This window comes from Pseudomonas sp. 1D4, assembly GCF_001728925.1.
Taxonomy (GTDB): Bacteria; Pseudomonadota; Gammaproteobacteria; order Pseudomonadales; family Pseudomonadaceae; genus Metapseudomonas; species Metapseudomonas otitidis.
This window is the reverse complement of sequence record NZ_LXJQ01000004.1, coordinates 1-110,241: the sequence shown is the minus strand read 5'-3', so window position 1 is coordinate 110,241 and position 110,241 is coordinate 1. Positions and strand designations below refer to the sequence as shown.

Here is a 110,241-nt window from a genome sequence, read left to right as displayed (position 1 = left end):
TCTCGATCCACGCGGACGCGGCGCCGAGCCGGAGCGCGTTCGGTGCTTCCGTATTCGCTTTGTCTGACCGGGGCGCCACGTCCGAGACGGCTCGATGGCTGGCGGACAACGAGAACCGCTCCGACCTCATCGGTGGTGTGGGCAGCGTCAGCCTGGATGACAAGGACCGCATGCTGGCCGGTGTGCTGCTGGATCTGTCGATGACGGCCACGCTGTCATCCAGCCTGAACGTCGGGCACAAGGTGCTGACCAACATCGGGCGTGTCACGCCGCTGCACAAGCGCCGGGTCGAGCAGGCGGGCTTCATGGTGCTGAAGTCCCCGGACATTCCGTCGATCTTGGTGGAGACCGGCTTCATCTCCAACCACCAGGAATCCCAGAAGCTGGCCTCCGCCGGGCATCAGCAGGCGCTTGCTCGCTCCATCCAGAGCGGCATCAAGCAGTTCTTCGTGCAGAACCCGCCGCCGGGGACCTACATCGCCTCCCTGCGTGATGCGGGCAAGATCGCGGCTGGCCCGCGCGAGCATATCGTCACGTCCGGGGAAAGCCTTGCGCTCATTGCCCAGCGCTACCAGGTCAGCCTGGTGGCGCTGCGTAACGCCAACGGTTTGAAGAGCGACACCATCAAGGTCGGCCAGACCCTGAGCATCCCGGCCACCACGGCTCTGGCGGTGCAGCCATGAGCGACATGGCAGAGCTGCGTCGTATCCACCTGCTCAGCCCACGCCTGGCCAACCAGATCGCAGCGGGCGAGGTGGTCGAGCGTCCGGCCTCGGTGATCAAGGAACTGCTGGAAAACAGTCTGGATGCCGGTGCTCGCCGGATCGACGTGGAGGTCGAGCAGGGCGGTGTGAAGCTGCTTCGGGTCCGCGATGACGGTTGCGGCATCCCTTCCGACGATCTTCCCCTGGCCCTGGCGCGCCATGCCACCAGCAAGATCCGTGATCTGGATGACTTGGAACGGGTCATGAGCCTCGGCTTCCGGGGCGAAGCACTGGCCTCCATCAGCTCTGTGGCGCGGTTGACCATGACCTCGCGCACAGCGGATGCCGACCAGGCCTGGCAGGTAGAGACCGAGGGACGTGACATGGAGGCCCGTGTGCAGCCTGCGGCTCACCCGGTGGGGACCACGGTGGAGGTGCGCGACCTGTTCTTCAACACGCCGGCGCGGCGCAAGTTCCTGCGGGCCGAGAAGACCGAGTTCGAGCATCTCCAGGAGGTGATCCGACGTCTCGCACTGGCGCGCTTCGATGTGGCCTTCCATCTGCGCCACAACGGCAAGACGGTATTTGCGTTGCATGAAGCCCGTGACGAGGTTGCCCGCGCACGGCGCGTCGCCAGCGTATGCGGCTCGGCTTTTCTGGAGCAGGCACTGCCCATCCAGGTAGAGCGCAATGGCTTGCACCTGTGGGGATGGGTCGGTCTGCCGACGTTCTCCCGTAGTCAGGCAGACCTCCAGTATTTCTACGTGAACGGTCGGATGGTGCGGGACAAACTGGTGGTGCATGCGGTGCGCCAGGCGTATCGCGATGTGCTGTACAACGGCCGTCATCCGACCTTCGTGCTGTTCCTGGAACTGGACCCGGCGGCGGTGGATGTGAACGTACACCCCACCAAGCATGAGGTGCGTTTCCGCGAGGGACGCACCGTTCATGACTTCCTTTACGGAACCCTGCACCGTGCACTGGGCGAGGTGCGCCCCGAAGACCAACTCGCTGCGCCGGCCGCGGTCGCGACCGTTGTTCGCCCTACGGGACTGGAAGCAGGGGAGTTTGGGCCCCAGGGTGAGATGAGCCTGGCCGCCAATGTGCTGGAACGCCCTGCAGCAGATCCGGCCTGGCGCCCGATAGCTTCGTCTGGCGGATACGTGCCGTCGTCACGGCCCGCCGGCCCTGTGGGAACCGCCGAAGCTCAGGCAGCCTACCGTGAGTATTTCGCGCCGTTGCCCGACTCAGCGCCGGTGAGCCTGCCGGAAAGCCAGGGCGATGTTCCGCCGCTGGGTTATGCGCTGGCGCAGCTCAAGGGCATCTACATCCTTGCAGAGAACGCCCAGGGCTTGGTGTTGGTCGACATGCACGCGGCTCACGAGCGCATTACCTATGAACGCCTGAAGGTCGCCATGGCCAGCGAGGGGCTCAAGGGACAGCCGCTGCTGGTGCCGGAGTCCCTGGCGGTGAGCCAGCGCGAGGCGGATTGTGCCGAAGAGCATGCGGCCTGGTTCCTGCGACTCGGCTTCGAACTGCAGCGACTAGGGCCGGAGACTCTGGCGATCCGCCAGACCCCGGCATTGCTGAAGCAGGCCGAGGCCTCGCAACTGGTGCGGGATGTGTTGTCGGATCTGCTCGAGTACGGGACCAGTGACCGCATTCAGGCGCATCTGAACGAGTTGCTGGCAACCATGGCCTGCCACGGTGCGGTGCGCGCAAATCGTCGGCTTACAGTGCCGGAGATGAACGGCCTGCTCCGTGATATGGAGCAGACCGAACGTAGTGGTCAGTGCAACCATGGGCGCCCTACCTGGACTCAGTTGGGCATGGATGACCTCGACAAGCTCTTCCTGAGAGGGCGTTGAGGTGGGGGAGCGTCTACCGCCCGCCATCTTCTTGATGGGGCCGACTGCTGCAGGGAAAACCGACCTGGCCATCGAGCTGGCTCAAGCATTGCCCTGTGAGCTGATCAGTGTCGACTCCGCTTTGGTCTATCGGGGAATGGACATCGGCACCGCCAAGCCGGATCGCGCCACGCTGGAAGCCTATCCGCACCAACTGATCGATATCCTCGATCCGTCCGAAGCATACTCAGCTGCCGATTTTCGTGCGGATGCGCTGGCTGCCATGACGGCAGCCACGGCCCGTGGCCGCATACCGCTCTTGGTTGGCGGCACGATGCTTTATTACAAGGCGTTGCTGGAGGGGTTGGCAGACATGCCCAGTGCCGATCCGGCCATACGCGCCGAATTGGAGGCCCGCGCTGCATGCGAGGGATGGGACGTCTTGCATCGGGAATTGGCGGTGGTCGACCCCGAGTCGGCAGCACGAATCCACCCCAATGACCCTCAGCGACTGACCCGAGCGCTCGAGGTGTACCTCTCTGGCGGAGTTTCCATGAGCGAGTTGCGGCGTCGACAGGCGTCGCAAAATCACGACATCGGCCCCGTTGGGACGGGGCATTTGCCTTATACTGTCGCGCAGCTGGCGATCGCTCCTGCGAGTCGCCAGGTTTTGCATGCGCGAATCGCGCAACGCTTTCGTCTGATGCTGGAACAGGGATTCGTCCAAGAGGTCGAAAACCTGCGCGAACGACGTGACTTGCACGCAGGATTGCCGTCTATAAGGGCTGTGGGTTACCGCCAGGTATGGGAGTACCTCGAGGGTAATCTCACGCGGGCCGAAATGGAGGAGCGAGGCATCATTGCTACGCGCCAGTTGGCCAAGCGACAGTTCACCTGGTTACGCAGTTGGGCCGATTTGCACTGGTTCGACAGCCTGGCTTGCGACAATCTGCCGCGCGCCTTGAAATACCTGGAGTCGGTCTCCATATTGGGCTAAGACCTCGCCAGTTACCGTCTATCCTTGGGGGTAGGGCGGCCAACTTTCTCGTCATTTGACAACTCATACGAATTAGATCCCTACAGGAGTGCGGCACATGTCAAAAGGGCATTCGCTACAAGACCCTTACCTGAATACCTTGCGTAAGGAACGCGTACCGGTTTCCATCTACCTGGTCAACGGTATCAAGCTGCAAGGCCAGATCGAGTCCTTCGACCAGTTCGTCATCCTGCTGAAGAACACCGTCAGCCAGATGGTCTACAAACACGCCATTTCCACTGTTGTACCGAGCCGCCCCGTCCGCCTGCCCAGCGCCAGCGAACAAGAGCAACCTGAGCCCGGTAACGCCTGATAGGAGCCTGCTTTGTTTTTCGAGCGCCCAGGTGGTGGTGAACGTGCCGTCCTTGTTCACTTGGAAGGTCATGATCCTGAGTCGCGAGAAGACCCGCAGGAATTCCAGGAGCTGGCTCGCTCGGCTGGTGCGGACACGGTGGCTTTTGTCTCCGTTTCCCGCCACCAGCCGACTGCCAAGTACTTGATCGGCAGCGGCAAGGTCGAAGAGCTCCACGATCTTGTCAAGACCGAGCAGGCTGAGCTTGTCATCTTCAATCACACCCTCACGCCCAGCCAGGAGCGCAACCTTGAGCGCGCCTTCGAATGCCGGGTGCTGGATCGTACCGGTCTGATCCTCGATATCTTCGCCCAGCGTGCCAGGACCCATGAAGGCAAGTTGCAGGTGGAGCTGGCGCAGCTCGAACACATGAGTACCCGCCTGGTTCGTGGCTGGACGCACCTAGAACGTCAGAAGGGCGGTATTGGCCTGCGTGGCCCTGGTGAAACCCAGCTGGAAACGGACCGTCGTCTCCTTCGTGTACGCATCCGCCAGATCAAACAACGTCTCGAAAAGGTCCGCAGCCAGCGTGAGCAGGCGCGGCGTGGCCGCAAGCGTGCAGATATCCCGTCCGTGTCCCTTGTGGGTTACACCAACGCAGGCAAATCCACGCTTTTCAACGCCCTGACCACATCAGAGGTTTATGCGGCCGATCAGTTGTTCGCCACGCTGGATCCCACATTGCGCAGGCTCGACTTGGCTGACCTGGGGCCGATCGTATTGGCTGACACAGTAGGTTTCATCCGTCATCTCCCGCACAAGCTCGTCGAGGCTTTCCGGGCTACCCTTGAAGAGTCGAGCAACTCCGACCTGCTTCTGCATGTGATCGATGCCCATGAGCCTGAGCGTATGGCGCAGATCGAACAGGTGTTGGCGGTGCTGGGGGAAATCGGTGCCGATGGATTGCCGATGCTGGAGGTCTACAACAAGATCGACCTGTTGGAGGCCATGGAGCCGCAGATTCAGCGAAACGAGCATGGAAAGCCCGAGCGTGTCTGGTTGTCTGCCAGAGAGGGAAAAGGCCTGGGGTTGCTCGAGCAGGCGATTGCGGAGTTGTTAGGGGAGGACCTCTTCGTGGGCACTCTCAAGCTGCCACAGCGACTCGGTCGTCTGCGAGCACAGTTTTTCGAGTTGGGGGCCGTGCAGAGCGAGCAGCATGACGACGCTGGCGATACGTTGCTGGCGGTCAGATTGCCGCGTGTCGAGCTGAACCGGCTTGTGAGTCGCGAAGGCTGGAAACCCCAGGCGTTCATCGAGCAACACACTTTGCAATAAGGCCGCAGAATGGCTTTTTGCCGCAGGTAGCGGGCTTTCGGTAGCATTGGCGGACGTGCTTTGGGCGCGTCTTTGCTTTATCAGTATGGAGAGCGCTATGGCTTGGAACGAGCCGGGTGGCAATTCGAACAATCAGGATCCCTGGGGTGGCCGCCGTGGTGGCGATCGCAAGGGGCCGCCGGATCTGGACGAAGCCTTCCGCAAGCTGCAGGACAGCCTTAACGGCCTGTTTGGAGGCGGCAAGAAACGAGGCGGTGATGAAAACCGGGGCGGTGGCTTTGGCTTGCTGGGTATCGCCCTGTTCATCCTTGCACTGGGCTGGCTCTACAGCGCGGTGTATGTGGTTGATGAGCAGGAGCAGGCTGTGGTGCTTCGCTTCGGCAAGTACTACGACACCGTAGGGCCCGGCCTGAACATCTACTTCCCGCCGATCGATCGCAAGTTCCAGGAGAACGTCACCCGGGAGCGCGCCTATAGCAAGCAAGGACAGATGCTTACCGAGGACGAGAATATCGTCGAGGTGCCGCTCACTGTTCAGTACAAGATCAGTGATCTGCAGAAGTTCGTGCTGAACGTCGATCAGCCTGAAGTGAGCTTGCAGCACGCCACCGAGAGCGCCCTCCGTCATGTGGTGGGCTCGACCGAGATGGACCAGGTCCTGACCGAAGGGCGCGAACTCATGGCCAGCGAGATCAAGGAGCGCCTGCAGCGCTTCCTCGATACCTATGGCACCGGCATCACCGTCACCCAGGTCAACGTCCAGAGTGCGGCTGCTCCTCGTGAAGTCCAGGAAGCGTTCGACGATGTGATTCGTGCTCGGGAGGATGAGCAGCGTGCCAAGAACCAGGCCGAGGCTTACGCCAATGGCGTGATCCCTGAAGCCCGGGGCCAGGCTCAGCGCATCATCGAAGAGGCCAACGGTTACCGTGAGGAGGTCATCTCCCGTGCCAAGGGTGAGGCTGATCGCTTCACCAAGCTCGTGGCTGAATACCGCAAGGCGCCCGAGGTCACGCGCCAGCGCCTCTACCTCGATACCATGCAGGAAGTCTTCAGCAGTACCAGCAAGGTCCTCGTGACTGGTGACAAGGGGCAGAACAACCTCCTCTACCTGCCGTTGGACAAGATGATCGACAATCGTGGTGGTGCCAGTGCGGCAATGCCGGCCCCGGCCTCCTCGAGTGGCGCGGCCAGCGACCTGGGTTCGCGTGTCACCACCGATCTGCAGCAGCGCGATCTGCGTTCTAGGGAGAGTCGCTGATGGGTAACAAGTCGCTGATCGCCCTGATCGGGGCTGTCGTGCTCGGGCTGGTGGCCTGGAGCAGCTTCTACATCGTGGCCCAGACCGAGCGGGCAGTTCTCCTGCAGTTCGGCCGTATCGTCGAAGCAGATGTTCAGCCGGGCCTCCATGTAAAGATTCCCTATGTCAACCAGGTGCGTAAGTTCGATGCACGTCTGCTGACCTTGGATACGCCCACCCAGCGCTTCCTGACTCAGGAGAAAAAGGCGGTGATGGTGGATGCCTATGCCAAGTGGCGGGTATCCGATGCCGAGCGCTTCTATACGGCAACGTCCGGTCTCAAGCAGATTGCGGATGAGCGCCTTTCTCGGCGTCTTGAGGCTGGTCTGCGTGACCAATTCGGCAAGCGCACGCTGCACGAAGTGGTATCAGGTGAGCGTGATGGCCTCATGGCTGATATCACGCGCTTGTTGAACGCCATGGCCAATAAGGAGTTGGGTATTGAGGTGATTGACGTCCGCGTCAAGGCCATCGACCTGCCGCGCGAAGTCAACCGCAGTGTATTCGAGCGGATGAGCACCGAGCGTGAGCGTGAAGCGCGCGAGCATCGTGCCAAAGGCAGTGAGCTGGCAGAGGGTATCCGTGCCGATGCCGATCGTCAGCGCCGTGTGTTGCTGGCAGAGGCTTATCGTGAGTCGGAAGAGCTCCGCGGCGATGGCGATGCCCAAGCAGCGGCCATCTATGCCAAGGCCTACAGCCAGGAGCCGGAGTTCTATTCCTTCTATCGGAGCCTGCAGGCCTACCGCGAAAGCTTCGCCAAGAAGAGTGATGTGATGGTTCTGGATCCGAACAGTGAGTTCTTTCAGTTTCTCAACAAGGCCAAATAAGGATACCCCCCGGCGGTCGAACCTGACCGCCGGGGTGACCCTCCGGGAAAACGTGTTATGATGGGCCAGCCGGGAAATCCCGGCTTTTTTGCGTCCGCGGGAATCATGTGGCAGGAAATTGGCATAGCGATCTGTTTTGTGCTGGTGCTGGAAGGCATCCTGCCCTTCCTCTATCCGCGCCGTTGGCGCGCCGCGGTGCTTGGGTTGGCGAGCCTGAAGGATCGCCATCTCCGCCTCATGGGCCTCGCCAGCATGTTGCTGGGGACCGGCCTCCTGTATCTGCTTCACTGAAGGCTTGCCGCCCGGCTAAGAGGGGAGTGGCGAAATGGCAACGGTAGATCGCTGGCTGCTGCCAGATGGAATCGAAGAAGTACTGCCGCCCGACGCGGCGCGTATCGAAGCAGCTCGCCGCCAGGTGCTGGACCTGTTCCAGCGCTGGGGCTATGACTTCGTGGTAACCCCGCACATCGAATTTCTCGAATCCCTGCTCACAGGTGCTGGGCAGGATCTCGAGCTGCGCACGTTCAAGGTCACCGATCCGCAATCGGGGCGGCAGATGGGCTTTCGCGCCGACATCACGCCCCAGGTCGCGCGTCTGGACGCTCATACCCTGCGTCGTGAAGGGCCCAACCGGCTGTGCTATGCGGGCAGTGTCCTGCATGCCAAGCCGCGCGCACTTTCCACCTCCCGCAGCCCGATCCAATTGGGCGCCGAACTGTATGGTGATGCCAGTCCGGCCAGTGATGTCGAAGTCATCAGCCTGATGCTGGAAATGCTCGAGCTGGCCGATGTCCCGGACGTGCACATGGATCTCGGCCATGTCGGTATTTACCGTGGCCTTGCCCGTGCTGCCGAGTTGTCTGGCCAGGCCGAGCAGCGTCTCTTTGATGCCCTGCAGCGCAAGGCGGTCGATGAGGTGGCCGAGCTGACTGAAAGCCTCCCTGCACATCTCGCCGGCATGCTTCGCTCCCTCGTCGAGCTCTGTGGTGATCGCCAGGTCCTGGAGCTTGCCCAGGGCGTCCTGGTGGATGCGCCCGAAGAAGTCCATGTTGCGCTCGATGAACTGGTCGCCATTGCTGATGAGCTGGAGCTGCGTTATCCGGAACTTCCTCTGTACTTCGACCTGGGCGAGTTGCGCGGCTACCACTACCACACGGGGGTGGTCTTCGCGGCATTCGTGCCGGGTGAAGGGCAGTCCATTGCCCAGGGTGGTCGCTACGACGATATCGGCGCCGACTTTGGGCGTGCGCGTCCGGCGACTGGCTTCTCCACCGACCTGAAGACCCTGGTTACGCTGGGGCGTATGCAGCTGGACGATGCACCTGCCGGAATCTGGGCGCCGGATGTCCATGACGTTTACCTCTGGCAGGCGATCAAGCGTTTGCGTGTGGAAGGCCAGCGAGTCGTTCAGGCGCTGCCGGGCCAGGATGTGGGCAGCGCGCAGGAAGTGGCCTGTGATCGCCAGTTGATCCTGCAGGATGGGCGCTGGCAGGTTGCGCCCCTGGTTTAAGGTTTTCCCGCCGGCGCGCGCCGGCATCGAGCTTCCGAAGAGGACAAGTGTTATGGGTAAGAATGTCGTGGTCCTGGGCACCCAGTGGGGTGATGAGGGCAAAGGCAAGATCGTCGACCTGCTGACCGACCAGGCAGCAGCCGTCGTGCGCTACCAGGGCGGCCACAACGCGGGTCACACCCTTGTGATCGATGGCGAGAAGACCGTCCTGCACCTGATTCCGTCCGGCATCCTGCGCGAGAACGTGCAGTGCATGATCGGCAACGGCGTGGTCGTGGCGCCGGACGCGCTGATGCGCGAGATAACCAAGCTCGAGGAGAAAGGCGTACCGGTTCGTGAGCGCCTGCGCATCAGCCCTTCCTGCACCCTGATCCTCCCGTACCACGTGGCCCTCGACCAGGCGCGTGAGAAAGCGCGCGGCGACGCCAAGATCGGTACCACCGGTCGCGGCATCGGTCCGGCCTACGAGGACAAGGTTGCTCGTCGCGGCCTGCGTATCGGCGACCTGTTCCACCGCGAGCGTTTTGCAGCCAAGTTGGGCGAGTTGCTGGACTATCACAACTTCGTCCTGCAGAACTACTACAAGGAGCCGGCCGTCGACTTCCAGAAGACCCTCGACGAAGCCCTGGGCTACGCCGAGCTGCTGAAGCCGATGATCACCGACGTTGCCGCCCGTCTGCACGAACTGCGCAAGCAGGGTGCCTACATCATGTTCGAGGGCGCCCAGGGCTCCCTGCTGGACATCGACCACGGCACCTATCCCTACGTGACCAGCTCCAGCACCACGGCTGGCGGTACCGCCACCGGTTCCGGCTTCGGCCCGTTGTACCTGGACTACATCCTCGGTATCACCAAGGCCTACACCACCCGTGTCGGCTCCGGCCCGTTCCCCACCGAGCTGTTCGATGATACCGGCGCTTACCTGGCCAAGCGTGGCCACGAGTTTGGTTCCACCACCGGTCGTGCCCGTCGTTGTGGTTGGTTCGATGCCGTCATCCTGCGTCGCGCCATCGAGATCAACAGCATCTCCGGCCTGTGCCTGACCAAGCTGGATGTGCTGGATGGCCTCGAAACCATCCGCATCTGCACCGGCTACAAGGATCAGAACGGCAACCTGCTGGACGATGCGCCCACCGATGCCGACAGCTACATCGGACTGCAGCCCGTGTACGAGGAACTGCCGGGCTGGACCGAGTCCACAGTCGGAGCCAAGTCCCTCGAAGAGCTGCCTGCCAACGCCCGCGCCTACATCAAGCGCGTGGAGGAGCTGGTGGGGGCGCCCATCGACATCATCTCCACCGGCCCGGATCGCAACGAGACCATCGTCTTGCGCCATCCTTACGCCTGAGTGCGATGAACGAAAAAGGGCCGCTGATGCGGCCCTTTTTCTTTATGCGGCAGCGACCGTTCGTCGATCCTTTCTCCCATCCCGCCGCGCTCCTGCCCCGTCACGGCCACACTTCATGGGCCGGAAATGCAAAAAATTTGCGGCATACCCCTTGCCGAGGACCTATATAAATCCCGGAAGTCGCCGTTAAACCAGAACGGTCGTTGAGGAGTAATCGTCGTGTCCGCCATCCTGTCCCTCCTGCAGAGCCGTCTGTTGCGGCCTGTATTCATCGCCCTCGGAATCGCCCTGCTGGTGCAGGTGGTGGTGGCTGTTGTGCTGACCCGGGGCACGGTCGACGCCTTGGTCACGGATCTTGGCAAGCGCCTGGGTGCTGACACTCAGCGCTTGTCTGGCGAGCTCGCGCAGGCAGGGCAGGAGGTGTCAGGTAGTCTGTCCAGTCTTTCCGCGCAGACCCGTGAGCGCCTGAGTGCTTCCCTGTCGGAGCGATTGAAGGCCGAGCAGGGGCAATTGCGCGAAACCCTCGAGCAGAGCTTGAAGGCGTCCGCCAATGACCTGGCCCAACTGCTGGCGGCTGTCGCGCCTCGCGCCATGTGGGACAGCGATATTCCTACTCTTTCGGAGTTCGCCCGCCGCGCCCAGCGCAACCCCAACGTGCTGTTCGTGGTTTATGACGATGCCCAGGGGCAGCACCTGACCCGTTACCTCAATCGTGAAAACGAAGTCATCAAGGCTCTGTTGGAGAAAGGGCAGGGCGCGCGGGCGCTGGACAAGGTGTTGAATGCTGCGGCCAATGATCCTTCCGTCTACATGGTCGAGGCCTCCATCAGCCCCAACGGGGTGGAGATTGGCAAGGTCCGCCTCGGCGTCTCCACTGCCTCTGTCGAAGCCCAGTTGAAAGCGTTGGACAGTCGCTTCAGCGCCCTCATAGCCAGCAGTGGTGATCTGGTGGCTCAGAGCCTTGCGGGCGCAGCTTCCGGTAGCACTGCCGTTCTCACGGCGCGTTTGAAGTCTGCCCAGGATGCAGCCAGCAGCATGAGCACCGGAACCCAGAGCACCGTGGAGGGGGCGGCCCACGAACTGCGCTGGCGCATCGGCCTGGCGCTCGTGCTGGTCGGTCTCGGTGTGTTGCTGGTGCTGGCAGTGGTGTTGGGTCATCGTGTGGTCAATCGCCTGCGGTTGCTGATTTCCGCCTTGAACGACCTGGCAGCGGGCGAGGGCGACCTGACCCGGCGTGTGCAGATCGACAGCCGTGACGAGGTGGGAGAGATGGCAGGCGCGGTGAATCGCTTCATCGACAAGCTCCAGCCGATCGTCCGTGAAGCGGGCGAGGTGGCGGTGCGCACCGGTTCGGAGATCCGCTCCCTGGCGGAACGCAGCCGGGCGGCTGAGGCTGCCGCTGATCGACAGCGCAACGAAGTCGCCGGCAGCCTGGAGGCTCTGGGCCAGATGGCGGCCGAGGCCCAGGCCGAGAGCCATGCCATGCAGACCGCGCTCCAGCAGGTCGGCGAGATTCGCCAAGCCACCCAAGACAGTGCAGCGATCGCCCGCAAGGTAGGTGGGCTGATCGAGACCCTGGAGGAGCGGGTCCAGAACGGTTCCGAAGTCATCGAGCGCCTGGCGCGGCAAAGCGAGCAGATCGAAGTCGTGCTCTCGGTGATCCATGGTATTGCCGAGCAGACCAACCTGCTCGCGCTCAACGCCGCGATCGAGGCGGCGCGTGCGGGAGAAAGTGGGCGCGGGTTCGCAGTTGTTGCTGATGAGGTGCGCGCGCTGGCCAGCAAGACCCAGCAATCCACCGGTGACATCCAGGCTCATATCGGTGCACTGCAGAAAGGTGCGCAGGAAGCGGTGGCGGCGATATCCCAGGCCCGTGCGCGTGCTGCCGAAGGCATCGACGCCCTGCGGGACAGCGAGCGTCTGCAGCAGAGCGTCCAGCAGGCGGTTGAAGGTGTGCACGAGGCGGTACAGACGGCGGCGCGCGCGGCAGAGCATCAGGCCGAAGGGGCGGGCGCTGTGCGCGGGCGGGTCGATGTCATCCATGCCGAGGCGCGCCTGGCCGCCGAAGCGGTTGCGGCTACAGCCAGCAGCGGACGTGTGCTGGATGGGCTCGCAGCTCAGCTCAAATCCAGCCTGGGGCAGTTCAAGGCGTGATGGAGAAGTGTCAGAAAGCACAAAGCCGAGCATTGCTCGGCTTTGTCTTGAAAAGTGGTGCCCAGGAGAAGACTCGAACTTCCACGGTGTTGCCACCGCTAGGACCTGAACCTAGTGCGTCTACCAATTCCGCCACCTGGGCACATTGCGATGATTGCTCATCGACTTTTGCTGCACTTGATCGACTGTGTCGACAGGGCGTGCTGCTTCCCTATTTTGAAACTCGGCGCGTTGCCGTGTTTCTGAAGAGTGGTGCCCAGGAGAAGACTCGAACTTCCACGGTGTTGCCACCGCTAGGACCTGAACCTAGTGCGTCTACCAATTCCGCCACCTGGGCACTGCGTGCGATGATTGCTCACCGTCTTCACACTACAACGTCAGCAACGTTGTGGGCGCGAACTATACGGTTCGGGTTTTTGCTTGTAAACCCCTGACCCCGAAAAAAATTATTCTCTGGCGAAAGCTGACCGACGATCGGATTTCGCGCTTCAATAGCTACATGACAAGCCGACCTATGAATGAAAAGGTGATTCCCAACTGATGGCCGATTGGCAAAACCTCGATCCCGAGGCCGCACGCGAAGCGGAAAAATACGACAACCCCATTCCCAGCCGTGAACTCATCCTGCAGCGCCTCGACGAACGTGGCGCTCCTGCCAGCCGTGAGCAACTGGTGGAAGAGTTCGGCCTGACCACGGACGACGAGCTGGAAGCCCTGCGGCGCCGGCTGCGTGCCATGGAACGTGATGGCCAGCTTATCTATACGCGCCGTGGTGCCTATGCACCGGTGGACAAGCTCGACCTCATACGCGGCCGCATCAGCGGCCACCGGGACGGCTTCGGCTTCCTGATCCCCGACGACGGCAGCGACGACCTCTTCCTCAGCCCCGCCCAGATGCGCCTCGTGTTCGACGGCGACCGCGCCCTCGCGCGCGTTTCCGGCCACGACCGCCGTGGCCGCCGTGAAGGTGCGCTGGTGGAAGTCATCGAGCGCGCCCACGAGACCCTGGTGGGCCGCTTCTTCGAAGAGAGCGGCATCGGCCGCGTGGTCGCCGACAATCCCAAGATCCAGCAGGAAGTGCTGGTGGCCCCCGACAAGCGGGGCGGTGCACGCCACGGCCAGTTCGTCCAGGTGCGCATCGAGCAATGGCCGAGCGCCTTCCGCCTGGCCCAGGGCGAAGTGGTGGACGTGCTGGGCGATTACATGGCGCCCGGCATGGAGATCGAAGTCGCCCTGCGCAGCTACGACATCCCCCACGAGTGGCCCGAGGCCGTCGAGAAGGAGGCCGCCAAGCTCAAGCCCGAAGTGGCCGAGAAGGACAAGCAGAAGCGCGTCGACCTGCGCGACCTGCCCCTGGTCACCATCGATGGCGAGGACGCCCGCGACTTCGACGATGCGGTCTATGCCGAGGCTCGCAAGGGCGGCGGCTGGCGTCTGTTCGTCGCCATCGCCGACGTTTCCCACTATGTGAAGGTCGGTTCGGCACTGGATGAAGAAGCCGCCAAGCGCGGCAACTCCGTCTACTTCCCCGAGAAGGTCGTGCCGATGCTGCCGGAGGTCCTCTCCAACGGCCTCTGCTCGCTGAATCCCCAGGTCGACCGACTGGCCATGGTCTGCGAGGTCACCCTGTCCCGGGCCGGCAAGATGACCGGCTACGAGTTCTACGAGGCCGTCATCCACTCCCACGCGCGGCTCACCTACACCAAGGTCAGCCAGTTGCTGGAGACGCCCGACTCCCCCGAGGGGCAGCAACTCGCCGAGCAGATGCCGCACCTGGTCCCGCACCTGCAGCAGCTCTACAAGTTGTACAAGGTGCTCCTGGCCGCCCGTCACAAACGCGGCGCCATCGACTTCGAAACCCAGGAAACGCGCATCGTCTTCGGTGCCGACCGCAAGATCGCCGAGATCCGTCCGACCCAGCGCAATGATGCCCACAAGCTCATCGAGGAATGCATGCTCTGCGCGAACGTCGCCACCGCGCGCTTCATGCAGGACCATGACATTCCCTCGCTCTACCGTGTGCACGACGGCCCGCCGGCCGAGCGCCTGGAGAAGCTGCGCCTGTTCCTCGGCGAACTGGGCCTGAGCCTCAACAAAGGCAAGGGCGAACCGACGCCGAGCGACTACCAGGCGCTGCTGGAGACCATCCGTGATCGCCCGGACTACCACCTGATCCAGACGGTGATGTTGCGCTCCCTCAGCCAGGCGGTGTACAGCGCCGACAACCAGGGCCACTTCGGCCTCAACTACGACGCCTACACCCACTTCACTTCGCCGATCCGTCGTTACCCGGACTTGCTGGTGCACCGTGCCATCCGCAGTGTGATCCGCTCCAAGCGCGAGACCGAGCACGTCCGCCGTGCTGGCGCCGCCGCCATGCCCAAGGCGCGTATCTACCCCTACGACGAAGCGGCCCTCGAACGCCTTGGCGAACAGTGCTCCATGACCGAGCGCCGGGCCGATGAAGCCACCCGCGATGTGACCAACTGGCTGAAGTGCGAGTACATGCGCGAGCGGGTGGGCGAGACCTTCCCCGGTGTCGTTTCTGCCGTCACCGGCTTCGGCCTGTTCGTCGAACTCACCGACATCTATGTAGAAGGTTTGGTGCACGTCACCGCACTGCCTGGCGACTACTACCACTTCGACGCGATCCACCACCGCCTCGCCGGTGAGCGCAGTGGCCGCAGTTTCCGCCTGGGGGACCAGGTGGAAGTGGTCATCGCCCGGGTTGACCTTGACGAGCGCAAGATCGATTTCGAGCTCTCCGAGAACGTGCTGACAGCGCCGGTCGGCCGTAAGAAGCGCGGTACCGACAAGGCCGCGCCGGTTGCTGAGCCTCGCACTGCCAAAGGCCCCAAGACCCGTAGTCGCGGGAGTAAGCCCTCTGCCCAGGCGAAGAAGGCCGCGCGAGCACCCCAGCCCGAGCAGATAGCGCCCGGCGTCGCCGTGGCACCCCGTCGTGCCAAGGCCGGCAAGGTCCAGGCGTTGCCACCGGTGGCGCCCGAGATCCTTGCCCAGGCTGAGGAAATGCTCGGCAACACCGACGTCAAACGCAGCCGCGCCCTGAAGCAGGCATTGCTCAGCGAGGCCCGGCAGGGCAGCGAGAAACCGCGCGAAGGCAAGGGCAAGGCCGGCAAGGGTTCGTCCCGCGCCGCGCCCTTCGGCGCCGACGGCCAGGACCCGGCCGGCAAGGCCCGGCCTGCCAAGGCGGGGGGTGACAAGTCGAAGAAGGCCAAGCCCGCCGCCAAGGCGAGCAAGCCAGGCAAGCATCGCAAGGGGCCGCCCAAGCCCAAGGCCGCCGGTAGCGGCAAGAACAAGGTCAAGTCATGAGTGAGTTGGAAAAGGTCTACGGCGTGCACGCCGTGGAAGCGTTGTTGCGTCACCACCCCAAGCGCGTGAAGCAGTTGTGGCTGGCCGAGAGCCGGCAGGACCCGCGCATCCAGGCCCTGCTGGGTTTGGCCGGACAGGCCCGCGTACCGGTCGGTAACAAGGACCGGCGCGAGCTGGACGAGTGGGCAGAGGGGGTCCACCAGGGCGTCGTCGCCGAGGTCAGTCCCAGTCAGGTGTGGGGCGAGAACATGCTCGACGAGCTGCTGGAGCGCAGCGAGGGCTCGCCCTTGCTGCTGGTACTGGACGGCGTCACCGACCCCCACAACCTGGGTGCTTGCCTGCGCACCGCCGACGCCGCCGGCGTGCAGGCGGTCATCGTTCCGAAGGACAAGTCCGCCACCCTCAACGCCACCGTGCGCAAGGTCGCCTGCGGTGCGGCGGAGGTGGTGCCCCTGGTGGCCGTCACCAACCTGGCCCGTACCCTGGAGAAACTGCAGAAGAAGGGCCTGTGGACGGTCGGCACTGCCGGCGAGGCCGAACAGGTCATCTACCAACAGGACCTCACCGGCCCCACCGTGCTGATCATGGGGGCCGAAGGCAAGGGCATGCGCCGCCTGACCCGCGAGCATTGCGACTACCTGGTCAAGCTGCCCATGGGCGGCAGCGTCAGCAGCCTCAACGTCTCCGTCGCCACCGGCATTTGCCTGTTCGAGGCGGTACGCCAGCGCACCGCCGGCAAGCCCTTCGCCGCCAGCGAGCGCTAGCGAGCAGCGACGGGGCGCGCCACTTCGGCCGTCCCGTCGCGCCCTTATCGGCTGTTCAAATATTCACCAGTTTTTCTTGCGTGGTCCTGCGCCCTTCTCTAGAATGGCGCCCCTTGCCGCGACGGCAGGCGTTCGTACGCCCGATGCGCAGCAAGCCAAAACGAAACATTCACTCCTTGCCTGACCACGATGTTGGCAGGCTACAACCCGTAAGGAGCATTTATGCGTCATTACGAAATCATCTTCCTGGTTCACCCGGACCAGAGCGAGCAGGTTGGTGGCATGGTCGAGCGCTACACCAAGCTGATCGAAGAAGACGGCGGCAAGATCCACCGTCTGGAAGATTGGGGCCGTCGTCAACTGGCCTACGCCATCAACAACGTTCACAAGGCTCACTACGTGATGCTGAACGTCGAGTGCAGCGGCAAGGCCCTGGCCGAGCTGGAAGACAACTTCCGCTACAACGACGCCGTCCTGCGCAACCTGGTCATCCGTCGCGATGAAGCCGTTACCGGCCAGTCCGAGATGCTCAAGGCCGAGGAAAACCGCAACGAGCGCCGTGAGCGTCGTGAGCGCGTTGAGACTGAAAGCGCCGCTGAAGGCGATGACAGCGACAACGACAGCGACAACGCTGACGAGTAATCCCCGGACCTTATTGAGGAGCCAAGTTCATGGCACGTTTCTTCCGTCGTCGTAAGTTCTGCCGTTTCACCGCTGAAGGCGTGAAAGAGATCGACTTCAAGGATCTCAACACCCTGAAGGCCTACATCTCCGAAACCGGCAAGATCGTTCCCAGCCGTATCACCGGTACCAAGGCCAAGTACCAGCGTCAGCTGGCCACCGCTATCAAGCGCGCCCGCTACCTGGCCCTGCTGCCCTACACCGACAGCCACGGCCGTTGATCCCGGACTGCCGGCAAGCTGAGAGATAGATCGCATGCGCGCACTGGCCGAATTCACCATGCGGGGCCGCATGCAGGCAACACTGGCTGTAGCCGGTTCCGCCGCTGTTCCACTGTTGTTCTGGCTGAGCGCAGCCGCCGGTGGCCTCGTGCTGCTGCGGCGTGGCTTCAGCGATGCCTTCGGCATCCTGGCCTGGGCGGTTCTACCGGCGTTCTGCTGGTGGTACCTGGGCGAACCGAGCACCCTTCTGGTCCTGCTCGGAACGCTGGTGCTGGCGCAGATTCTGCGCGCCACCACCTCCTGGAACCATGTGCTGCTGGGCAGCCTGGTGATCGGGGTGGTGTTCGCCCTGGTGCTGGGCCATACCCATGGCGAATTGATCAGCGCTCTCTCGACCGAGATTTCCAAGGTCATGGCGCAGTTCAAGAGTGGCAGTCCCGCGTCGGGCGAAGAGGCCGACGCGCTGCAGGCGATGATGTTGCCGCTCCTCACCGGGGTGATGGCGTCCTCCCTGCAGATGACCAGCCTGCTCTGCCTGGTGCTTGCGCGTTACTGGCAGGCGGCGCTGTACAACCCGGGCGGTTTCGGCCGCGAGTTCCGGAGTCTGCGCCTGTCGCCCGTCGTCGCGGCGCTGCTGTTGCTGGGTGCCATGCTGGCACCGCAACTGTCGCCCGAGGCGGCGATGTTCGGCCCGCTGTGCAGCGTGCCGCTGCTGGTCGCCGGTATCGCATTGGGGCATGGCCTGATCGCCCAGAAACAGCTGTCGGGCGGTTGGCTGGTGGTGTTGTACGCCGCCGTGCTGATGCTCGGGAACTTGATCTGTCTGTTGGCTGTGATCGACAGCCTGTTTGATTTTCGCGGCCGCCTCGCGCGCAAGAACGGCGACGGCCCCGCGAACGGTGAAGGTTAAAAGTTAAGAGGTTAATGCCAAATGGAAGTCATCCTGCTGGAAAAAATCGCCAACCTGGGCAACCTGGGCGACAAGGTGAACGTAAAGTCCGGTTACGGCCGTAACTACCTGCTGCCGCAGGGCAAGGCCACCGCTGCTACCGCCGAGAACGTTGCTGCGTTCGAAGCCCGCCGCGCTGAACTGGAAAAACTGGCTGCCGACAAGAAGGCTTCTGCTGAAGCCCGCGCTGCCCAACTGTCCGAGCTGGAAGTGACCATCACTGCCACCGCTGGTGACGAAGGCAAGCTGTTCGGTTCCATCGGTACCCACGACATCGCTGACGCCCTGACCGCCGCTGGCGTTCCGGTTGCCAAGGCCGAAGTCCGCCTGCCGAACGGCACCATCCGCCAGACCGGCGAATACGACGTGGCCGTGCACCTGCACACCGACGTCGAAGCCGCGGTCAAGCTGATCGTCGTAGCCGCCTAAGCGACGCGCCCGGTGGGTCCTCGCTTGAGGGCCGTCCAGGCGGAGCAGGCTTGCACTCCGGTGCGGCCGGCTCAACAATCGGGCACGTCATTGCGCAAGCGGTGACGTGCCCGTTGTCTTTCTACCCCCTTCCATTCCGAGCCCATGAACGAGATCAGCATTCCCGAGCAGTTCGACCTGGAAACCTCAGCCCTCAAGGTGCCGCCGCACTCCATCGAGGCCGAGCAGGCGGTTCTGGGTGGCCTCATGCTGGACAACAACGCCTGGGAGCGGGTGCTGGACCAGGTGTCCGATGGCGACTTCTACCGCCACGACCACCGACTGATCTTCCGCTCCATCTTCAAGCTCGCCGAGCGCAACATGCCCTTCGACGTCGTCACCCTGTCCGAGCAACTGGACAAGGAAGGGCAGCTCTCCCAGGTCGGCGGCCTGGCCTACCTCGGCGAACTGGCCAAGAACACCCCCTCGGTGGCCAACATCAAGGCCTATGCGCAGATCATCCGCGAGCGCGCCACCCTGCGGCAGCTGATCGGCATCAGCAACGAGATCGCCGACAGCGCCTACGCCCCCCAGGGTCGTACCGGCGAAGAGATCCTCGACGAGGCCGAGCGCAAGATCTTCGAGATCGCCGAAGCCCGTCCCAAGACCGGCGGCCCGGTGGGTATCAACGACATCCTGGTCAAGGCCATCGACCGCATCGACGAGCTGTTCAACAACGGCGACGCCATCACCGGCCTGACCACCGGCTTCGACGACCTCGACCAGCAGACCAGCGGCCTGCAGCCGGCGGACCTGATCATCGTCGCCGGCCGTCCCTCCATGGGTAAGACCACCTTCGCCATGAACCTGGTGGAGAACGCCCTGATGCGCAGCGACAAGGCGATCCTGGTGTACTCCCTGGAGATGCCCTCGGAATCCATCGTGATCCGTATGCTCGCCTCCCTCGGCCGCATCGACCAGACCAAGGTCCGTGCCGGCCGCCTGGACGACGACGACTGGCCGCGCCTCACCTCCGCCGTGAACCTGCTCAACGACCGCAAGCTGTTCATCGACGACACCGCCGGCATCTCCCCCTCGGAAATGCGCGCCCGCACCCGCCGTCTGGCCCGCGAGCACGGCGAGATCGGCCTGATCATGGTCGACTACCTGCAGCTCATGCAGATTCCCGGTTCAAGCGGCGACAGCCGGGTGAACGAGATCTCCGAGATCTCCCGCTCGCTCAAGGCCCTGGCCAAGGAATTCAACTGCCCGGTGATCGCCCTGTCCCAGCTCAACCGCTCCCTGGAACAGCGCCCCAACAAACGCCCGGTCAACTCCGACCTCCGCGAATCCGGGGCCATCGAGCAGGACGCCGACATCATCATGTTCGTGTACCGCGACGAGGTGTATCACCCCGAGACCGAGTACAAGGGTGTCGCCGAGATCATCATCGGCAAGCAGCGTAACGGCCCCATCGGCACCGTCCGCCTGGCCTTCCTCGGCAAGTACTCGCGCTTCGAGAACCTCGCCCCCGGCAGCTACAACTTCGAAGACGAGTAGACCGGCTCGCAACATCCGTCGTGGATCAATGAACACGGGCGCCCTGCAGGTATCATGGGCGCCCGTTTTCGTTCATGAGCCACCCCCATGCGCCCGCTGATCGCCGCCGTCGACCTCTCCGCCATCCGCCACAACCTTGCCGTCGCCCAGCGCTGTGCGCCTGGCCGCCAGGTGTTCGCAGTGGTCAAAGCCAACGCCTACGGCCACGGCGTGCGCGAAGTGGTGAGCGTGTTGCGCGGCGTCGCCGACGGTTTCGCCGTCGCCTGCCTGGAGGAAGCCGCCGAAGTCCGCGCCCTGGACGACCGCGCCCGCATCCTGCTGCTGGAAGGCTGCTTCGAAGCCCGCGAAGTGATGATCGCCGCCCAGCTCGGCCTCGACCTGGTGATCCAGAGCGAGCGCCAGGCCCGCGCCCTGCTGGCGTCGGACATCGGCCGCCCGCTGAATGTCTGGCTCAAGCTCGACAGCGGCATGCACCGCCTGGGCTTCGACGCTGACGGCCTGCGCACCTGGCACGCCCGCCTGCAGGGTGACGCGCGCATCGCCGAGCTCAACCTCATCAGCCACTTCGCCTGTGCCGACGAGCGCGGCCACAGCCTCACCGAAGTGCAACTGGAGCGCTTCCTCGACGTCCTCGACCTGGATTTCCACCAGCGCAGCCTGGCCAACTCGGCCGCCGTACTCAGCGTCCCGGCCGCCCACATGGACTGGGTCCGCCCCGGCATCATGCTCTACGGCGCCAGCGCCATCAGCGACCTCAGCGCCCGCGAACTGGGGCTCAAACCGGCCATGAGCCTGACCGCCGAACTCATCGCCGTGCGCGACGTGGCTGCCGGCGAGAGCGTCGGCTACGGCGCCACCTGGGTCGCCCAGCGCCCCACGCGGATCGGCACCGTCAGTTGCGGATACGCCGACGGCTACCCGCGCCACGCCCCCAGCGGCACTCCCGTGGTGATCCATGGCCAGCGCGTCCCGCTGGTTGGGCGGGTGTCGATGGACATGCTCGCGGTGGACCTCACCGACCTGCCGGAGGCCCGCGAAGGGGATGCCGTGGAACTCTGGGGCGCGCAACTGCCGGTGGATGAAGTGGCCGCCGCCTGCGGCACCATCGGCTACGAGCTGCTGACCAAAGTCACCGCCCGCGTTCCCCGTCGCTACCTGAGCTGAGCGGGAGAGGCTCAGGTCAGCCCGGTCGACACCTTCAGCACGTCCAGGCGCAGGCAGGCCTCGCCGGAAAGCTCACCGTTGTCGCCGAAGATCGCGAAGCCCGAACGCCCCCGGGCCTTCACCCGGTAGAGCGCCTGGTCTGCCGTCTTGTACAGGCCGGCGAACTGCCGGGCGTGGTTCGGGTAGAGCGCCACGCCGATGCTGATGGTCACCGTCAGCTCGTGTTGGCCGTAGCACACCGGCCTGGACAGCTCCGCCAGCAGACGCTCGGCGATCTCCCGCGCGTGGGGCTCGGCGTCCGGCCCGCAGATCAGCACCGCAAACTCGTCCCCGCCCAGACGCGCCACACTGTCGCCACCCCGCACGTGCTCGCGCAGGCGCTGGCCGATGGCCCGCAGCATCGCATCGCCGGCGTCGTGGCCATGGCGGTCGTTGATCGGCTTGAAGTGGTCCAGGTCGATCAGCATCAGTGCCACCGTCTCCTCGCGGCGCCCGGCATTGGCCAGGGCCTGCTCGGCGCGGTCGATCAGATGGCGGCGGTTGGGCAGGTCCGTGAGGCTGTCGTGGAAGGCCGCATGTTCCAGCTCGCACTCCCGCTCGCTGAGGCGCTGGTTGGCCGCCGCCAGTTCCGCCGTGCGCCGGGTCACCGCCGCCTGCAGCTCATCCGAACTGGCCTGCATCTGCGCCAGCCGCGCGGTCTTCTCGCGGTCGGCCAGCTCCAGCGCAGCCGCCTTCTCCTGCTTGAGCATCTGGATGCGGTAGGCCAGGGCGAAGGAGAACAGGATGGACTCGGCCGCCACCGCGATGGGAAACATGTAGGCCGTGAAATTGGTGGGCTGCACGATCCCCGCCGCACGCATCACCAGCACGGCGGTGCTGATCAGCACCGTGCCGTAGCCCACCAGGTAGAAGCGTGCCGGGAAGAAGCCCTGGTACCAGCGCACGCCGGCGCTGACCAGCGCGGTGGGCACCGTGACGATGGGCGTCAGGGCGATCAGCAGTGCGCCCTCGGCGCGGTAGCCGAGGGCGTTGATCAGGATGGCGATGGCATAGAGCACGCAGCCGGTGTTGAGCGCCCGATCCGCCCACATCAGCCCGCGCCGGGTGTAGAGCAGCTCCTGGGTGAAGCGCATGACGAAGATGCCCCACAGCGAGGGCAGGGTGATGCGGTCCAGCCAGAACGGCACCGGCCAGTCCCCCCAGAAGTACTGGAAGCCGTGGCCGGTCATGCTGAGGATGAACACCAGCGCGCAGCCGGTGGCCAGCACGTACCAGAAGTAGGCCTTGTCTCGCAGCGCAACGAGGATGAACAGGTTGTAGAGGAACAGCGCCAGGATCACCCCGTAGATGATGCCGAAGCCCAGGTTCTCGGTGGCGCGCAGGTCCTGCAGGTCCTGCAACTGCCAGACCTTGAGCGGGAAGGAGTTGCCGGCCGGATCGTAGCTGCGGAAGTAGAAGGTCAGCCCTCGCTCATCGACGGGCGGCAGGCGGAACACCATGCGCCGGTAGTCGTGGTCGCGGCCCTCGGCGAAGGGCACGCTCTCGCTGGTGACGCGCTCCCGCCAGCCGCCCTGGCCATCCGGCAGGAACAGGCTCACCCGGTACACGGTGATGCCCGAGTTCTCCAGCCACCATTGCGCCGGAGCCCCCGGCGCGCGGGCCAGTTGCACCTTCACCCACCACTGGCTGCGACTCTGCCCCACTGAAGCACGCCCCTCGGCCGGCACGAAGCGCGCCTGCACCGCCGGGTCGGCCATGTCGGCGATGGTCAGTTGGCCGCTGGGATCTTCGAGGAGTTCGATGGAGCCGTTGAGGGTAAGGCCGCTGCTATCGGGTTGCAGCGTGAAGGGTGCTGCGCCGGCGTGCGTGCACAGGCCAAGAACACCCAGCAGAACCAGGGGGATGAGTCGAGACAACACCGCACGCTCCTGTGTGCCCGTTACCGGTGGAAGCGGGCGATCTTGTTATCGGCGGGAGTATAGCCATTGGACATCAACGCTTCATGACAGCAGCACGAAACGTGCCGTCATCTGTCCGAAGCACCCTCAAAAAACCCAGCGTGGGAGTCGGGCTTGTACATTTTTTGTGCTATATTCCGCGCCCCCGTGAAAGCCAGCTGATCAAAAAACATGCAAGCCGCCAAGCCGCTGTTCGACTACCCCAAGTACTGGGCCGAGTGCTTCGGGCCCGCCCCCTTCCTGCCCATGAGCCGGGAAGAGATGGATCAGCTGGGCTGGGATTCCTGCGACATCATCATCGTCACCGGCGATGCCTACGTCGATCATCCTTCGTTCGGCATGGCCATCATCGGCCGCCTGCTGGAGGCCCAGGGCTTCCGCGTGGGCATCATCGCCCAGCCCGACTGGCGCTCGAAGGACGACTTCATGAAGCTCGGCGAGCCGAACCTGTTCTTCGGGGTCGCCGCCGGCAACATGGACTCGATGATCAACCGCTACACCGCCGACCGTAAGATCCGTTCCGACGACGCCTACACCCCCGGCGGCGTCGCCGGCAAGCGCCCCGACCGCGCCAGCCTGGTCTACAGCCAGCGCTGCAAGGAAGCCTACACCCACGTCCCGGTGGTGCTCGGTGGCATCGAAGCCTCCCTGCGCCGCATCGCCCACTACGACTACTGGCAGGACAAGGTGCGCCGCTCCATCCTCATGGACGCCACCGCCGACATCCTCCTCTACGGCAACGCCGAGCGCGCCGTGGTCGAGATCGCCCAGCGCCTGTCCCGTGGCGAGGCCATCGAACGCATCACCGACGTGCGCGGCACCGCCTTCGTCCGCCGCGACACCCCCGAAGGCTGGTACGAAGTGGACTCCACCCGCATCGACCGCCCAGGCCGCGTCGACAAGATCATCAACCCCTACGTCAACACCCAGGACACCGAAGCCTGTGCCATCGAGCAGGCCAAGGGGGAAGTCGAGGACCCGAACGAAGCCAAGGTCGTGCAGATCCTCGACAGCCCGCGCATGACCCGCGACAAGACGGTGATCCGCCTGCCGTCCTTCGAGAAGGTGCGCAACGACCCGGTGCTCTACGCCCACGCCAACCGCGTGCTGCACCTGGAGACCAACCCGGGCAACGCCCGTGCACTGGTGCAGAAGCATGGCGAGGTGGACGTGTGGTTCAACCCGCCACCCATCCCCATGACCACCGAGGAAATGGACTACGTGTTCGGCATGCCCTACGCGCGCGTGCCGCACCCGGCCTATGGCAAGGAGAAGATCCCCGCCTACGAGATGATCCGTTTCTCGGTGAACATCATGCGTGGCTGCTTCGGTGGCTGCACCTTCTGCTCCATCACCGAGCACGAAGGCCGCATCATCCAGAACCGCTCCCACGACTCGATCATCCGCGAGATCGAGGAAATGCGTGACAAGGTGCCGGGCTTCACCGGCGTGGTCTCCGACCTCGGCGGCCCGACCGCCAACATGTACCGCATCGCCTGCAAGGACCCGGAGATCGAGCGTCACTGCCGCAAGCCGTCCTGCGTCTTCCCCGGCATCTGCGAAAACCTCAACACCGACCACAGCTCGCTGATCGAGCTGTACCGCAAGGCGCGCGCACTGCCCGGCGTGAAGAAGATCCTCATCGCCTCCGGCCTGCGCTACGACCTGGCCGTGGAGTCCCCCGAGTACGTCAAGGAGCTGGTGACCCACCACGTCGGCGGCTACCTCAAGATCGCCCCGGAGCACACCGAGCGCGGCCCGCTGGACAAGATGATGAAGCCCGGCATCGGCAGCTACGACCGCTTCAAGCAGATGTTCGAGAAGTACTCGAAGGAAGCGGGCAAGGAGCAGTACCTCATCCCGTACTTCATCGCCGCCCACCCCGGCACCACCGACGAAGACATGATGAACCTCGCCCTGTGGCTCAAGCGCAACGGCTTCCGCGCCGACCAGGTGCAGGCCTTCTACCCCTCGCCCATGGCCACCGCCACGGCCATGTACCACTCGGGCAAGAACCCCCTGCGCAAGGTCACCTACAAGAGCGATGGCGTCACCATCGTCAAGAGCGAGGAACAGCGCCGCCTGCACAAGGCCTTCCTGCGCTACCACGACCCGAAGAACTGGCCGCTGCTGCGCGAGGCCCTGCAGCGCATGGGCCGCGCCGACCTGATCGGCAACGCCAAGCACCAGTTGATCCCCACCTTCCAGCCCCAGGCCGACGAGTACCACAGCGCCCGCCGCAAGAACTCCACCACGGCCGGCACACGCAAGGCCGGCAGCACCGGCAAGGTGCTCACCCAGCACACCGGCCTGCCGCCCCGTGGCAGCGATGGCAGCAAGCCCTGGGACAAGCGCGAGCAGGCCAAGGCGGCAGCCCAGGCGCGCAAGCGCGCCGAGGAGAAGGCCGCCGGGCCCGGCAAGGGCGGTGGCAAGAAGCCCGCAAAGCGCCCCGTCGCGCCGCGCTGACTGAACGGTGATGTCCGCAGATAGAGCCAAGCTGGTTTTCGAGTTCTGCGGACGTCGCGCGTTTCGCCCCGCCGGACGAGTTTCTTTTTTCAGTCGTCGGAATGCCGCCCACAAAAAAGAAACCAAAAAGGCTCGCCCCTGCATACGGGTCCCGCTGCGCGGGACTTCCCTCGCTCCATCGTCGTTCCAGGGGCCCGGCGGGGTGCCGCCCACTCGACGGGCCATCCCTGGCCCGGCAGCGCTTTCGCGACATCCATGTCGCTCAACCCCTTGACTCGCTTCGCTCGCCCTTCGGGCCAGCCTTCGGCTGTTACTTCGCTTCGCTGCGTTTCACGACGATTCCGCTCGGCCTCCTGAAGGGGCACGTTCCTTGCCCCGCCATTTACGCGAAAGCATGAACCCAGCGTGCGCTTCGGATTCATTTCAATGGTGGGAGCGTGCGTTGGCTGGGTTGGCCGTCAGAGCGCTGGTGCGTGTGGCGAAATGGGCGATATCAGCAGAGCCGGTGTACAGGCCTGACGCTCTACTGCCCTCTCATGCTCTAAACCGCCATCTCCCACAACGGCATCACCGTCACCCGCACCTCCGGGTCATGGCTGCCGCCCCCGAGGATCACCCCCCGCAGCGGCGAGACGTCCGAGAAGTCCCGGCCCCAGCCCAGGGTGATGTGCTCCAGGGCCGGCAGCATGTTGTTGGTCGGGTCGAAGTCCACCCAGCCGTACCGGGGGCAGTACACCGACACCCAGGCGTGGGAGGCGTCGGCGCCGATCAGCCGGGGCTGCCCCGGTGGTGGCTGGGTCAGCAGGTAGCCGCTGACGTAGCGTGCGGCCAGGCCCCGCGAGCGCAGGCAGGCCAGCATCAGGTGGGCGAAGTCCTGGCACACGCCACGGCGGCGTTCCAGCACTTCCACCAGAGGCGTCGCCACCTGGGTCGCGTCGGCGTCGAAGTCGAACTCGCGGAAGATCTTCTCCATCAGCGCTGCCACGCCCCGCAGCAGCGGTCGGCCGAGGGGGAAGCAGTCCTCGGCGTAGTCGGCGAACTGGCGCTTCAGGCGCACGTAGGGTGACTCGCTGCGGAAGCGGCAGGCCTCCAGCGTGTCCGCCGGCAGCGGCCGCCCGGTGTAGGCCAGGCCGGCCAGCACCTGTTCCCAGACCGGCGAAGCGTCGAGGTCGCAGGGGCCACGGGGCAGCACCTCCACCAGCAGCCGCGCGTTGACCTGCAGTTCGTCGTGGGGGCGTTCGAAGGCCAGCCGGGTCAACGGGTTGCCGAACACGTCCAGCCCGTCGCTGCGGGTCGAGGGCGCGGGGTGGATCTCCAGGGACTGGCCATGGCAGCGCTGCCAGGGGCATTCCCGGGGCCACAGGTGCACCTGCTGCTGCGACAGCGACACCGGCGAGGCATAGCGGTAGAGGGTGTCGTGGAACACCTGGTAGCGCGCGCCCTGGGGCGCGAGGGAGAGGGCAGGGGCGTGCATCAGGCGGACACCGTTTGCTGGCTGACGTCATCGACATGGGCAAAATAGCGCAGCCCGAGGCGGTCGGAGAGCTGGCCGGCGAGGGTGGCGATCTCCTGCAGCAGGCCGGCCAGCCCCTCCAGCACCTCGTCGACGCTGTCGGCACCGAACAGCGGGTTCTCCAGGCTGCCCAGGTCGAAGGCCAGCAGGCGCCCGATCAGCCCGCTGAGCACCAGCTCCTGGGGCGCCCCGAAGGTCTCGTGCACACGTGCCAGGGAGCGTTCCAGCGCCTGCAACTGGAAGCGCAGGGCGTGGGGGTTCTGTTCGTGCAGCAGCAGCAGGTCCAGCACCGGGATCAGTTGCGGCGAGGCCAGGTAGCGCGAGCGGTAGGTGATGGTGCTGTTGCCCAGCTCCAGCAGCCAGTCCAGGGTGCCGGCCTCCCAGGCCGCGCCGCCGTGCAGAACGCCGGCGATGGCCTCGGCGAAGAACTGCACCCGCTCGATGCGCCGGCCGATCATCAGGAAGCGCCAGCCGTCGTCGCGGGTCATGTCGTCCAGGGCGAAGCCCGACAGCGCCGCCATCGACATCAGCAGCCGCCCGAGGAAGTCCAGGGCATCGCCCAGGTCCACCTGGCGCGGGTCGAGGGCATTCACCTCGCGTTGCAGCTCCAGCAGCGCGTGCCAGTTCTCCCGTGACAGGCGCCCGCGCACCTGGGCGGCCGACCCGTGCAGCCGGCGCAGGTTGGCGCGCAGGCTGAAGGGCCAGTCCTCGCTCAGCAGGGCGTCCAGCAGGCGCCGCTCCAGGGGCGCGTCGCCGGCCGGCAACTGCCCCAGCTGGCCGGCCAAGTGCAACGCGCTGTGCAGCGCCTGCTCGTCGCCGTCGGCGTCCACGTAGCGGGTCAGCACCACCCGCAGCAAGCGCGCCGAGTCGTCGCAGCGCTCGGCGTAGCGGCCGAACCAGAACAGGTTCTCCACCAGCCGCGAAGGCAGGTACGGGTCCTGGCGCACCAGGTCGCGCACCCCCAGCTCGCGCGGGCGCAGTGGCTCCCCGGTCACCGGGCGGTCGGCCAGCACCCAGGTGTCCTTGCTGGCACCGCCGCGCTGCATGGACACCACCTCGGCATCCGCCTCCGAGGCCACCCGCGTCAGCCCGCCGGGCATCACCCAGTAGCCGCCGTCGGCCGTGGCCACCGCGAACACCCGCATGCCGATGGCACGGGCCTGCAGGGTGCCGCCGTGGTCCGGCTGCCACACCGGGGCCAGTGACAGCTTTGCCTGGTGCTGCGCCACGTAGGCGTGGGGACGGGCCCGAAGGCGCTGGTGCAGGGCCTCACGCTCGGGGGCCGAGAGGGTGTGGCCGAAGACCGGCTCGAAACTCTGGGAAGGGAAGGCCGGCTTGATCACCAGCCCCTCCAGCCCGGTGAGGATGTCCCCCAGCGCGCCCGGTTCGCCGCACCAGCGGGTGCCCACGGTGGGCAGCAGCAGCTCCTCGTCAAACAGGCGGCGGTTCACCCCCGGCAGGAAGCCCAGCAGCCCCGGCGATTCCAGCACGCCGCTGCCCAGGGCATTGGCCACCAGCACCCGGCCCTGGCGCACCGCCTCCAGCAGGCCGGGCACACCCAGGGCCGAGTCGGTGCGCAGCTCCAGCGGGTCGCAGAAGTCGTCGTCCAGGCGGCGCAGCACGGCGTGCACGCGCTTCAGGCCGCCCAGGGTCTTCAGGTAGAGGGTGGCGTCGCGCACCGTCAGGTCGCTGCCTTCCACCAGGGGAAAGCCCAGTTGCCGGGCCAGGTACAGGTGCTCGAAGTAGGTCTCGTTGAAGCGTCCGGGGGTCAGCAGCACCACCAGCGGCGTCTCGCCATCGCCGGGGGCCTGGCGCAGCAAGGTGTCCTGCAGGGCGCGGAAGTAGCCGGCCAGGTACTGCACCCGCAGGTCGCGGTACAGCTCCGGCAGGGCACGGGAGACGATCTGTCGGTTCTCCAGCGCATAGCCCGCGCCGGAAGGGGCCTGGGTGCGGTCGGCCAGCACGTGCCACTGGCCGTCGGCATCGCGCGCCAGGTCCACCGCGTAGCTGTGCAGGAAGCGCCCGCCCGCCGGGCGGATGCCCTGGCAGGGCCAGAGGAAGCTGGTGTGGCCGAACACCAGCTCGCTGGGCAGCAGGCCCTCGCCGAGCAGGCGCTGGTCGCCGTAGAGGTCGGCCAGCACCGCGTCCAGCAGGCGTGCGCGCTGGGCCACGCCGGCGGCGATGGGCGCCCATTCCGCCGCGCTGAGCAGGTTCGGCAGCAGGTCCAGCTCCCAGGGGCGGTCGGTGCCCTTGGGGTCGGCGTAGACGTTGTAGGTGACGCCGTTCTCCTGGATCTGCCGTACCAGCAGTTCCTGGCGCTGGCGCAACTGGGCCGCGCCGCTGCGCGCCAGTTGCTGGTGCAGGCGCTGCCAGTGGGGGCGCACACGGCCCTCCGCCTCCAGCAGCTCGTGGTAGGCGGTGGGGCTGTAGGGGTAGTGGGCGAGCAGCTCAGGCATCGGGGACTCGGTTCAGGGTGGCCCGGATCAGCGGCGGCGCAGGTCCAGGGTCATGGGCAGTTCGTCGCTCCTCGCCGGGGCGCTGACCTCCAGCGTGCCGGGGCTGTGCCCGTGGCGGAAGAACCGCGCCAGGCGCCGGCTTTCCGCCTCGTAGGCGTTGACCGGTACGCGCTCGTAGTTGCGCCCGCCCGGGTGGGCCACATGGTACTGGCAGCCGCCCAGGGAGCGCTGCATCCAGGTGTCCACCAGGTCGAACACCAAGGGTGCGTGCACGCCGATGGTGGGCTGCAGGCACGCGGCCGGCTGCCAGGCGCGGTAGCGCACGGCGCCGATGTACTCGCCGACCCGGCCGGTGTTCTGCAGCGGCACCGGTTCACCGTTGCAGGTCAGCACATAGCGGTCCGGGGCCAGGCCGCCGAGGCGCACCTGCACCCGCTCCAGGGAGGAGTCGACGTAGCGCACGGTGCTGCCGATGGCGCCTTCCTCGCCGAGCACGTGCCAGGGCTCCAGGGCCTGGCGCAGCTCCAGCTCGATGCCCTTCACGGCGAAGTCGCCGTACCGCGGGAAGCGGAACTCGAAGTGCGGGTCGAACCAGTCGCTGCGCACCGGGTAGCCGGCCTCGTTCAGCTCCTGCACCACGTCCTCGAAGTCCTGGCGCACGACGTGCGGCAGCATGAAGCGGTCATGCAGGTCGGTGCCCCAGCGGGCCAGCTTCGGCGGCGCGTAGGGCGCCTCCCAGAAGCGCGCCACCAGCCCGCGCAGCAGCAGCTGCTGGGCCAGGCTCATGCGCGCGTGGGGCGGCATCTCGAAGGCGCGCAGCTCCAGCAGGCCCAGGCGGCCGCTGGCGCTGTCGGGGGAATAGAGCTTGTCGATGCAGAACTCGGCGCGGTGGGTGTTGCCGGTCACGTCCACCAGCAGGTTGCGCAGCAGCCGGTCCACCAACCAGGGCGGGCAGTCGCTGCCGGGCGCGGGCATCTGCGAGAAGGCCACTTCCAGCTCGTAGAGCGCATCGTTGCGCGCCTCGTCCACCCGGGGCGCCTGGGAGGTGGGGCCGATGAACAGGCCGGAGAACAGGTACGACAGCGACGGGTGGTTGTGCCAGTAGCTCACCAGGCTGCGCAGCAGGTCCGGGCGGCGCAGGAAGGGCGAGTCCGTCGGGGTGGCGCCGCCGAGGACGAAATGGTTGCCGCCGCCGGTGCCGACGTGGCGGCCGTCGACCATGAACTTCTCGCTGGCCAGCCGCGTCTGCCGGGCCGCTTCGTAGAGGAACTCGGTGCGCTCCTCCAGCTCGTCCCAACTGCTGGACGGGTGGATGTTCACCTCGATCACCCCCGGGTCCGGGGTGACGCGGAAGCACTCCAGGCGCGGGTCGCGCGGCGGCTCGTAGCCCTCCAGCAGCACCGGGCAGGCCAGGGCCCCAGCGGTGGCCTCGATGGCCGCCACCAGTTCCAGGTAGGCCTCCAGCTCGCCCAGCGGCGGCATGAACAGGTACAGCCGGCCCTCGCGGGGCTCGGCGCAGAGTGCGGTGCGGGTGATGCCGCCGGCGGACCGGTGCGGGCCGGGCGGCTGCTGCGCCGGCGTAGCCGTCGGGGGGCGGGGCTGGGTGCGCAGTTCGGCGGCTCGGCGCAGCGGCGGGAAGGCCTGGCTGGGGTCGGCGGCCTGTACATAGGGGTAGTCCGCCTCGCTGACCCAGGGCTGCGAGTCCAGCGGCAGGCGATAGCCCAGCGGCGAGTCGCCGGGGATCAGCCGGCAGTGTTCGTCCCGCAGGAACCAGGGGCCGGTCTGCCAGGCGTCGCCGGCCGGGCTGCGCGCCAGCGGCAGCACCTGCCCGACCACGCTGCCCAGGCCGCGCTCGAACACCCGGCGCAGGCGTTCACGCTCCAGCGGGTCGGCCAGGCGCGGGTCGTCCGGGGTGACGTTGATCGGCAGGCGGCGCTCGCGCCACAGGTAGTAGAGGGCGTCTTCATAGGCCGGGAACAGCGCCGAGTCCGGCAGGCCCAGCTGCTGCGCCACGCCGGCCAGGAAGCGCGCCGCCAGCTCGGCGTCGGCACCGTAGTCGCGGCGCTCGTCGGCCAGCAGGGCGCGGTCCTGCCAGACCGGCTCGCCGTCCTTGCGCCAGAAGCAGTTCAGCGACCAGCGCGGCAATTGCTCGCCGGGGTACCACTTGCCCTGGCCGAAATGCACCAGGCCCTGGGGTGCGTAGTGGTCGCGCAGGCGGTGGAACAGCTCGGCGGCCAGGCGGCGCTTGTTGGGACCGAGGGCGGCGGTGTTCCACTCCGGATCGTCGGGGTAGTCGATGGCGACGAAGGTCGGCTCGCCGCCCATGGTCAGGCGCACGTCGCGGGCCAGCAGGTCGCGGTCGATGCGCCGGCCGAGGTCCTGGATGGCCTGCCATTGCGCGTCGCTGTAGGGGCGGGTGACCCGCGGCGCTTCCCAGACCCGCTCCACGCGCATGCTGTGGCCGAACTCGCACTCGCATTCCTCCAGCATCCCGCTGATGGGCGCGGCGGAGGAGGGCTCGGGGCTGCAGGCGAGCGGGATGTGGCCCTCACCGGCGAACAGTCCGGACGTGGGGTCCAGGCCGATCCAGCCGGCGCCGGGCAGGTACACCTCGCACCAGGCGTGCAGGTCGGTGAAGTCCACCTCGGTGCCACTGGGGCCGTCGAGGGCCTTCTGGTCGGCGGTGAGCTGGATCAGGTAGCCGGAGACGAAGCGCGCCGCCAGGCCCAGGTGGCGCAGCAGTTGCACCAGCAGCCAGGCCGAGTCGCGGCAGGAGCCGGAGCCCTTCTCCAGGCTCTCCTCCGGGCTCTGCACCCCCGGCTCCAGGCGGATCAGGTAGCGGATGTCGTTGGCCAGGCGCTGGTTCAGCTCCACCAGGAAATCCACCGTGCCCCGGGGCGTGCGGTCCACGCCGGCCAGGTAGTCGGCGAACAGCGGCGTGGCCGGCAGGCGGATCAGGTAGGGCGCCAGTTCGCGGGCCTCGTCGGCGGTGTAGTCGAAGGGCGCCTGCTCGGCGTAGGGCTCGAGGAAGAAGTCGAAGGGGTTGAACACCGCCATCTCGGCCACCAGGTCCACCTCGACCTTGAGTTCGCCGGTCTTCTCCGGGAACACCAGGCGCGCCAGGTAGTTGCCCTGGGGGTCCTGCTGCCAGTTGATGAAGTGCTGCTCGGGCAGCACCTTCAGGCTGTAGCCGAGAATACGGGTGCGGCTGTGGGGCGCCGGGCGCAGACGGATCACCTGCGGGCCGAGGGCGATGGCCCGGTCGTAGCGGTAGTGGGTGACGTGATGCAGAGCGACGTGGATCGACACGGCGTGCCTCCTGCGAGCCTGGGCGATGAGCCTGCTGCGCAAGTCTCATGCCAGCGGCCAGGGTCCTGTTTTGGGGGAGTCGACAGCGCTTGCGGCACCGCATTGGGGCCGCAACCGCACCGTTTCGAGCGGCCTGCACGAAAATGGTTCGTGCCGCCCTCGGGTCGGTTCCGCGGGTGAGCTTAGACAGGGGCGATACGCCTGGCAGGCTCCGTCATGGTTTTTATTGAGTTGGCCCTGTGGCGCTGAAAAGACGTGTAGCCAGGTTTTCAGGAGGCTGCCGCCCGGCGGTTCAGCCGGGCAGGCGCAGCTGCAGGATGGGGAAGGGGCGGCCGGAGCCGTCCAGTTCGGAGCGCTGCTCCAGCTCGAAGCCCAGGTGGTAGTAGAAGCCCACGGCCTGCGGGTTCTGCTCGTTCACATCCACCGCGCGGGCGCCGTCCACGTCGATGGCGTGTTGCATCAGGCGGCGCCCCAGGCCTTGGCCGTGGCAGGCCGGGTCGACGAAGAGCATCTCCACCTTGCCCTCTGCGGTGCCGACGAAGCCGTGCAACTGGCCGACCGCGTCCCGTGCGGCGGTGAGCCGTACGCAGTCCAGGTAGGTGTCGCGCACCAGGGGACGGAAGAAGTCGATGTCGTCCTCGCCGAGGAAGTGATGGGTGGCGCGCACGGCGGCTTCCCAGACGGCTGCCAGGCGCTGGCGGTCGGCGTCGGTGAGGGGGAAGAGGGTTACCAGGTCCATTGGGTTACCAGTGTCCTTTGCGTCGGTTCCAGCGGTAGAGCAGGCGGGCGAAGGCCCTGTAGCCTAGCTGCGCCAGATAGTGGATCAGGGGCAGCGATATCAGCCGGGCCTTCCAGCGCTCTTTCGGCGAGTGGCGCCAGAGCACGATGAAGGCGTCCACGCCCATGCGCTTCACGCCCTGTTCATCCACCACATGCAGGCGCTCGCGCACGTATTCCAGCGATTCGCCGATCTCCGCGACGGCGTCGTTGTCCTGGTGGATGTCGGCCCATTGCACCTGGCAGGCGGTGGTCTTGTCCTTCTGCCCTTCGATGCCCGCCCGGCACACCGGGCAGGCGCTGTTGTAGTAGACCTTGATGCGGTCCTGGTCATCGGCCATGGGGCACTCCCTGCGCGGGCCGGATCGGCCCGGACGCCAGGGTGCTGCAGCGCCCTCGGGCTGTCCAGCGGTCAGTGCGGTTTGCGGTCCACCCACTTGGGCGCGACGGTGGGCTGCCAGGCTTCCAGGCGGCCGAGCAACTGGTCGGGGGTGCCGCCGACCTGCAGCATGCCGCGGTGCTGGTCGCGCACGAAGCGCTCTTCCACCAGGTGGTCGAGGAACTCGGTGAGCTTGCCGTAGAAGCTGTTCACCTCCAGCAGGCCCAGGGGTTTGCTGTGGTAGCCGAGCTGGCCCCAGGTCCACACCTCGAACAGTTCCTCCAGGGTGCCCAGACCGCCCGGCAGGGCGATGAAGGCGTCGGCCAGTTCGGCCATGCGGGCCTTGCGTGCGTGCATGCCGTCCACCACTTCCAGGCGGCTGAGGCCCTTGTGGCCGATCTCGGCCTCTTCCAGGCTGCGCGGGATGATGCCGATCACCTCGCCGCCAGCGGCCAGGGCCGCATCGGCCACGGTGCCCATCAGGCCCACGGCGCCGCCGCCGTACACCAGGGTGATGCCGCGCTCGGCGAGGGTGCGGCCCAGGTCGCTGGCCGCGCGTTGGTAGATGGGTTTGGCGCCGGGGCTGGCGCCGCAGAATACGCAGACGGAGCGCAAGGTCATGATCGGTTCCTGGCGAAAAAAGCGCGCAAGATTACCGACTTCGCACCCGTCCCGGAAGCGGCGCATGGGCGCAGCTTCCGAACGGTAGGGACGCGCCGGGCTCAGTCGGCGCAGGTGCCGCTGGCGCCGGCGGCGTAGGCGGCGAGCAGGCTCTGCAGGACGTTCATGGCAAGGCTCCGTGGGGGTGACGTGCACAGCCTAGGGGTGCCCGCCGTGCCTTGCACGACAAGGCTTTGCATGGCCCTGATAGGCACTTGCCAATCGTGCGGCCCGTTGCCGCAGGTTATGGGAACTGGCCTCCGAGTCAGGCAGTCTTCCATGTCGGGCGCTTTGCCCGAACCTGCCAAGGAGAAACCCATGATTCGCAAGCTCGTCGTTGCATCCGTGCTGGCCCTGGCCAGTGCTCCGCTGCTCGCTGCCGAATGTGCCGTGGATGTCGAGGCCACCGACCAGATGACCTTCAACACCAAGGAAATCAAGGTCAGCAAGAGCTGCAAGAGCTTCACCGTGAACCTCAAGCATGTGGGCAAGCTGCCCAAGGCCGTGATGGGTCACAACTGGGTGCTGACCAAGACCGCCGACGCTCAGTCGGTTGCCACCGAAAGCATGGCCGCCGGTGTCGACAAGGACTACGTGAAGGCCGACGACGCCCGCATCATCGCTCACACCAAGCTGATCGGTGGCGGCGAGAGCACCAGCGTCTCCTTCGACGTGTCCAAGCTGGCTGCGGGTGAAAGCTACGAGTTCTTCTGCTCGTTCCCCGGCCACGTGGCGATGATGAAGGGCAACCTGGCCCTGGTCGACTGATCACTCAGGCAAGGCAAGAAGGCCGCTCATCGAAGCGGCCTTTTTCATTGGGGTGTATGGATTCTGGACAGTTATCGAGTTCGCGGACGTCTCTGGTTTCGCCCCGCCGGGCGAGTTTCTTTTTTCAGTCGTCGGAATGCCGCCCACAAAAAAGAAACCAAAAAGGCTCGCCCCTGCATACGGGTCCCGCTGCGCGGGACTTCCCTCGCTCCATCGTCGTTCCAGGGGCCCGGCGGAGTGCCGCCCACTCGACGGGCCATCCCTGGCCCGGCAGCGCTCTCGCGACATCCATGTCGCTCAACCCCTTGACTCGCTTCGCTCGCCCTTCGGGCCAGCCTTCGGCTGTTACTTCGCTTCGCTGCGTTTCACGACGATTCCACTCGGCCTCCTGAAGGGGCAGGTCTCGCTGCCCCACCATCCGACCTTGGAATGGGAACGGCATGTGCTTCAGCCTCGCACCTTTCCCCTAGGAGCGAACTCCCGGGCAGGGAAGCCCGTATCAGGCCCCGACCTGCCCCGCCGTCATCTTGAAGATGCCCTGGGCATTGCTGCTGTCGAAGGCCAGGTCCAGGCGGCCGGTGCTGTCGTCCACCTGGCGCTGGATGAACTCCACGAAGGACCCCGGCACCTCCCGCTGCACCGGGCGGCCGCTGGCGTCCAGCAGTTCGCGCCGGACCTGCACGGCGCGGTAGGCGGTCTGCAGGACGCGGCCGGAGGCGGAGACCTCGATGCTCGGTTTCATCGGCCGGCCCTTGGCGTTCTGCTCGGCCACCAGGGCCTCCAGGTCGGCGACGCGGTCGGTCAGGTGGTTGAACATGTTGCCCTCGGTGGCGATCCAGGCCATCTCCACGCTTTCCTCCCGCAGGCGCAGGTAGTCCGCTTCGTGCGGGGCCGGGTGCTGGCGGCCGAAGGCGGCGTGGAGCGCCGGGAGCAGTTCGCGGGCCTGGGCCGGGCTGCACTGGCGCTCCCGCCAGAGCTGGTCGAGTACCACCAGGTGCGCGGGCGAGAGCGGGTCACGGCTTTCGCCCACCACGCGGCTCACGGCCTCGCGGAAGCCTTCGCTGAAGCGTCCCGGGTGCAGTTCGGAGACGAAGAACTGGGCGATGTCCTCCGGCAGGTCGAGGTGGCGGTAAGCGTGCCCGGTCATGTTCAGGCGGGTCAGCGGGTAGGTGCGCACGTCGGTGAAGCCCAGGGGCTCCAGCAGGCGGTTGAAGGCCTGGCGACCGCGCGGCAGCGCGCCGTTGTCCGGCCAGTCGACGGTGCGGATGGCGCCGTGGTCGAAGCACACCTGGCGCCCGGCGGCGCGCTGTTCCTCGACATAGGTGCGGCCGATGGGCACCGCCTCCACCAGTTTGTGGAACAGGCACAGGTTGAGCGCCTCGGCCAGCCAGGCGCGGTGCACCTGCCGGTCATCGAGGGGGAAGGCGGCCAGGCCCTCGGGCACTTCCACATGGGTGCGTACCCAATGGGCGGCGTCGGGGCCGATCACATGGGCAACCAGGTCGAACAGGCGGTCGGTGGACATCGGCGGCTTCCAGCGGCGAGGACGATGGCGCTATCCAAGCAGCCGGGCGGGGGCGCGGCAAACGAAAAAAACCGCTGCATTCATTCCGTTTTTTCCTGATGGGGCGGTTCCAGTTGCTCGCGCATCCAGCGCACGAAGTCGCGCACCTTGGGCACCTCGGCGGTGTGCTCGGGGTAGGCCAGGTAGTAGGCGTTGCGGCTGGGCATGGCGTGGTCCCAGGGGATCGCCAGCTTGCCCTCGGCCAGTTCCTCTTCCACCAGGAAGCGCGGCAGCAGGGCCACGCCGCAGCCGGCCTGGGCGGCGCGGATGCACATGTAGGAGGTGTCGAAGCGCGGCCCGTGGTAGCTGTGCTCGGTGTGCCGGCCCTGGCTCTGGAACCACTCGTGCCAGGCTTCCGGGCGGGTGGCGTTCTGCAGCAGCACCAGGCGGGTGAGCTGGGTGGGGTCGGTGAAGGGCGCCTCGGGCAGGGTGGAGGGGGCGCACACCGGCACCACTTCCTCGCTGAACAGGCGGATGCACTCGGCGCCCGGCAGTGCGCCCTGGCCGAAGAACAGCGCCACGTCGGCGCGGCCCTGCACCAGCGCATCCGGCTCCAGCTCGTTGCGCACGTCCAGGTGGATGTTCGGGTGGCGCAGGCGCCAGCCCTTCAGGCGCGGGATCAGCCAGCGCGCGCCGAAGGTGGGCGGCGTCGCCACCCGCAGCACCTCGGTCTCGCCGCCGTAGGACAGCATGTAGTGGGTCGACATCTCCACCTGGGTGAGGATCTTGCGCACCTCGGCCAGGTACAGCGCGCCCGCCGGAGTCAGTTGCAGGCGCCGGCGCACGCGGCGGAACAGCAGGTGCTGGAGCATGTCCTCCAGTTGCGCCACCTGCTTGCTCACGGCGCTCTGGGTCAGTGCCAGCTCCTCCGAAGCACGGGTGAAGCTCAGGTGCCGGGCCACGGCCTCGAAGCATTGCAGGGCGGTGAGGGAGGGCATGTGGCGCTTGAGCATGGGCGGGTCCGGGTGGCTGGGGTTCATGAGCAAACGGAATGATATGTGGAGCAAAGGTCGTTTGTTGGCAAGCCCCCGGAGCGGCTAATACTGGCGCCGACCTTTCATCCCGTGCTTTCCAGGAGTTCCCATGGTTGCCGCATTGTTCGATCGCCTGGGCGTCGCCCCCGGCCTCTACCAGCAGGGCGATCACGCCGTGCACACCCCCATTGACGGCAGCATCATCGGCCGGGTGCGGCTGCAGGGCCGTGACGAGGCGCGGGCCTGCATCGAGCGGGCCGACGCCGCCTTCCAGGCCTGGCGCCAGGTGCCGGCACCGCGCCGGGGCGAGCTGCTGCGCCGCTTCGGCGAGGCGCTGCGTGCCCACAAGGCGGACCTCGGCGAGCTGGTCTCCCGGGAGGCCGGCAAGATCGCCCAGGAAGGTCTGGGCGAGGTGCAGGAGATGATCGACATCTGCGACTTCGCCGTTGGCCTGTCGCGCCAGCTCTACGGGCTGACCATCGCCTCCGAGCGGCCGGGCCACCACATGCGTGAGACCTGGCACCCGCTGGGTGTGGTCGGGGTCATCAGCGCCTTCAACTTCCCGGTGGCGGTGTGGTCGTGGAACGCCGCGCTGGCGCTGGTGTGTGGCAACAGCGTGGTGTGGAAGCCCTCGGAGAAGACCCCGCTCACCGCCCTGGCCTGCCAGGCGCTGTTCGAGCGCGTGGCCGCTGACTTCACCGATGCCCCGGCGCACCTCTGCCAGGTCCTGCTGGGCGCCCGCGAGGCCGGCGAGGCGCTGGTGGACGACCGCCGCGTGGCCCTGGTCAGCGCCACCGGCAGCACCCGCATGGGCCGCGACGTGGCGCCCCGGGTGGCGGCGCGCTTCGGCCGCAGCATCCTCGAACTGGGGGGCAACAACGCCATGATCCTCGCCCCCAGCGCCGACCTCGACCTGGCGGTGCGGGCCATCCTCTTCAGCGCCGTCGGCACCGCCGGCCAGCGCTGCACCACCCTGCGCCGGCTGATCGCCCACGAGTCGGTGAAGGCCGAGATCGTCGAGCGGCTGAAGGTCGCCTATGCCCGCGTGCGCATCGGCCACCCGCTGGAGGGCAACCTGGTCGGCCCGCTGATCGACCGGGGCAGCTTCGAGGCCATGCAGGCCGCGCTGGACAAGGCCCGCGCCGAGGGCGGCACGGTGTTCGGCGGCGAGCGCCAGTTGGCCGAGCGCTACCCCGGCGGCTACTACGTGTCGCCGGCCATCGTCGAGATGCCGGGGCAGACCGAGGTGGTGTGCCACGAGACCTTCGCGCCGATCCTCTACGTCATCGGCTACCGCGACTTCGACGAGGCGGTGGCACTTAACAACGCCGTGCCCCAGGGCCTGTCGTCCTGCCTGTTCAGCACCGACGTGCGCGAGGCGGAACGCTTCCAGTCGGCGGTGGGCAGCGACTGCGGCATCGCCAACGTCAACATCGGCCCCAGCGGGGCGGAGATCGGCGGCGCCTTCGGCGGCGAGAAGGAAACCGGCGGGGGCCGCGAATCCGGCTCCGACGCCTGGAAGGCCTACATGCGCCGGCAGACCAACACCGTGAACTACTCCCACGAACTGCCGCTGGCCCAGGGCATCACCTTCGATTGAGCGGGTCGCTACAGCGGCCCTGAGGAGTCGTGCATGTCCCTGCGTTCGTCCTGTCTCTGGGAGTCCGTGACACCGGCGTTGCCCGAGGCCGCTGCGCTGTCCGGCGAGGTCCGGGCCGACGTCTGCGTCATCGGTGGCGGCATCACCGGCCTGAACGCCGCCCTGCGCCTGCTGGAGGCGGGGCGCCGGGTGTGCGTGCTGGAGGCCCATGAAGCGGGGCACGGCGGCTCCGGGCGCAACGTCGGGCTGGTCAACGCCGGCCTGTGGATTCCGCCGGACGACATCGTCGCCGGGCTCGGCGAGCCGGTCGGCGAGCGCCTCAACCGCACCCTCGGCGGCGCCCCGGCCCAGGTGTTCGAGGTGATCGAACGCTACGGCATCGACTGCCAGTTGCGCCGCGAAGGCACCCTGCACATGGCCCACAACGCCCGCGGCCAGGCCGACCTCGCCAGCCGCTGCGCCCAGTGGCAGCGGCGTGGCGCCCCGGTGGAGCTGCTCACCGGCCAGGCCTGCCGCGACGCCACAGGCACCGACCGCATCGCGGCGGCCCTGCTGGACCGCCGCGCCGGCACCCTCAACCCCATGGGCTACACCCGGGGGCTGGCGCGGGCGGTGGTGGGGCAGGGCGGCCAGTTGTTCCACCACAGCGCGGTGACCCGGCTGGAGCGCCAGGGCTCGCTCTGGTGCGTCGCCACCGAGCGCGGCACCGTGATGGCGCCCCAGGTGGTCATCGCCTCCAACGCCTACACCGAAGGGGAGTGGACCGAGCTGCGCCGCCACTTCTTCCCCGGCTTCTATTACCAGGTGGCCTCGGCGCCGCTGACCGGCGAGGCCGCCGCGCGCATCCTGCCGGGCGGGCAGGGCTCCTGGGACACCCGCCAGGTGCTCAGCAGCATCCGCCGCGACGCCGAGGGCCGCCTGCTGCTGGGCAGCCTGGGCAATGGCGCGCAGAAGCCGCTGTGGTTCCTCAAGGCCTGGGCCGACCGCATCCAGGGCCACTACTTCCCCTACCTGGGCAAGGTGGAGTGGACCCACACCTGGACCGGCTGCATCGCCTTCACCCCGGACCACCTGATGCGCCTGTTCGAGCCAGCCCCCGGGCTGGTGGCGGTCACCGGCTACAACGGCCGGGGCGTCACCACCGGCACCGTGGTCGGGCGCGCCTTCGCCGACTACCTGCTGGGCGCCTCGCCGGATGCCCTGCCGATGCCCTTCCAGCCGATGACGCCGGTGGCCGCCGTGGGCCTGCGCAGCGGCCTGTACGAGCTGGGCTTCTCCCTCTACCACGCCGGGCAATGCCTGCGGGTGGTCATCTGATGGGCCACCGCCCCGACCGCCCGGCCGGGCGCGGTGCGGCCCCTTTACGACGGCGGTACGCCACGCCGGGCCTTCGCCCGGCCTGCGACGCCGTGTCCATCACACTGTCGGCAATCCGGACCGCCGCCCGGGCGGTCATGCACTAGCCTGTATGGGTGCGCGAGCCCGCCGCCCGCGCACCAGGCGTGTGCACTTCGGTGACAGTGGCAGTTACCAGGGGTTGCGCTTGCGGCGCCGTGGGTTGCTATTGCCTGGCAAGTGCCCGGAGTCATGGGTTCTGCTTGGTTGCACCTTTGTCGGGAGGCGGGTTGCACATTGCCGTTCCAGACGGTTCGGAGGGCTGTACGACGTTTTTTCAGGATGCGCAAAAACGAGTGGCACGGCGCTTGCTGAAGTAACCGCTGCCCACACATAACCTCCCTCAGGAGCACAACTCCCATGCCTCACAAGTCTTTCAAGAAAGGTGTTCTGGCTGTTGCGGTTTCCAGTGTTATGAGTCTGTCTTCCCTGGCGTTCGCCGATGTGGTGATCGGTGTCGCCGGGCCCCACACCGGGGCCAACGCCTCCTTCGGCGAGCAGTACTGGCGTGGTGCGACCCAGGCCGCCGAGGACATCAACGCTGCCGGCGGGGTCAACGGCGAGAAGATCAAGCTGGTCAAGGCCGACGACGCCTGCGAGCCCAAGCAGGCCGTGGCGGTGGCCAACCGCCTGGTGGACCAGGACAAGGCCATCGGTGTGGTCGGGCACTTCTGCTCCTCCTCCACGATCCCGGCGTCGGAGGTTTACGACGAGGCGGGCATCATCGCCATCACCCCCGGCTCTACCAACCCGACGGTGACCGAGCGTGGCCTGTCCGGCATGTTCCGCATGTGCGGCCGTGACGACCAGCAGGGCATCGTCGCCGGCGACTACATCGTTGACGTGCTCAAGGCCACCAAGGTGGCGATCGTCCACGACAAGGACACCTACGGCCAGGGCCTGGCCGACGCCACCAAGGCGCAGTTGGCCAAGCGCGGCGTGAAGGAGGTGCTGTACGAGGGCCTGACCCGTGGCGAGAAGGACTTCAACGCTCTGGTCACCAAGATCCGCGCCAGCGGGGCGGAAGTGGTCTACTTCGGCGGCCTGCACCCCGAGGCCGGTCCGCTGGTCCGGCAGATGCGCGAGCAGGGCCTGACGGCCAAGTTCCTCTCCGGCGACGGCATCGTCACCGACGAGTTGATCACCACCGCCGGCGGCCCGCAGTACGTCAAGGGCGTGCTGATGACCTTCGGCGCCGACCCGCGCAGGATCGCCGACGGTGCCGCCGTGATCGAGAAGTTCCGCGCCAACGGCTTCGAGCCGGAAGGCTACACCCTCTATGCCTATTCCTCCCTGCAGGCCCTGGCTGCGGGCTTCAACGGCGCCGGCGCCAACGACCCGGCCAAGGCGTCCGCCTGGCTGAAGGCGAACCCGGTGCAGACCGTGATGGGCAAGAAGGAATGGGACACCAAGGGTGACCTGAAGGTGTCCGACTACGTGATCTACGAGTGGGATGACCAAGGCAAGTACCACCAGCAGTAAGCGCCGGCCGGGAACGGCCGCGCGGCGGCCCGGCGGTGTCCATGACGCCGCCCGGCCTGCGAGCGACCGACCCCCGGTGTAATGGCTCGGCCGGCCCGCCAGGTGCCACCCGTACCTGGCCGGTCGGTGTATTCCGGGTCCCGCTCGAATCCCACCTGCTTGTGCCGCGCAGGCGACTGCCCGACGTAACACGGCGATTCAGTGGCACCCGTCCGATTTCACTCGCGGGGGCTGGCCGAACCCAAGGCCCGTCCTCCAGAAGACGAGACTGATCAATGGACGGCATCTTCCTGCAACAGCTGATCAACGGCCTGACCCTCGGGTCGGTCTACGGGCTCATCGCCATCGGCTACACCATGGTTTACGGCATCATCGGCATGATCAACTTCGCCCATGGCGAGGTGTACATGATCTCCGCCTACCTCTCGGCCATCGGCCTCGCGCTGCTGGCCTTCTTCGGGCTCGAATCCTTCCCGCTGCTGATCCTCGGCACCTTGCTGTTCACCATCGCGGTGACCGGCGTCTACGGCTTCGTGATCGAACGCATCGCCTACAAGCCGCTGCGCAACTCCACACGCCTGGCGCCGCTGATCTCCGCCATCGGCATGTCGCTGATCCTGCAGAACTACGTGCAGTTGGCCCAGGGCGCCCGCCAGCAGGGCGTGCCCACGCTGCTGGACGGCGCGTTGAAGTTCCACATCGGCGACGGTTTCGTGCAGCTCACCTACACCAAGGTGTTCATCCTGGTGGCCGCCTTCATCGGCATGGGCGTGCTCACCTACGTGATCCAGCGCACCAAGCTCGGGCGCATGTGCCGTGCCACCCAGCAGGACCGCAAGATGGCCTCGATCCTCGGCATCAACACCGACCGGGTGATCGCCTACGTGTTCGTCATCGGCGCCGCCATGGCCGCACTGGCCGGCGTGCTGATCACCATGAACTACGGCACCTTCGACTTCTATGCGGGTTTCATCATCGGCATCAAGGCGTTCACCGCCGCAGTGCTCGGTGGCATCGGCTCGCTGCCCGGGGCGATGCTCGGCGGGATCATCCTCGGGGTCGCCGAGGCGCAGTTCTCCGGGATGGTCAACACCGACTACAAGGACGTCTTCAGCTTCTCCCTGCTGGTGCTGATCCTGATCTTCCGTCCCCAGGGCCTGCTCGGCCGCCCGCACGTCGCCAAGGTGTAAGCATGTCTTCTGCCTCCAAGATCGATATCAAGAAGAGCCTGGTGGACGCCATCGTCGCCGGCCTGCTGGCGCTGATCGTGTTCGGCCCCATCGTCGGGGTGGTGCTCGACGGCTACAGCTTCAACCTGCAGCCGGAGCGCGTCGCCTGGATGGTCGGCGCCGTGGTGGTCGGCCGCTTCTTCCTCAGCCTGTACCTGCAGAGCGCCGGCGGTGCCGGCCTGCTGGAGCGCTTCGAGCGCGGCGGCTCCGGCGTCCATGTGCTGCCGCCGGACCACCGCAGCGCCCTGCGCTGGGTGCTGCCGCTGGTGATCGTCGCCGCGGTGATCTTCCCCTTCTTCGCCAGCAAGTACCTGCTCACCGTGGTCATCCTCGGGCTGATCTACGTGCTGCTGGGCCTGGGGCTGAACATCGTGGTCGGCCTCGCCGGCCTGCTCGACCTCGGCTACGTGGCCTTCTACGCCATCGGTGCCTACGGCCTGGCGCTGGGCTACGAGCACCTGGGGCTGGGTTTCTGGAGCGTGCTGCCGCTGGCCGCCCTGGCTGCCGCCCTGGCCGGGGCCATCCTCGGCTTCCCGGTGTTGCGCATGCACGGCGACTACCTGGCCATCGTCACCCTCGGCTTCGGCGAGATCATCCGCCTGGTGCTGAACAACTGGCTGAGCTTCACTGGCGGCCCCAACGGCATGTCGGTGCCGTCGCCGACCTTCTTCGGCCTGGAGTTCGGCCGGCGGGCCAAGGACGGGGGGACGCCGATCCACGAGTTCCTCGGCATCGCCTACAACCCCAACCTGAAGTTCCTGTTCATCTATGTGGTGCTGTTCCTGGTGGTGCTGCTGGTGCTCTACATCAAGCACCGCCTCACCCGCATGCCCGTCGGGCGGGCCTGGGAGGCGCTGCGCGAGGATGAGATCGCCTGTCGCTCCCTGGGCCTCAACCATGTGCTGGTGAAGCTCTCTGCCTTCATGCTCGGCGCCTCCACCGCCGGCCTCGCCGGGGTGTTCTTCGCCAGCTACCAGGGCTTCGTGAACCCCTCGTCCTTCACCTTCTTCGAGTCGGCGCTGATTCTCGCCATCGTGGTGCTCGGCGGCATGGGCTCCACCGTCGGTGTGGTGATCGCTGCGTTCGTGCTGACCATCGCCCCGGAGATGCTGCGCAGCTTCGCCGACTACCGGGTGCTGATGTTCGGCATCCTCATGGTGGTGATGATGATGTGGCGGCCGCGCGGGCTGATCCGCATCAGCCGTGCCGGTTTCGCCCCGCGCAAAGGAGTTGCGCCATGAGCCAGGACACCATCCTCAGCGTGCGCAACCTGATGATGCACTTCGGCGGCATCAAGGCCCTCAACGACGTCAGCCTGGACATCCAGCGCCACTCCATCTCGGCCCTGATCGGCCCCAACGGCGCCGGCAAGACCACGGTGTTCAACTGCCTCACCGGCTTCTACAAGGCCACCGGCGGCAGCATTCTGCTGGACGCCGGGGGCACCTCCACCGACGTCATCCAGGTGCTCGGCGAGCCCTTCCAGCCCACCGACTTCGTCAACCCGGCGCGCTTCGGCAGCCGTCTCTACTACAAGATGTTCGGCGGCACCCACCTGGTGAACCGCGCCGGGCTGGCTCGTACCTTCCAGAACATCCGCCTGTTCCGGGAAATGTCGGTGGTGGAGAACCTGCTGGTGGCCCAGCACATGTGGGTCAACCGCAGCCTGCTGGCCGGCGTGCTCAACACCCCGGGCTTCCGCCGCTCCGAGCAGGAGGCCCTGGACCACGCCTTCTACTGGCTGGAGGTGGTGGATCTCACTGACTGCGCCAACCGCCTGGCCGGCGAACTCTCCTACGGCCAGCAGCGCCGACTGGAGATCGCCCGCGCCATGTGCACCCGGCCGCAACTGATCTGCCTGGATGAACCTGCCGCCGGCCTCAACCCGGCAGAAACCGAGGCGCTCAGCCGGATCATCCGCACGCTGCGCGACGAACACCAACTGACCGTACTGTTGATCGAGCACGACATGGGCATGGTGATGAGCATTTCCGACCACATCGTGGTGCTGGACCACGGCATGGTGATCGCCCAGGGCGGCCCCGACGCGATCCGCAACGACCCGAAGGTGATCGCCGCCTACCTGGGCGCCGACGAGGAGGAGGTCGCATGAGTGCCCCCCTGCTCGAATTCAAGGACGTCGACGTCTTCTACGGGCCCATCCAGGCCCTGCGCCAGGTCAGCCTGCACATCAACGAAGGGGAGACGGTGAGCCTCATCGGCGCCAACGGGGCCGGCAAGTCCACCCTGCTGATGTCGATCTTCGGCCAGCCCCGCGCGGCTGCCGGGCAGATCCTCTACCAGGGCATCGACATCACCCGCAAGTCGCCGCACTACGTGGCCTCCAACGGCATCGCCCAGTCCCCCGAGGGGCGCCGCGTGTTCCCCGACATGAGCGTGGAGGAGAACCTGCTGATGGGCACCATCCCCATCGGCACCGCCCATGCCGACGAGGACATGCAGCGCATGTTCGACCTCTTCCCCCGGCTCAAGGAACGGCGCAACCAGCGCGCCATGACCATGTCCGGCGGCGAGCAGCAGATGCTCGCCATCGCCCGTGCGCTGATGAGCCGGCCCAGGCTGCTGCTGCTGGACGAGCCGTCCCTGGGGCTCGCGCCCATCGTGGTCAAGCAGATCTTCCAGACCCTGCGCGAGCTGGCGAAGAGCGGCATGACCCTCTTCCTCGTGGAGCAGAACGCCAACCACGCGCTGAAGCTCTCCGACCGCGCCTACGTGATGGTCACCGGGGAGATCCGCATGAGCGGCACCGGCGAGGAACTCCTGGGCAACCAGGAGGTGCGCAACGCCTACCTCGGCGGCCACTAGCCAGCCGTCACCCCACGCCGCCACCCGGGCCACCGGGGGCGGCTGCCCCAGGAACGCGGCCACCGGCAGGGTGGCCGTGGCGGCAAAGGAGCGCGTCATGTCCAGCATCCGTTTCTTCACCAATGCCGAGGTCGCGGCGACCCTGGCCTATCCCGCACTCATCGAAGCCCTGCGCCAGGGCCTGGAACAGCCTGCCGAGGCGCCGGTGCGCGCCTGCCACGCCCTGCCGCAGGACGCCTCGCTGCTGTGCATGCCGGTGTGGCGCGCCGGGCAGGGCGTCGGCGTGAAGCTGGTGACGGTGTTCCCCGGCAATGGCGCCCAGGGCCTGCCCGCCGTGGCGGCGGTATTCGCCCTGTTCGACGACGTCACCGGGCAGCCCCTGGCCCTGCTCGAAGCCTCCGAACTCACCGCCCGGCGCACCGCCTGCACCTCGGCCCTGGCGGCCGACCACCTGGTGCGCGCCGACGCCGAGCGCCTGCTGGTGGTGGGCACCGGCACCCTGGCGCGGCACATGGTGCGGGCCCATGGCTGCGTGCGCGGGTACCGCCGCATCGAACTCTGGGGCCGTGACGCGGGCAAGGCCGCGGCGTTGGCCACCGCGCTGCGCGACGAGGGCTACCCGGTGCAGGCGGTCCGCGACCTGGCCAGTGCCGTGGCCACGGCGGACTGCATCAGTTGCGTCACCACCTCCCGCGAGCCACTGGTGCGGGGCGAATGGCTGCGCCCCGGCACCCACCTCGACCTGGTCGGCGCCTTCCTGCCGAGCATGCGCGAGACCGACTCCGCCGCCGTGGGCCGTGCCCGCGTAGTGGTGGACACCCGCGAAGGCGCGCTGGAGGAAGCCGGCGACCTGCTGTTCGCCATGGCCGACGGCGCCTTCGACGCCGACCGCCTCGACACCGAACTGCGCGACCTGCTTGCCGGGTGCGGCGCCCGGCGCGATGCCACGGAGATCACCCTGTTCAAGTCGGTGGGCTACGCCCTGGAAGACCTGGTGGCTGCGCGCCTGCTGTTGGCCAGCGCCTGAGTCAGGCGCTCCATCTCGCCCGTAGGAGCGAGCTCTGCTCGCGAAGGACGTAGGGTGGACCGCGCTTCACCGGTCCACCAGACGGGGGCATGGCGAACGCCCTTGGTGGATGGAAAGAGCGCCATCCACCCTACGCCCCGAGCGGCGATGCCCCGTGCGCGGCGGCCATGTAGGGTGGGCCGGGCGGCGTTCCGCTTCAGCCCACCAGCGGTGGTCAGCGTGGGCTGAAGCCCACCCTATGGCACCGCACGCTTCCTGGACGAATGAATGCGCCCCTACCGGCGGCAGGCGGGCACTTCGGGCTGCTCACAAAATCTGTGGACCGGGCTGTTGAAAACATGTGGGCAGCTGGCTGCCAGGCCCGACCGGCGGTCGTCCGCGGCGCTTGCTCGGGATTCGTACAGCCAGGCTTTTTTTAAGCAGAACAGTTGCTTGCGCGTGGGCCTTGAAGTGCCCTGGCAGTTATCCCCGCGGCCTGTGGATAACTGTGTGGGCAAGCTCTGGAGCCCTGGCCGGCAGCCCCTGCCGTCGGGGCGCCGGTCAGGCTGCACGAAAAATCACCAGTCACGTCCCCGTGACTTCGTGAAGGCCGCGTGATTGCTGGCGTTCACGAACGAAGGCGAACGGCCGGTCCGGGGTGGCCAGGCCCGCTGGAGTTGTCCCCATGATCTGTGGAACAGCCTGTGGCCTGCCTGTGGAAAACCTGGGGGCGGATGGCGCAATCCCACGCCCTGCAAGGGCCCGTTGGCGGCCGCCTGGAAATCCGCCACGGGCTAGGAGAACCCGCCCGCTTTCTGGCACTGTGGGCGCCCCGTGACATAGCCCGCCCCAGCGAGGAGAGATTCCATGACATCCACCCTGTTCATCACCGGCGCCACCTCCGGGTTCGGCGAAGCCTGTGCCCGTCGCTTCGCCCAGGCGGGCTGGAAGCTGGTCATCACCGGTCGCCGCGAAGACCGCCTGAAGGCCCTGGCCGCCGAACTCTCGGCCCATACCGAGGTGCTGCCGCTGACGGTGGACGTGCGCGACCGCCAGGCCATGGAGGCCGCCATCGCCGGCCTGCCCGCCCAGTTCGACCGCCTGCAGGGGCTGATCAACAACGCCGGCCTGGCCCTGGGCACCGACCCGGCGCCCAAGTGCAGCCTGGATGACTGGGACACCATGGTGGACACCAACATCAAGGGCCTGCTCTACAGCACCCGCCTGCTGCTGCCGCGCCTGATCGCCCACGGCCGGGGCGCCGGCATTGTCAACCTCGGCTCCATCGCTGGCACCTACCCCTACCCGGGCAGCCACGTGTACGGCGGCACCAAGGCCTTCGTCCGGCAGTTCTCGCTGAACCTGCGCAACGACCTGGTGGGCACCGGTGTGCGCGTCACCGACATCGAGCCGGGCCTGTGCGAGAGCGAGTTCTCCCTGGTGCGCTTCGGCGGCGACCAGGCGCGCTATGACGCGACCTATGCCGGGGCCGAGCCGATCCAGCCGCAGGACATCGCCGAGACCATCTTCTGGGTGATGAACCAGCCGGCCCACATCAACATCAACACCCTGGAGCTGATGCCGGTGAGCCAGACCTGGGCCGGCTTCGCCATCGATCGCTCAGCGAAGTGAGGCGGGGCGACCGCCCCAGCAACTGCAGGGCGCGGTCGGGGGAGTCGGTGATCAGTGCCTGGGTGCCCGTGTCCAGCAGGCGCTGCATCAGGCCGAGGGCATCGGTTTCGGTTGGTGGCTCTGCCCGGCGATGATGGCGTCGGCAATGGTCCGGCGGAACCATTCCAGTGCAGGGGAGCGCTCACTGCTGGCGCGCCAGTGCAGAGAAACGTCGAATGGCGGTACCTCGAAGGGCAGTTCCAGCACTTTCAAGCCGCCCTCCGCTGCAAACAGGTAGGCAATCTGGGCCGGCAGCACCGTGAGCAGGTCGGTTCCGGGAAGCAGCTTGGGCAGGACCGAGAAATGCGGGACATGCAGGGCGATACGGCGCTCCACGCCCATGGCCTTGAGTACATCCTCGGTGCTGCCATGCCCGCTGCTGCGTGTCACCACGACATGGCGCTCCTGCAGGTAGGCCGGCAGGCCCAGGTGGTTGTCGATGCGCGGGTGATCGGCGCTGAGCAGGCATACATACCGCTCCCGGATCAGGGCTTGACTGCGGCTTCCCGCAACGGCTTGCCGGCAGATGGCCGTATCGACCTTGCCGCTGGCCAGCCAATCCCCGACCTGGTCGATCTGCAGCGGCAGGACCTCCACTTCAGCCCTGGGGGCCTCCCGATTCAGGCGTTCGAGTATGAGCGGTAGAAAGCCGATTTCACCCAGGTCGCTGAGCGCGATCCGGAAGCGCCGCTCGGTGCTGGCCGGATCGAAGTGATGCACGGCTTGCACGGCCTCTTCGATGCGCGTCAGTGCTTCGCGAAGCGTGACGTAGAGCTGCTCAGCGACGAAGGTCGGTTGGACGCCTTCACGGCAGCGGGTGAACAGAGGGTCTTCGAACACATCACGCAGCCGCCCCAGGGCATGACTGACAGACGGTTGGGTCACGAACAGGCGTTCAGCCGCAAGGGTCACGCTGCCTGCTTCGTAGAGCACCACGAAGGTTCGGATCAGGTTGAGGTCGATCTGGGTCATGAGATTCACATAGATGGCATCTATATTATTTAGACGAATTATCGATTTGATTGATTCTTAGCGGGCCATGAGAGTCATGCCAATCCCTTGAAGAGCAGGATTGGTATGAAAACGGTCCATCAAGCGTCCTACGACATCCTCCGCCGCCATGGCCTGACAACCGTCTTTGGCAACCCCGGCTCGAACGAATTGCCATTCCTGAAGGACTTCCCCGAGGACTTTCGCTACATCCTGGGGTTGCATGAAGGGGCCGTGGTGGGGATGGCCGACGGCTTTGCACTGGCCAGCGGCAAGCCGGCATTCGTCAACCTGCATGCGGCCGCCGGTACCGGCAACGGTATGGGGGCCCTGACCAATGCCTGGTACAGCCACAGCCCCCTGGTGATCAGCGCAGGCCAGCAGGTGCGTTCGATGATCGGGGTCGAGGCGATGCTGGCCAATGTCGACGCCACTCAACTGCCCAGGCCGCTGGTGAAGTGGAGTGCGGAGCCGGCCTGTGCGCAGGATGTGCCCCGCGCCCTGAGCCAGGCCATCCACATGGCGTCGTTGGCACCGAAAGCACCGGTCTACCTGTCCATCCCCTATGACGATTGGGGGCAACCCGCTGCAGCCGGAGTCGAGCACCTGGTTTCCCGCACGGTGGCCGATGCCGGGATGCCATCGCCAAGCCAGTTGGCCGACCTGGCGAAGCGCCTGTCGAAAGCCTGCAACCCGGTACTGGTGCTGGGGCCGGATGTCGACGGAGCCGGTGCGAATCCCCTGGCCGTGCAACTGGCCGAGCGCTTGAGCATGCCCGCTTGGGTCGCACCCTCTGCTTCACGTTGCCCGTTCCCCACCCGCCATCCGTGCTTCCGTGGCGTCTTGCCGGCCGCCATCGCAGGCTTGTCTCGGGCGCTGGCCGAACACGATCTGGTCTTCGTGGTGGGGGCGCCCGTGTTCCGCTACCACCAGTTCGTGCCGGGGGACTACCTGCCGGCGGGCACCCAGCTCATCCACCTGACCGTCGACCCGGGTGAAGCGGCCCGTGCGCCGATGGGGGATGCCCTGGTCGGTGATATCGCCCTCACCCTGGAGGCCCTGCTGGAGCAGGTGGAGCGCAGTACACGGCCCCTTCCCCGGGCACTCCCGCGGCCTGAGCCCCGGGGCGAGGCGCCGGGCCTGCTGCATCCTGAAGCCGTCTTCGAGGTCATCGATGAGCTGGCGCCCGAGGACGCCATCTTTGTCAAAGAGTCCACTTCCACGGTGGGGGCCTTCTGGAGACGGGTGGAGATGCGCCAGCCGGGCAGCTACTTCTTTCCGGCTGCCGGCGGACTGGGCTTCGGCCTGCCGGCAGCGGTCGGGGTGCAACTGGCACAGCCCCAGCGCCGCGTGATCGGCATCATCGGCGACGGTTCGGCCAACTACGGCATCAGCGCGCTCTGGACGGCGGCTCAGTACCGTATCCCGGTGGTGTTCATCATCCTCAAGAACGGCACCTATGGCGCCCTGCGCTGGTTCGCCGGGGTGCTCGATGTACCCGATGCGCCGGGGTTGGACGTGCCAGGTCTCGACTTCTGCCAGATCGGGCGCGGTTACGGCGTGCGCGCTGTGCAGGCCGGCGATGCCAGGACCTTGCGGCACGAACTGGCCCGAGCACTCGAGGGCGATGAGCCCGTACTGATTGAGGTGCCCACGCTGACCATCGAGCCCTGATACGCAAAGACCACGCCCCGGCCGATTCAGGTCGGTACTCACCACAAGAACAAGAACGAGGTGGCTATGAAGACGATCACCGTCAATGACGTGCTGGATGCAGTGCCCCCACAGCCGGGGCTTCGCGGAGGGACGGCCGATATCGCCGCCCTGCTCGACGAGGGGCCCTATACCCGGATGCAGAAAATTGTGGTCTTGATGGCCGCGTTCTCGATTGTCCTGGATGGCTTCGACGGTCAACTGATTGGCTTTGCCATCCCGTTGATGATCCAGGAGTGGGGCATCACCCGTGAGGCGTTCGCCCCAGCCGTAGCGGCTGGACTCATCGGGATGGGGATTGGCAGTGCGTGTGCGGGGTTGTTCGCTGACCGCTTCGGACGCCGGATGGCCGTCATCGCCAGCGTATTTCTCTTCGGCTCTGCGACCTGTGCGATCGGCTTGGCACCGGATGCCCTGACGGTAGCCTTGTTGCGCTTCATTGCCGGCCTCGGAATAGGCGGTGCACTGCCCAGCGCCACCACCATGACCGCCGAGTTCACGCCGGCACGGCACCGCACCCTTGCCGTAACGGCGACCATCGTCTGTGTTCCCTTGGGGGGCATGCTGGCCGGCCTGTTCGCCGGGCAGGTACTGCCGCTCTACGGGTGGCGGATGCTGTTCTTCATCGGCGGGGCGTTGCCCATGGTGCTGGGGTGCCTGCTCTGGTTTGGGTTGCCCGAGTCTCCACGCTTCCTGGCGCGCCGCCCAGGGCGCTGGGAAGAGCTGCGACGACTGCTCGGGCGCATGGCGCGTCCGATGCCTGATGGCCTGCGCTACGTGGATGCCCTGGAGCAGGGCGCTGTGTCCCACGACGGCTTCCGGAATCTGTTCATGGCCGGTTACGGGCGCGACACGGTGGCCATATGGATTGCCTTCTTCATGTGCCTGACGGCGGTGTACAGCGCATTCAGTTGGCTTCCCACCATGCTTCAGTCCGAGGGGCTGGCGCTTTCCGTCGCAGGCTCTGGCCTGACCGCATACAACCTGGGCGGGGTGATCGGGGCGCTGATCTGTGCGCTTGCCATGACCCGCTGGGGCTCCTTCTGGCCTTTGCTGATCTGCTGTGCCGGCGGCGCCATCAGCGCCTTCGCCATGAAGCTGATCGACATTCATCAGAACGCCAGCCTGCTGATCTTCGGCTTTGCCCTGCACGGGCTCTTCGTCAATGCCGTGCAGTCAACGCTCTACGCGCTCTGTGCCTTCATCTACCCCACCGGGGTCAGGGCAACGGGTACCGCTTCGGCACTGGCGTTCGGTCGCCTGGGGGCGATCCTCAGCGCATTTGTCGGGGCCTCGGTCATCACCCTGGGAGGGGCTCAGGGCTACCTGGCGCTTCTGGGCAGTGTGATGTTGCTGGCGCTGGTGGCGTTGGCCCTGGTGCGGCGCCACATCCCGCGACGCTCGCCGAGCCCCCAATGATCCGCTTGACCGTTCAGGTCGTTGCATTCGAGTGAGTCGGCATGGCCGACGCTATCAAGGAGGTGCTTGATGAACATCACCATTCTGGGGGCTGGAGCCATGGGCTCGCTTTTCGGCGGGCGGCTTGCAGAAAGCGGCCAGAGCGTGACGTTGGTGGACGTCAACGATGCCCATCTGGAGGCGATCCGCCGGCATGGCCTGCGCCTGGAGACCGATGACGGGGACCGGCGCATCGCAGGCATGACGACCTGCCGTCCTGAGCAGGTATCAGGCTATGCCGATGCCGTGCTGGTGTTCACCAAGACCCTGCATACTGACCAGGCGTTGGCGAGCATCCGTCCGCACCTGGCCAGCCATACGTTGGTGCTGAGCCTGCAGAATGGCCTGGGCAACGCCGAGACACTGAGCCGCCACGTGGCCCCGGAGCAGGTGATGATCGGGATGACCAACTGGCCTGCCGACATGCTCGAGCCTGGCCATGTGCGCTCCCACGGGCGCGGCGTGGTGCGGCTGCTGACACTGGATGCTGTCGAGCGGCCTGCCGCCGCCGAGATGGTTGCCGTCCTGGCGGGAGCCGGGCTGGACTGCTCCCTGGACCGCAACGTGTGGACGTCGATCTGGGAGAAGGTCGCCTTCAATGCTGCGATGAACGGGCTGTGCGCCGTGACCGGCTGCAGCGTGGGGCAACTGGATGCCGTTCCCGAAGGCTTCGTCCTCGCCCGCGAAATCGTCCAGGAAGTGATCGCAGTCGCCCAGGCTTCGGGCGTCGAGGCCGATCTCCAGCGCTGCCTGGCGAGCGTGGCCGATGCCATGGCCCATCACCGCACCCACAAGCCCTCCATGCTGCAGGACGTCCTTGCCGGTCGCCCCACGGAAATCGCCTCGATCAATGGCGAAGTCATCGCCCGTGCTCGCCAGGCCGGGGTTCCCGTGCCCCGGGTGGACACCCTGTATGCACTGGTGCGACTGGTCGAGGCGCGAGCACTGTCCGCTGAACCACCGGCGTGACCGCTCAGGGAAGGGCGGGGGCATCGCAGGCCCCATCTTCCCTTCCCCGGACAGTCGCTGATCGACACCCCGTCTCTATTGCCCGCCATTGAAGGAGTCTCAGCATGAGCGCTGCCAATGCCCCCTATGGGGATCTTCACCTGCAACCCATCGCCGGCGAGTGGCGTCACGGCCGCAGCCCGCTGTGGCTGAGCACCGTCGATCCCTATGACGGCGACTTGCTGGTGGAAATCCTCCAAGCCAACCAGAGTGACGTCGACCTGGCCTATGCCAAGGCCGCCGAGGTTCAGCCGGACTGGGCAGGCCGTGCCCCGGCAGAGCGTGCCGAACTGCTGCTGCGTGTCGTAGCGGTGTTCGACACGCGGCGCGAGGAGATCATCGACTGGATCATTCGCGAGTCGGGCAGTACCCGCCTGAAAGCCAGCCTCGAGTGGGCTGCGGCCCGTGCCATCACCCTGGAGTCCGCCTCGTTCCCCAGCCGTGTCCAGGGGCGTCTGCTCGACTCGAACATTCCCGGCAAGGAAAGCCGTGTGTACCGCGGCCCCATTGGCGTAGTGGGGGTGATCAGCCCCTGGAACTTCCCCTTCCACCTGACCCAGCGCTCACTGGCCCCGGCCCTGGCGCTGGGTAACACCGTGGTGGTCAAGCCCTCCAGTGATACCCCCGTCTGCGGAGGCTTGCTCCTGGCGCGGATCTTCGAAGAGGCCGGGTTGCCGCCCGGGGTGCTGAGTGTGGTGGTCGGATCGGGTCAGGAGATCGGCGATGCCTTCGTCGAACACCCCGTTCCAGGGCTCGTCACATTCACCGGTTCGACCCCCGTGGGGCGCCGCATCGGGGCCCTTACCAGCGGGGGCGCGCACCTCAAGCACGTGGCCCTGGAACTGGGGGGCAACAGCCCGTTCGTCGTGCTGGCCGACGCCGACCTGGAACAGGCGGTCAAGGCGGCCGTGTTCGGGAAGTTCCTCCATCAGGGGCAGATCTGCATGGCCATCAACCGCATCATTGTCGAAAAGCCGCTGTACGACGCCTTCGCCCAGCGCTTCGTCGAACGGGTCCGTCAGCTCAAGGTGGGCGACCCCCATCTGGCCGACACGGCTATCGGTCCGATCATCAACCCACGGCAGCTCGAAGGGCTGCTCGAGAAGGTCGCCCGTGCCCGTCGAGAGGGGGCCAAGCCGTTGTACCAAGGCGGGGTGCAAGGTCTGATGATGGGCCCCCACGTCTACGGCGAAGTGAAGCCCGAGATGGAAATCGCCCGCGATGAAATCTTCGGCCCGCTGATCGGCCTGCTACGCGCCGATGACGAAGCCCATGCCCTGGCCTTGGCCAATGCCAGCGACTATGGACTGTCCAGTGCCGTGTTCACCCGCGACCTCGAACGCGGCGTGCGCTTTGCCCGACGCATTCGGGCCGGCATGACCCATGTGAATGACATACCGGTCAACGACGAGGCCCACGCGCCTTTCGGCGGAGAAAAGAACTCCGGCCTCGGGCGCTTCAATGGCGAGTGGGCGATTGACGAGTTCACCCGCGATCACTGGATCAGTGTTCAGCACCGGCCGCGAGACTATCCGTTCTGAGTCATTCAGCGGCGGCTTGCGACCTCAGGTGAGTCGACCGCCCCAGCAACTGCAGGGCGCGGTCGGGGTAGTCGGTGATCAGCGCCTGGGCGCCCATGTCCAGCAGGCGCTGCATCACCGGTTGTTCGTTGATGGTCCACATCTGCACGTTCAGCCCGCGCTCACGGGCGCTGAGCATCATCGACGGTGTGGCCAGGTGTATCCCGGCGTGCTCCTCGGGGATCTGCAGGGCCTCGTAGGAGGGGCTCAGCAGGCGCTCCAGGCCCAGGGTCTGCAGCACCACCAGCAGCTTCACCGAGGTCGGCCCGGCCGAGGTGGCTACGCCGGGGCAGACGCTGCGGAAGTGGGTGAGGCTGCGTTCGTAGAAGCTGCCGACGATGACCCGGTCGCGCTGCCCGGACTGCTCCAGCGCTGTGCACAGGCGCTCTTCCAGCCCCACGTCGGGCACCTTGATCTCGATGACCTTGGCCATCTGCGGGAAGCCTTTCAGCACCGCGTCGAGGGTGGGAATGCGCACGCCCTGGCCCCGGTAGGGGTGGCTTTCGCCGCCGTCGGCGGTCCAGCGGTAGCCGGCGTCCAGCGCCTGCACCTGGGCGAGGCTGAGGGCGGCCACCGCGCCGCTGCCTTCGGTGGTGCGGTCCACGGTGGCGTCATGCAGCACCACCACCTGGCCGTCGGCGGTCAGGCGCAGGTCCATCTCCAGCATGTCCACCCCGAGCGCGGCGGCGCGCTCGAAGGCGAACAGGGTGTTCTCCGGCCACAGCCCGCGGCCGCCGCGATGGGCGATCACCAGTGGGCGGTCCCCCAGCCCGGCGAGCACCGCCGGCCGTTCCACCGGGCGGCTGGTCAGGGCCATGCCCAGCAGGGCGATGGCCAGGAGGCAGAGCGGAACGAGGCAGAACCGGGCAAAGCGTTTCATGGGGGCTTCCATTTCGATGAAGACGGGCGTGCCGAATCAGACCCGGCGACTATGACAAAGACATGAAAGCGCCGCGAGCGGCGATGTGTCCCAGGGCCCCGCGCGTGGGCGAGGGACCGGTTCTGCCCACAGAAACGGTGGGCCAGCCTGTGGATATCTTCTGGGCGGATCGTTGCAGGCCCTGCAGCCCGCGGGCTGCCGCCCGCCGGACGGTTTTTCGCCAGCGGCTGGCCCTGTTCGAGAAACAGCCCGACGTCTTCATCGGTGACGGTGAAGCAGCGCAGGCGGCTTGGGCTTCGCGCTTCGTGGGTGAGCAGCAGTTATTCATCCCACTGCTCGCGGGGCGGGAGGCGTTCCTGGATGACCGGCATGGGCAGTTCCGGCAGTGTGCAATGCCGGTACCTGAGCAAGGGGCTTGCCAAGACGACGAAACGCCCGGGGCGCGGGTCTGCGGTGTGGGCATGCGCAAGGACGGGGCGCTCGGGTGCGTGCTGCAGGTGCGTGGCGTGGGTCGAAATGGTGCGCGGACGCTTCGGTCCGCTTCAGGCCCGGCCGAGGCCGTGCCAGTGCTTGCCGCCGATCATGATGAAGCGCAGTTGCTGGGTGATCTTCGCCGCCGGGGTGAGGTGCGCCGGCAGGTCGCGGGCGGGCGGGTCGATCAGCTCGGGCAGGGTGGCGAAGACGGTTTTCACCACCAGGTCGGAGACCACGTCGAGGGCGTCGTCGTCCAGGTGCGGCATGCGGTTGATCAGCTTGAGGTCGGCGGCCAGGTCGTCGGTGATGCGCTCGCGCAGGGCGGCGATGGCCTGGCGCACCGGTTGCGAGCCGCCGTACTGCTCGCGGGCGAGGAACAGGAACTGGCCACGGTTGGCGGCGACGGCGTCGAGGAAGATGCGCACCGAGGCGTCGATGATCCCGCCCATCTCGAATTCGTTGTGGCGCACCACGCGGATGGTGGCGCGGAAGGTCTCGCCCACTTCCTCCACCAGGGCCAGGCCGAGCTGGTCCATGTCGGCGAAGTGGCGGTAGAAGCCGGTGGGCACGATGCCGGCGGTGCGGGCGACTTCCCGCAGGCTCAGGCTGCCGAAGCCGCGTCCGCTGTCCATCAACTGGCGCGCCGCGTCCATCAGGGCGTGGCGGGTCTGCTGTTTCTGTTCCGAGCGGGGCGTCGTGGACATGGAGCGAAGTCGAGGCCGAAGAATGGGCCGCACTCTAGGGGCTGTCACCGCATTGGTGCAAGTTGCGCGGCGCCCGGTGGGGCTGGAGAGCGGGCGTCGGATTTTTCAGTGAACGACTGTTGACTGGAATTCCTGCCATCAGGCAGCCTAGTGCACGACTGTTCACTGGATAGCTCCATGGCCCTCATCCCCTTTCCCCTGGCCCGCCGACTCGGCGCGTGGCTGGCTCCGTTGCGTGCGCTGGTGCGCCGGGCCTGGTTGCGCGAGTCGGAGGTGGATTTCTTTCTCGCCCGGCTGCACCCGGTGCTGCGCCTGAACCGGGTGTTCGCCCGCGTCGAGGGGCGCCGCTGGGTGGCCCAGGACATGCTGGCGCTGACTCTGCGCTGCAACGGCAATGCCCGCCACTGGCGGGCCGGCCAGCATGTGCAGTTGCACCTGGCGCTGGACGGCGTGCGCCTGGCGCGCAGCTACAGCCTTACCGCCGTGCACGGTGATGGCCGTTTCGAGCTGGCGGTGCGTCGCCAGCCGGGCGGGCGCCTGTCCGGCCACCTGCTGGAACGGGTGGAGGTGGGCCAGGTGCTGGAGCTGGGCCAGGCCGAAGGCGAGCTGAGCTGGCCCGAGGGACAGGGCGATGTGCTGCTGCTGGCCGCCGGCAGCGGCATCACGCCGCTGCTCGGCCTGCTGCGGGAGGCGCTGGCGCGGGGCTTCTCCGCGCCGGTGACGCTGCTGCACTACGTGCGCGAACGGGGCCAGCGGGCCTTCGTCGATGAGCTGCTGGCCCTGGCCCATCGCTACCCGAACTTCAACGTGCGCTGGGGCCTCAGCGGCGATGCGCCGGCGCCCGGTGAACTGGCCGGGCGCTTCCAGCCGGAGCACCTGGCCGGGCTGGCGCCTCGGGACCTGCTGGTCTGCGGCCCCCACGGCTTCGTCGACACGGTGCGCCAGTGGTGGCAGACCGCGCCCCGCGCCGGTCGCCTGCAACTGGAAGCCTTCAGCCTGCCGCGCACGGCGCCGTCTTCAGCCAGCCAGGCCGTGCGCCTGGGCTTCGCCCGCTCCCGCGTCGACGGTGAGGGCGACACCCACGGCAGCCTGCTGGAACAGGCCGAGTCCCTGGGCCTGCGGCCGGCCCACGGCTGCCGCCAGGGCGTCTGCGCGCAGTGCACCTGCCGGCTGCTCAGCGGTGCGGTGCGTGACCTGCGCAGCGGCGCCATCCAGCACGAGCCCGACCAACCCATCCGCCTCTGCGTCAGCGCCCCGGTGGGCGATGTGACGCTCGACCTGTGACGAGGACTGCCATGCGCCACGACCGCCCCCTCGATGCCGAGGCTGCCCGTGCCTTCGGCGAAGAACTGGATGCCCTGCGCCAGCGCACCCTGGCCGACCTGGGCGAGACCGACGCCCGCTACATCCGCCGCGTGCGCAGCATCGCCCGGGCCTGCTGCTGGAGCGGCCGGGCCCTGCTGATGCTGGGCTGGTTCCCGCCCACCTGGCTGCTGGGCAGCCTGCTGCTGGGGCTGGGCAAGATCATCGAGAACATGGAGCTGGGCCATAACGTCATGCATGGCCAGTACGACTGGATGAACGACCCGGAATTCGCCGGGCGCACCTACGAGTGGGACATCGTCGGGCCGGCCGACTTCTGGCGGCACACCCACAACCACATCCACCACACCTACACCAACGTGCTGGGGCACGACGACGATGTCGGCTACGGGCTGGTGCGGCTGTTCCCCGAGCAGCGCTGGAAGCCGTTCTTCCGCTGGCAGCCGCTGTGGGTGACGCTGCAGGCGCTGCTGTTCCAGTTCGCCGTGGCAGTGCAGCACCTGCGCCTGGACAAGTACCTCAAGGGCCGCATGACCCTGGAGGAACTGCGCCCGCGCCTGCGCACCTTCAACGCCAAGGTGTTGCGCCAACTGGTCAAGGACTACGGGGTGTTCCCGCTGTTGGCGCTGCTGCTGGGGGCCAATGCCTGGGCGGTGCTGGCGGGCAATGCGCTGGCGAACCTGATCCGCAACCTGTGGACCTTCACGGTGATCTTCTGCGGGCATTTCACCGAGCGGGCGGCTGTGTTCCCGCCTGAAGTTCTGGAAGGGGAGACCCGTGGCCAGTGGTACCTGCGTCAGCTACGGGGCTCCAGCAACCTGGAGGGCGGCCCGCTGCTGCACTTCATGACCGGCAACCTCAGCCACCAGATCGAGCACCACCTCTTTCCCGACCTGCCGGCCCGCCGTTACGGCCAGCTCGCGGTGGAGGTGCGGGAGATCGCCCGGCGCTACGGGCAGGAGTACAACACCGGGCGCCTGTCCCGGCAGTTCGCCACCGTGCTGCGGCGCATCTGGGTCTACCGCCGGCCGGAGACCGCGTTGCCGGCGGCCTGATCTCAGGCGACGCCGTGGGCGCGCAGCAGGCGGTCCGAGCCGCCTTCGGCCAGCCGCTGGTCGGGGGCCTGCTGAACCGGGTTGCCGGCCAGTGGCTCCAGCACCGGCCGTTCGGCCGCGCCATCGCGGGCTTCACCGAGCACGGGCGGGTGTTCGGCGGGCAGGGCAAAGGCGGCGCTGGACAGGACGCTGAGGAAGAGGGCGGCGAGGGCGTGGGCTTTCATGATCGGACTCCTCTGCAAGGGTTGAAGAACACGTTGCCTAGGGTACGGATCGGGCGCCCGGGGAGAAGTGAAGGTGGGCGATGGTGGTCATTGATGGAGGTGATGGCGTTGATCCTGATAACCAGCTTGGCCCCGTAACACCTCATTGGATACAGCCAACAAAAAGCCCGGCCTGTGCCGGGCTTTGACTGCCGTTACCGCTGGCTCGCATCAGGCCACGCGGTTGGAGCGATCAGCACCGCCTTCAGCAACCCGGAAGCCTTGGGTACGGTCCGAGCCGTCTTCAGCGACGCGGAAGCCCTGGGTACGGTCCGAACCGTCTTCAGCAACGCGGAAGCCCTGGGTACGGTCCGAACCGTCTTCAGCAACGCGGAAGCCCTGGGTACGGTCCGAACCGTCTTCAGCAACGCGGAAGCCCTGGGTACGGTCCGAACCGTCTTCAGCAACGCGGAAGCCCTGGGTACGGTCCGAGCCGTCTTCAGCGACGCGGAAGCCCTGGGTACGGTCCGAACCGTCTTCAGCAACGCGGAAGCCTTGGGTACGCGCCGAACCATCTTCGGCAACGGTGTAGGACACGGCGGATTGGACGACCGGTACAGCGAACAGGCCGGCGAGGAAGAGGGCGGCGAGGGCTTGGCTTTTCATGGTGGTTCTCCTGGAAGTGGGGGGCCGTTGTGGCGACGGGGCCTATGTTCCGCAGCGGCACGCTGGTCAGGAAGTGAACAACCGCGATAGTCGCCATCGACGGCGCTGATGGTTGGAAATACCGTTTCGAATCAGCAATTTGCGTTGCCTGAGCGGCGCGCAGGGGGAGTGATCAGGGTGACGGGGCGGGTCGTTTGCGGAGCCATCCGGCCTCGCATCGACCTCGCTGAGCCACGGGGGGAGCTGCGGCGTCAGACCGATGGGCGCAACAACTGGACCTTCGACACCCCGAAGCAGGACGGCGACGCGCCGCCGCCTCCCGGGCCCGCCTCACCCTGCAGGCCGACCCGTTGGGCCAGGTTCAGCGACAGCGCCGACGAGAACGCTGCCGGCAAGGGCGGCGGGGTCAGAACACCGGGACCCAGAGCAGGGTTTCCGACTTCGGGTCGTGGGGGCCGTGGAAGCCGTCGCCGTATTCCTCGAAGCAGATGCCGGGGCCGGCTTCCAGCCCGCGCTCGGCGAGCAGGAAGTCGTGGATCACCTGGAAGCTGAGGGCGATGTCCGGTGCGGTGCCGACGTGGGTGAACACGGCGTAGCGGCCGGCGGGGACGTCGATCAGGGTCATGCCGTCCGGCACCGGGGTGCCCGGTTTGACCGGGTAGCCGGCCAGGTAGCCCAGCTCGCCGTTGGGGCGGTGCAGGCAGAGCCCGCAGGGCACCCCATCGCGGCCGCTGATCTCCTCGCTGCGGGGCAGGAAGCGCTCCCACAACTGGCCGATGTCCTCTGGTGGGGCGTCCGGGCGTTCCAGTCCGATGACTTGAAAGGCGGGGCGTTCGATGATGCGCGCGCGCATGGCCGTGTCCTCTTCGGCAGTCTGCTCGGCAGACTTTGCGGCCAGCGCGCGCCGGGATCAAGGGGCATGATGGCCCCGAGCGATCATTCCTTGAGGTCTTCGAGGATATCGGCCATGTCGTCGGCGTGTTCCTCCTCCTGGGCGAGGATCTCCTCGAACAGGCGGCGGGTGGTCGGGTCCTTGTCGCCGAGGAACTGCACGATCTCGCGGTAGCTGTCGATGGCGATACGCTCGGCGATCAGGTCCTCGGTGACCATCTCGCGCAGATTGCGGCCGGCCACGTACTGGGCGTGGGAGCGCGCCTCCAGCCCGGCGGGGTTGAAGTCGGGCTCGCCGCCCAACTGCACGATGCGCTCGGCCAGTTGGTCGGCGTGCTGCAGCTCCTGCTGGGCATGTTCGAGGAACTCGGCGGCGGCGATGCTCGCCTTGAGGCCGGTGGCCATGTAGTAGTGGCGCTTGTAGCGCAGGTGGCAGACCAGCTCGGTGGCCAGGGCTTCGTTCAGCAGGCGCAGCACGGTGGCGCGGTCGGCGTTGTAGCCCTCGGTCACGGCGCCATCCAGCACGTTCTGGCGGGCGCGTTGGCGCAGGGTGTTCACATCGGTCAGTTGCACGTCACTCATCGGGGTTCTCCTTCACGGGGTCTCGGGCCGTGGCACGACTCTGGGGTCGCAGGCGCAGCGGCCTCCCTGGTGTGTGAGTGCGGCGAAGCAGAAAAGGTTTAGGAAATCTGTGCTTCAGAACAGCCCGTCGCGCTCCACCGTCTCGCGCTGGCCGCAGGTCATGAAGCCGCTGTGCTGCACGCGGCCATTGGCGCCGAAGCTGACGTGATAGGCCTGCTGGTGGCCCTGGCGGTTGAGGATGTAGTTGTTGCACGAGCCGGGGTGGATGCTGCGCTGGACGATGGAGGACGGGCGTCCGCCGATGGCCAGTACCTGCTCCTTGCTCATGCCTTCCTTGACCTGGCTCACCAGGGGCTCGTTGTGGAAGGTGAGGTAGTCGGTGGGGTTTTCGATCTTCGTCGCACAGCCGGACCCCGAGGCCAGAGCGGCTGCAAGCAGGAGCGCGCGCGGATGCATGCACAGTCCCCGTCATGTCGGCGGTTGATAACAGCGCTTGGACAGCAGGGGCCGCCCGCGGTTCGCCCGGATCGGGGCGGCGGGTGTGCGCCAGTCGGCAAATACGGCACAGGGTCATCCCGGGGCCAGGCCCCGGGAGGCGTGGCTCAGCGCTTGGCGGCCTCGGCCTCGTTGCGCTCGTGCTGTTCGCAGGTCATGAAGCCCTTGCCATCGACCCGGGCGTTGGCGTCGAAGCTGACGTAGTAGGGCTGCTGGTGGCCTTCCTTGTTGAGCACGTAGTTGTTGCAGGTGCCGGGATGCACCACGCGGCGCACCTCGCTGGAGGGCGGGCCGCCCAGGGTGAGCACCTGCTGGCGGTCCATGCCGTCTTCCACCTGCTTCACCAGGGGCTCGTTGCGGTAGGTGACGTAGTCGGTGGGGTTTTCCAGCTTTGTGGCGCAGCCGGTCACGGCGGCCAGGGCCAGGGCGGCGGGCAGGATGTGCTTGTACATGAAGGTGTCCTCGCATGGGGCTCAGTGGGCCTACGGGACGTTCGAGCACGGGCTCGCTTGGCGAGTTCGAGGAATATTTGCAGGGCGCCCCGTCACGAGCGGCAGGGGCGGCGCGGCTTCAGTGGGTGGCGTCTTCGGCGGCATCCAGGCGGGCCTGGTTCTGGGCATTGGCCTGGTCGATCTGCTGCTTGAGCTGGTCGGCCTGCTGTTGCAGTTGGCGGGCCTGGTCTGCCTGTGCCTTGGCCTGGGCCGCGCCGGTGGCGGCGGTTTCGCCGAGGCCGCAGCCGCTGAGCAGCAGGGCGGCCAGGATGAGGAGAAGCGGTGTGCGCATGAGGGTGTCTCCGGTGACGAGGCCCTCACGGTGCCCCCGCCGCCCGCTGCCGGCAAGCGGGGCCGGCGCGAATGGGGGCGGGGGCCGACCTGCGGTCAGCCGTAGCGTTTGCGCGCTTCGATGGCCAGGCCGCTGCCGATGCTGCCGAAGGCGTTGCCTTCGACATGGCGGGCGTTGGGCAGCAGGTCGGCGACGCAGCGGCGCAGGGCGGGGATGCCGCTGGAGCCGCCGGTGAAGAACAGCGTGTCCACCTGCTCCAGGGCGACGCCGGCCTGGGCCAGCATGGCCGTTACGCTGGCGCGGATGCGCTCCAGCAGCGGGCCGACGGCCTCCTCGAAGCCGGCGCGGTCCAGCGGCGCCACCAGGCCGGGCTCGACGCGGCCGAGGTCGATGGGGCGCTCCAGGGCTTCGGTCAGCTCGATCTTGCTGTCTTCCACCTGCATGGCCAGCCAGTGTCCGGCGCGCTGCTCGATGAGGCGGAACAGGCGGTCGATGCCGGTGGTGTCGACGATGTCGTAGCGCATGTTCTTCAGCGCCAGTTGGGACTTCTGCGCGTAGACGGCGTTGATGGTGTGCCAGGTGGCCAGGTTGAGGTGCACGCTGGTGGGCATCAGTGCGTCGCTCTTCATGCGGCTGCCGTAGCCGAACAGCGGCATCACCCCGGCCAGGGAGAGCTGCTTGTCGAAGTCGGTGCCGCCGATGTGCACGCCGCCGGTGGCGAGGATGTCGCCCTGGCGGTCGGCCACGTCGCGGCGCTCAGGCGACAGGCGCACCAGGGAGAAGTCGGAGGTACCGCCGCCGATGTCGACGATCAGCACCAGCTCTTCGCGCTGGATCTCGCGCTCGTAGTCGAAGGCGGCGGCGATGGGTTCGTACTGGAAGGAGACGTCCTTGAAACCGAGCTTGTGGGCGACGGCCACCAGGGTGTCCTGGGCCTCGCGGTCGGCCTCGGGGTCGTCGTCGACGAAGAACACCGGGCGGCCCAGTACCACCTGCTCGAAGGGGCGGTCGGCGGCGGCTTCGGCACGCTTCTTCAGCTCGCCGATGAAGATGCCCAGCAGGTCCTTGAAGGGCAGGGCGCTGCCCAGCACGGTGGTCTCGCTCTTGAGCAGCGGCGAACCCAGCAGGCTCTTGAGCGAGCGCATCAGGCGCCCCTCGTAGCCTTCCAGGTATTCGTTCAGGGCCTGGCGGCCGAAGGCGGGGCGGCGCTCTTCGGTGTTGAAGAAGATCACCGACGGCAGGGTGACCTTGGCGTCCTCCAGGACGATCAGCGGCTCGCAGTCCGGGCGCCACCAGCCGACGGTGGAGTTGGAGGTGCCGAAGTCGATGCCCAGGGCGCGGGCGGGGAGGGTGGTGCTCATGGTGCGAACGGTCCGGGGGTGGAAAAACGGCCGCGCACTATACGCGAGGCGAGGGCCGGTTGCGCGCCCGGCCCGGCGCAGTCCGTCGCACCGTCTAGACTTGCCGGCACCACCGCCCTGGGAGTTCCCCCATGAAGACGCTCCGCCTGCCCCTGCTCGTCCTCGCCCTGCTGGCCAGCCTGCCGGCCCTGGCCGCCACCCCGCAGGAAAAGATGAAGTCCTGCAACGCCGACGCCACCGCCAAGGGGCTCAAGGGCGACGAACGCAAGGCGTTCATGTCGCAGTGCCTGAAGATCACCCAGCAGGAACGCATGATCAATTGCAACAAGACCGCTTCGGACAAGGCGCTCAAGGGGGACGAGCGCAAGGCCTTCATGAGCGAATGCCTGAAGAAGCCGTAGGCCGCTCACGGCCCATCGCGACGACTTATCCCCAGCCCAGCGCCAGGGCCGCTACCACCGCGTAGCGGCCTGCCTTGGCCAGCAGCACCAGCAGCAGGAACATGCCGAGCGATTCGCGCATCAGCCCGGCCACCAGGGTGAGTGGGTCGCCGACGATCGGCATCCAGGACAGCAGCAGGGTCCAGCGACCGTAGCGCAGGTAGTGCCGGCGGGCCCGTTCGATGGCGGATTCCGATACGGGGAACCAGCGCTTCTGGCGGAAATTCGCCAGGTAGCGCCCCAGCAACCAGTTCACCAGCGAACCCAGCACGTTGCCGACGGTGGCCACCAGCAGCAGTGCCCAGGCCGGCTGCGCGCCGTTGAGCAGCAGGCCGAGCAGCACGGCCTCCGACTGCAGGGGCAGCAGGGTGGCGGCGCCGAAGGCGGCGAGGAACAGGCTGGTGTAGGCGAGCAGGTCGGGCATGGCAGGCGGGGACCTATCCGGGATGGGCGCTGGCAACGGGATGCGGGCGCAATCTAGCGACGGTCGCGGCAAAGGTGAACTGCTTTCTGCGCGCGGTGGCCCTGCGTTCGGTGGCCATTAAGGAAGCTGAAAGACGGAGGCGCGTAGAATGCGCCCACGGCCTATCCGCCGGTCGGTGTGACCTGGGGGTGCGATACTTGCATCCTTCTCGTCGATCAACCTTGCCTGCTGTCTGGACATCACAATGAGAAGAGCCTCCCACCATGAATTGCGCACGGCGTTCCGTGCGTTGCTGAACTCCTCCGCCTGCTACCACACCGCTTCGGTGTTCGACCCGATGTCCGCGCGCATCGCCGCCGACCTCGGTTTCGAGGTGGGCATCCTCGGCGGTTCCGTCGCCTCGCTGCAGGTGCTGGCCGCGCCGGACTTCGCCCTCATCACCCTCAGCGAGTTCGTCGAGCAGGCCGTGCGCATCGGCCGCGTGTCCCGCCTGCCGGTGATCGCCGACGCCGACCACGGCTACGGCAACGCCCTCAACGTGATGCGTACGGTGGTGGAACTGGAGCGCGCCGGTATCGCCGCGCTGACCATCGAGGACACGCTGCTGCCGGCCCAGTTCGGCCGCAAGTCCACCGACCTGATCAGCGTCGAGGAAGGCGTCGGCAAGATCCGCGCGGCCCTCGAAGCCCGGGTCGACCCGGACCTGGCGATCATCGCCCGCACCCACGCCGGGGTGCTCGGCACCGACGAGGTGATCGCCCGCACCCAGGCCTACCAGGCCGCCGGTGCCGACGGCATCTGCATGGTCGGGGTGGAGGACTTCGAGCACCTGGAGGCCATCGCCGCCGGGCTCCACGTGCCGCTGATGCTGGTCACCTACGGCAACCCCAAGCTGCGCGACAACCAGCGCCTGGCCGACCTGGGCGTGCGCATCGTGGTCAACGGCCACGCCGCCTACTTCGCCGCCATCAAGGCCACCTACGACTGCCTGCGCGAGCAGCGCCACATCGACACCAGCGCACCGGAGCTCAGCGCCACCGAGCTGACCCACAAGTACACGCTGCCCGAGGACTACATCGTCTGGGCGCGGGAGTACATGAACGTCAAGGAGTGACGGGGGCCTGTCCGTACGCGACGTCCACTTGTCACTTGTCGGCCCGGGGCCTTGCAAAAGGCCGCCGGCCGCCCGCATAACTCCAGGGTCATCGACAGCGAGAACGGGAGGTCGGGATGGCCAGTGGCTGGGCGGGAGACGGCGCGGTGCAGGAGCAGATCGACAGCACCATCGAAGACGCCGTGCAGCGGGCACGCAGCCAGTTGCCCAAGGGCGAGAGCCTGAAGCACTGCGAAGAATGCGATGCCGTGATTCCCCAGGCGCGCCGCGAGGCGGTGCCGGGGGTGCGCCTGTGCGTGAACTGCCAGGCCGAACACGACCGCGAGAACGCCGCCTACGCCGGCTACAACCGGCGCGGCAGCAAGGACAGTCAGTTGCGTTGAGGGCGCGTCAGAACAGCGCGCCGAGGTAGGCCGCGCCGCCGGCGCCCGCCTGCAGGCCGACGTTGGCACCGCCCATCACCAGGGCGCCACGGGCCGATTTGAGCAACTGCCGGGTCAGCATCGGCGACACCGAGAGGCTGGTCAGCGGGCTGGCGTTCATCAGCATCACCGTTGCCAGCAGCTTGGTGTCCAGACCGAACAGCATGGCCGTGCCGGAGACCCCGGCGAGCACGCCGGCGCCCACTTCCATGTACAGGCAGGGGCCGGTGATCTCGTCGCGGGTCAGGTCGCGGTCCTTGATGTCGTCGGCGACGAACACCGCACCGTCGCTGGGGAAGGCTTCCGCCGCTCCGGCACCACCGATGCTCTTGCCCTTGATCTTCACGTCCACCTTGCCGAAGCGCGGCAGTTTGGCGCCGATACCGAGGCCGGCACCGATGCCGCCGTAACGGAACGGCAGGTCCTGGCCCTGAGGCGAGCGCAGGGTGATGGAGCCGCCGCCCCCGGCGACGAAGGCGATGGTCAGGCCACCGCCGCTGGCGGTGATGTACTGCCAGCGGCTGGGGTTGGCGGGGAAGGGAATGGGCATCTGCGACATGGGTACATCCTTGTGGGTCAGGGGCGGCGGCCGAAGAGGGTCATCAGACCGGTGGCGGTGAACACCGCACCCAGCACGCCGAGCAGGGCAGAGGTGCCCCACAGCGCGCCGAAGTCATCCACCACGGCACTGCCGGTGGGGTCGTTGGCCTGGTAGTGGACCTTCACCGGCTGGCCGACCTGGTAACCGAAGATCAGCCCGCCCTGGGGATAGGAAACCCGGGTGCCGGTGCTGTCGGTGAAGGCGATCTCGGGGTGCGAGCCGCCGGCGTTCAGGGCAACCACGGCGCCGTCGGCAACCAGGGCCGATTGCAGGAAGCCCACGCGGGAAGAAGCGTTGATGGCCATGGCGGCCAGCAGGGCCAGACCGAGGAGGGCGAAGAGACCGCCCTTGAAGAGGGATACCTGGGGTTCCGACATCCTGTGGGTTCCTGAACGTCCGTTTCTGAAAGCAGAACGGACGGTTGCCCGCCCGTTCTGGTGGCTGCCCTGGGACAGCCGCCTCGCCTGTGGGTTCCCGTTCAGGCGGGAACCCCGGCCTGGATCAGGCCTTCGGGTTGGGACCGTAGGCGTTCTGGCCCGGGTCGCTGTCCTTGGCCAGCAGGTAGATCAGGTACAGACCGACCAGCGGGATCAGGGCGATGAGCATGAACCAGCCGCTCTTGCCGATGTCGTGCAGACGGCGGGCGGTGACACCCAGGGCCGGCAGCAGGACGGCCAGGCTGTACAGGTTGGCCAGCGGCAGCAGCTTCTCGCTGATCACGCCGAAGATCACGGTCAGTGCGATGGAGATCACGAGGTTCACCAGGGTGAACATCCAGTACTCCTTGCGACGCGCACGGCCGTTGAAATCAAAATATTGCTTGAGGCACTTCAAATACCATTCCATTGCGGAACTCCCTTTCTTCGCCGCCGGGCGGCTGTTCGTATCGATGGATGCCAGGCGGTCGGACATGGCTGGCAAGGGCTGCATGGGGATGCAGGGCCGCGACTATAGCGTCTCGTAACAAGACATTGCGTGTGCCGGTTCACGGGCCAGCAAATTGCCACCCAGTCAATTCTGGGCGGCGTGGGCATGGTGTTATCGCGTCAGATCCCCGTCCCAGACGGCCTCAGTGCCAGTTCAACTGCAGCGCTTCCTGCCAGGCGAAGCGTTCGAAGTGGCTGGCCATCACTTCCTTGAGTCGTTCCAGGCTGACGGCGTCTTCGGCTTCCACCCGAAGCGTCAGGCCGCCGGCTTCGGCCTGCAGCAGGCCGAGGCCGATGTCGAACTGGATGCGCCCTTGCTGCTCGTCGTAGCTGACGGGGATGCGGTGGGCGAAGTGCTTGCACAGCCGGCTGATGTAGCGGGCCGGGGTTTCGGTGATGACGTGGGTGGAGGCGACGAGGGTCATTGAGGGACTCCTGAACGGTGTAAACGGGAGCAGGCCGCCGGAAAAACCGGCGACCTGCTTGGATAACGCAGGGCGGGTACCCGGCTTCAGTAGCCGACGGTGAAGCGCTTGCGCAGGTGCTGGGGGGTCTCCAGCTCGTCGACGATGGCCACCGCCAGGTCGGCCACGGTGATGCGTGCCGGGTGGTCGCCGTCCATCAGCAGCTCGTTGCCGCCAACGCGGAAGCGGCCCGTGCGTGCGCCCGGCTCCAGCAGCGCCGGCGGGGAGAGGAAGGACCAGTCCAGGTCGGTCTCGGCCTGGATCAGGTTCAGTGCCTGGCGCGCGCCTTCGGCGCCTTCCTTGTACTCGGCGGGGAACTGCGGGGTGTCGATCAGTTGCAGGCCCGGCGCGACGTACAGGCTGCCCGCCCCGCCCACCACCAGCAGGCGACGGACACCGGCCTGGCGCACGGCGTCGAAGATGGCGCGGGTGCCCTGGACGAACTGCTCGCGGATGTCGGGGTTGCCCCAGCCGGGGTTGAAGGCGTGCACCACGGCGTCGTGCCCGGCGAGGACGGCAGCGGTGGCGGCCACGTCGTGGATATCGCCCTTCACGGCGGTCAGACGGTCATGGGGCGGCAGTTTTTCCGGGTGGCGGACCACAGCAGTGATCTGGTGGCCGCTTTGCAGGGCTTCCTGGACGACGGCGCTGCCGACGAAGCCGGTGGCACCGAGGATGGCGATCTTCATGGCTGTCTCCTGTTGAGAGTCGTTTGCGACGGTCGCCATCTTGCGGCTGGATAATCAGCGGAAAAAGTGGCAAAAACCGCTTTCACAATTAAGCAGGGCTTACGAATGGAGCAGCTCAAGCGCATGGCGGTGTTCGCCACGGTGGTGGAGAAGGGCTCGATGGTCGCCGCCGGCGAAGCCCTGGGCATGAGCGCATCGGCAGTCAGCCAGCAGATCCGCAAGCTGGAGGACGCCACCCAGGTCAGCCTGCTCCACCGCACCACCCGCAAGCTCACCCTCACCGAGGCCGGTGCGCTGTTCTACCGCAATTGCGCCCAGGTGCTGGAGCTGGCGCAGCAGGCCGAACAGCGCCTGGCGGAACTGCGTGATGCGCCGGTGGGCGAGCTGCGCATCGCCGCCCCGGTGGGCTTCTCCGATCGCATGGTCACCGAGGCGCTGGCGCCCCTGCTGGCCGCCCACCCCGGGCTGACGCTGCGGCTGTTCTTCGACGACGAGCAGATCGACCTGGTGGAGCGGCGTATCGACCTGGCCATCCGCGTCGGCCGTCAGGACGACTCCAGCCTGGTGGCGCGGCACCTGGGGGACTGGCCGTCGTTGCTCTGCGCCGCGCCCGGCTACCTGGCGCGGCTGCCGGCCCTCGTCCGCCCCGAGCAACTGCTGGAGCTGGACTGGGTGACCCTGCACGCCGAGCGCGCCCTGGGGCCGATCACCCTGGTCGGGCCGGGCGGCGAGGTGCAGCGCCTGCGCATCGAGAGCCGCGTCAGTTGCAACAACATCCTCTCCGTGCGCAGCTTCACCCTGGCCGGTGCCGGCCTGTCCCTGCAGCCGGAACCGGAGATCCGCGAAGAGCTGGCCAGCGGCCGGTTGCTGCGGGTGCTGCCCGACTGGCGCCCGCCGGAGATCGGCCTGTACATCGTCACCCCACGGCGCGACGCGCAGCCGGCCAAGGTGCGCTATGCCATCGAGGCCTTGCGTCACAGCCTGTCGCGGCGCTGATGGTCCTGCCGGCGCGCATGCCGTATAAAGTCGGACCATTCCAGTCCCAACCCATTTTCCCGAGGAACGCCGGCAAGGCATGAAGACACCCAAGCGCATCGAACCCCTGGTGGAGGATGGCCTGATCGACGAAGTGGTCAGGCCGCTGATGAGCGGTAAGGAAGCATCCGTCTATGTGGTGCGTTGTGGCAGCGAGCTGCGCTGCGCCAAGGTCTACAAGGAGGCCAACAAGCGAGGCTTCCGCCAGGCGGCCGAGTACCAGGAAGGGCGCAAGGTACGTAACAGCCGCGACGCCCGGGCCATGGCCAAGGGCTCCAAGTACGGGCGCAAGGAGCAGGAAGAGAACTGGCAGAACGCCGAAGTGGCCGCCCTGTTCCGCCTGGCCAACGCCGGCGTGCGGGTGCCCAAGCCCTACGACTTCCTCGATGGCGTGCTGCTGATGGAGCTGGTCACCGACGGCTACGGCGACGCCGCCCCGCGCCTCAACGACGTCGACCTGACCCCCGAGGACGCCCGCGAATTCCACGCCTTCATGATCGGCGAGATCGTCAAGATGCTCTGCGCCGGCCTGGTCCATGGCGACCTGTCCGAGTTCAACGTGCTGCTCGACCCCTATGGCCCGGTGATCATCGACCTGCCCCAGGCGGTGGACGCCGCCGGCAACAACCACGCCTTCCGTATGCTCGAGCGCGACGTCGGCAACATGGCCGCGTACTTCGGCCAGTTCGCCCCCGAGCTGCGCTACACCCGTTATGCCAAGGAAATGTGGGCGCTCTACGAGGACGGCAAGCTGACCCCGGATACCAAGCTCACCGGCCAGTTCACCGAGCCCGAGGAAACGGCCGATGTGGATGCGGTGATGCGCGAGATCAAGGCCGCCCTCGCTGAAGAGGAGCGCCGCCAGGCGCTGCTGAAGGACACCAGCGACGAACCGCCGACCCCGCCCTGGATGAAGGAGTGAGGGTGTGGCATCGGGCTGCTTGACCGGGCGGTTCCCGAGGACGACCATTGCGCCCTCGGATCACCGCGTTTGCAGGGGAGAACACAGATGAAAGGGCAAGCGGAAGTCGTCGAATACCTCAAGGATCTGCTGCGAGGTGAGCTGGCCGCACGCGACCAGTATTTCCTGCACTCGCGCATGTATGCCGACTGGGGCTTCACCAAGCTCTACGAGCGCATCAACCATGAGATGGAGGAAGAGACCGAACACGCCGATGCCCTGTTGCAGCGCATCCTCTTCCTGGAAAGCACTCCGGACATGACGCCCAAGGCCATCCACCCCGGCGCCACCGTGCCGGAGATGCTGCGTTCGGACCTGAACCTCGAATACGAAGTGCGCGCCGCGCTGAGCAAGGGCATCACCCTCTGCGAGCAACATGGCGACTACGTCAGCCGCGACATCCTCGCCCTGCAACTGCAGGACACCGAGGAAGACCATGCCTACTGGCTGGAGCAGCAACTGGGCCTGATCGACCGGGTCGGTCTGCAGAACTACCTGCAATCCCAGAGCTGATCGGCGCCACCACGCCTTACACGAAGCCCCGGCAGGCGCACCTGCCGGGGCTTTTTCGTCTGAAGGGGCCTGCCAGCGCCTGGCTGTTCAGGTCGGCGGTGGCTGCTCCACGCCTGCCGAGGGCCCCGCTGTTGCCCCGCAGCAACCGCCCGATGCCAGGTCCTTGAGGATCGGGCAGTCGGGGCGGTGATCGCCCTGGCAGTGGTCCACCAGCTCCTGCAGGGTGTCGCGCAGGCCCACCAGCTCGGCGATGCGCTGGTTCAGTTCGTCGATGTGGGCATTGGCCAGGGCCTTCACGTCGGCACTGGCACGGCCCCGGTCGCGCCACAGGGTGAGCAGGCGGCCCACTTCCTCCAGCGAGAAGCCCAGGTCCCGCGAGCGGCGGATGAAGGCGAGGCTGTGCAGGTCCTGCTCGCTGTACTGCCGGTAGCCGCTGTCGCTGCGGCCGGCCTCGGGGAGCAGGCCGATGGATTCGTAGTAGCGGATCATCTTCGCGGTGAGCCCGCTCTTCTTAGCGGCCTGGCCGATGTTCATGCAGCGCTCCTCTCGGTTTGAGGTGTCCGGGCGCCCCTTGCGGGGCGCTTGGCGAGTGAACTCGCCCCTGCCAGAACGGCGTCCCGGCATCAGTCTTCCGTGTGTTTCTCCCCGGCCGGTTTCCAGGTCTTCAGCAGCAGGGCGTTGCTCACCACGCTGACGCTGGAGAGGGCCATCGCGGCGCCGGCGACCACCGGGTTGAGCATACCGGCGGCGGCGAGCGGGATGCCCACCAGGTTGTAGATGAAGGCCCAGAACAGGTTCTGGCGGATCTTGCCGTAGGTGCGCCGGGCGATGTCGAGGGCGGCGGGGACCAGGCGCGGGTCGCCGCGCATCAGGGTGATGCCGGCGGCGTGCATGGCCACGTCGGTGCCACCGCCCATGGCGATGCCCACATCGGCGGCGGCCAGGGCGGGGGCGTCGTTGATGCCGTCGCCGACCATCGCCACCACCGCGCCGCCGGCCTTGAGTCGGGCCACTTCGGCGGCCTTGTCGGCGGGCAGCACTTCGGCGTGCACATCGTCGATGCCCAGCGCTTCGGCCACCACCCGGGCGCTGCCGCGGTTGTCGCCGGTGATCAGGTGGCTGGCGATGTGGCGTCCGCGCAGGGCGTGCACGGCGTCGCGGGCGCCCTCCTTGAGGCTGTCGCCGAAGGCGAACAGGCCGAGCACCTGCGCACGGGGTTGCAGTGCCAGCAGCCAGGACAGGGTGCGGCCCTCGGCTTCCCAGGCCTGTGCGGAGGCCAGCAGGGCGCCGCCGTCGAGGCCCTGCTCGTCCAGAAGGCGGCGGTTGCCCAGGGCCAGCAGGCGGCCCTCGACCCGGCCCTGGATGCCGCGCCCGGTGAGGGACTGGCTGTCGCTGACTTCGGGCACCGTCAGGCCGCGTTCGTCGCAGGCATCCAGCACCGCCTTGGCCAGGGGGTGCTCGCTGCCGCGCTGCAGGGCGCCGGCCCAGGCCAGCAGGTGCGCGTCGTCGCCATCGGCCGCGGCGAGGTGGGTGATGCGCGGGGTGCCGGAGGTGAGGGTGCCGGTCTTGTCGAAGGCCACGGCGGTGACGGCGTGGGCCACCTCCAGGGCTTCGGCGTCCTTGATGAGGATGCCGTGGCGGGCCGCGACGCCGGTGCCGGCCATGATCGCCGTCGGCGTGGCCAGGCCGAGGGCGCAGGGGCAGGCGATCACCAGCACGGCGACGGCGTTGATCAGCGCCGTCTCCAGCGCTGCGCCGGCCAGCAGCCAGCCGCCGAGGGTGGCCAGGGCGATCAGCAGCACCGCCGGGACGAACACCTGGCTGACCCGGTCCACCAGCTTCTGGATCGGCGCCTTGGCCGCCTGGGCGTCTTCCACCAGGCGGATGATCCGCGCCAGCACCGTCTCGCCGCCCAGGGCGGTGGTGCGCACCCGCAGGCGTCCCTCGCCGTTGATGGCGCCGCCGGTGACGCGGTCGCCCGGGGCCTTGGGCACCGGCAGGCTCTCACCGCTGATCAGTGCCTCGTCGGCGTGGCTCTGGCCCTCCAGCACCTCGCCGTCCACCGGGAAGCGCTCGCCGGGTTTCACCAGCACCTCGTCGCCCAGTTGGAGTTCGGCAATGGCCACGTCTTCCTCGCGGCCGTCGCGCAGGCGGATGGCACGCTCGGGGCGCAGGGCTTCCAGGGCGCGGATGGCGGCGCTGGTCTGGCGCTTGGCGCGGCTCTCCAGGTACTTGCCCAGCAGCACCAGGGCGATGACCACCGCCGAGGCTTCGAAATACAGGTGCGGCACGTGGCCGGGGTGGGCGGTGGCCCACTGGTAGAGGCTCAGGCCGTAGCCGGCGCTGGTGCCGATGGCCACCAGCAGGTCCATGTTGCCGGCGCCGGCGCGCACGGCCTTCCAGGCGGCGCGGTAGAAGCGCGCGCCGAGGATGAACTGCACCGGCGTGGCCAGGGCGAATTGCACCCAGGCCGGCAGCATCCAGTGCAGGCCGAAGGGTTCCACCAGCATCGGCAGCACCAGCGGGGCCGCCAGCAGCAGGGCCAGTGCCAGGGCCAGGCGCTCCCGTTGCAGCACCTGGCGGGCGCGGGCCTCGCTGTCATCGGCGTGCTCGGCCTGGTGCAGCCGCGCCTGGTAGCCGGCGCGGGTCACGGCCTGGATCAGCGCCTGGTCGTCCACCCCGTCCAGCCGCTGCACGCTGGCCCGCTCGCTGGCCAGGTTGACGCTCACCTCCAGCACCCCCGGCACCTTGGCCAGGGCACGCTCCACACGACCGGCGCAGCTGGCGCAGGTCATGCCGCCGATCTCCAGCTCCAGGCGCCCCTGGGGCACCTCGTAGCCGGCCCGCAGCACCGCCTCGCGCAGGGCGGGCAGGGCATCGGCGGGGGCCTGGACCCTGGCCTGCTCGCGGGCCAGGTTGACGCTGGCGGACTCCACGCCAGGCACCTTGGCCAACGCGCGCTCCACGCGGCCGGCGCAGCTGGCGCAGGTCATTCCAGTGATGGGCAGGTCGAACGATACGGTCATGGCTGATCCTCCTCGTGGGGCACAGGATCAACCTTGACCCCGTGGCAAGGTCAAGAGGGGAGAGGGCTGCTGAGGAAAAGCCGGTGGGTTTTCGATGGCGGTGTTCCAGTGCGCTGTTTCAACGCCAAGCTGGTTATCGAGTTCTGCGGATGTTTCTTGTTTCGCCCTCCCGGGCGAGCCCCTTTTGGCAGTCGCCCCAAAAGGAGCCAAAAGGGCTTGCCCCTGCATACGGGTCCCGCGTTGCGGGACTCCCCTCACTCCATCATCGTTACTCGCTTCGCTCGCCCTTCGGGCCGCACTGAAGTGCGTTCGCTGCAAGCAGCGTCCAGGGGGCCGGCGGGGTGCCGCCCACTCGACGGGCCATCCTTGGCCCGGCAGCGCTCTCGCGACATCCATGTCGCTCAACCCCCTACACGATGACTCCGCTCGGCCTCCTGAAGGGGCGGCTTTTTCCCCGCCTCACCTTTCTCGACCAGGCATGAATCCAGAGTGCGCTCGAAAACTGCTCATCGAGCGAGAGCAGGCTGCAGGTCTGGTTCTAGAACGGCGGAACAGAACGTCGTTGAGTGCCCTTTCCAAAGACGTGTCAGGGCAACGGCACCGACGGAATCAGATACAACCCATGGTCGTTCATGCCCAGTTCATAGCGGCTGACCATCCCGGCCTGCAGGGTGATGGTCTGCGGCTCCTGCACGCCCATGCCGGCACGGCAGGGGCCGGCATCGAGCAGGCCGAGGCGCACCGAAACCCGGCCCGGAGGCAGGTTCAGCTCCACCGACTGGCTCTGCACCAGACGCGCAATGAGACGGTCCTGAACGAAGAGGGCCACATCGCAGCCGGTGGCCAACTGCATCCGCTCGCGGGAGACCACGAGCATGCCGTAGTTGAGCGGCGCTTCCGCGCGGGCCAGGCCGGGCAGGGCGAGCAGGGCCGCGAGCAACAGGGTGAGGGCTTTCATGACAGGGCTCCGGAGGGGCAGTGGAGCAAGTGTAGGTGCGCGGGGCTTGACCTTGCCACGGTGGCAAGGCGGACACTGCGGGCCGTTCATCCAGCCATCACGAGGAGTCGATCATGCAAGTGTTCAAGGTCCAGGGCATGTCCTGTGGTCATTGCGTACGCGCCGTCACCGAGGCGGTGCAGGCCCGCGACGCGGCGGCAGAGGTCCAGGTGGACCTGGGCGCCGGTGAAGTGCGGGTGGCCAGCCGCCTGGCAGCCGAGCAGGTACTGGAGGCCATCCGCGAGGAGGGCTACTCGGCTGAGCTGGCCTAGCGCCCAGCACACCCCTGGAAGGCCATCACGCCCGGCGACGCGGCCGGGCTTCGAACCCGGTGGAGGACGACAGCCGTTCCTTACTGGGTTCGACGTCCACTGCCTTTTGCCCCATTCCTTCTCGCTTTACCGTCCTGACCGGATGCAATGCGCGGATGTCGGACCAGAAGAGTTCTTCCGGGAACATGTCCGAGCCGTTGTATTGGAAGGTGAGGAAGTGCGGGGCGTCGTAGACGCCCTCCAGCGCCATCACCACGCCGACGATATGCACGCAGGTGAACGTGGACTCCGGGACGTCGGGCCAGTCCAGCTCTATCCAGGCCGTGCGGCCAATCAGTGCGCAGGCAGCGTCGAGGGTGAAGTCGGCCATGCTCAATCTCCTATCAAGCAGTTATCCACAGCACAGGGCAGGCCTTCGGCCAGGCAGGAGCCGCCCTTCCCGTTTCAGGTGCGTTCCTTCACTATCCCTATGGTTTAAATAATCAATATTTGCACTGAAATTATTGCACTGGAATATATCACAAATAATCCCTGTGAAATAGTTGCACTAAGGGTTTTATAGAACGAAATGGAATCAATAAAGGAAAGAGCTAAGGCGCTAATCGCTATGGCAGGCATGGACCGGCTGGTGAAAGAAAGCGAAATCGGCTTTCAACGCTGGCACAGCGTCAGGTTCAAGGAGATCCGGATGAGCACGGAAGAGCTCGAAGTCTTGCAGCGCATGTACCCGCAGTATCGGCTTTGGCTAATCAGTGGAGAGGTTGCACCTGAGATTGGGCAGATGAGCCCGGCCCATGATGAAACGCTTTCGGCCCCATCCTCACCCCAGCGGTGATGGCTTGAGGAAACGCAGCGCGCAGGCGGCGTCGAAGGTGACGTCGGCCATGATCGTTCCGCCACTGTCCGGCGGTTACAGAAAAGCCATTTGATAAATAATTCATCAACTGTCAGGGCTTCTGGGAATGATTGAGGAGCGTCTTAGAACGCTTGTCCGCCACCTCGGTGCGACTCGACTTGCCGATACGACCGCTATCAAGGAGCGCCAGCGTTGGCAGACGGTTGCCACAAACCGAAAGGTGAAGGCGCGTGTTGAGGATCTGGAGGAGGTGCTGAAGGCATTCCCCCAATACGAGCTATGGCTTCTGAAGGGGGATGTGGACCCGGCCAAGGGGCAGGTATCGCCCGACTTCGATGGAGCCCCGCCGGGTGTGGAATAGCGGTCTCCACGCTGGAGTGGCCGAAGGGACGGCTACGCCCCTGTTCCGTATTGCGGTGACACGCTGCTGGATGTCACCTGTTTCGCCCCCGGGCGAGCCCTTCTGGGTTGACTGAAAAAATGGAATCCATTCAGGAAAGGGCAATAGCCCTGATCTACAAGACCGGCCTGGACCATCTGGTCCGAGCATCCGAGATCAACTACAGCCGCTGGAAGAACCTCCGTCATCGAAAGGTTCGGATGAGCACCGAGGAGCTGGAGGTGCTGGTCAGGCTGTACCCCCACTATGGTTTGTGGCTGGCGACCGGCAAGGTCGCCCCGGAGGTCGGGCAGACGAGCCCGGTCCATGACGACGCGCCTGAGGACGCTTCCTCGTCCCAGCCGTGACGGCACCAGAGATTCGTTTGAAAACATGGACGAAATCAGAAACAGAGCGCTCTACCTCCTCCGCCTGGCCGGGCCGAAGAGGCTCAGCCAGTTGGGCGAGAGCAACTACGAGCGCTGGAAGAACATCAGCAAGGGCGCCATCCGCATGGGCACGGAGGAACTGGCCGTGCTGGTGCGCCTGTATCCGCACTACGCGTTCTGGCTGATCAGCGGCGAAACGGCGCCCGAAGTCGGGCAGACGAGCCCGCTGGAGGCATCCTCTCCCCAGCCGTGACGGCGCTAGGACGCGCTGCGCAGCACTTCATCCCAGTCACGGATCAGCCCGCGGAACACCGCGTCCAGCAGCGGCGCGGTGTCCTGCTGCGGGTCGAACAGGGAGATGTCGCGCGTCCAGTCGGTGAACAGGCCGAGGATCTGCGCATGCAGCCCGCGCGAGGCCAGGCGCGGGGTGAGCCCTGGGTGCAGGCGCTCGACGCAGCCGGGCTGGGCGAACAGCGCCTCGCACAGGTCGATGAACTGGTTGACGAAGGCGTTGTGGCGGTCCTCCGCCTCGCGCAGTTCCTCGGTGAACTCGCAACGGTGCAGGAGGATGGTGAAGATGCGCTTGCGCTGGGCGTCCACCGCCAGTGAAGTGATCGCCTCGATGGACAGGTTGCGCAGCGACAGCAGCGCGTCGCGGCCGCTGTAGCCGCAGAGGCGTTCGGTCATCTGCTCTGGGGGCAGGCGAACCTGGTTGAGCATTTCGTGGAACAGGTGGGCCTTGTTCTGGAAGTGCCAGTAGACGGCGCCCCGGGTCACGCCCGCAGCCCGGGCGATCTGTTCCAGGGAGGTATGGGCCACGCCGTTCTCGAGGAACAGCAGCTCGGCGGCGGCCAGGATGTCGGCGCGGGTTTTCTCCGCTTCTTCTTTGGTTCTGCGCATAGCAGTCAGGTGAATAGTGTCTAGGCTTCTTCTCGGGAGTCGGATTCTAGCGACATTGCTGCCGTTCGGCGCTTCGGCTTCCCCTCTTTTCGTCCCCCAATCGAAATGCCATTCCACCCGCCCTGGCAGGAATGGCCGTGGAGAATCGCCATGCCGCTTGCTCGCCGCCCGCCCTTGCGCCACGTCCTGCCGGTCGTCGCCTGCCTGCTGTCCGGTCCCCTGGCCGCAGCGGACGCCCCTGCCGGAGGGGGCGCACCGGCGCCCGAGGTGCTGGTGGAGACGGTGCGCGAGGGGCCCCTGCCGCTGGTGCTGGAGTACGCCGGGCGTACCGCCGGCTACCGCGAGGTGGAGGTGCGCGCGCAGGTCAGCGGCATCCTCCAGGAGCGCACCTACCAGGAGGGCGCGCGGGTGCAGAAGGGCCAGGTGCTGTTCCGCATCGACCCGCGCACCTACCAGGCCGCTCTGGGCAGCGCCAAGGGCGCGCTGGCCCAGGAGCAGGCGCGCTACCGGCAGACCGAGCGCGACCTCAAGCGCGTGCGCGAGCTGCAGAAGAAGGGCTTCGCCAGCGAGAGCGAGCTGGACAACGCCATCTCCAACTTCGAGCAGAGCAAGGCCAACGTGCAGGCCGCCGAGGCCAACGTCCAGGCCAAGCAGATCGACCTCGACTACACCACGGTGAAGGCGCCCATCAGCGGCATCACCAGCAAGGAGACGCGCTCCGAGGGCAGCCTGGTGGTGGCCGGCGACCCCAACTCCAGCCTGCTGACCCAACTCACCCAGCTGGACCCGCTGTACGTCAACTTCGGCTACCCCGACACCGAGGCCGAGCGCCTGCGCGAGGGCGTGCAGAGCGGCCGCCTGACCCTGCCGGCCGACGGCAAGCTGACCGCCGTGCTGAAGTTCGGCGACAGCTCCACCTACCCGCTGGAGGGCCGGGTGGACTTCACCGACAGCTTCGTCAACACCGGCACCGGCACCGTCAGCGCCCGCGCGGTGGTGCCCAACCCCGAGCAGAAGCTGCTGCCGGGCCAGTTCGTGCGGGTACTGATCAAGGGCATCACCCGCCCCGGCACCATCACCGTGCCGGAGCGCGCGCTGTCCCAGGGGCCGCGCGGCACCTTCGTGTTCGTGGTGGACCAGGACGGCGTGGCGCGCATGCGCGAGGTGAAGACCGGCGACACCGCCGAGGGCCGCTGGGTGATCCTCTCCGGCGTCTCAACCGGTGACCGGGTGATCGTCGAGGGCCTGCCCCGGGTGCGCCCGGACGCGCCGGTGAAGGCGGTGGAAGCCCCCGCCGACGGCACCCCGCCGAAGCAGTCCTGAGGAGGGCGCGCCGTGATCTCGCGATTCTTCATCGATCGGCCGGTATTCGCCACGGTCATCTCCATCGTCATCATGCTCGGCGGCCTGGCCGCCATGCGCGCGCTGCCGGTCGCGCAGTACCCGGAGATCCTCCCGCCGCAGGTCTCGGTGACCGCCAGTTACCCCGGCGCCAGCTCCCAGGTGATCGCCGAGACGGTGGCGGCACCCCTGGAGCAGGGCATCAACGGCGTGCAGGGGATGATCTACCAGTTGTCCAACTCCGACAGCAACGGCGCCATGAGCCTGACCGTTTACTTCCAGGTGGGTACCGACCCGGACCAGGCCACCATCGACGTCAACAACAAGGTCCAGGCCGCCCTGGCCAAGCTGCCCGAGGAGGTGCGCCGGCAGGGGGTGAAGGTGGAGAAGAAGTCCTCCGACATCCTCCAGGTGGTGACGCTGTTCTCCCCGGACAATTCCCGCGACCCGATCTACATCAGCAACTACGCGCTGATCAACGTGATCGACGAGCTCAAGCGCATTCCCGGCGTGGGCGATGCCAGCCAGTTCGGCTCGAAGAACTACTCCATGCGCATCTGGCTGCGGCCGGACAAGCTGGCCCAGTACGACCTGACGCCCACCGACGTGGTCAAGGCCATCCAGGAGCAGAACTCCCAGTTCGCCGCCGGCAGCTTCGGCAAGCAGCCGCTCAACCAGCCCCAGGACTTCACCTACACCGTCACCACTCAGGGCCGCTTCACTGACCCGAAGGAGTTCGAGAGCGTCATCCTGCGCACCGACGCCACCGGCGCCAGCCTGCTGCTCAAGGACGTGGCGCGGGTCGAGCTGGGGGCCCAGGACTACTCGCTGATGACCTCGCTGAACGGCCAGCAGAACGCCGCCTTCGGCATCTACCTGCAGCCCGGTGCCAACGCCCTGGACACCGCCGAGGCGGTGCGCCAGACCATGGACCAGTTGGCCAAGCGCTTTCCCCAGGGCATCGACTACAAGATCCCCTACGACACCACCAAGTTCGTCGAGGTCTCCATCGAGGAGGTGATCCATACCTTCATCGAGGCCCTGGTGCTGGTGATGCTGGTGGTCTACCTGTTCCTGCAGAACTGGCGCGCCACGCTGATCCCGGTGCTGGCCATCCCGGTGTCGCTGATCGGCACCTTCGCCGGCATGTACATGCTGGGGTTCTCCATCAACCTGCTGACCCTGTTCGGCATGGTGTTGGCCATCGGCATCGTGGTGGACGACGCCATCGTGGTGCTGGAGAACGTCGAGCGGGTGATGCGCACCGAGAAGCTCGGCCCGCGCGAGGCGGCGATCAAGGCCATGGAGGAGGTGACCGGCCCCATCGTCGCCATCGTGCTGGTGCTCTGCGCGGTGTTCGTCCCGGTGGGCTTCCTCGGTGGTCTGGCGGGGCAGATGTACAAGCAGTTCGCGATCACCATCGCGGTGTCGGTGGTGATCTCCGGCATCGTCGCGCTGACCCTCTCGCCGGCGCTCTGTGCCCTGCTGCTCAAGCCCACCCACGAGGAGCCGGCGGCGCCGTTCCGCTGGTTCAACCGGGCCTTCGACCGCGCCACCGACGGCTACACCGCCGGGGTGCGTTTCTTCCTCAAGCGCAGTGCCATCGGCCTGCTGCTGTTCGGCGGGATGATCGCGCTGATGGTGGTGCTGTTCGGCCGGGTGCCCGGTTCCCTGGTGCCCGACGAGGACCAGGGCTACGTGATCAACGCCTACTTCCTGCCGCCAGCGGCTTCCCTGACCCGTACCGAGGAAGTGACCAGCGCCGTCACCGAGCAGCTGATGAAGCACCCGGCGGTGCAGGATGTGGTCACCTTCGCCGGCTTCGACGTGCTCACCTTCGGCACCCGCAGCAACGCCGGGGTGTCGTTCATCCCGCTGAAGGACTGGAAGGAGCGCACCACCGAGGAGCTGGACGCGCGCAATCTGCCGCGCACCTTCATGGCCATGGGCGCCGGGCAGAAGGACGGCGTGGTGATGACCTTCAACCCGCCGCCGATCACCGGCATGAGCACCACCGGCGGCTTCGAGGCCTACCTCCAGGACCGCTCCGGCGGCTCCATCGCGCAGTTGCAGGCGACCGTCGGCAAGTTCATCGCCGCCGCCGCCAAGCGCCCCGAGCTGGCCGGCGTCAGCACCACCTTCAACGCCAACGTGCCGCAATACTTCCTCGACCTGGACCGCACCAAGGCCCGTGCCCTGGGGGTGGCGGTGAACGATGTGTTCACCGCCATGCAGTCCACCTTCGGCAGCTACTACGTCAACGACTTCACCCTCTACGGGCGCACCTGGCAGGTGAGCCTGCAGGCCGAGGCGGACTTCCGCCGCAAGCCGGAGGACCTCAGCCAGGTGTACGTGCGCTCCGCCTCCGGCGAGCTGGTGCCGCTGTCGTCCCTGGTGCGGGTGCAGCGCATCCTCGGGCCGGACTCCTACGCGCGCTTCAACGTCTACCCGGCAGCCAAGATCCTCGGCGGCCCGGCGCCGGGCTACAGCTCCGGACAGGCGCTGGCGGCCATGCAGGCGGTGGCGGACGAGGTGCTGGGTGAGGACTACAGCCTGGGCTGGGTCGGCTCGGCCTACCAGGAACTGGCCACCCAGGGCTCGGGGGGCACCGCCTTCCTGTTCGGGCTGATCATCGTGTTCCTCATCCTCGCCGCCCAGTACGAGCGCTGGACGCTGCCCATCGCTGTGGTCACCGCCGTGCCCTTCGCGGTGTTCGGCGCCATCCTCGCGGTGTGGCTGCGCGGGCTGTCCAACGACGTGTACTTCCAGGTGGGGCTGGTGACGCTGATCGGCCTGGCGGCGAAGAACGCCATCCTCATCATCGAGTTCGCCGTGCTCTGCCGGCAGCAGGGCATGGGCATCTTCGAGTCGTCCCTGGAGGCGGCGCGCCTGCGCTTCCGGCCCATCGTGATGACCTCCCTGGCCTTCATCCTCGGCTGCGTGCCCCTGGCGATCAGCAGTGGCGCGGGCTCGGCGAGCCGACACTCCATCGGCACCGGGGTGATTGGCGGTATGCTAGCGGCCACGTTGCTGGCAACCTTCCTCATCCCGATGTTCTACCTGCTGGTGGAATCCGCTGCCGACAAGCTCGCTCAGCGGCGCGGGAAGAAGGCCCCGCCGGCCGACCCGGTGCACTGACCGGGTCGTCCACAAGTCGCGCGCCGCCCTTCGGGGCGGCGCCTCGTTCAGGTGATCCATGAATTTCCGCATCCTGTTGATCCTGGGGGCGCTGAGTGCCTTCGGCCCCATGGCGATCGATTTCTACCTGCCCAGCTTCCCGGCCCTGGCCAAGGCGTTCGCGACCGACGTCGAGCATGTCCAACTGAGCCTGGCGGCGTACTTCGTCGGCCTGGCCATCGGCCAGTTGCTCTACGGCCCCATCGCCGACCGCTTCGGCCGACGCCCGCCGCTGCTGGCGGGGGTGACGCTGTTCACCCTGGCCTCGGTGGCCTGCGCCCTGGCGCCGAGCCTGGAGTGGCTGATCGCCGCGCGCTTCGTCCAGGCCCTGGGCGGCTGCGCGGGGATGGTGGTGTCGCGGGCGGTGGTGCGTGACCTGTGCGACCCGGTGTCCTCGGCCAAGGTGTTCTCCCAGCTGATGCTGGTGATGGGGCTGGCACCGATCCTCGCGCCCCTGGGCGGCGGGCTGCTGCTGGAGAGCTTCGGCTGGCCGTCGATCTTCTACGGGCTGACCCTGTTCAGCGCGCTGGTGCTGGCCGGGGTCTGCGCCTGGCTGCCGGAAACCCTCACCCACGGTGACGAGCGCCCGCCGCTGCGTGGTGCCCTGGGGCAGTACCGGCGCCTGCTGGGGGATGGGGTGTTCATCGGCTACGCGCTGTCCGGCGGGCTGGCCATGGCCGGCATGTTCGCTTACATCGCCGGCTCGCCCTTCGTCTTCATCCAGCTCTACGGCGTGCCGGCCGAGCACTACGGCTGGCTGTTCGGCAGCAACGCACTGGGCTTCGTCCTCATGGCCCAGGTCAACGCCTGGCTGATGCGCTTCCACGGCCCGGCCTACTGGTTGCGGCGGATGGTCTGGGTGCTGCTGGGCTTCGCCGTGGCGATGCTGGTGGTGGCCCACGCCCACACCGAAGCGCTGTGGCCGCTGCTGGTACCGCTGTTCTGCGCCACCGCCTGCCTGGGCTGCATCATCCCCAACGCCTCGGCCTCGGCCATGGCCGGCCAGGGACGCCACGCCGGCAGCGCTTCGGCGCTGATGGGCAGCCTGCAGTTCAGCGTCGCCGCCGGTGCCGCGGCCCTGGTGGGCGTGCTGCACGACGGCACGGCCGTGCCCATGGCGACCGTCATCGCGCTCTGTGCAACGGGGGCGGTGAGCGCGTCCACCTTCACCTGGTGGCGGGCGCGCGGGCAGCCTTCAGTGCTGGGCTAGCCGCCTGGGCGGGTCAGCCGACGGCTCGTTGGGGCTGTTGGGGCAGGATGTGGGGGGCTTTGAGACGGGCCTCCAGCACGGCGACGAAGCGTTGCGCCTCGGCCTCGGTGCGGAAGCTGACGGCGTGCTGATCGATGCACACCTGCCAACTGGGGCCCTGGGCGGTCCGGGTCGGACGGACGAGCACTTTCATGGTGGTCACCTCCCTGGTTCGAAAAATTCGCGGTTCCAGTGTAGTGCACGGAGATGGACCGGAAATGACATCGGTCAATGGCCCGACTGGCGGTCGGGCCATTGACTGTCCAGGTGACCGGCGGGCGCCCCGTTGGCAGGTTGCCCGGAGTGACCTCAGAAGCCTTCGAGCACGATCTTGCCCTTGGCCTTGCCGCTCTCCAGCAGGGCGTGGGCGCGCTTGAGGTTGGCCGCCTCGATGCGGCCGTAGTGCTCGCCGAAGGTGGTCTTCAGCACGCCCCGGTCGATCAGCTCGCTGACGCGGTTCAGCAGCCTGTGCTGCTCGATCATGTCGGCGGTTTCGAACATCGAGCGGGTGTACATGAACTCCCAGTGCAGCGAGATGCTCTTGCGCTTGAGCTTGAGCACGTCGAGGCCCGCCGGGTCGTCGATCAGCGCCAGCTTGCCCTGGGGCGCCAGGGCTTCCACCAGTTGCTCCAGGTGCTGGTCGGTCTGGGTGAGGCTGGCGACGTGGGTGACGCTGTCGAGGCCGATGCGCTTGAGCTCGGCCGCCAGCGGCTGGCTGTGGTCGATGACGTGGTGGGCGCCCAGCTCGCGGACCCAGGCCTGGGTTTCCGGGCGTGAGGCGGTGCCGATCACCGTCAGGCCGGTGAGCTGGCGGGCCAGTTGCACGAGGATGGAACCGACGCCGCCGGCCGCGCCGACCACCAGCAGGCTTTGGCCCAGGTCAGCCTTCCCCTCGGCGATCCCGAGGCGCTCGAACAGCAGCTCCCAGGCGGTGATGGCGGTCAGCGGCAGGGCGGCGGACTTGGCGAAGTCCAGGCTCTGCGGGCGCTTGCCGACAATGCGCTCGTCCACCAGGTGCAGCTCGGCGTTGCCGCCGGGGCGGGTCAGGGCGCCGGCGTAGAACACCTCGTCACCGGGCTGGAACAGGCTGACGTCCTGGCCCACCGCCTTCACCACGCCGGAAACGTCCCAGCCCAGTACACGGGGCTGGCCGTTCTCGGGGGCGGCGTTGCGGCGGATCTTGGTGTCCACCGGGTTCACCGAAATGGCGCGGACCTCCACCAGCAGGTCGCGCGGGCCCGGCGTCGGCTCGGGCAGGTCGATGTCCTGCAGGGCGTCGGGGTGGTCGATGGGCAGGTTCTGGAAATAGGCGACGGCTTTCATGGCAAGGCTCCGGATGAGGATGGGCGCTAGGTTGGGCTATTTCCTGGCGAAGAAAAACCCGCTAGAACGTGACAGTCTTTCAAAGGAATTTTGAAAATGCTGCGCCTCGACGACCTCAGCCTGTTCGTCTGCACTGCCGACCGGGGCAGCCTCTCCGCCGCGGCCCGCGAGCTGGACATTTCCCCGGCCGTGGCCAGCGCCGCCCTGAAGCGCCTGGAGGCGAAGCTGGAGACGCGCCTGCTGATCCGCTCCACCCGCAGCCTGCGCCTGACCCCTGAGGGCGAGCAGTTCCTGGTCCACGCCCGCGAGGCGCTGCGCAGCCTGGAGGAGGGCCGGCGGCAACTGGCCGGCGGCCGCGAGGGCATCAGCGGCACGCTGCAACTGTCGGCACCCTCGGACTTTGGCCGCAACGTGCTGCTGCCCTGGCTCGATGCCTTCCAGGCCGAGCACCCGCGCCTGGCCTTGCGGCTGTACCTGAGCGACCGCACCGCCGACCTGTACCGCCAGCCGGTGGACATCGCCCTGCGCTACGGCGAACCGGAAGACTCCAGCCTCGTCGCGCTGCCCATCGCCCCGGGCAACCGCCGGGTGCTCTGCGCCGCCCCCGAGTACTTCGCCCGCCACGGGCGCCCGGCACAGCCGGAGGACCTGGCCGGGCACACCTGCCTGCTGTACCTGCTGGGCGGCCGCGCCCATGACCGCTGGAGCTTCGAGGACGGGCGCCGCACCCACCTGGTCAGCGTGGCGGGCGACCGCCTCTGCGATGACGCCGACGTGGTGCGGCGCTGGGCCGTGGCCGGGCGCGGGCTGACCTACAAGTCCTGGCTCGACGTGGCCGGCGATGTCGCCGCCGGGCGCCTGCAACTGGCCCTGGAGCGCTACCGCGGCGAACCCACGCCGCTGAACCTGGTGTGTGCCCACCGTGACCAGTTGGGCAAGCCGGTGAAGCTGTTGCGGGAGTTTCTCCGCGAGCGCTGCGACGAGCTGTTGCGCCGTGCGCCCTGGGCGCGCTGACGGAAAGCGCGCCAGCAGGGTTGATCGGCGCCCGGCTTCGGCTATCGTGGGCGCCTATGGGGCCTCTCTGAAAAAGCGACCTGAATGCGTTTTCGGAGGGGCCCTTTAGCGTCGCGAATACACCCACTGGGAGACCTCCTTGCTGCCACCCGATCCCCGCCCGCCCTCGCAAGGTTCTCTGCTCGACCTGACGGCACACCGGCTCGGCTTCCAACTGCTGGTGGTCTTCGTCGGCTACCTGCTGCTCGCCCTGGGCGCGGCATGGCTGTCCCGCCAGCCGGGCACCCTCTCCACCCTGTGGTACGCCAACGCCTTTGGCATCGCCTTTCTGTGGAACCTTTCCCGGAGGCGTTGGCCTGCTCTGCTGGGGGTGATGGCCGGTGCCAATGTGCTGGCCGGCAGCCTGATCGGCGATTCGTTGCCAATGTCTGCCTGCTTCACCCTCGCCAACCTGCTGGAGATGAGCCTGGCCGCCTGGCTGTTGCGCCGCACCGGGGTGGCGACTCACATGGACCGCAGCCCCCTGGCCTTCCTGCGTTTCATCCTGCTCGGCGTGCTGGTGCCGCCGCTGTTCAGCGCGCCGCTGGCGGCCGGGCTGCTGCAATTGGCCGAGTACGGCAGCTTCTGGCGCACGGCACTGTCCTGGTATGAGAGTGCGGTGCTCGGCACCCTTTCGATCCTGCCGCTGGTGGTGCAGGTGCAGGTGCACGGCCTGCGCGCTTTGGACATCCGTCGTCGCCCTCGGGAGTTCGCTCTCTACACACTGGCGGTGCTGGTGATGACGCCACTGACGCTGCTCTACGTACCGTTTCCCTTTGTCTACCTGTCCCTGCCGTTGCTGCTGGCAGCGGCGCGGATGAGCTTTGGCGGCACCGCGCTGCTGGTGAGTTGCATGTCGGTGCTGGGTGGACTGGTGATCGCCGCCGGCGAGCTGGATGCGCCTCGGGCCGATGGCGTGGCGCGCGAGCTGTCGATCTACCTGCCGTTGCTGCTGTCGCTGCTGCCGCCGCTGCTGCTGGCCGCTGCGGTGGAGCAGGGGCGCCGGCGACGTCGGGCCCTGGCGGCCAGTGAGGCGCGCTTCCGCTCGGCCATGGACGAGTCCGCCATCGGCATGGCCCTGGTAGACCTGGACGGCCGCTGGCAGCGCGTCAACCGCGCGCTGTGCGAGATGCTCGACTACAACCGGGTCGACCTGCTGCGGCTGTCGTTCCGCGAGATTTCCCACCCCGACGACCTGCCCCAGGACCTGGCGTTGCTGGACGACCTGCTGGCCGGCCAGCGCACCAGCTACCGCCTGGAGAAGCGCTACCTGCGCCGCGACGGCCGAGAGCTGTGGGCGTTGCTGGCCGTATCGCTGGTGCGCGACGACGAAGGACGGCCGGAATACTTCATCGCCCAGATCGAGGACATCGACCGTCGCAAGCGTGCCGAAGCCCGCGAGGCCGACCTGTTGCGGCGCTACTCCCTGGCCACCGAGGCCAGCGGCGTGGGGGTGTGGGAGTGGTACCTGGCCAGTGATCGCATCATGTGGGACGACAGCCTGTTCCGCCTCTACGGGATGACACCCCGCCCGGGGGCCGTCAGCTACGGCGACTGGGCGCGCTACCTGCACCCGGCGGATGCGCCGAGCGTGCACTGCCAGTTGCAGCAGGTGCGCCAGGGCCAGGAGCAGGCGGACATGGAGTTCCGTGTCATCCGTCAGGACGGCCAGGTGCGCGTGCTGCGCGCCCTCGGCAGCCTGGTGCGTGACGCCTCGGGCGAGCCGGAACGGATGGTCGGAACCTCCTGGGACGTGACCGAGCTGCGCCACCTGGCCGAGCGCCTGCGGGACGAGCGTGAGCGCCTGCAGGTGACCCTGGACTCCATCGGCGATGGCGTGGTGACCACCGACCTGCAGGGCCGGATCAACTTCCTCAACCCGGTGGCGGTACGCCTCAGTGGCTGGAGCAACGAGCGCGCCCTGGGCCAGCCCATCGAGACGGTCCTGCCCCTTGAGAACGACACGGGCGAGGTGCTGGAAAACCCGGTGCGGCAGTGCCTGGAGCACGGCACCCACGCGAGCATTCCCGGTCTCTCTTCCCTGCGTCACCCGGCCGGCGGGCTGGTGGCGGTGCGCGGCCAGGCGGCGCCGATCCGCAGTGGCCAGGGCGAGCTGCTGGGCTGCGTGCTGGTGTTCACCGACGTCAGCGAGGCGCGGGCGATGCAGAAGCACCTGCGCTATGCCGCCACCCATGACGCACTCACTGCGCTGCTCAACCGCTCCGCCTTCGAGGACGCCCTGGCCGAGAGCTGCCACGACGCCGAGCAGAACGGCAGCCACAGCGTGCTCTGCTTCATCGACCTGGACCGCTTCAAGCAGGTCAACGACACCGCCGGCCATGCCGCCGGCGACGAGATGCTGCGGCGCATCGCCCGGCTGATGCAGTCCCAGGTGCGCAGCGGTGACGTGCTGGCGCGGCTGGGCGGCGACGAGTTCGCGCTGATCCTGCGCAACTGTCCGCTGGACCGCGCCCAGTTGCTGGGCAATCGGCTGATCGAGGCCATCACCCAGATGCCCTTCGAGTGGGAGGACCGGCCCTTCAGCGTCGGCGCCAGCCTGGGGCTGACGCGCATCCGCCCGGGCAACAGCGACCCCGAGCAACTGCTGCGCCAGGCGGACGCGGCCTGCTACCAGGCCAAGCGCTCGGGGCGTGGCTGCCTGGCCATCCATACGGGGTCCTCGGCAGGGGCCTAAGGCCAGGCACGCCCCACGCCTGACGCGCGCCCAGGTCGGCGACGGGTCCCCGCAGGTCGCATCCAGCCAATCGCCGTGCCGACCCGCCCTCCCATACTCGTGGCAGACACCGCACCGAGTCGCGAGGGACACCGCATGCACGCACCCGGACACACCGCCGCCGAGCGCCTGGAGCGCTTGCCCATCAGCGGTTACCACCGCCTCATCTTCCTGATCATCGCCCTGGCGTTCTTCTTCGACTCCATGGACCTGGCGATGATGACCTTCCTGCTCGGCTCGATCCGCACCGAGTTCGGCCTCAGCAGCGCCCAGGCCGGGATGCTCGCCAGCGCCAGCTTCGTCGGCATGGTGGTGGGGGCCTCGCTGTCGGGGATGCTCGCCGACCGCTTCGGCCGCAAGCCGGTGTTCCAGGGCAGCATCGTGCTCTGGGGGCTGGCCAGCTACCTGTGTTCCACCGCCCAGGATGTGGAGAGCCTGACGCTGTTCCGCATCCTCCTGGGGATCGGCATGGGCATGGAGTTCCCCATCGCCCAGTCGCTGCTCTCGGAGATGATCCCGGCCTCGCGGCGCGGTCGCTACATCGCCCTCATGGACGGCTTCTGGCCGCTGGGGTTCGTCAGCGCCGGGGTGCTCTCCTACCTGTTGCTGGAGCGCATCGGTTGGCGCGACATCTTCCTGGTGCTGGCCCTGCCAGCGGTATTCGTGCTGGTGATCCGCTTCTTCATCCCCGAGTCGCCCCGCTGGCTGGAGCAGGTGGGCCGGCTCAAGGACGCCGACCGCGTGTTGCGTGACATCGAGCGGCGGGTGGCCGCCTCCCTGGGCCTGGCGCAGTTGCCAGAGCCCGCGCGGCTGCCGCGCCAGGCGGCGCGGGCGCCGAGCCTGTTCGCGGCCTTTGGCGAGCTGTGGTCGCCGCGCTTCCGCCACCGCACGCTGATGATCTGGAGCCTGTGGTTCCTCGCCCTGCTGGGTTTCTACGGCCTCACTTCCTGGCTCAGCGCCTTGCTGCAGCAATCGGGGTTCGCGGTGACCCAGTCGGTCTACTACACGGTGCTGATCTCCCTCGGCGGCATCCCCGGCTTTCTCGTCGCCGCCTGGCTGGTGGAGCGCTGGGGGCGCAAGCCCACCTGCGTGATGACGCTGCTGGGCGGCGGCGTCATGGCCTTCTGCTACGGGCAGAGCGCGGTGTTTGGCGGCAACCAGGCGCTGCTGATCGGCACCGGCCTGGCCATGCAGTTCTTCCTCTTCGGCATGTGGGCGGTGCTCTACACCTGGACCCCTGAGCTGTACCCCACCTCGGCGCGGGCCACCGGCTCGGGCTTCGCCTCGGCCGTGGGACGCATCGGCTCGCTGCTGGGGCCGACCCTGGGTGGGCTGCTGATCCCGCTGGCGGGGCAGGTCGGGGTGTTCGCCCTCGGGGCGCTGTGCTTCGGCCTGGCTGCGCTGGTGGTGGCGCTGTTCGGTGTGGAGACCCGTGGGCAGACCCTGGAGGCGCTGTCCGGGGAGGATGGCTGAACGGACGAAGCGCCTTTTGTTGACGCGCGGGTCAAGTTAGAATGCGCGCCGCTGTGGCATAGGGCCATGGCATGGGTTCCCTCACCCCATCAGCCAAAAAGGATGACCTCCAATGTCCGTCGCGTTTCCCGCGGCCTGGCGCCCTGCGTTGGCCGGCCTGATCGTTTTCCACATCCTCATCATCATCGCCAGCAACTACCTGGTGCAGTTGCCCATGACCCTGTTCGGCTGGCAGACCACCTGGGGCGCCTTCAGCTTCCCGTTCATCTTCCTCGCCACCGACCTGACGGTGCGGCTGATGGGCAAGCAGGCGGCGCGGCGGGTCATCGCCCGGGTCATGGTGCCGGCGCTGGCGGCCTCCTACGTCGTCTCGGTGCTGTTCCAGGATGCGGCGTTCCAGGGCTTCGGCGCCCTGGGCGAATTCAACCTGTTCGTCGCCCGCATCTCCCTGGCGAGCTTCCTCGCCTACGTGCTCGGGCAGGTGCTGGACATCCAGGTGTTCGACCGCCTGCGCAAGATGCGCCAGTGGTGGATCGCCCCGGTGGTCTCCACCATCGCCGGCAACCTGCTGGACACCTTCACCTTCTTCTCCGTCGCCTTCTGGCGGAGCGACAACCCCTTCATGGCCGAGCACTGGGTGGAGATCGCCACCGTCGACTACGGCGTGAAGCTCGGCGTCAGCCTGCTGCTGTTCGTACCGTTGTACGGCGTGCTGCTCGCCGGCATCCTCCGCGCCATCACTCCCCGCAGCGAACGCACCGCCTGATATCCCCACGCCGGTGTATCGGCGGACATCCACCCAGGGTGTCGCCGGCGGTTCCGCTTCAGCCCACCGCTCTCCCATGTCCACGCGCAAGAAGGGCCGCATCGCGGCCCTTTTCGTTCACTTCACCAGCCGTGCATCCAGGCTGTTCTGGGCCAGGCGCCGGGCCTGGTCCTGGGTCATGCCGAGGTGTTCGTAAAGGGCGTGGAAGTTCTCGGTGACGTAGCCGCCGAAGTAGGCCGGGTCGTCGGAGTTCACCGTCACCTTCACGCCACGTTCGAGCATGTCGAGGATGTTGTGCTGGCTCATGTGGTCGAACACGCAGAGCTTGGTGTTGGACAGCGGGCAGACGGTCAGCGGGATCTGCTCGTCGATGATGCGTTGCATCAGGCGCTCGTCCTCAATGGCGCGCACGCCGTGGTCGATGCGCTGGATCTTCAGCAGGTCCAGGGCTTCCCAGATGTATTCCGGCGGGCCTTCCTCGCCGGCGTGGGCGACGGTGAGGAAGCCTTCGCTGCGGGCGCGGTCGAACACGCGCTGGAACTTGCTCGGCGGGTGACCTTGCTCGGAGCTGTCCAGGCCCACGGCGACGAAGGCGTCGCGGAAGGGCAGGGCCTGGTCGAGGGTCTTCTGCGCTTCGTCCTCGGAGAGGTGGCGCAGGAAGCTGAGGATCAGCCCGGAGCTGATGCCGAGCTGCGTGCGGCCGTCGTCCAGGGCGTGGCGGATGCCGTTCAGCACCACCTCGAAGGGGATGCCGCGATCGGTGTGGGTCTGCGGGTCGAAGAAGGGCTCGGTGTGGATCACGTTCTGCGCCTTGCAGCGCTGCAGGTAGGCCCAGGTCAGGTCATAGAAGTCCTGCTCGGTGCGCAGCACGTCGGCGCCCTGGTAGTACAGGTCGAGGAACTCCTGCAGGTTGTTGAAGGCGTAGGCGCTGCGCAGGCTCTCCACGTCGCCCCAGGGCAGGGCGACCTTGTTGCGTTCGGCCAGGGCGAACAGCAGCTCGGGCTCCAGGGAACCCTCCAGGTGCAGGTGCAGTTCGGCCTTGGGCAGGGCGTTGAGCCAGTCGTACATGGTGTTTTCTCGTGATCAGGCGGGGTTGTGGCGGGCAAGTTTAACTTCCCGGACAGGTTTTCGCCGTACCCGCGCCCGAACGTCAGGGCCACGCGGTACGGCCCCTGACGAATGGCTCTTTTACTCCGAGGGCCGGCCTCTGTTCAGGCTGTCTCCTGCCGCCGGTAGGCGTAGGTGTCGGCGAAGCGCGCGAGCAGGTACTCGGCGCTGGTCACCGGTGGGTACTTCGGCGGGTTGTCGGCGCTGGAGCAGTTGGGCAGGCAACTGATCTCGGTGTACCGGTGGTTGCTCCAGCGCGCCATCATGTCGCCGATGTTGACCACGAAGCTGCCGGGAATCGGTGGGGCGTCGATCCACTCCCCGCGCACGGGGAGAGGGCAGGGCTTACTTCGGCAGTTCTGCCTTGATGCCTTCGACGTAGTAGTTCATGCCCGCCAGGTCGGCGTTGGTGGCGACCACGCCGTCGGCCAGCTTGAGGGCGCCGCTCTGGTCCTTGATCGGGCCGGTGAAGGGGTGGAACTCGCCGCTCTTGATGCGGGCGATGATCTTCTCTGCCTCGGCCTTCACGTCGGCCGGCACCAGGTCGCTGATGGGCAGTTGGAGGGTGTCTTCGGCCAGGCCGCCCCAGTAGTCCTGGGACTTCCAGGTGCCGGCCATCACGCCTTCGGCGGCCTGGATGCAGTGCGGGCCCCAGTTGTTGACGATGGAGGTGAGCACGGCCTTGGGCCCGAAGTGCGCCATGTCCGAGGCGTAGCCCACGGAGTACACGCCACGGCGCTCGGCGGCCTGGATGGGCGCCGGGCTGTCGGTGTGCTGGAAGACCACGTCCACGCCCTGGTCGATCAGCGCGTTGGCGGCGTCGGCTTCCTTGCCCGGGTCGAACCAGGAGTTGACCCAGACCACCTTGATCTCGGCCTGCGGGTCGTACTTGTTCAGCGCCAGCTGGATGGCGTTGATGTCGCGGATCACTTCCGGGATGGGGAAGGAGGCGATGTAGCCGATCTTGTGGCTCCTGGTCATCTTCGCGGCGAGGAAGCCGCCGACGTAGCGGCCTTCATAGGAGCGCGACAGGTAGGTGCCGAGGTTCTTGTCCTGCTTGTAGCCAGTGGCGTGCTCGAAGGTGACCTTGGGGAACTGCTTGGCCACCTTGGCGGTGGGGTTCATGTAGCCGAAGGAGGTGGTGAAGATCAGGTCATAGCCGCCCTTGGCCATGTTGCGGATGACCCGCTCGGCGTCGGCGCCCTCGGCCACGTTTTCCACATAGGTGGTCTCCACCCTGTCGCCCAGCTTGGCCACCAGGGCCTTGCGGCCTTCCTCGTGCTGGTAGGTCCAGCCGTGGTCGCCGATGGGGCCGACGTAGACGAAGCCGACCTTCAGCGGGTCGGCGGCGGAGGCGCCGAGGGTGGCGCTGAAACCGATGGCGGCGACGAGCGTGCGCAGCAGGTTCTTCTTGGAATCGAACATGGGGGATGGGGCTCCTGGTCTGTTGTTCTGTGCTGTGCCCTGTGGGCTGACCAGGCGATTGCAAAAAGTTGACCAACTGGACAGGCAGCGCGCAAAGCCCCGTACCAGGCCGGTTGATGCAGGCGGGCGGCGCCGTCCGCGAGCGCGGATGGTGCACGGCGGTGCGGCCGCGCCGCCTGCTGGTGCGTTACCAGGGCAGGGTCTGGCCCTTGTAGTCGAGGTAATGCTGCCCGCCGCGACCGGCGTGGGCTTCGATCTGACGTAGGAGGCCGGCGGTGCTGGTCTCCACGTCGATGTCGGCAGCGTCGCCGCCCATGTCGGTCTTCACCCAGCCCGGGTGCAGGTTGAGCACGGTGGGGCGCGGGCCCAGCCATTCCGCCAGCAGACTGCGGGTGAGGGAGTTGAGCGCGGCCTTGCTGGCGCGGTAGAGCGCCAGGCCGCCGCTGTCGTTGCCGGCCACGCTGCCGAGGGTGGAGCTCATGAAGGCCAGGGTGCCGCCGTCACGCAGTTGGCCCTTGAGGCGCTCGGCCAGGCGCACCGGGGCGACGGCGTTGGTCAAGAACAGTTGGGCGACCTCGGCTTCGCTGGCCTGGCTGGCCGACTGGTGGGTGGGGCCGGAGATACCGGCGTTGACCAGGATGAGGTCGAAGCGGCGCCCTCCCAGCCGGCGGGCCAGGGCGTCCTGGCTGTCGGTATCGGTCAGTTCCAGGGTGGCCAGCTCGACGCCGGGCAGGGCGGCCAGTTCAGCGGCGCGGACCGGGTCGCGCACGGTGGCGGTGACCTGCCAGCCGGCGCCGAGCAGTTGGCGTACCAGGCCCAGGCCGATGCCGCGGGATGCCCCGATGACCAGGGCGGCGTGTGGGGTACTCATGGGCGGTCCTCCTTCGGATGAGGGGGCCAGCCTACTCGTTTTCGCCGGCTCCGGCGCTCTAGCTGGTGCCGGCCAGAGCGTCGAGGAAGCTTTCCAGCACCAGGTGCGGGCGCCGGCCCTTGCGGGTCACGGTGGCCAGGCTGAGGTCGTAGAAGCGGCTCGTCGGCTTGAGGGCGCGCAGGCGGCCCTGTTGCACCCAGAAGGTGGCGTAGTGGTCCGGCAGGTAGCCGATGTAGCGCCCGGTGAGGATGAGGAAGGCCATGCCTTCGCGGTCCGATGCACTGGCGGTGCAGTTCAGCGCCTGGTACAGGGCCTGGATCTCGGCGGGCAGACGGAAGGTGGGGGCGATGGCTTCCTGCTCGTTGAGGCGCGTATCGCTGACCTGTGCATCGTCGGCATAGAACAGCGGGTGGCCGACCGCGCAGTAGAGCAGCGAGCGCTCCTCGTACAGCGGCTGGTACTCCAGGCCGGAGAGCGCCGCCGTCTGCGGCACCACGCCGACGTGCACGCGGCCGTCCAGCACCCCTTGCTCCACCTCGCTGGGGGGCGTCATGCGGATGTTGATCACCACGTCGGGGCCGCGCTCCTTGAGCCGCGCCAGGGCGTGGGTGATGCGCATGTGCGGCAGGGTGACGAGGTTGTCGGTGAGGCCGATGTTCAGCTCGCCGCGCAGGTGCTGGTGCAGGCCGTTGACCTCGGTGCGGAAGGTCTCCAGGGAGGCCAGCAGCTGCTGGGTGGACTGGTACACCTCGCGGCCTTCCTCGGTCAGTGCGAAACCGGCCCGACCGCGCTGGCACAGGCGCAGGCCGAGGCGCTGCTCCAGGTCGCTCATCTGCTGGCTGATGGCCGAGCGGCCGATGCCCAGCACCGTTTCCGCAGCGGAGAAACCGCCGCACTCGACCACGCTGCGGAAGATCCGCAGCAGGCGGATATCGAAGTCACTGACCTGGCCGAGAGGCTCTGGGCGACGGGTGCTCATTGTTTAGTGAACCCTGAAGTGAAGTTTTCAAAAGTTGAATTTTCCTGACTTTATGCCCGTGGCAATGTCGACTGCAAGAACCCCTCGGTTCCACCCATGACCTGAATTGCGAGGCAGACAGGAATGAACATGCCGCAGACCACCACCCCGTCCCTGGCCAGCCAGCTGAAGCTGGATGCCCACTGGATGCCCTTCTCCGCCAACCGCAACTTCCAGCGCGATCCCCGCCTGATCGTCGCCGCCGAAGGCAGTTGGCTGATCGATGACAAGGGCCGTCGCATCTACGACAGCCTGTCGGGCCTGTGGACCTGCGGTGCCGGTCACTCCCGCAAGGAAATCCAGGAAGCCGTGGCCAAGCAACTCGGCACCCTCGACTACTCCCCCGGCTTCCAGTTCGGCCACCCGCTGTCCTTCAAGCTGGCCGAGAAGATCGCCAGCCTGACCCCCGGCGAACTGAACCACGTGTTCTTCACCGGCTCCGGTTCCGAGTGCGCCGACACCGCGATCAAGATGGCCCGCGCCTACTGGCGCCTGAAAGGCCAGCCGCAGAAGACCAAGCTGATCGGCCGTGCCCGTGGCTACCACGGCGTGAACGTCGCCGGCACCGCCCTGGGCGGCATCGGCGGCAACCGCAAGATGTTCGGCCAGCTGATGGACGTCGACCACCTGCCCCACACCCTGCAGCCGGGCATGGCCTTCACCAAGGGCATGGCCGCCACCGGTGGCGTGGAGCTGGCCAACGAACTGCTCAAGCTGATCGAACTGCACGACGCCTCCAACATCGCCGCCGTGATCGTCGAGCCGATGTCCGGTTCCGCCGGGGCCATCGTCCCGCCGGTGGGCTACCTGCCGCGCCTGCGCGAGATCTGCGACCAGCACAACATCCTGCTGATCTTCGACGAAGTGATCACCGGCTTCGGCCGCATGGGCACGTGGACCGGCGCCGAGTTCTTCGGTGTGACCCCGGACCTGATGAACGTCGCCAAGCAGATCACCAACGGTGCCATCCCGCTGGGCGCGGTGATCGCCACCCGCGAGATCTACGAGACCTTCATGAACCAGGCCACCCCGGAGTACGCGGTGGAGTTCACCCACGGCTACACCTACTCCGGTCACCCGGTTGCCTGCGCTGCCGGCCTGGCTGCCCTGGAGGTGCTGGAGAAGGAGAACCTCATCCAGCAGTCCGCTGAGCTGGCCCCGCATTTCGAGAAGGCCCTGCACGGCCTGAAGGGCGCCAAGCACGTGGTCGACATCCGCAACTGCGGCCTGGCCGGTGCCCTGCAGATCGCCCCGCGTGACGGCGATGCCATCGTCCGTCCGTTCGAGGCCGGCATGGCCCTGTGGAAGGCCGGCTTCTACGTCCGCTTCGGCGGCGACACCCTGCAGTTCGGGCCCACCTTCAACGCCAAGCCGGAAGACCTCGACCGCGTGTTCGACGCCGTCGGCCAGGCCCTGCAAGGCGTCGCCTGATGAGCAAGCGCCCGCAGGCCGTGCCCACCGTGCAGGTGGACAATGCCGAGGTGATCGTCACCGAGTGGCGCTTCGCCCCGGGCGCCGAGACCGGTCGCCATCGGCATGGCTACGATTACGTGGTCGTGCCCATGACCGACGGCACCCTGCTGCTGGAAACCCCGGAGGGCGAGAAGTTCGCCCCCCTGGTGGCCGGGCAGGCCTACTTCCGCAAGGCCGGCGTCGAGCACAACGTGATCAACGCCAGCGACCACGACGTGGTCTTCGTGGAAACCGAACTCAAGTAATGCACGGTCCGCAGCGCCCGCTGCGGACCCACCGGACAAGAACCTGCAAGAGACCCCATCCATGAGCCTCATCCCGCACCTGATCAACGGCGAACGTGTCGCCGACCAAGGCCGCACCGCCGACGTGTTCAACCCGTCCACCGGCGAAGCCATCCACAAGGTCGGCCTGGCCAGCCGCGAAACCCTGCAGAAGGCCATCGACGCCGCCAAGGCCGCCTTCCCCGCCTGGCGCAACACCCCGCCGGCCAAGCGCGCCCAGGTGCTGTTCCGCTTCAAGCAACTGCTGGAGCAGAACGAGGCCGAGATTTCCCGCCTGATCAGCCAGGAGCACGGCAAGACCCTCGAAGACGCCGCCGGTGAACTCAAGCGCGGCATCGAGAACGTCGAATACGCCTGCGCCGCCCCCGAGATCCTCAAGGGCGAGTACAGCCGCAACGTCGGCCCGAACATCGATGCCTGGAGCGACTTCCAGCCGATCGGCGTGGTCGCCGGCATCACCCCGTTCAACTTCCCGGCCATGGTGCCGCTGTGGATGTACCCGCTGGCCATCGCCTGCGGCAACACCTTCATCCTCAAGCCCTCCGAGCGCGACCCCAGCTCCACCCTGTTCATCGCCGAGCTTTTCGAGCAGGCCGGCCTGCCCAAGGGCGTGCTGAACGTGGTGAACGGCGACAAGGAGGCCGTGGACGGCCTGATCGAAGCGCCGGAAGTGAAGGCCATCAGCTTCGTTGGCTCCACCCCCATCGCCGAGTACATCTACAGCGAAGGCACCAAGCGCGGTAAGCGCGTCCAGGCCCTGGGCGGCGCCAAGAACCACGCCGTGCTGATGCCCGATGCCGACCTCGACAACGCCGTCAGCGCGCTGATGGGCGCCGCCTACGGTTCCTGCGGCGAGCGCTGCATGGCCATCTCCGTGGCCGTGTGCGTGGGCGACCAGATCGCCGATGCGCTGGTGGAGAAGATCGTTCCGCAGATCAAGGGCCTGAAGATCGGCGCCGGCACCACCTGCGGCCTGGACATGGGCCCGCTGGTCACCGCCGCCGCCCGCGACAAGGTGGTCGGTTACATCGACGACGGCGTCGCTGCCGGCGCCAAGCTGGTGGTGGACGGCCGTGGCTACCGCGTCGCCGGTCATGAAGACGGCTACTTCGTCGGTGGCACCCTGTTCGACAACGTCACCGCCGACATGCGCATCTACCAGGAGGAGATCTTCGGCCCGGTGCTCTGCATCGTCCGCGTCGGCAGCCTGGAAGAAGCCATGCAACTGATCAACGACCACGAGTACGGCAACGGCACCTGCATCTTCACCCGCGACGGTGAAGCCGCCCGCCTGTTCTGCGACGAGATCGAAGTGGGCATGGTCGGCGTCAACGTGCCGCTGCCGGTCCCGGTCAGCTACCACAGCTTCGGCGGCTGGAAGCGTTCCCTGTTCGGCGATCTGCACGCCTACGGCCCGGACGGCGTGCGCTTCTACACCCGCCGCAAGGCCATCACCCAGCGCTGGCCGCAGCGCGCCAGCCACGAGGCCGCGCAGTTCGCATTCCCCAGCAACGGCTGATCCGTACAGGTAAGGGGGCATGACCGGTGACGGTCATGCCCCTTTTTCTTTTACCCACTCTCAGAGGACCCGCTGTCGAACCGCACTGCGTGCGCTCGACTCGAACCGACTGTCATTGCCCTTCCAGATGACAGCGACACCAAGAACAATCAGAGAAGGAATCGCCCATGCCCTCTTCACCGCTCCTCGCCTCGCAACTGCCCCGCGACACCTCCACGGCCCTCGCGCCCGGTCTCAAGCAACGCCACGTCACCATGCTCTCCATCGCCGGGGTGATCGGCGCCGGCCTGTTCGTCGGCTCCGGCCACGCCATCGCCGCCGCCGGCCCCGCCGTGCTCCTGGCCTACCTGTTCGCCGGCACCCTGGTGGTGCTGGTGATGCGCATGCTCGGGGAGATGGCCGTCGCCTCGCCCGACACCGGCTCCTTCTCCACCTACGCCGACCGTGCCATCGGGCGCTGGGCCGGCTTCACCATCGGCTGGCTCTACTGGTGGTTCTGGGTGCTGGTCATCCCGTTGGAGGCCATCGCGGCGGCTGCCATCCTCAACGCCTGGTTCCCCGCCATCGACACCTGGATGTTCGCCCTGCTGGTGACCCTGGCGCTGACCGTCACCAACCTGTTCAGCGTGGCGCGCTACGGCGAGTTCGAGTTCTGGTTCGCCCTGCTCAAGGTGCTGGCGATCATCGCCTTCATCGTGCTGGGCGCCGTGGCCCTCGCCGGTGGCCTGCCGGAGCGCGAGGTGAGCGGCCTGGGACACCTGATGGCAACCCATGGCGGCTTCCTGCCCAACGGCTATGGCGCCGTGGTCGGGGCCCTGCTCACCACCATGTTCAGCTTCATGGGCACCGAGATCGTCACCATCGCCGCCGCCGAGTCGCAGAACCCGGCCCGGCAGATCACCCGCGCCACCCGCTCGGTGATCTGGCGTATCGGCCTGTTCTACCTGGTGTCGATCTTCCTCGTCGTCTCCATCGTGCCGTGGAACGACCCGCAGCTCGCCGAAGTGGGCTCCTACCAGCGCGCCCTGGAACTGCTGGCCATCCCCCACGCCAAGCTGATCGTCGACCTCGTCGTGCTGGTGGCCGTCGCCAGTTGCCTCAACTCGGCGATCTACACCGCCTCGCGCATGGTCTTCTCCTTGGCACGCCGGGGCGACGCGCCCGAGCGCCTGCAGCGCACCAACGCCAGCCAGGTGCCCCGTGCCGCCGTCCTGGCCAGCACCGCCGTGGGTTTCCTCACCACGGTGCTGAACTACTTCGCGCCGGAGAAGGTGTTCGCCTTCCTCCTCGCCTCCTCGGGGGCGGTGGCGCTGCTGGTCTACCTGGTCATCGCCGTGTCCCAACTGCGCATGCGCCGCCAGTTGCAGCAGGCCGGGGATTCGCCGGAGTTCCGCATGTGGCTGTACCCCTGGCTGACCTGGGCGGTGATCCTGTTCATCAGCGTCGCCCTCATCACCATGCTGGCCATGCCCGCCCACCGGCAGGAAGTGCTGGCCACGGCCCTGCTCAGCGTCCTCATCGTCTGCCTCGGGCTGCTCAATGCCCGGCGCAAGCGGCGCATCGAGGCCGGCATCCCCGCCAGCGCCTGACGGGCCGCCAGGCGTGCAACGCAAAAGCCCCGGCATGGCCGGGGCTTTTGCATGAAGCGGTATCGGATTACAGGGCGGGGATCACGGCCTGGGCCTCGATCTCGATCAGCCATTCCGGCTCGGACAGGCCGCTCACCACGACCCAGGACGAGGCCGGTGGCTGATGGGGGAAGAAGGCCTTGAGCGCGTCGACGATCACCCCCTGGTCCTGCCTGGCCCTCTCGACCAGATAGAGGCGAAGCATCACCACGTGGCCCAGCTCGCCGCCTGCCGCCTCCAGCACCAGGCGGACATTCTCCAGGGCGGCCCGCGTCTGGCTGGCGAGGTCGTGGCCGGCCAGGCGCTCCTGGGCGTCCACGCCGACCTGGCCGGAGAGGTTGACCAGTCGCCCCCCTTCGCTGACCACGGCCTGGCTGAAACCGTATTGCAGCGTATTGAACACGCTGTCCGGATTGATGGATTGCCTTTCCATGCATCGACTCCCTCGTTGGCTGGAGCGCGCAGTCTAGAGAGGGCGAAAGGCCTTGTGGCCGGCGGGGTGTTGCAGATTGTTTGGCCCGGGGGGGGGGCGCCGGTGTCACCTGTGACGCGGTGACTCAACGCTCTCCGGTCGGGGGCTCCAGAGTGTCCTCGCCGCCCGCCCAGTCCCGTGGCAGCGTGCCGCTCTCCACATAGCGATGGAAGGACGACCACGGCCAGTCCACCACCCGCGCTACGTGGCCATGCTTGCGCGGGTTGTGGTGGATGTAGTCCACGTGCCGGGCGAGGTCGGCATCGTCGCGGATGCGGTGCTCCCAGAAACGGCGTTGCCAGATGCCGCGCTCCCGGCGTTTTTGACGGCTGGCCGAGAGGGGCTCCTCCGGCATCAGGGCGCGGGAGAAGTGCGCCTTGATCAGGCCCCAGCGCAGCCCGTAGCCGGCATCACCCGGCGGCAGGGTACAGAGCGCATGCAGGTGATCGGGCAGCACGACGATGGCGTCGATCCGCCAGGGGTGGCGGCGCATCACCGCGCGGAAGCTCTCGCGCAGCAGGTCGATCTGCTCCACCAGCAGGCGGCTGCGGCGGTCGGCGAGGTTGACGGTGAAGAACCAGGTCGAGCCCGGCGTGAGGTCGCGTCGGTAGGCGGTCATGGGCAGGCATCCGTGCCAGGAAGGCACGCAGACCCTAGGGACCGTCCCCCCTGTCGACAAGGCCAGGCCAGTGAAGTCGGACCTTTCCACCGCAAAAGACGCAACGCCCGTAGGACGGGCTGAGCTGTGCGAAGCCCATCGCTGGCATGGCGCGGAGGTGGGGTTTGATGCGGTTCGCGTAGCTCACCGCATCCTACGGGTGCAGCCCATGGCTGGCGGCCTGGGTGTTGTGCATGGGCTCATCGATACGTAAATCGTGCAGCCCGTAGGACGGGCTGAGCTGTGCGAAGCCCATCGTTGGCGTGGCGCGGAGGTGAGGCTTGATGCGGTTCGCGTAGCTCACCGCATCCTACGGATGCGGCCCGTAGGATGGGCTGAGCTGTGCGAAGCCCATCGCTGGCATGGCGCGGGTGAGGCTTGATGCGGTTCGCGTAGCTCACCGCATCCTACGGATGCGGCCCGTAGGATGGGCTGAGCTGTGCGAAGCCCATCATTGGCGTGGCGCGGAGGTGGGGTTTGATGCGGTTCGCGTAGCTCACCGCATCCTACGGATGCGGCCCGTAGGGTGGGCTTAGCTGTGCGAAGCCCATCGTTGGCGTGGCGCGGAGGTGGGCTTGATGCGGTTCGCGTAGCTCACCGCATCCTACGGATGCGGCCCGTAGGATGGGCTGAGCTGTGCGAAGCCCATCGCTGGCATGGCGCGGAGGTGGGGCTGATGCGGTTCGCGTAGCTCACCGCATCCTACGGGGCGGCGTTTTCGTCAATCCGCTGGGGATTGGCTGCGGGCGAAGTCGATGATGGCCTGGATGGCGGCGCGGGCCTGGGGGCTGTTGTGCCAGCAGGTGGAGCCCATCATGCGGGCGATCTGCAGGGTCAGGTCGGCGGCTTCGCAGCGGGCCAGTTGCGCCAGGTCGCGGAAGCCGATCTGTTCCAGGCGGCTGACCACGGTGGGGCCGACGCCTTTGAGGGCTACCAGTTGGGCGCGGGTCTCGGGGGTGAAGCCTTGGGGTTCGCTCATGGTCGGGCCTCAGCTTTCTGGTTGCGGTGAAGGCGCGTCTTCCATCTCGGCAATGCGTTGGCGAATCCTCGCGAGGTCGCTGACCGGGATGACGAAGGTGAAGGCCCACATGTCGCCCATCCGCTGCGCCTGGCGGGACCAGATGAAGACGACAGCAGCCGGTATGCCGCCCAGCAGGAAGGGGTTGGTCTCCACCAGACGGAAAGCGCTGCGAATCAGCACCTGGGTGAGATGAGGCGGTTCGCCATTGGGGGCAATCACTCGAATACGGCAAATCCATTTCCCTGGGGTGAAGCCGCGCAGCAGCCACTCGCATAGCGGGAAGTACAGTACCGCCGGCAGTATGGCGGCGAGCACCTGCCTGGTCGGCAGATAGAGGAGCGCGACCAGGCTGGCGATCAGGGCGATGTCGAGGGTGAAGGCAATGCCGCGCAAGAGCAGCATTCGGGTGCGGGAAACTTCCATGTCGGGTTAACCACAGGAGGATTGAAAGGTGCGCCAGCATAAACCAGAGCCCTCCTTCCGACTGTGATCTGAGCGTTCGGGCGGTGTACCGCTGCCCACAATTTCTGTGGGGCAAGCTGTGGATAACATTGGGGCGGATCGCTGTGGCCCCGGCCGCCCGTGGGGTTCAGGCGGCTGGTGGTTTTTCCGTCAGCCGCTGTACTCGCGGCACCAGGTTTCGCCGTATTCCGCGAGCAGGGCCTGGACCAGGCCGCGGGCCTTTGCGGCGTCGGCGAAGCGGAACAGCACCCAGACCAGGCTGCGTATCTGTTCGTCACGGGTCTTGTAGTGGGGGATGTCCTGCAGGGCGTCGGTGGCCTGCTGGAACCAGGCGAACAGCAGGCGCTGGTCGGCGTCGTCGGCCCCGAACAGGAAGATGAACAGCACGCCGATGAAGGCGAGGCTGAAATCCAGGTTGTCGCGGTCGAAGGCCAGCCGGGCGAACGGCACCGCCTGCAGCACGCGGGTGATTTCGCTGTGCAGCCAGGCGTCCTCGCCGAATTCGGCCTTGAGCTTGGCGGCCTTGGCCAGCATGCCGGGCTGATGGGCGAAGCGGCCGACCTGGGCGAGCAGGGCCAGGCGGCGGGCGTGGGCCTCCAGGGTCATCTCGCCGCCGAACAGCAGGACCATCTCCCAGCGTTTGAGGCGGCAGCGTGGGTAGCCGTGTTCGGCCAGCACCCGGGCCGCGTCGGTCGCTGCGGTGGTGAGCAGGTCGAGATGGCGCTGGCTCTCGGCAGGCGGTGTGCCGCCGTTCAACAGCAGGTGGTAGTAGAAGGCCCGTAGGGTGGCGTCATCGAGCTCCTTCGGCGGCTTCTTCACCAGCGGGGTGATGCTTGGGTGGTGGCTGCAGTAGTAGGCGTTGGAGCTGTTGGCGGCGGCGAAGTCGGCTTCGCCGGAGGCGATGAACTGCTGGATGATTTCCGTCTTGCTGGACATGGGCATTCCCCGGTTGGCGGCGCCTGGCAGCATAGAGGGCCTATCGGGGCATTTCTGCGGGGGCGGTGGCGTTCCCGGCAGGTGGTGGCTCGGCGGCGCTGGTTTTTCCCCGGACGCTGTGCGCAAATGCCCGCCGGTTTCCCTTTCACGACGACCCCTGTCATGCGCAAGGCCGATCGCCTGTTCCAGGTGGTGAACCTGATCCGTGCCCACCAGCCCATCAGCGCCCGACGTCTGGCGGAGCGCCTGGGCGTGTCGGTGCGGACCATCTACCGCTATGTGGACGACCTGTCCCTGAGCGGCATTCCGATCTACGGCGAGGCCGGCGTGGGCTACGCGCTGGACGAGCACTTCGAGCTGCCGCCGCTGGCGCTCAATGCTGATGAGCTGGACGCGCTGCTGCTGGGCGTCGAGCTGCTGTCGCGCACGGTGGGAGCGGAGATGGCCGGGGCGGCGCGCTCGTTGCTGAGCAAGATCCAGGCGGCGGTGCCGGCCCATGGGCTGGACCCGCAGGCGGCGCCGGTGCGGGCCTTCGTCAGCCCCTTCACCCAGGAGCAGATGCGCCACTGGGATGCGCTGCGCCGGGCGATCCGCGACCGTGCGGCGCTGCACATCGAGTACCTGAGCCTGGACGAGCGCGCCTCCCAGCGGGTGATCCAGCCGGTGGGGTTGTTCTACTGGGTGGGCAAGTGGACGGTGGCGGCCTGGTGCGACCTGCGCGGGGAATACCGCGACTTCCGCGTGGACCGCATCCAGGCACTGGCGCGCCTGCCTGCTGCCACGCCCGCTGGCGAGGTGCCGAGCCTGGAGGCCTACATGCGCCAGCGCTGCGCGCCGGAGCCGGCCACTGACAGCACGCTGTCAGCAGGGGGGCTCTAGGCTGCGTTGTCCCACCCAGCGGAAGGCGATCAACATGCAAGAGTCATCGGTTCTGGAACTGGTGCTGTTCACCACCAAGCCCGGTCGCGAGGCGCGGGTGGCGGAGCTGCGCGAACAGGTGCGCGAGGCGCTGCGTGATTTCGAGGGCTTCATCGGCCTGCGCGGCCTGGCCGCCGTTGAGGGCGCGCCGGTCTACGCCGACCTGGTGGAATGGACCTCCCACGAGCAGGCCCTGGCTGCCGCGCGGGCCTTCAGCGAGCGGGACCTGCGCTTCCAGCCCTACCTGCGGGAGATCCAGGAAGTGATCTTCATGGGGCACTTCAGCCCGGCGTAGCCGCCAGCAGGGCTGCCAGGCGCTGGCGAAGGGCGGCCAGGTCGTCGTCACGCAGCGCCAGGCGGAATTCGTGCTGCAGCACCTCCAGCACCGCGTCCGGGTCGGTCAGGGTGTGTTGGTGTGCCTGGCCATCGGGCGTGCGGCGGGTGAACAGGCCGTTGCGCAGGGTCAGGCGCTGCCCGGGCTCGGTGCGGGCGGCCACCAGCATCTGGCAGAACAGGCTGTCCGGGTGGGTGGAGGTGTACCAGTTGCGCGGGGTGAAATCGATCCAGGGCTGGGGCTGCAGGTCGAAGTGGTAGACCGGCAGCCACGCGTCGCCGATGCGGGTCTCCAGGTGGAAGTCGCCCTGTGTCTCGCTCGGCGTCAGCAGTCGGAAGGGCAGGTCGCCCAGGCCCTCACGGCCTTCCAGGGGCAGTGCGCGGGTCGGGTTGGCGGAGCCGAAGCCGACATCGGCGAGGTAGGCACCGTCGGCCAGGTCGATGTGCAGCATCAGGTGCGAGGTGAGGGTCAGCGGCGCCTCGGCGGGCAGCCCCCAGCGCACCCGTGCCACCAGCGGCGTGACGCGGAAGCCCAGGCTCATCAGCAGCCGGCCGAACAGGCCGTTGAGTTCGAAGCAGTAACCACCCCGGCCGTGCTCCACCACCTTGGCGAAGACCCGCTCGGCGTCGATGTGGATGGGCCGTGCCAGCAGCACGTCGAGGTTCTCGAAGGCCACCCGCGCCAGGTGCGCGCCGATCAGGGCATCCAGGGCCTGCCGATCCAGGCGTTGCGGTGCGGGAAGGCCGAGATGGGCGAGGTAGGCGCGGGTCTGGTCGGGGGTGAGCGGGTGCATGCCGGGCTCCATGGGCGTGACCCGAGGATGCTAGCAGAGCGCCGTGAACCTGCCGCTTGTTCTGGTTATGAAACGGGGCTGTGGAATATACGCAACGTTCAGCGTCAAATTGTCTGACAAAGCTCTGGATTATCAAGGGCTTGTACATTTCCTACGACTTTCGTTTGTCGCTTTTTGCGATCACAAGACGTGTATCTGTTTGACATATTTGACGGGTTTGGCAGACTGCTCGCCCGTTGCGGCAGGTGGCCACGACCCCGGCAAGGCATGCGCCTTCAGGGTGTCGCTCGCCGGTTGTGACGCGCCACGAAAACAAAAATTCTGTCAGTCCCGGCGGCCTCGCGGGCCCAGCCCACGCCGGATGACGGGCGAGCCACTGGTATTCATCCCATGCTGATCTGGTTTGTTGCGGTCTACCTGCTGATCACCGTCGGTGTCGGCTTCTACGCATCCACTCGCGTCAAGAACTCCAAGGATTTCGCCGCCGGCGGCAGGAGCATGTCCTTCCCCCTGGTCGCGGCGATGGTGTTCGCCACCTGGTTCGGTTCCGAAGCCCTGCTGGGCATCCCCGCCACCTTCATCGAGGAAGGCTTCGCCGGCATCATCGAGGACCCGTTCGGTTCCTTCGGCTGCCTGATGCTGGTGGGCCTGATCTTTGCGCGCCCGCTGTACCGCATGAACCTGCTGACCATCGGTGACTTCTTCCGCAAGCGCTACGGTCCGCACGTCGAGATCTTCACCAGCCTGGTGATCATCGGTTCCTACCTGGGTTGGGTGGCGGCGCAACTGACCGCCCTGGGCGTGGTGTTCAACGTGCTCTCCGACGGCTCCATCAGCACCACCCAGGGCATGCTGATCGGCACCGGCATCGTGCTGCTCTACACCCTGTTCGGCGGCATGTGGTCGGTGGCGCTGACCGACTTCATGCAGATGATCATCATCGTGATCGGCCTGGTGTACCTGACCTGGCTGATCAGCGGCATGGCCGGCGGTGCCGACGTGGTGATCAGCCACGCTGCAGCCGAGGGCAAGTTCACCTTCATCCACGGTTTCGAGCCACGGGACATCGTCGCCTTCATCGCCGCCGCGGTGACCCTGATGCTGGGCTCCATCCCGCAGCAGGACGTGTACGCCCGCGTCATGTCGGCCAAGACCGAGAACATCGCTGCCCGCGCCTCCATGGCCGGCGCGGTGTTCTACCTGTCGTTCTGCATGCTGCCGCTGTTCCTCACCTACGCCGCTTCACTGATCGACCCGGCGATGGTGCAGAAGTGGCTGGCCGAAGACGCGCAGATGATCCTGCCGCACCTGATCATGGAGCGGACCCCGCTGTTTGCCCAGGTGATGTTCTTCGGCGCGCTGCTCTCGGCGATCATGTCCACCGCCTCGGGCACCCTGCTGGCGCCGTCGGTGACCTTCACCGAGAACATCCTGAAGAACTTCGTGCCGGCCATGAGCGACCGCCAGTTCCTGCTGGCCATGCGCGTGAGCGTGGTGCTGATGACCATCGCCACTTCGGTGTTCGCTCTGAACTCCAACGCCAGCATCTACGAGATGGTCGGCAACGCCTACAAGGTCACCCTGGTGGCCGCCGTGGTGCCGCTGTTCGCCGGGCTGTTCTGGAAGCGTGCGACCACCCAGGGTGCGCTGCTCGCCATTGCCTTCGGCCTGCTGAGCTGGATTTCCCTGGAACTGACCTACCAGGAAACCGACTTCTGGCCGCCGCAACTGGCCGGCCTGCTGATGAGCCTGCTGGGCATGGTGATCGGCTCGCTGATCCCGCAGTTCAGCCGCGACCGTGGCCAGAGCGTGCAGGGCATCACCGCCTCTGCATCGACCCGCGCCTGACCCCAGGCGCCCTCCCCGGACGGGGAGGGCGCTGCCTGCCCTCCCGCGTTACCTTCCCTTCCTCTTCGTACTGACTGACCCCGCGCCAGGCGGCGGACTCTGTGCTGCCCGGCGTGCGGCCGTGCGGCATCCATGCCCTGGATGGACCAGCGGGTGTGCGTGCGGGGGGAATGTGGCGAAGGGAAGTGAAGAGCGGAGAGGGCGGGTGCCGGGACCCGAGGCGCGCCGGCTGGACGCCGGCGCGCGGAGGGATCAGAAGTGCAGCTTGACCAGCAGGCTGGCGGTGTTCTGGTCGGTGCCGCCGAGGATCGTGTCACCCAGGTA

General features: G+C 67.2%; 105 protein-coding genes, 2 tRNA genes and 3 pseudogenes (1 of these 110 only partly in view). 62 read left to right on the top strand and 48 right to left on the bottom strand.

What is annotated here, in order from left to right; genetic code table 11:
* From A7D27_RS03485 to A7D27_RS29015, 12 genes and pseudogenes are all read left to right on the top strand, one after another.
* Positions 1–683 carry the 3' end of an N-acetylmuramoyl-L-alanine amidase gene (locus tag A7D27_RS03485; RefSeq protein ID WP_165667528.1) on the top strand. The gene continues 757 nt to the left of window position 1, outside the view, so only the last 683 of its 1,440 coding nucleotides appear in the window; its start codon lies beyond the left edge, outside the window; it ends in the stop codon at positions 681–683.
* A 5-nt stretch (positions 684–688) separates the two neighbouring features.
* Positions 689–2,572: a DNA mismatch repair endonuclease MutL gene (mutL, locus tag A7D27_RS03480; protein ID WP_069564112.1), complete on the top strand. Its 1,884-nt coding sequence runs from the start codon at positions 689–691 to the stop codon at positions 2,570–2,572.
* 34 nt (positions 2,573–2,606) lie between these two features.
* Positions 2,607–3,548, top strand: coding sequence for a tRNA (adenosine(37)-N6)-dimethylallyltransferase MiaA (miaA, locus tag A7D27_RS03475; RefSeq protein ID WP_069564111.1), 942 nt, complete (start codon positions 2,607–2,609; stop codon positions 3,546–3,548).
* A 97-nt stretch (positions 3,549–3,645) separates the two neighbouring features.
* A complete protein-coding gene (gene hfq, locus A7D27_RS03470) occupies positions 3,646–3,900 on the top strand; it encodes an RNA chaperone Hfq (protein ID WP_003453015.1) in 255 nt (84 codons plus the stop codon).
* Positions 3,901–3,912: 12 nt separating this feature from the next.
* Positions 3,913–5,214 (top strand): ribosome rescue GTPase HflX, encoded by a 1,302-nt coding sequence (gene hflX, locus A7D27_RS03465; RefSeq protein ID WP_069560604.1) that lies wholly within the window; start codon positions 3,913–3,915, stop codon positions 5,212–5,214.
* 97 nt (positions 5,215–5,311) lie between these two features.
* Positions 5,312–6,472, top strand: coding sequence for an FtsH protease activity modulator HflK (gene hflK, locus A7D27_RS03460; RefSeq protein WP_069564085.1), 1,161 nt, complete (start codon positions 5,312–5,314; stop codon positions 6,470–6,472).
* On the top strand, positions 6,472–7,338 hold the full coding sequence (gene hflC, locus A7D27_RS03455; protein ID WP_069560602.1) for a protease modulator HflC: 867 nt from the start codon (positions 6,472–6,474) through the stop codon (positions 7,336–7,338). The genes hflK and hflC overlap by 1 nt, the downstream gene beginning before the upstream one ends.
* Positions 7,339–7,443: 105 nt before the next feature.
* A complete protein-coding gene (locus tag A7D27_RS03450) occupies positions 7,444–7,629 on the top strand; it encodes a DUF2065 family protein (RefSeq protein ID WP_044401399.1) in 186 nt (61 codons plus the stop codon).
* A 34-nt stretch (positions 7,630–7,663) separates the two neighbouring features.
* Positions 7,664–8,848: an ATP phosphoribosyltransferase regulatory subunit gene (locus A7D27_RS03445; RefSeq protein WP_069560601.1), complete on the top strand. Its 1,185-nt coding sequence runs from the start codon at positions 7,664–7,666 to the stop codon at positions 8,846–8,848.
* A 52-nt stretch (positions 8,849–8,900) separates the two neighbouring features.
* Positions 8,901–10,196, top strand: a complete 1,296-nt coding sequence (locus A7D27_RS03440; RefSeq protein ID WP_069564084.1) for an adenylosuccinate synthase — start codon at positions 8,901–8,903, stop codon at positions 10,194–10,196.
* Positions 10,197–10,787: 591 nt separating this feature from the next.
* Positions 10,788–11,492, top strand: a pseudogene (locus tag A7D27_RS29020) (HAMP domain-containing protein); the annotation flags it as partial.
* Complete coding sequence (locus A7D27_RS29015) at positions 11,466–12,350, top strand: methyl-accepting chemotaxis protein (protein ID WP_371850556.1); 885 nt, start codon at positions 11,466–11,468, stop codon at positions 12,348–12,350. The pseudogene A7D27_RS29020 and the gene A7D27_RS29015, both read left to right, overlap by 27 nt.
* A 55-nt stretch (positions 12,351–12,405) precedes the next feature.
* Here the strand turns inward: A7D27_RS29015 and A7D27_RS03430 are convergent.
* Positions 12,406–12,492, bottom strand: a tRNA-Leu gene (locus tag A7D27_RS03430).
* A gap of 108 nt (positions 12,493–12,600) precedes the next feature.
* Positions 12,601–12,687, bottom strand: a tRNA-Leu gene (locus A7D27_RS03425).
* A 203-nt stretch (positions 12,688–12,890) separates the two neighbouring features.
* Between A7D27_RS03425 and rnr the strand changes: the two genes are divergently transcribed.
* From rnr to alr, 8 genes are all read left to right on the top strand, one after another.
* Positions 12,891–15,680 carry a ribonuclease R gene (gene rnr, locus A7D27_RS03420; protein WP_069564083.1) on the top strand — a complete coding sequence of 930 codons (2,790 nt, stop codon included), beginning with the start codon at positions 12,891–12,893 and terminating at the stop codon, positions 15,678–15,680.
* Positions 15,677–16,444 (top strand): 23S rRNA (guanosine(2251)-2'-O)-methyltransferase RlmB, encoded by a 768-nt coding sequence (gene rlmB, locus A7D27_RS03415; RefSeq protein WP_069564082.1) that lies wholly within the window; start codon positions 15,677–15,679, stop codon positions 16,442–16,444. The genes rnr and rlmB overlap by 4 nt, the downstream gene beginning before the upstream one ends.
* 222 nt (positions 16,445–16,666) lie before the next feature.
* Positions 16,667–17,086 carry a 30S ribosomal protein S6 gene (gene rpsF / locus A7D27_RS03410; protein ID WP_044401190.1) on the top strand — a complete coding sequence of 140 codons (420 nt, stop codon included), beginning with the start codon at positions 16,667–16,669 and terminating at the stop codon, positions 17,084–17,086.
* A 29-nt stretch (positions 17,087–17,115) separates the two neighbouring features.
* Positions 17,116–17,346, top strand: a complete 231-nt coding sequence (gene rpsR, locus A7D27_RS03405) for a 30S ribosomal protein S18 (protein ID WP_003452992.1) — start codon at positions 17,116–17,118, stop codon at positions 17,344–17,346.
* 34 nt (positions 17,347–17,380) lie between these two features.
* Positions 17,381–18,256: a hypothetical protein gene (locus A7D27_RS03400; RefSeq protein WP_069564081.1), complete on the top strand. Its 876-nt coding sequence runs from the start codon at positions 17,381–17,383 to the stop codon at positions 18,254–18,256.
* A 21-nt stretch (positions 18,257–18,277) separates the two neighbouring features.
* Positions 18,278–18,724: a 50S ribosomal protein L9 gene (gene rplI / locus A7D27_RS03395; RefSeq protein WP_044401193.1), complete on the top strand. Its 447-nt coding sequence runs from the start codon at positions 18,278–18,280 to the stop codon at positions 18,722–18,724.
* 144 nt (positions 18,725–18,868) lie between these two features.
* Positions 18,869–20,263, top strand: coding sequence for a replicative DNA helicase (gene dnaB, locus A7D27_RS03390; RefSeq protein ID WP_069560595.1), 1,395 nt, complete (start codon positions 18,869–18,871; stop codon positions 20,261–20,263).
* A gap of 87 nt (positions 20,264–20,350) precedes the next feature.
* Positions 20,351–21,427, top strand: coding sequence for an alanine racemase (alr, locus tag A7D27_RS03385; protein ID WP_069560594.1), 1,077 nt, complete (start codon positions 20,351–20,353; stop codon positions 21,425–21,427).
* An 11-nt stretch (positions 21,428–21,438) separates the two neighbouring features.
* Here the strand turns inward: alr and A7D27_RS03380 are convergent, their stop codons facing one another.
* Entirely contained in the window at positions 21,439–23,346 is a 1,908-nt protein-coding gene (locus A7D27_RS03380; RefSeq protein WP_069564080.1) for a diguanylate cyclase, read from the bottom strand.
* A 210-nt stretch (positions 23,347–23,556) separates the two neighbouring features.
* Between A7D27_RS03380 and A7D27_RS03375 the strand changes: the two genes are divergently transcribed.
* On the top strand, positions 23,557–25,851 hold the full coding sequence (locus A7D27_RS03375; protein WP_044401200.1) for a YgiQ family radical SAM protein: 2,295 nt from the start codon (positions 23,557–23,559) through the stop codon (positions 25,849–25,851).
* A gap of 541 nt (positions 25,852–26,392) precedes the next feature.
* On the opposite strand, the gene A7D27_RS03370 is transcribed toward A7D27_RS03375, so the two are convergent.
* From A7D27_RS03370 to A7D27_RS28255, 7 genes are all read right to left on the bottom strand, one after another.
* The gene (locus A7D27_RS03370) at positions 26,393–27,325 is read right to left on the bottom strand and encodes a transglutaminase family protein (protein WP_069564079.1); all 933 of its coding nucleotides are present in this window, start codon (positions 27,323–27,325) and stop codon (positions 26,393–26,395) included.
* Entirely contained in the window at positions 27,325–29,820 is a 2,496-nt protein-coding gene (locus A7D27_RS03365) for a circularly permuted type 2 ATP-grasp protein (RefSeq protein ID WP_069564078.1), read from the bottom strand. Before A7D27_RS03365 ends, A7D27_RS03370 begins: the two co-directional genes overlap by 1 nt.
* A gap of 27 nt (positions 29,821–29,847) precedes the next feature.
* Positions 29,848–33,129, bottom strand: coding sequence for a DUF2126 domain-containing protein (locus tag A7D27_RS03360; RefSeq protein WP_069564077.1), 3,282 nt, complete (start codon positions 33,127–33,129; stop codon positions 29,848–29,850).
* Between the two features lie 292 nt (positions 33,130–33,421).
* Complete coding sequence (locus A7D27_RS03355; RefSeq protein WP_069564076.1) at positions 33,422–33,868, bottom strand: GNAT family N-acetyltransferase; 447 nt, start codon at positions 33,866–33,868, stop codon at positions 33,422–33,424.
* 4 nt (positions 33,869–33,872) lie between these two features.
* Positions 33,873–34,247, bottom strand: a complete 375-nt coding sequence (locus tag A7D27_RS03350) for a DUF393 domain-containing protein (protein ID WP_069560588.1) — start codon at positions 34,245–34,247, stop codon at positions 33,873–33,875.
* A gap of 71 nt (positions 34,248–34,318) precedes the next feature.
* On the bottom strand, positions 34,319–34,906 hold the full coding sequence (locus A7D27_RS03345; RefSeq protein ID WP_069560587.1) for a TIGR00730 family Rossman fold protein: 588 nt from the start codon (positions 34,904–34,906) through the stop codon (positions 34,319–34,321).
* Positions 34,907–35,007: 101 nt separating this feature from the next.
* A complete protein-coding gene (locus A7D27_RS28255) occupies positions 35,008–35,145 on the bottom strand; it encodes a hypothetical protein (RefSeq protein ID WP_165667485.1) in 138 nt (45 codons plus the stop codon).
* A gap of 118 nt (positions 35,146–35,263) precedes the next feature.
* Here A7D27_RS28255 and azu point away from each other — a divergent pair, with 118 nt between their 5' ends.
* Entirely contained in the window at positions 35,264–35,713 is a 450-nt protein-coding gene (gene azu, locus A7D27_RS03335; protein ID WP_069560585.1) for an azurin, read from the top strand.
* 499 nt (positions 35,714–36,212) lie between these two features.
* On the opposite strand, the gene A7D27_RS03330 is transcribed toward azu, so the two are convergent.
* Both A7D27_RS03330 and A7D27_RS03325 read right to left on the bottom strand, forming a co-directional pair.
* Complete coding sequence (locus A7D27_RS03330; protein ID WP_069560584.1) at positions 36,213–37,238, bottom strand: DUF1338 domain-containing protein; 1,026 nt, start codon at positions 37,236–37,238, stop codon at positions 36,213–36,215.
* Between the two features lie 80 nt (positions 37,239–37,318).
* Entirely contained in the window at positions 37,319–38,230 is a 912-nt protein-coding gene (locus A7D27_RS03325; protein ID WP_044401243.1) for a LysR substrate-binding domain-containing protein, read from the bottom strand.
* A 130-nt stretch (positions 38,231–38,360) separates the two neighbouring features.
* Between A7D27_RS03325 and A7D27_RS03320 the strand changes: the two genes are divergently transcribed.
* From A7D27_RS03320 to A7D27_RS03280, 9 genes are all read left to right on the top strand, one after another.
* The gene (locus A7D27_RS03320) at positions 38,361–39,851 is read left to right on the top strand and encodes an aldehyde dehydrogenase family protein (RefSeq protein ID WP_069564074.1); all 1,491 of its coding nucleotides are present in this window, start codon (positions 38,361–38,363) and stop codon (positions 39,849–39,851) included.
* Between the two features lie 33 nt (positions 39,852–39,884).
* Positions 39,885–41,168: an FAD-binding oxidoreductase gene (locus A7D27_RS03315; protein ID WP_069560582.1), complete on the top strand. Its 1,284-nt coding sequence runs from the start codon at positions 39,885–39,887 to the stop codon at positions 41,166–41,168.
* A 438-nt stretch (positions 41,169–41,606) separates the two neighbouring features.
* Positions 41,607–42,728: a branched-chain amino acid ABC transporter substrate-binding protein gene (locus A7D27_RS03310; RefSeq protein ID WP_069564073.1), complete on the top strand. Its 1,122-nt coding sequence runs from the start codon at positions 41,607–41,609 to the stop codon at positions 42,726–42,728.
* Positions 42,729–43,003: 275 nt separating this feature from the next.
* Positions 43,004–43,918 (top strand): branched-chain amino acid ABC transporter permease LivH, encoded by a 915-nt coding sequence (locus tag A7D27_RS03305; protein WP_069560580.1) that lies wholly within the window; start codon positions 43,004–43,006, stop codon positions 43,916–43,918.
* A 2-nt stretch (positions 43,919–43,920) separates the two neighbouring features.
* Positions 43,921–45,198 (top strand): high-affinity branched-chain amino acid ABC transporter permease LivM, encoded by a 1,278-nt coding sequence (gene livM / locus A7D27_RS03300; protein ID WP_069560579.1) that lies wholly within the window; start codon positions 43,921–43,923, stop codon positions 45,196–45,198.
* Positions 45,195–46,070 (top strand): ATP-binding cassette domain-containing protein, encoded by an 876-nt coding sequence (locus A7D27_RS03295; protein ID WP_069560578.1) that lies wholly within the window; start codon positions 45,195–45,197, stop codon positions 46,068–46,070. Before livM ends, A7D27_RS03295 begins: the two co-directional genes overlap by 4 nt.
* Positions 46,067–46,783 (top strand): ABC transporter ATP-binding protein, encoded by a 717-nt coding sequence (locus A7D27_RS03290; protein WP_069560577.1) that lies wholly within the window; start codon positions 46,067–46,069, stop codon positions 46,781–46,783. The genes A7D27_RS03295 and A7D27_RS03290 overlap by 4 nt, the downstream gene beginning before the upstream one ends.
* Positions 46,784–46,880: 97 nt before the next feature.
* The gene (locus A7D27_RS03285; RefSeq protein WP_069564072.1) at positions 46,881–47,810 is read left to right on the top strand and encodes an ornithine cyclodeaminase family protein; all 930 of its coding nucleotides are present in this window, start codon (positions 46,881–46,883) and stop codon (positions 47,808–47,810) included.
* 846 nt (positions 47,811–48,656) lie between these two features.
* On the top strand, positions 48,657–49,421 hold the full coding sequence (locus A7D27_RS03280; RefSeq protein ID WP_044401270.1) for an SDR family oxidoreductase: 765 nt from the start codon (positions 48,657–48,659) through the stop codon (positions 49,419–49,421).
* A gap of 87 nt (positions 49,422–49,508) precedes the next feature.
* Here the strand turns inward: A7D27_RS03280 and A7D27_RS03275 are convergent, their stop codons facing one another.
* Positions 49,509–50,432, bottom strand: a complete 924-nt coding sequence (locus A7D27_RS03275) for a LysR family transcriptional regulator (RefSeq protein WP_069560575.1) — start codon at positions 50,430–50,432, stop codon at positions 49,509–49,511.
* 105 nt (positions 50,433–50,537) lie between these two features.
* On the opposite strand from A7D27_RS03275, the gene mdlC reads away from it, so the two are divergent.
* The 4 genes from mdlC to A7D27_RS03255 all read left to right on the top strand — a co-directional run bounded on the left by mdlC (position 50,538) and on the right by A7D27_RS03255 (position 56,170).
* Positions 50,538–52,124 (top strand): benzoylformate decarboxylase, encoded by a 1,587-nt coding sequence (gene mdlC / locus A7D27_RS03270; RefSeq protein ID WP_069560574.1) that lies wholly within the window; start codon positions 50,538–50,540, stop codon positions 52,122–52,124.
* A gap of 66 nt (positions 52,125–52,190) precedes the next feature.
* Entirely contained in the window at positions 52,191–53,582 is a 1,392-nt protein-coding gene (locus tag A7D27_RS03265; RefSeq protein WP_069564071.1) for an MFS transporter, read from the top strand.
* 69 nt (positions 53,583–53,651) lie between these two features.
* Complete coding sequence (locus tag A7D27_RS03260; protein ID WP_069560572.1) at positions 53,652–54,590, top strand: ketopantoate reductase family protein; 939 nt, start codon at positions 53,652–53,654, stop codon at positions 54,588–54,590.
* Between the two features lie 104 nt (positions 54,591–54,694).
* The gene (locus A7D27_RS03255; protein WP_069564070.1) at positions 54,695–56,170 is read left to right on the top strand and encodes an aldehyde dehydrogenase family protein; all 1,476 of its coding nucleotides are present in this window, start codon (positions 54,695–54,697) and stop codon (positions 56,168–56,170) included.
* A 1-nt stretch (position 56,171) separates the two neighbouring features.
* Here the strand turns inward: A7D27_RS03255 and A7D27_RS03250 are convergent, their stop codons facing one another.
* From A7D27_RS03250 to A7D27_RS03245, 3 genes and pseudogenes are all read right to left on the bottom strand, one after another.
* On the bottom strand, positions 56,172–57,089 hold the full coding sequence (locus tag A7D27_RS03250; protein WP_069564069.1) for a glycerophosphodiester phosphodiesterase: 918 nt from the start codon (positions 57,087–57,089) through the stop codon (positions 56,172–56,174).
* A gap of 224 nt (positions 57,090–57,313) precedes the next feature.
* Positions 57,314–57,460, bottom strand: a pseudogene (locus A7D27_RS28600) (urease accessory protein UreE); the annotation flags it as partial.
* Between the two features lie 171 nt (positions 57,461–57,631).
* Positions 57,632–58,267, bottom strand: coding sequence for a TetR family transcriptional regulator (locus A7D27_RS03245; protein WP_044401292.1), 636 nt, complete (start codon positions 58,265–58,267; stop codon positions 57,632–57,634).
* Positions 58,268–58,444: 177 nt separating this feature from the next.
* Here A7D27_RS03245 and A7D27_RS03240 point away from each other — a divergent pair, with 177 nt between their 5' ends.
* Positions 58,445–59,551, top strand: coding sequence for a ferredoxin reductase (locus A7D27_RS03240; protein WP_069564068.1), 1,107 nt, complete (start codon positions 58,445–58,447; stop codon positions 59,549–59,551).
* 11 nt (positions 59,552–59,562) lie between these two features.
* Complete coding sequence (locus A7D27_RS03235; RefSeq protein ID WP_069560568.1) at positions 59,563–60,645, top strand: fatty acid desaturase; 1,083 nt, start codon at positions 59,563–59,565, stop codon at positions 60,643–60,645.
* A gap of 2 nt (positions 60,646–60,647) precedes the next feature.
* Here A7D27_RS03235 and A7D27_RS03230 read toward each other — a convergent pair whose 3' ends face one another.
* The 8 genes from A7D27_RS03230 to A7D27_RS03195 all read right to left on the bottom strand — a co-directional run bounded on the left by A7D27_RS03230 (position 60,648) and on the right by A7D27_RS03195 (position 65,626).
* The gene (locus A7D27_RS03230; protein ID WP_069560567.1) at positions 60,648–60,869 is read right to left on the bottom strand and encodes a hypothetical protein; all 222 of its coding nucleotides are present in this window, start codon (positions 60,867–60,869) and stop codon (positions 60,648–60,650) included.
* A 210-nt stretch (positions 60,870–61,079) separates the two neighbouring features.
* On the bottom strand, positions 61,080–61,514 hold the full coding sequence (locus tag A7D27_RS03225; RefSeq protein WP_069564067.1) for a hypothetical protein: 435 nt from the start codon (positions 61,512–61,514) through the stop codon (positions 61,080–61,082).
* Between the two features lie 406 nt (positions 61,515–61,920).
* Complete coding sequence (locus tag A7D27_RS03220) at positions 61,921–62,367, bottom strand: GyrI-like domain-containing protein (RefSeq protein ID WP_069560565.1); 447 nt, start codon at positions 62,365–62,367, stop codon at positions 61,921–61,923.
* A gap of 83 nt (positions 62,368–62,450) precedes the next feature.
* The gene (locus tag A7D27_RS03215) at positions 62,451–62,987 is read right to left on the bottom strand and encodes a bacterioferritin (RefSeq protein WP_069564066.1); all 537 of its coding nucleotides are present in this window, start codon (positions 62,985–62,987) and stop codon (positions 62,451–62,453) included.
* Between the two features lie 114 nt (positions 62,988–63,101).
* Positions 63,102–63,443 (bottom strand): osmotically-inducible lipoprotein OsmE, encoded by a 342-nt coding sequence (osmE, locus tag A7D27_RS03210; protein WP_069560563.1) that lies wholly within the window; start codon positions 63,441–63,443, stop codon positions 63,102–63,104.
* A gap of 146 nt (positions 63,444–63,589) precedes the next feature.
* Positions 63,590–63,934 carry an osmotically-inducible lipoprotein OsmE gene (osmE, locus tag A7D27_RS03205; protein WP_069564065.1) on the bottom strand — a complete coding sequence of 115 codons (345 nt, stop codon included), beginning with the start codon at positions 63,932–63,934 and terminating at the stop codon, positions 63,590–63,592.
* Between the two features lie 118 nt (positions 63,935–64,052).
* The gene (locus A7D27_RS03200; RefSeq protein WP_069564064.1) at positions 64,053–64,265 is read right to left on the bottom strand and encodes a hypothetical protein; all 213 of its coding nucleotides are present in this window, start codon (positions 64,263–64,265) and stop codon (positions 64,053–64,055) included.
* A 95-nt stretch (positions 64,266–64,360) separates the two neighbouring features.
* Positions 64,361–65,626: an Hsp70 family protein gene (locus tag A7D27_RS03195; protein ID WP_069560560.1), complete on the bottom strand. Its 1,266-nt coding sequence runs from the start codon at positions 65,624–65,626 to the stop codon at positions 64,361–64,363.
* A gap of 131 nt (positions 65,627–65,757) precedes the next feature.
* Between A7D27_RS03195 and A7D27_RS03190 the strand changes: the two genes are divergently transcribed.
* Positions 65,758–66,027 carry a PsiF family protein gene (locus tag A7D27_RS03190; protein ID WP_069564063.1) on the top strand — a complete coding sequence of 90 codons (270 nt, stop codon included), beginning with the start codon at positions 65,758–65,760 and terminating at the stop codon, positions 66,025–66,027.
* A gap of 25 nt (positions 66,028–66,052) precedes the next feature.
* Here the strand turns inward: A7D27_RS03190 and A7D27_RS03185 are convergent, their stop codons facing one another.
* On the bottom strand, positions 66,053–66,490 hold the full coding sequence (locus A7D27_RS03185) for a YqaA family protein (protein WP_069564062.1): 438 nt from the start codon (positions 66,488–66,490) through the stop codon (positions 66,053–66,055).
* A 244-nt stretch (positions 66,491–66,734) separates the two neighbouring features.
* Between A7D27_RS03185 and A7D27_RS03180 the strand changes: the two genes are divergently transcribed.
* Positions 66,735–67,604 (top strand): oxaloacetate decarboxylase, encoded by an 870-nt coding sequence (locus tag A7D27_RS03180; RefSeq protein ID WP_069560558.1) that lies wholly within the window; start codon positions 66,735–66,737, stop codon positions 67,602–67,604.
* A gap of 116 nt (positions 67,605–67,720) precedes the next feature.
* Positions 67,721–67,987: a DksA/TraR family C4-type zinc finger protein gene (locus A7D27_RS03175; protein ID WP_069564061.1), complete on the top strand. Its 267-nt coding sequence runs from the start codon at positions 67,721–67,723 to the stop codon at positions 67,985–67,987.
* A 7-nt stretch (positions 67,988–67,994) separates the two neighbouring features.
* Here the strand turns inward: A7D27_RS03175 and A7D27_RS03170 are convergent, their stop codons facing one another.
* The 5 genes from A7D27_RS03170 to A7D27_RS03150 all read right to left on the bottom strand — a co-directional run bounded on the left by A7D27_RS03170 (position 67,995) and on the right by A7D27_RS03150 (position 70,706).
* Positions 67,995–68,585, bottom strand: a complete 591-nt coding sequence (locus A7D27_RS03170) for a hypothetical protein (protein ID WP_069560556.1) — start codon at positions 68,583–68,585, stop codon at positions 67,995–67,997.
* A gap of 17 nt (positions 68,586–68,602) precedes the next feature.
* Positions 68,603–69,004, bottom strand: a complete 402-nt coding sequence (locus A7D27_RS03165) for a DUF3592 domain-containing protein (RefSeq protein ID WP_069560555.1) — start codon at positions 69,002–69,004, stop codon at positions 68,603–68,605.
* Positions 69,005–69,128: 124 nt separating this feature from the next.
* Complete coding sequence (locus A7D27_RS03160; protein WP_044401354.1) at positions 69,129–69,473, bottom strand: DUF805 domain-containing protein; 345 nt, start codon at positions 69,471–69,473, stop codon at positions 69,129–69,131.
* Between the two features lie 223 nt (positions 69,474–69,696).
* The gene (locus A7D27_RS03155; RefSeq protein WP_069560554.1) at positions 69,697–69,978 is read right to left on the bottom strand and encodes a DUF2218 domain-containing protein; all 282 of its coding nucleotides are present in this window, start codon (positions 69,976–69,978) and stop codon (positions 69,697–69,699) included.
* Between the two features lie 86 nt (positions 69,979–70,064).
* Complete coding sequence (locus A7D27_RS03150; protein ID WP_069564060.1) at positions 70,065–70,706, bottom strand: NAD(P)-dependent oxidoreductase; 642 nt, start codon at positions 70,704–70,706, stop codon at positions 70,065–70,067.
* Between the two features lie 105 nt (positions 70,707–70,811).
* On the opposite strand from A7D27_RS03150, the gene A7D27_RS03145 reads away from it, so the two are divergent.
* The 3 genes from A7D27_RS03145 to bfr all read left to right on the top strand — a co-directional run bounded on the left by A7D27_RS03145 (position 70,812) and on the right by bfr (position 73,215).
* The gene (locus tag A7D27_RS03145) at positions 70,812–71,702 is read left to right on the top strand and encodes a LysR family transcriptional regulator (protein ID WP_069564059.1); all 891 of its coding nucleotides are present in this window, start codon (positions 70,812–70,814) and stop codon (positions 71,700–71,702) included.
* 79 nt (positions 71,703–71,781) lie between these two features.
* Positions 71,782–72,663: a PA4780 family RIO1-like protein kinase gene (locus A7D27_RS03140; protein ID WP_069560551.1), complete on the top strand. Its 882-nt coding sequence runs from the start codon at positions 71,782–71,784 to the stop codon at positions 72,661–72,663.
* Between the two features lie 87 nt (positions 72,664–72,750).
* On the top strand, positions 72,751–73,215 hold the full coding sequence (gene bfr / locus A7D27_RS03135) for a bacterioferritin (protein ID WP_044401369.1): 465 nt from the start codon (positions 72,751–72,753) through the stop codon (positions 73,213–73,215).
* Between the two features lie 87 nt (positions 73,216–73,302).
* Here bfr and cueR read toward each other — a convergent pair whose 3' ends face one another.
* The 3 genes from cueR to A7D27_RS03120 all read right to left on the bottom strand — a co-directional run bounded on the left by cueR (position 73,303) and on the right by A7D27_RS03120 (position 77,199).
* A complete protein-coding gene (cueR, locus tag A7D27_RS03130) occupies positions 73,303–73,749 on the bottom strand; it encodes a Cu(I)-responsive transcriptional regulator (protein ID WP_069564058.1) in 447 nt (148 codons plus the stop codon).
* Between the two features lie 89 nt (positions 73,750–73,838).
* On the bottom strand, positions 73,839–76,241 hold the full coding sequence (locus A7D27_RS03125) for a heavy metal translocating P-type ATPase (protein WP_069564057.1): 2,403 nt from the start codon (positions 76,239–76,241) through the stop codon (positions 73,839–73,841).
* Positions 76,242–76,827: 586 nt separating this feature from the next.
* Positions 76,828–77,199, bottom strand: coding sequence for a hypothetical protein (locus tag A7D27_RS03120; protein WP_069564056.1), 372 nt, complete (start codon positions 77,197–77,199; stop codon positions 76,828–76,830).
* Between the two features lie 113 nt (positions 77,200–77,312).
* On the opposite strand from A7D27_RS03120, the gene A7D27_RS03115 reads away from it, so the two are divergent.
* Positions 77,313–77,510, top strand: coding sequence for a heavy-metal-associated domain-containing protein (locus A7D27_RS03115; protein WP_069564055.1), 198 nt, complete (start codon positions 77,313–77,315; stop codon positions 77,508–77,510).
* 25 nt (positions 77,511–77,535) lie between these two features.
* Here the strand turns inward: A7D27_RS03115 and A7D27_RS03110 are convergent, their stop codons facing one another.
* A complete protein-coding gene (locus A7D27_RS03110) occupies positions 77,536–77,880 on the bottom strand; it encodes a hypothetical protein (RefSeq protein WP_069564054.1) in 345 nt (114 codons plus the stop codon).
* A gap of 237 nt (positions 77,881–78,117) precedes the next feature.
* Here A7D27_RS03110 and A7D27_RS03105 point away from each other — a divergent pair, with 237 nt between their 5' ends.
* The 4 genes from A7D27_RS03105 to A7D27_RS03090 all read left to right on the top strand — a co-directional run bounded on the left by A7D27_RS03105 (position 78,118) and on the right by A7D27_RS03090 (position 79,387).
* Positions 78,118–78,345 carry a hypothetical protein gene (locus tag A7D27_RS03105; protein ID WP_240920373.1) on the top strand — a complete coding sequence of 76 codons (228 nt, stop codon included), beginning with the start codon at positions 78,118–78,120 and terminating at the stop codon, positions 78,343–78,345.
* 127 nt (positions 78,346–78,472) lie between these two features.
* A complete protein-coding gene (locus A7D27_RS03100; protein WP_069564052.1) occupies positions 78,473–78,727 on the top strand; it encodes a DNA-binding protein in 255 nt (84 codons plus the stop codon).
* Positions 78,728–78,846: 119 nt separating this feature from the next.
* Entirely contained in the window at positions 78,847–79,113 is a 267-nt protein-coding gene (locus tag A7D27_RS03095) for a hypothetical protein (protein ID WP_069564051.1), read from the top strand.
* On the top strand, positions 79,073–79,387 hold the full coding sequence (locus tag A7D27_RS03090) for a DNA-binding protein (protein WP_240923072.1): 315 nt from the start codon (positions 79,073–79,075) through the stop codon (positions 79,385–79,387). Before A7D27_RS03095 ends, A7D27_RS03090 begins: the two co-directional genes overlap by 41 nt.
* Before the next feature lie 5 nt (positions 79,388–79,392).
* Here A7D27_RS03090 and A7D27_RS03085 read toward each other — a convergent pair whose 3' ends face one another.
* The gene (locus tag A7D27_RS03085) at positions 79,393–80,034 is read right to left on the bottom strand and encodes a TetR family transcriptional regulator (RefSeq protein WP_069563208.1); all 642 of its coding nucleotides are present in this window, start codon (positions 80,032–80,034) and stop codon (positions 79,393–79,395) included.
* A gap of 150 nt (positions 80,035–80,184) precedes the next feature.
* On the opposite strand from A7D27_RS03085, the gene A7D27_RS03080 reads away from it, so the two are divergent.
* Genes A7D27_RS03080 through A7D27_RS03070 form a run of 3 tightly spaced genes read left to right on the top strand, consistent with a single transcriptional unit; the run spans position 80,185 to position 85,762 of the window.
* Entirely contained in the window at positions 80,185–81,357 is a 1,173-nt protein-coding gene (locus A7D27_RS03080) for an efflux RND transporter periplasmic adaptor subunit (RefSeq protein WP_069564049.1), read from the top strand.
* 12 nt (positions 81,358–81,369) lie between these two features.
* On the top strand, positions 81,370–84,513 hold the full coding sequence (locus A7D27_RS03075) for an efflux RND transporter permease subunit (protein WP_069563206.1): 3,144 nt from the start codon (positions 81,370–81,372) through the stop codon (positions 84,511–84,513).
* A 58-nt stretch (positions 84,514–84,571) separates the two neighbouring features.
* Complete coding sequence (locus tag A7D27_RS03070) at positions 84,572–85,762, top strand: multidrug effflux MFS transporter (protein WP_069564048.1); 1,191 nt, start codon at positions 84,572–84,574, stop codon at positions 85,760–85,762.
* 13 nt (positions 85,763–85,775) lie between these two features.
* Here the strand turns inward: A7D27_RS03070 and A7D27_RS03065 are convergent, their stop codons facing one another.
* Both A7D27_RS03065 and A7D27_RS03060 read right to left on the bottom strand, forming a co-directional pair.
* A complete protein-coding gene (locus A7D27_RS03065; RefSeq protein ID WP_069563204.1) occupies positions 85,776–85,955 on the bottom strand; it encodes a hypothetical protein in 180 nt (59 codons plus the stop codon).
* A 155-nt stretch (positions 85,956–86,110) separates the two neighbouring features.
* Positions 86,111–87,124, bottom strand: a complete 1,014-nt coding sequence (locus tag A7D27_RS03060; RefSeq protein ID WP_069563203.1) for a zinc-binding alcohol dehydrogenase family protein — start codon at positions 87,122–87,124, stop codon at positions 86,111–86,113.
* Between the two features lie 96 nt (positions 87,125–87,220).
* On the opposite strand from A7D27_RS03060, the gene A7D27_RS03055 reads away from it, so the two are divergent.
* The 4 genes from A7D27_RS03055 (at position 87,221) to A7D27_RS03040 (ending at position 93,150) form a co-directional block, all read left to right on the top strand.
* Complete coding sequence (locus tag A7D27_RS03055; RefSeq protein ID WP_069564047.1) at positions 87,221–88,138, top strand: LysR family transcriptional regulator; 918 nt, start codon at positions 87,221–87,223, stop codon at positions 88,136–88,138.
* 139 nt (positions 88,139–88,277) lie between these two features.
* Entirely contained in the window at positions 88,278–90,872 is a 2,595-nt protein-coding gene (locus A7D27_RS03050) for a PAS domain S-box protein (protein WP_069564046.1), read from the top strand.
* 135 nt (positions 90,873–91,007) lie between these two features.
* Positions 91,008–92,384, top strand: coding sequence for an MFS transporter (locus A7D27_RS03045; RefSeq protein WP_069563200.1), 1,377 nt, complete (start codon positions 91,008–91,010; stop codon positions 92,382–92,384).
* A 112-nt stretch (positions 92,385–92,496) separates the two neighbouring features.
* Positions 92,497–93,150, top strand: coding sequence for a 7-cyano-7-deazaguanine/7-aminomethyl-7-deazaguanine transporter (locus A7D27_RS03040; protein WP_069564045.1), 654 nt, complete (start codon positions 92,497–92,499; stop codon positions 93,148–93,150).
* A gap of 117 nt (positions 93,151–93,267) precedes the next feature.
* Here the strand turns inward: A7D27_RS03040 and A7D27_RS03035 are convergent, their stop codons facing one another.
* The 5 genes and pseudogenes from A7D27_RS03035 to A7D27_RS03015 form a co-directional block, all read right to left on the bottom strand.
* Complete coding sequence (locus tag A7D27_RS03035) at positions 93,268–94,218, bottom strand: adenosine deaminase (RefSeq protein WP_069563198.1); 951 nt, start codon at positions 94,216–94,218, stop codon at positions 93,268–93,270.
* A gap of 143 nt (positions 94,219–94,361) precedes the next feature.
* Positions 94,362–94,583 (bottom strand): annotated as a pseudogene (locus A7D27_RS03030) (2OG-Fe(II) oxygenase family protein); the annotation flags it as partial.
* A gap of 19 nt (positions 94,584–94,602) precedes the next feature.
* Entirely contained in the window at positions 94,603–95,682 is a 1,080-nt protein-coding gene (locus tag A7D27_RS03025) for a BMP family ABC transporter substrate-binding protein (RefSeq protein WP_069564044.1), read from the bottom strand.
* A 187-nt stretch (positions 95,683–95,869) separates the two neighbouring features.
* The gene (locus A7D27_RS03020; protein WP_069563195.1) at positions 95,870–96,553 is read right to left on the bottom strand and encodes an SDR family oxidoreductase; all 684 of its coding nucleotides are present in this window, start codon (positions 96,551–96,553) and stop codon (positions 95,870–95,872) included.
* 58 nt (positions 96,554–96,611) lie between these two features.
* On the bottom strand, positions 96,612–97,532 hold the full coding sequence (locus A7D27_RS03015) for a LysR family transcriptional regulator (protein WP_069563194.1): 921 nt from the start codon (positions 97,530–97,532) through the stop codon (positions 96,612–96,614).
* Between the two features lie 123 nt (positions 97,533–97,655).
* Here A7D27_RS03015 and A7D27_RS03010 point away from each other — a divergent pair, with 123 nt between their 5' ends.
* The 4 genes from A7D27_RS03010 to gabP all read left to right on the top strand — a co-directional run bounded on the left by A7D27_RS03010 (position 97,656) and on the right by gabP (position 102,436).
* Positions 97,656–99,002 (top strand): aspartate aminotransferase family protein, encoded by a 1,347-nt coding sequence (locus A7D27_RS03010; RefSeq protein ID WP_069563193.1) that lies wholly within the window; start codon positions 97,656–97,658, stop codon positions 99,000–99,002.
* The gene (locus tag A7D27_RS03005; protein WP_069564043.1) at positions 99,002–99,289 is read left to right on the top strand and encodes a cupin domain-containing protein; all 288 of its coding nucleotides are present in this window, start codon (positions 99,002–99,004) and stop codon (positions 99,287–99,289) included. The genes A7D27_RS03010 and A7D27_RS03005 overlap by 1 nt, the downstream gene beginning before the upstream one ends.
* A gap of 61 nt (positions 99,290–99,350) precedes the next feature.
* A complete protein-coding gene (locus A7D27_RS03000; protein WP_069564042.1) occupies positions 99,351–100,847 on the top strand; it encodes a CoA-acylating methylmalonate-semialdehyde dehydrogenase in 1,497 nt (498 codons plus the stop codon).
* A gap of 167 nt (positions 100,848–101,014) precedes the next feature.
* The gene (gene gabP / locus A7D27_RS02995; protein WP_069564041.1) at positions 101,015–102,436 is read left to right on the top strand and encodes a GABA permease; all 1,422 of its coding nucleotides are present in this window, start codon (positions 101,015–101,017) and stop codon (positions 102,434–102,436) included.
* Between the two features lie 67 nt (positions 102,437–102,503).
* Here gabP and A7D27_RS02990 read toward each other — a convergent pair whose 3' ends face one another.
* From A7D27_RS02990 to A7D27_RS02970, 5 genes are all read right to left on the bottom strand, one after another.
* Positions 102,504–102,908: a RidA family protein gene (locus A7D27_RS02990; RefSeq protein WP_069564040.1), complete on the bottom strand. Its 405-nt coding sequence runs from the start codon at positions 102,906–102,908 to the stop codon at positions 102,504–102,506.
* A gap of 124 nt (positions 102,909–103,032) precedes the next feature.
* Complete coding sequence (locus tag A7D27_RS02985) at positions 103,033–103,566, bottom strand: transposase (protein ID WP_069564039.1); 534 nt, start codon at positions 103,564–103,566, stop codon at positions 103,033–103,035.
* A 760-nt stretch (positions 103,567–104,326) separates the two neighbouring features.
* Positions 104,327–104,584: a Pathogenicity locus gene (locus A7D27_RS02980; protein ID WP_069564038.1), complete on the bottom strand. Its 258-nt coding sequence runs from the start codon at positions 104,582–104,584 to the stop codon at positions 104,327–104,329.
* Between the two features lie 9 nt (positions 104,585–104,593).
* Positions 104,594–105,049: an RDD family protein gene (locus tag A7D27_RS02975; RefSeq protein ID WP_083265507.1), complete on the bottom strand. Its 456-nt coding sequence runs from the start codon at positions 105,047–105,049 to the stop codon at positions 104,594–104,596.
* 189 nt (positions 105,050–105,238) lie between these two features.
* Positions 105,239–106,024, bottom strand: coding sequence for a hypothetical protein (locus A7D27_RS02970; protein ID WP_069564036.1), 786 nt, complete (start codon positions 106,022–106,024; stop codon positions 105,239–105,241).
* A gap of 162 nt (positions 106,025–106,186) precedes the next feature.
* Between A7D27_RS02970 and A7D27_RS02965 the strand changes: the two genes are divergently transcribed.
* Both A7D27_RS02965 and A7D27_RS02960 read left to right on the top strand, forming a co-directional pair.
* Entirely contained in the window at positions 106,187–106,903 is a 717-nt protein-coding gene (locus tag A7D27_RS02965; protein ID WP_069564035.1) for a YafY family protein, read from the top strand.
* A gap of 34 nt (positions 106,904–106,937) precedes the next feature.
* Positions 106,938–107,237, top strand: a complete 300-nt coding sequence (locus A7D27_RS02960) for an antibiotic biosynthesis monooxygenase (protein WP_044412937.1) — start codon at positions 106,938–106,940, stop codon at positions 107,235–107,237.
* Here A7D27_RS02960 and A7D27_RS02955 read toward each other — a convergent pair.
* On the bottom strand, positions 107,224–108,069 hold the full coding sequence (locus A7D27_RS02955) for an arylamine N-acetyltransferase (protein ID WP_069564034.1): 846 nt from the start codon (positions 108,067–108,069) through the stop codon (positions 107,224–107,226). The genes A7D27_RS02960 and A7D27_RS02955 overlap by 14 nt on opposite strands.
* 390 nt (positions 108,070–108,459) lie before the next feature.
* On the opposite strand from A7D27_RS02955, the gene A7D27_RS02950 reads away from it, so the two are divergent.
* Positions 108,460–109,917 carry a sodium:solute symporter family protein gene (locus A7D27_RS02950; RefSeq protein WP_069563184.1) on the top strand — a complete coding sequence of 486 codons (1,458 nt, stop codon included), beginning with the start codon at positions 108,460–108,462 and terminating at the stop codon, positions 109,915–109,917.
* Positions 109,918–110,241 lie beyond the last annotated feature (324 nt).

Excerpts from the sequence above, each read along its gene's own strand:
- A7D27_RS02985 (WP_069564039.1), bottom strand. The coding sequence starts at position 103,566 with ATGACCGCCTACCGACGCGACCTCACGCCGGGCTCGACCTGGTTCTTC.
- rplI (WP_044401193.1), top strand. The coding sequence starts at position 18,278 with ATGGAAGTCATCCTGCTGGAAAAAATCGCCAACCTGGGCAACCTGGGC.
- A7D27_RS03195 (WP_069560560.1), bottom strand. The coding sequence starts at position 65,626 with ATGAGCACCACCCTCCCCGCCCGCGCCCTGGGCATCGACTTCGGCACC.
- A7D27_RS03255 (WP_069564070.1), top strand. The coding sequence starts at position 54,695 with ATGAGCGCTGCCAATGCCCCCTATGGGGATCTTCACCTGCAACCCATC.
- A7D27_RS03150 (WP_069564060.1), bottom strand. The coding sequence starts at position 70,706 with ATGAAGATCGCCATCCTCGGTGCCACCGGCTTCGTCGGCAGCGCCGTC.
- A7D27_RS02970 (WP_069564036.1), bottom strand. The coding sequence starts at position 106,024 with ATGTCCAGCAAGACGGAAATCATCCAGCAGTTCATCGCCTCCGGCGAA.
- A7D27_RS03330 (WP_069560584.1), bottom strand. The coding sequence starts at position 37,238 with ATGTCCACCGACCGCCTGTTCGACCTGGTTGCCCATGTGATCGGCCCC.
- A7D27_RS03275 (WP_069560575.1), bottom strand. The coding sequence starts at position 50,432 with ATGACCCAGATCGACCTCAACCTGATCCGAACCTTCGTGGTGCTCTAC.
- A7D27_RS02975 (WP_083265507.1), bottom strand. The coding sequence starts at position 105,049 with ATGGAAGTTTCCCGCACCCGAATGCTGCTCTTGCGCGGCATTGCCTTC.
- A7D27_RS03265 (WP_069564071.1), top strand. The coding sequence starts at position 52,191 with ATGAAGACGATCACCGTCAATGACGTGCTGGATGCAGTGCCCCCACAG.
- A7D27_RS03070 (WP_069564048.1), top strand. The coding sequence starts at position 84,572 with ATGAATTTCCGCATCCTGTTGATCCTGGGGGCGCTGAGTGCCTTCGGC.
- A7D27_RS03045 (WP_069563200.1), top strand. The coding sequence starts at position 91,008 with ATGCACGCACCCGGACACACCGCCGCCGAGCGCCTGGAGCGCTTGCCC.
- A7D27_RS03020 (WP_069563195.1), bottom strand. The coding sequence starts at position 96,553 with ATGAGTACCCCACACGCCGCCCTGGTCATCGGGGCATCCCGCGGCATC.
- osmE (WP_069564065.1), bottom strand. The coding sequence starts at position 63,934 with ATGTACAAGCACATCCTGCCCGCCGCCCTGGCCCTGGCCGCCGTGACC.
- A7D27_RS03010 (WP_069563193.1), top strand. The coding sequence starts at position 97,656 with ATGAACATGCCGCAGACCACCACCCCGTCCCTGGCCAGCCAGCTGAAG.
- A7D27_RS03400 (WP_069564081.1), top strand. The coding sequence starts at position 17,381 with ATGCGCGCACTGGCCGAATTCACCATGCGGGGCCGCATGCAGGCAACA.
- A7D27_RS03040 (WP_069564045.1), top strand. The coding sequence starts at position 92,497 with ATGTCCGTCGCGTTTCCCGCGGCCTGGCGCCCTGCGTTGGCCGGCCTG.
- livM (WP_069560579.1), top strand. The coding sequence starts at position 43,921 with ATGTCTTCTGCCTCCAAGATCGATATCAAGAAGAGCCTGGTGGACGCC.
- A7D27_RS03015 (WP_069563194.1), bottom strand. The coding sequence starts at position 97,532 with ATGAGCACCCGTCGCCCAGAGCCTCTCGGCCAGGTCAGTGACTTCGAT.
- A7D27_RS03025 (WP_069564044.1), bottom strand. The coding sequence starts at position 95,682 with ATGTTCGATTCCAAGAAGAACCTGCTGCGCACGCTCGTCGCCGCCATC.
- A7D27_RS03280 (WP_044401270.1), top strand. The coding sequence starts at position 48,657 with ATGACATCCACCCTGTTCATCACCGGCGCCACCTCCGGGTTCGGCGAA.
- A7D27_RS03140 (WP_069560551.1), top strand. The coding sequence starts at position 71,782 with ATGAAGACACCCAAGCGCATCGAACCCCTGGTGGAGGATGGCCTGATC.
- A7D27_RS03440 (WP_069564084.1), top strand. The coding sequence starts at position 8,901 with ATGGGTAAGAATGTCGTGGTCCTGGGCACCCAGTGGGGTGATGAGGGC.
- rlmB (WP_069564082.1), top strand. The coding sequence starts at position 15,677 with ATGAGTGAGTTGGAAAAGGTCTACGGCGTGCACGCCGTGGAAGCGTTG.
- A7D27_RS03240 (WP_069564068.1), top strand. The coding sequence starts at position 58,445 with ATGGCCCTCATCCCCTTTCCCCTGGCCCGCCGACTCGGCGCGTGGCTG.
- A7D27_RS03215 (WP_069564066.1), bottom strand. The coding sequence starts at position 62,987 with ATGAGTGACGTGCAACTGACCGATGTGAACACCCTGCGCCAACGCGCC.
- A7D27_RS02980 (WP_069564038.1), bottom strand. The coding sequence starts at position 104,584 with ATGAGCGAACCCCAAGGCTTCACCCCCGAGACCCGCGCCCAACTGGTA.
- A7D27_RS03000 (WP_069564042.1), top strand. The coding sequence starts at position 99,351 with ATGAGCCTCATCCCGCACCTGATCAACGGCGAACGTGTCGCCGACCAA.
- A7D27_RS03125 (WP_069564057.1), bottom strand. The coding sequence starts at position 76,241 with ATGACCGTATCGTTCGACCTGCCCATCACTGGAATGACCTGCGCCAGC.
- A7D27_RS03175 (WP_069564061.1), top strand. The coding sequence starts at position 67,721 with ATGGCCAGTGGCTGGGCGGGAGACGGCGCGGTGCAGGAGCAGATCGAC.
- A7D27_RS03100 (WP_069564052.1), top strand. The coding sequence starts at position 78,473 with ATGATTGAGGAGCGTCTTAGAACGCTTGTCCGCCACCTCGGTGCGACT.
- A7D27_RS03115 (WP_069564055.1), top strand. The coding sequence starts at position 77,313 with ATGCAAGTGTTCAAGGTCCAGGGCATGTCCTGTGGTCATTGCGTACGC.
- A7D27_RS03065 (WP_069563204.1), bottom strand. The coding sequence starts at position 85,955 with ATGAAAGTGCTCGTCCGTCCGACCCGGACCGCCCAGGGCCCCAGTTGG.
- A7D27_RS03190 (WP_069564063.1), top strand. The coding sequence starts at position 65,758 with ATGAAGACGCTCCGCCTGCCCCTGCTCGTCCTCGCCCTGCTGGCCAGC.
- A7D27_RS03225 (WP_069564067.1), bottom strand. The coding sequence starts at position 61,514 with ATGAAAAGCCAAGCCCTCGCCGCCCTCTTCCTCGCCGGCCTGTTCGCT.
- bfr (WP_044401369.1), top strand. The coding sequence starts at position 72,751 with ATGAAAGGGCAAGCGGAAGTCGTCGAATACCTCAAGGATCTGCTGCGA.
- mutL (WP_069564112.1), top strand. The coding sequence starts at position 689 with ATGGCAGAGCTGCGTCGTATCCACCTGCTCAGCCCACGCCTGGCCAAC.
- A7D27_RS03295 (WP_069560578.1), top strand. The coding sequence starts at position 45,195 with ATGAGCCAGGACACCATCCTCAGCGTGCGCAACCTGATGATGCACTTC.
- A7D27_RS03105 (WP_240920373.1), top strand. The coding sequence starts at position 78,118 with ATGGCAGGCATGGACCGGCTGGTGAAAGAAAGCGAAATCGGCTTTCAA.
- A7D27_RS03155 (WP_069560554.1), bottom strand. The coding sequence starts at position 69,978 with ATGACCCTCGTCGCCTCCACCCACGTCATCACCGAAACCCCGGCCCGC.
- A7D27_RS03320 (WP_069564074.1), top strand. The coding sequence starts at position 38,361 with ATGGTTGCCGCATTGTTCGATCGCCTGGGCGTCGCCCCCGGCCTCTAC.
- A7D27_RS03060 (WP_069563203.1), bottom strand. The coding sequence starts at position 87,124 with ATGAAAGCCGTCGCCTATTTCCAGAACCTGCCCATCGACCACCCCGAC.
- A7D27_RS03365 (WP_069564078.1), bottom strand. The coding sequence starts at position 29,820 with ATGCCTGAGCTGCTCGCCCACTACCCCTACAGCCCCACCGCCTACCAC.
- rnr (WP_069564083.1), top strand. The coding sequence starts at position 12,891 with ATGGCCGATTGGCAAAACCTCGATCCCGAGGCCGCACGCGAAGCGGAA.
- A7D27_RS03350 (WP_069560588.1), bottom strand. The coding sequence starts at position 34,247 with ATGGCCGATGACCAGGACCGCATCAAGGTCTACTACAACAGCGCCTGC.
- A7D27_RS03110 (WP_069564054.1), bottom strand. The coding sequence starts at position 77,880 with ATGGCCGACTTCACCCTCGACGCTGCCTGCGCACTGATTGGCCGCACG.
- hfq (WP_003453015.1), top strand. The coding sequence starts at position 3,646 with ATGTCAAAAGGGCATTCGCTACAAGACCCTTACCTGAATACCTTGCGT.
- A7D27_RS03090 (WP_240923072.1), top strand. The coding sequence starts at position 79,073 with ATGACGACGCGCCTGAGGACGCTTCCTCGTCCCAGCCGTGACGGCACC.
- osmE (WP_069560563.1), bottom strand. The coding sequence starts at position 63,443 with ATGCATCCGCGCGCGCTCCTGCTTGCAGCCGCTCTGGCCTCGGGGTCC.
- A7D27_RS03310 (WP_069564073.1), top strand. The coding sequence starts at position 41,607 with ATGCCTCACAAGTCTTTCAAGAAAGGTGTTCTGGCTGTTGCGGTTTCC.
- A7D27_RS02960 (WP_044412937.1), top strand. The coding sequence starts at position 106,938 with ATGCAAGAGTCATCGGTTCTGGAACTGGTGCTGTTCACCACCAAGCCC.
- A7D27_RS03185 (WP_069564062.1), bottom strand. The coding sequence starts at position 66,490 with ATGCCCGACCTGCTCGCCTACACCAGCCTGTTCCTCGCCGCCTTCGGC.
- hflK (WP_069564085.1), top strand. The coding sequence starts at position 5,312 with ATGGCTTGGAACGAGCCGGGTGGCAATTCGAACAATCAGGATCCCTGG.
- A7D27_RS03080 (WP_069564049.1), top strand. The coding sequence starts at position 80,185 with ATGCCGCTTGCTCGCCGCCCGCCCTTGCGCCACGTCCTGCCGGTCGTC.
- A7D27_RS03355 (WP_069564076.1), bottom strand. The coding sequence starts at position 33,868 with ATGGACCTGGTAACCCTCTTCCCCCTCACCGACGCCGACCGCCAGCGC.
- A7D27_RS03305 (WP_069560580.1), top strand. The coding sequence starts at position 43,004 with ATGGACGGCATCTTCCTGCAACAGCTGATCAACGGCCTGACCCTCGGG.
- A7D27_RS03230 (WP_069560567.1), bottom strand. The coding sequence starts at position 60,869 with ATGAAAGCCCACGCCCTCGCCGCCCTCTTCCTCAGCGTCCTGTCCAGC.
- mdlC (WP_069560574.1), top strand. The coding sequence starts at position 50,538 with ATGAAAACGGTCCATCAAGCGTCCTACGACATCCTCCGCCGCCATGGC.
- cueR (WP_069564058.1), bottom strand. The coding sequence starts at position 73,749 with ATGAACATCGGCCAGGCCGCTAAGAAGAGCGGGCTCACCGCGAAGATG.
- A7D27_RS02990 (WP_069564040.1), bottom strand. The coding sequence starts at position 102,908 with ATGGAAAGGCAATCCATCAATCCGGACAGCGTGTTCAATACGCTGCAA.
- A7D27_RS29015 (WP_371850556.1), top strand. The coding sequence starts at position 11,466 with ATGGCAGGCGCGGTGAATCGCTTCATCGACAAGCTCCAGCCGATCGTC.
- azu (WP_069560585.1), top strand. The coding sequence starts at position 35,264 with ATGATTCGCAAGCTCGTCGTTGCATCCGTGCTGGCCCTGGCCAGTGCT.
- A7D27_RS03325 (WP_044401243.1), bottom strand. The coding sequence starts at position 38,230 with ATGCTCAAGCGCCACATGCCCTCCCTCACCGCCCTGCAATGCTTCGAG.
- A7D27_RS03035 (WP_069563198.1), bottom strand. The coding sequence starts at position 94,218 with ATGTACGACTGGCTCAACGCCCTGCCCAAGGCCGAACTGCACCTGCAC.
- dnaB (WP_069560595.1), top strand. The coding sequence starts at position 18,869 with ATGAACGAGATCAGCATTCCCGAGCAGTTCGACCTGGAAACCTCAGCC.
- A7D27_RS02955 (WP_069564034.1), bottom strand. The coding sequence starts at position 108,069 with ATGCACCCGCTCACCCCCGACCAGACCCGCGCCTACCTCGCCCATCTC.
- A7D27_RS03370 (WP_069564079.1), bottom strand. The coding sequence starts at position 27,325 with ATGCACGCCCCTGCCCTCTCCCTCGCGCCCCAGGGCGCGCGCTACCAG.
- A7D27_RS03345 (WP_069560587.1), bottom strand. The coding sequence starts at position 34,906 with ATGACCTTGCGCTCCGTCTGCGTATTCTGCGGCGCCAGCCCCGGCGCC.
- A7D27_RS03170 (WP_069560556.1), bottom strand. The coding sequence starts at position 68,585 with ATGTCGCAGATGCCCATTCCCTTCCCCGCCAACCCCAGCCGCTGGCAG.
- A7D27_RS03085 (WP_069563208.1), bottom strand. The coding sequence starts at position 80,034 with ATGCGCAGAACCAAAGAAGAAGCGGAGAAAACCCGCGCCGACATCCTG.
- miaA (WP_069564111.1), top strand. The coding sequence starts at position 2,607 with ATGGGGCCGACTGCTGCAGGGAAAACCGACCTGGCCATCGAGCTGGCT.
- A7D27_RS03315 (WP_069560582.1), top strand. The coding sequence starts at position 39,885 with ATGTCCCTGCGTTCGTCCTGTCTCTGGGAGTCCGTGACACCGGCGTTG.
- A7D27_RS28255 (WP_165667485.1), bottom strand. The coding sequence starts at position 35,145 with ATGCAAAGCCTTGTCGTGCAAGGCACGGCGGGCACCCCTAGGCTGTGC.
- A7D27_RS03220 (WP_069560565.1), bottom strand. The coding sequence starts at position 62,367 with ATGCGCGCGCGCATCATCGAACGCCCCGCCTTTCAAGTCATCGGACTG.
- A7D27_RS02965 (WP_069564035.1), top strand. The coding sequence starts at position 106,187 with ATGCGCAAGGCCGATCGCCTGTTCCAGGTGGTGAACCTGATCCGTGCC.
- A7D27_RS03285 (WP_069564072.1), top strand. The coding sequence starts at position 46,881 with ATGTCCAGCATCCGTTTCTTCACCAATGCCGAGGTCGCGGCGACCCTG.
- A7D27_RS03180 (WP_069560558.1), top strand. The coding sequence starts at position 66,735 with ATGAGAAGAGCCTCCCACCATGAATTGCGCACGGCGTTCCGTGCGTTG.
- rpsF (WP_044401190.1), top strand. The coding sequence starts at position 16,667 with ATGCGTCATTACGAAATCATCTTCCTGGTTCACCCGGACCAGAGCGAG.
- A7D27_RS03145 (WP_069564059.1), top strand. The coding sequence starts at position 70,812 with ATGGAGCAGCTCAAGCGCATGGCGGTGTTCGCCACGGTGGTGGAGAAG.
- alr (WP_069560594.1), top strand. The coding sequence starts at position 20,351 with ATGCGCCCGCTGATCGCCGCCGTCGACCTCTCCGCCATCCGCCACAAC.
- rpsR (WP_003452992.1), top strand. The coding sequence starts at position 17,116 with ATGGCACGTTTCTTCCGTCGTCGTAAGTTCTGCCGTTTCACCGCTGAA.
- A7D27_RS03250 (WP_069564069.1), bottom strand. The coding sequence starts at position 57,089 with ATGAAACGCTTTGCCCGGTTCTGCCTCGTTCCGCTCTGCCTCCTGGCC.
- A7D27_RS03120 (WP_069564056.1), bottom strand. The coding sequence starts at position 77,199 with ATGAAAGCCCTCACCCTGTTGCTCGCGGCCCTGCTCGCCCTGCCCGGC.
- A7D27_RS03245 (WP_044401292.1), bottom strand. The coding sequence starts at position 58,267 with ATGTCCACGACGCCCCGCTCGGAACAGAAACAGCAGACCCGCCACGCC.
- A7D27_RS03160 (WP_044401354.1), bottom strand. The coding sequence starts at position 69,473 with ATGGAATGGTATTTGAAGTGCCTCAAGCAATATTTTGATTTCAACGGC.
- A7D27_RS03005 (WP_069564043.1), top strand. The coding sequence starts at position 99,002 with ATGAGCAAGCGCCCGCAGGCCGTGCCCACCGTGCAGGTGGACAATGCC.
- A7D27_RS03445 (WP_069560601.1), top strand. The coding sequence starts at position 7,664 with ATGGCAACGGTAGATCGCTGGCTGCTGCCAGATGGAATCGAAGAAGTA.
- A7D27_RS03200 (WP_069564064.1), bottom strand. The coding sequence starts at position 64,265 with ATGCGCACACCGCTTCTCCTCATCCTGGCCGCCCTGCTGCTCAGCGGC.
- A7D27_RS03290 (WP_069560577.1), top strand. The coding sequence starts at position 46,067 with ATGAGTGCCCCCCTGCTCGAATTCAAGGACGTCGACGTCTTCTACGGG.
- A7D27_RS03260 (WP_069560572.1), top strand. The coding sequence starts at position 53,652 with ATGAACATCACCATTCTGGGGGCTGGAGCCATGGGCTCGCTTTTCGGC.
- A7D27_RS02950 (WP_069563184.1), top strand. The coding sequence starts at position 108,460 with ATGCTGATCTGGTTTGTTGCGGTCTACCTGCTGATCACCGTCGGTGTC.
- A7D27_RS03165 (WP_069560555.1), bottom strand. The coding sequence starts at position 69,004 with ATGTCGGAACCCCAGGTATCCCTCTTCAAGGGCGGTCTCTTCGCCCTC.
- A7D27_RS03450 (WP_044401399.1), top strand. The coding sequence starts at position 7,444 with ATGTGGCAGGAAATTGGCATAGCGATCTGTTTTGTGCTGGTGCTGGAA.
- gabP (WP_069564041.1), top strand. The coding sequence starts at position 101,015 with ATGCCCTCTTCACCGCTCCTCGCCTCGCAACTGCCCCGCGACACCTCC.
- A7D27_RS03055 (WP_069564047.1), top strand. The coding sequence starts at position 87,221 with ATGCTGCGCCTCGACGACCTCAGCCTGTTCGTCTGCACTGCCGACCGG.
- A7D27_RS03375 (WP_044401200.1), top strand. The coding sequence starts at position 23,557 with ATGCAAGCCGCCAAGCCGCTGTTCGACTACCCCAAGTACTGGGCCGAG.
- hflC (WP_069560602.1), top strand. The coding sequence starts at position 6,472 with ATGGGTAACAAGTCGCTGATCGCCCTGATCGGGGCTGTCGTGCTCGGG.
- A7D27_RS03095 (WP_069564051.1), top strand. The coding sequence starts at position 78,847 with ATGGAATCCATTCAGGAAAGGGCAATAGCCCTGATCTACAAGACCGGC.
- A7D27_RS03235 (WP_069560568.1), top strand. The coding sequence starts at position 59,563 with ATGCGCCACGACCGCCCCCTCGATGCCGAGGCTGCCCGTGCCTTCGGC.